The 115,343-nt window shown below is 71.0% G+C and carries 92 protein-coding genes, 2 pseudogenes and 1 riboswitch (2 of these 95 only partly in view); of the genes and pseudogenes, 34 read left to right on the plus strand and 60 right to left on the minus strand.

Translation table 11 applies throughout. The features are described from left to right. Nucleotides 1-1,428, plus strand: partial view of a DUF2075 domain-containing protein gene (locus ACIA8N_RS16390; RefSeq protein WP_365779578.1) — the 3' portion only. It extends 444 nt beyond the left edge of the window; 1,428 of the gene's 1,872 nt are visible here — the last part of the coding sequence; its start codon lies beyond the left edge, outside the window; its stop codon occupies nucleotides 1,426-1,428. Nucleotides 1,429-1,695: 267 nt separating this feature from the next. Then, entirely contained in the window at nucleotides 1,696-1,824 is a 129-nt protein-coding gene (locus ACIA8N_RS16395) for a DUF6408 family protein (RefSeq protein WP_222517947.1), read from the plus strand. A 57-nt stretch (nucleotides 1,825-1,881) separates the two neighbouring features. Here ACIA8N_RS16395 and ACIA8N_RS16400 read toward each other — a convergent pair whose 3' ends face one another. The 7 genes from ACIA8N_RS16400 to ACIA8N_RS16430 all read right to left on the minus strand — a co-directional run bounded on the left by ACIA8N_RS16400 (nucleotide 1,882) and on the right by ACIA8N_RS16430 (nucleotide 12,610). Next, nucleotides 1,882-3,999, minus strand: a complete 2,118-nt coding sequence (locus ACIA8N_RS16400) for a DUF2075 domain-containing protein (RefSeq protein ID WP_365779692.1) — start codon at nucleotides 3,997-3,999, stop codon at nucleotides 1,882-1,884. A gap of 714 nt (nucleotides 4,000-4,713) precedes the next feature. Next, entirely contained in the window at nucleotides 4,714-6,111 is a 1,398-nt protein-coding gene (locus tag ACIA8N_RS16405) for an aminotransferase class III-fold pyridoxal phosphate-dependent enzyme (protein WP_365779575.1), read from the minus strand. A 233-nt stretch (nucleotides 6,112-6,344) separates the two neighbouring features. Then, nucleotides 6,345-7,250 carry a carbon-nitrogen hydrolase family protein gene (locus ACIA8N_RS16410; protein WP_365779573.1) on the minus strand — a complete coding sequence of 302 codons (906 nt, stop codon included), beginning with the start codon at nucleotides 7,248-7,250 and terminating at the stop codon, nucleotides 6,345-6,347. Further along, entirely contained in the window at nucleotides 7,247-8,041 is a 795-nt protein-coding gene (locus tag ACIA8N_RS16415; RefSeq protein WP_024758429.1) for an ABC transporter ATP-binding protein, read from the minus strand. The genes ACIA8N_RS16410 and ACIA8N_RS16415 overlap by 4 nt, the downstream gene beginning before the upstream one ends. After that, entirely contained in the window at nucleotides 8,038-10,014 is a 1,977-nt protein-coding gene (locus ACIA8N_RS16420) for a dipeptide/oligopeptide/nickel ABC transporter permease/ATP-binding protein (RefSeq protein WP_365779571.1), read from the minus strand. The genes ACIA8N_RS16415 and ACIA8N_RS16420 overlap by 4 nt, the downstream gene beginning before the upstream one ends. Continuing rightward, complete coding sequence (locus ACIA8N_RS16425; protein ID WP_024758431.1) at nucleotides 10,011-11,027, minus strand: ABC transporter permease; 1,017 nt, start codon at nucleotides 11,025-11,027, stop codon at nucleotides 10,011-10,013. Before ACIA8N_RS16425 ends, ACIA8N_RS16420 begins: the two co-directional genes overlap by 4 nt. Next, nucleotides 11,027-12,610, minus strand: a complete 1,584-nt coding sequence (locus ACIA8N_RS16430) for an ABC transporter substrate-binding protein (protein WP_365779567.1) — start codon at nucleotides 12,608-12,610, stop codon at nucleotides 11,027-11,029. Before ACIA8N_RS16430 ends, ACIA8N_RS16425 begins: the two co-directional genes overlap by 1 nt. Nucleotides 12,611-12,741: 131 nt before the next feature. On the opposite strand from ACIA8N_RS16430, the gene ACIA8N_RS16435 reads away from it, so the two are divergent. Continuing rightward, on the plus strand, nucleotides 12,742-13,635 hold the full coding sequence (locus ACIA8N_RS16435; protein WP_365779564.1) for a LysR family transcriptional regulator: 894 nt from the start codon (nucleotides 12,742-12,744) through the stop codon (nucleotides 13,633-13,635). A gap of 671 nt (nucleotides 13,636-14,306) precedes the next feature. Further along, nucleotides 14,307-16,151: a hypothetical protein gene (locus ACIA8N_RS16440; RefSeq protein WP_365779562.1), complete on the plus strand. Its 1,845-nt coding sequence runs from the start codon at nucleotides 14,307-14,309 to the stop codon at nucleotides 16,149-16,151. A gap of 63 nt (nucleotides 16,152-16,214) precedes the next feature. Here the strand turns inward: ACIA8N_RS16440 and ACIA8N_RS16445 are convergent. Continuing rightward, nucleotides 16,215-16,600, minus strand: a pseudogene (locus ACIA8N_RS16445) (DNA-binding protein). 587 nt (nucleotides 16,601-17,187) lie between these two features. Here ACIA8N_RS16445 and ACIA8N_RS16450 point away from each other — a divergent pair. After that, a pseudogene (locus ACIA8N_RS16450) lies at nucleotides 17,188-17,839 on the plus strand (hypothetical protein); the annotation flags it as partial. Nucleotides 17,840-18,040: 201 nt separating this feature from the next. Here ACIA8N_RS16450 and ACIA8N_RS16455 read toward each other — a convergent pair. Genes ACIA8N_RS16455 through ACIA8N_RS16465 form a run of 3 tightly spaced genes read right to left on the minus strand, consistent with a single transcriptional unit; the run spans nucleotide 18,041 to nucleotide 20,855 of the window. Next, nucleotides 18,041-18,583, minus strand: coding sequence for an ATP-binding protein (locus tag ACIA8N_RS16455; protein ID WP_365779560.1), 543 nt, complete (start codon nucleotides 18,581-18,583; stop codon nucleotides 18,041-18,043). 26 nt (nucleotides 18,584-18,609) lie between these two features. Continuing rightward, complete coding sequence (locus tag ACIA8N_RS16460; protein WP_365779558.1) at nucleotides 18,610-19,980, minus strand: APC family permease; 1,371 nt, start codon at nucleotides 19,978-19,980, stop codon at nucleotides 18,610-18,612. Next, the gene (locus tag ACIA8N_RS16465; RefSeq protein WP_365779556.1) at nucleotides 19,977-20,855 is read right to left on the minus strand and encodes a carbon-nitrogen hydrolase family protein; all 879 of its coding nucleotides are present in this window, start codon (nucleotides 20,853-20,855) and stop codon (nucleotides 19,977-19,979) included. Before ACIA8N_RS16465 ends, ACIA8N_RS16460 begins: the two co-directional genes overlap by 4 nt. A 606-nt stretch (nucleotides 20,856-21,461) precedes the next feature. Here ACIA8N_RS16465 and ACIA8N_RS16470 point away from each other — a divergent pair. Then, nucleotides 21,462-22,265 (plus strand): hypothetical protein, encoded by an 804-nt coding sequence (locus ACIA8N_RS16470; RefSeq protein WP_399416523.1) that lies wholly within the window; start codon nucleotides 21,462-21,464, stop codon nucleotides 22,263-22,265. A 599-nt stretch (nucleotides 22,266-22,864) separates the two neighbouring features. Here the strand turns inward: ACIA8N_RS16470 and ACIA8N_RS16475 are convergent. The 4 genes from ACIA8N_RS16475 to ACIA8N_RS16490 form a co-directional block, all read right to left on the minus strand. Further along, on the minus strand, nucleotides 22,865-23,896 hold the full coding sequence (locus tag ACIA8N_RS16475; RefSeq protein ID WP_365779552.1) for a LacI family DNA-binding transcriptional regulator: 1,032 nt from the start codon (nucleotides 23,894-23,896) through the stop codon (nucleotides 22,865-22,867). 110 nt (nucleotides 23,897-24,006) lie between these two features. Further along, entirely contained in the window at nucleotides 24,007-24,840 is an 834-nt protein-coding gene (locus tag ACIA8N_RS16480) for an ATP-binding cassette domain-containing protein (protein WP_361967319.1), read from the minus strand. Next, entirely contained in the window at nucleotides 24,837-25,832 is a 996-nt protein-coding gene (locus tag ACIA8N_RS16485; RefSeq protein ID WP_365779549.1) for an ABC transporter permease, read from the minus strand. The genes ACIA8N_RS16480 and ACIA8N_RS16485 overlap by 4 nt, the downstream gene beginning before the upstream one ends. Before the next feature lie 185 nt (nucleotides 25,833-26,017). Then, nucleotides 26,018-27,031, minus strand: a complete 1,014-nt coding sequence (locus ACIA8N_RS16490) for a sugar ABC transporter substrate-binding protein (protein WP_365779547.1) — start codon at nucleotides 27,029-27,031, stop codon at nucleotides 26,018-26,020. A gap of 299 nt (nucleotides 27,032-27,330) precedes the next feature. Here ACIA8N_RS16490 and ACIA8N_RS16495 point away from each other — a divergent pair, with 299 nt between their 5' ends. From ACIA8N_RS16495 to ACIA8N_RS16505, 3 genes are all read left to right on the plus strand, one after another. Next, a complete protein-coding gene (locus tag ACIA8N_RS16495) occupies nucleotides 27,331-28,302 on the plus strand; it encodes a carbohydrate kinase (protein WP_365779545.1) in 972 nt (323 codons plus the stop codon). Between the two features lie 209 nt (nucleotides 28,303-28,511). Then, a complete protein-coding gene (locus tag ACIA8N_RS16500) occupies nucleotides 28,512-31,067 on the plus strand; it encodes a GH32 C-terminal domain-containing protein (protein ID WP_365779543.1) in 2,556 nt (851 codons plus the stop codon). A gap of 106 nt (nucleotides 31,068-31,173) precedes the next feature. Further along, complete coding sequence (locus ACIA8N_RS16505) at nucleotides 31,174-31,470, plus strand: antibiotic biosynthesis monooxygenase family protein (protein WP_365779541.1); 297 nt, start codon at nucleotides 31,174-31,176, stop codon at nucleotides 31,468-31,470. A gap of 82 nt (nucleotides 31,471-31,552) precedes the next feature. Here ACIA8N_RS16505 and ACIA8N_RS16510 read toward each other — a convergent pair whose 3' ends face one another. The 3 genes from ACIA8N_RS16510 to ACIA8N_RS16520 form a co-directional block, all read right to left on the minus strand. Beyond that, nucleotides 31,553-31,801 carry a hypothetical protein gene (locus ACIA8N_RS16510; RefSeq protein WP_365779539.1) on the minus strand — a complete coding sequence of 83 codons (249 nt, stop codon included), beginning with the start codon at nucleotides 31,799-31,801 and terminating at the stop codon, nucleotides 31,553-31,555. A 498-nt stretch (nucleotides 31,802-32,299) separates the two neighbouring features. Beyond that, nucleotides 32,300-33,631, minus strand: coding sequence for a TRAM domain-containing protein (locus tag ACIA8N_RS16515; RefSeq protein ID WP_365779537.1), 1,332 nt, complete (start codon nucleotides 33,629-33,631; stop codon nucleotides 32,300-32,302). Nucleotides 33,632-33,825: 194 nt separating this feature from the next. After that, nucleotides 33,826-35,874 (minus strand): APC family permease, encoded by a 2,049-nt coding sequence (locus ACIA8N_RS16520; RefSeq protein ID WP_365779535.1) that lies wholly within the window; start codon nucleotides 35,872-35,874, stop codon nucleotides 33,826-33,828. Between the two features lie 256 nt (nucleotides 35,875-36,130). On the opposite strand from ACIA8N_RS16520, the gene ACIA8N_RS16525 reads away from it, so the two are divergent. Together ACIA8N_RS16525 and ACIA8N_RS16530 are read left to right on the plus strand one after the other, a co-directional pair. Then, nucleotides 36,131-36,799 carry a TrkA family potassium uptake protein gene (locus tag ACIA8N_RS16525; RefSeq protein ID WP_030548378.1) on the plus strand — a complete coding sequence of 223 codons (669 nt, stop codon included), beginning with the start codon at nucleotides 36,131-36,133 and terminating at the stop codon, nucleotides 36,797-36,799. Further along, nucleotides 36,799-37,476, plus strand: a complete 678-nt coding sequence (locus ACIA8N_RS16530; RefSeq protein WP_365779533.1) for a TrkA family potassium uptake protein — start codon at nucleotides 36,799-36,801, stop codon at nucleotides 37,474-37,476. Before ACIA8N_RS16525 ends, ACIA8N_RS16530 begins: the two co-directional genes overlap by 1 nt. Nucleotides 37,477-37,546: 70 nt before the next feature. Here the strand turns inward: ACIA8N_RS16530 and ACIA8N_RS16535 are convergent, their stop codons facing one another. The 8 genes from ACIA8N_RS16535 to ACIA8N_RS16570 form a co-directional block, all read right to left on the minus strand. Next, the gene (locus ACIA8N_RS16535) at nucleotides 37,547-38,332 is read right to left on the minus strand and encodes a DUF3159 domain-containing protein (protein ID WP_365779531.1); all 786 of its coding nucleotides are present in this window, start codon (nucleotides 38,330-38,332) and stop codon (nucleotides 37,547-37,549) included. Between the two features lie 3 nt (nucleotides 38,333-38,335). Further along, nucleotides 38,336-38,734, minus strand: a complete 399-nt coding sequence (locus ACIA8N_RS16540; RefSeq protein ID WP_365779529.1) for an OB-fold nucleic acid binding domain-containing protein — start codon at nucleotides 38,732-38,734, stop codon at nucleotides 38,336-38,338. Nucleotides 38,735-38,792: 58 nt separating this feature from the next. Continuing rightward, complete coding sequence (locus ACIA8N_RS16545; protein WP_030146949.1) at nucleotides 38,793-39,479, minus strand: response regulator; 687 nt, start codon at nucleotides 39,477-39,479, stop codon at nucleotides 38,793-38,795. 150 nt (nucleotides 39,480-39,629) lie between these two features. Then, nucleotides 39,630-42,176 (minus strand): sensor histidine kinase KdpD, encoded by a 2,547-nt coding sequence (locus ACIA8N_RS16550; RefSeq protein WP_365779526.1) that lies wholly within the window; start codon nucleotides 42,174-42,176, stop codon nucleotides 39,630-39,632. Between the two features lie 154 nt (nucleotides 42,177-42,330). Next, nucleotides 42,331-43,059, minus strand: a complete 729-nt coding sequence (locus ACIA8N_RS16555; protein ID WP_365779524.1) for an ABC transporter ATP-binding protein — start codon at nucleotides 43,057-43,059, stop codon at nucleotides 42,331-42,333. Between the two features lie 231 nt (nucleotides 43,060-43,290). Beyond that, nucleotides 43,291-44,055 (minus strand): DUF3710 domain-containing protein, encoded by a 765-nt coding sequence (locus ACIA8N_RS16560; RefSeq protein ID WP_365779522.1) that lies wholly within the window; start codon nucleotides 44,053-44,055, stop codon nucleotides 43,291-43,293. A 1-nt stretch (nucleotide 44,056) separates the two neighbouring features. Next, nucleotides 44,057-44,569, minus strand: coding sequence for a dUTP diphosphatase (gene dut, locus ACIA8N_RS16565; RefSeq protein ID WP_365779520.1), 513 nt, complete (start codon nucleotides 44,567-44,569; stop codon nucleotides 44,057-44,059). Continuing rightward, nucleotides 44,569-45,153: a PaaI family thioesterase gene (locus ACIA8N_RS16570; protein ID WP_365779518.1), complete on the minus strand. Its 585-nt coding sequence runs from the start codon at nucleotides 45,151-45,153 to the stop codon at nucleotides 44,569-44,571. The genes dut and ACIA8N_RS16570 overlap by 1 nt, the downstream gene beginning before the upstream one ends. Nucleotides 45,154-45,211: 58 nt before the next feature. On the opposite strand from ACIA8N_RS16570, the gene ACIA8N_RS16575 reads away from it, so the two are divergent. Next, nucleotides 45,212-45,703 carry a DUF3093 domain-containing protein gene (locus ACIA8N_RS16575; RefSeq protein WP_365779515.1) on the plus strand — a complete coding sequence of 164 codons (492 nt, stop codon included), beginning with the start codon at nucleotides 45,212-45,214 and terminating at the stop codon, nucleotides 45,701-45,703. 125 nt (nucleotides 45,704-45,828) lie between these two features. Here the strand turns inward: ACIA8N_RS16575 and ACIA8N_RS16580 are convergent, their stop codons facing one another. The 4 genes from ACIA8N_RS16580 to ACIA8N_RS16595 form a co-directional block, all read right to left on the minus strand. Continuing rightward, the gene (locus ACIA8N_RS16580) at nucleotides 45,829-46,869 is read right to left on the minus strand and encodes a hypothetical protein (protein WP_365779513.1); all 1,041 of its coding nucleotides are present in this window, start codon (nucleotides 46,867-46,869) and stop codon (nucleotides 45,829-45,831) included. A gap of 12 nt (nucleotides 46,870-46,881) precedes the next feature. Beyond that, on the minus strand, nucleotides 46,882-47,178 hold the full coding sequence (locus ACIA8N_RS16585; RefSeq protein ID WP_003955561.1) for a DUF4193 domain-containing protein: 297 nt from the start codon (nucleotides 47,176-47,178) through the stop codon (nucleotides 46,882-46,884). A gap of 397 nt (nucleotides 47,179-47,575) precedes the next feature. Next, on the minus strand, nucleotides 47,576-48,814 hold the full coding sequence (locus ACIA8N_RS16590) for a HAMP domain-containing sensor histidine kinase (protein WP_365779511.1): 1,239 nt from the start codon (nucleotides 48,812-48,814) through the stop codon (nucleotides 47,576-47,578). A gap of 4 nt (nucleotides 48,815-48,818) precedes the next feature. Continuing rightward, complete coding sequence (locus tag ACIA8N_RS16595) at nucleotides 48,819-49,472, minus strand: response regulator transcription factor (protein WP_030146958.1); 654 nt, start codon at nucleotides 49,470-49,472, stop codon at nucleotides 48,819-48,821. A 375-nt stretch (nucleotides 49,473-49,847) separates the two neighbouring features. Between ACIA8N_RS16595 and ACIA8N_RS16600 the strand changes: the two genes are divergently transcribed. Next, nucleotides 49,848-50,021, plus strand: a complete 174-nt coding sequence (locus ACIA8N_RS16600) for a hypothetical protein (RefSeq protein ID WP_169749507.1) — start codon at nucleotides 49,848-49,850, stop codon at nucleotides 50,019-50,021. Nucleotides 50,022-50,194: 173 nt separating this feature from the next. Here the strand turns inward: ACIA8N_RS16600 and ACIA8N_RS16605 are convergent, their stop codons facing one another. Beyond that, nucleotides 50,195-50,995, minus strand: a complete 801-nt coding sequence (locus tag ACIA8N_RS16605) for an inositol monophosphatase family protein (RefSeq protein WP_365779508.1) — start codon at nucleotides 50,993-50,995, stop codon at nucleotides 50,195-50,197. A 36-nt stretch (nucleotides 50,996-51,031) separates the two neighbouring features. Next, complete coding sequence (locus tag ACIA8N_RS16610) at nucleotides 51,032-52,159, minus strand: ferrochelatase (protein ID WP_365779506.1); 1,128 nt, start codon at nucleotides 52,157-52,159, stop codon at nucleotides 51,032-51,034. Between the two features lie 161 nt (nucleotides 52,160-52,320). On the opposite strand from ACIA8N_RS16610, the gene ACIA8N_RS16615 reads away from it, so the two are divergent. Beyond that, complete coding sequence (locus ACIA8N_RS16615; protein ID WP_365779504.1) at nucleotides 52,321-53,583, plus strand: MFS transporter; 1,263 nt, start codon at nucleotides 52,321-52,323, stop codon at nucleotides 53,581-53,583. Further along, nucleotides 53,525-54,871: a D-arabinono-1,4-lactone oxidase gene (locus tag ACIA8N_RS16620; RefSeq protein ID WP_365779502.1), complete on the plus strand. Its 1,347-nt coding sequence runs from the start codon at nucleotides 53,525-53,527 to the stop codon at nucleotides 54,869-54,871. Before ACIA8N_RS16615 ends, ACIA8N_RS16620 begins: the two co-directional genes overlap by 59 nt. Nucleotides 54,872-54,897: 26 nt before the next feature. Here the strand turns inward: ACIA8N_RS16620 and ACIA8N_RS16625 are convergent, their stop codons facing one another. After that, nucleotides 54,898-55,704 (minus strand): hypothetical protein, encoded by an 807-nt coding sequence (locus ACIA8N_RS16625; protein WP_399416532.1) that lies wholly within the window; start codon nucleotides 55,702-55,704, stop codon nucleotides 54,898-54,900. Between the two features lie 561 nt (nucleotides 55,705-56,265). On the opposite strand from ACIA8N_RS16625, the gene sepH reads away from it, so the two are divergent. Next, nucleotides 56,266-57,306, plus strand: coding sequence for a septation protein SepH (gene sepH / locus ACIA8N_RS16630; RefSeq protein WP_365779498.1), 1,041 nt, complete (start codon nucleotides 56,266-56,268; stop codon nucleotides 57,304-57,306). A gap of 121 nt (nucleotides 57,307-57,427) precedes the next feature. On the opposite strand, the gene ACIA8N_RS16635 is transcribed toward sepH, so the two are convergent. Continuing rightward, entirely contained in the window at nucleotides 57,428-58,255 is an 828-nt protein-coding gene (locus ACIA8N_RS16635) for a sulfurtransferase (RefSeq protein ID WP_365779496.1), read from the minus strand. Nucleotides 58,256-58,427: 172 nt separating this feature from the next. Here ACIA8N_RS16635 and ACIA8N_RS16640 point away from each other — a divergent pair, with 172 nt between their 5' ends. After that, nucleotides 58,428-59,243, plus strand: coding sequence for a VOC family protein (locus tag ACIA8N_RS16640; RefSeq protein WP_365779494.1), 816 nt, complete (start codon nucleotides 58,428-58,430; stop codon nucleotides 59,241-59,243). An 18-nt stretch (nucleotides 59,244-59,261) separates the two neighbouring features. Here the strand turns inward: ACIA8N_RS16640 and ACIA8N_RS16645 are convergent, their stop codons facing one another. The 4 genes from ACIA8N_RS16645 to ACIA8N_RS16660 all read right to left on the minus strand — a co-directional run bounded on the left by ACIA8N_RS16645 (nucleotide 59,262) and on the right by ACIA8N_RS16660 (nucleotide 65,132). Further along, complete coding sequence (locus tag ACIA8N_RS16645; RefSeq protein WP_365779492.1) at nucleotides 59,262-60,656, minus strand: polysialyltransferase family glycosyltransferase; 1,395 nt, start codon at nucleotides 60,654-60,656, stop codon at nucleotides 59,262-59,264. Between the two features lie 3 nt (nucleotides 60,657-60,659). Beyond that, nucleotides 60,660-61,625: a glycosyltransferase family 2 protein gene (locus ACIA8N_RS16650; protein ID WP_030548332.1), complete on the minus strand. Its 966-nt coding sequence runs from the start codon at nucleotides 61,623-61,625 to the stop codon at nucleotides 60,660-60,662. Nucleotides 61,626-61,777: 152 nt separating this feature from the next. Beyond that, nucleotides 61,778-64,321 (minus strand): YfhO family protein, encoded by a 2,544-nt coding sequence (locus ACIA8N_RS16655; protein ID WP_365779490.1) that lies wholly within the window; start codon nucleotides 64,319-64,321, stop codon nucleotides 61,778-61,780. A 181-nt stretch (nucleotides 64,322-64,502) separates the two neighbouring features. After that, nucleotides 64,503-65,132: an isochorismatase family protein gene (locus tag ACIA8N_RS16660; RefSeq protein WP_365779488.1), complete on the minus strand. Its 630-nt coding sequence runs from the start codon at nucleotides 65,130-65,132 to the stop codon at nucleotides 64,503-64,505. A 136-nt stretch (nucleotides 65,133-65,268) separates the two neighbouring features. Between ACIA8N_RS16660 and ACIA8N_RS16665 the strand changes: the two genes are divergently transcribed. Next, nucleotides 65,269-65,994 carry a TetR/AcrR family transcriptional regulator gene (locus ACIA8N_RS16665; protein WP_365779486.1) on the plus strand — a complete coding sequence of 242 codons (726 nt, stop codon included), beginning with the start codon at nucleotides 65,269-65,271 and terminating at the stop codon, nucleotides 65,992-65,994. A gap of 6 nt (nucleotides 65,995-66,000) precedes the next feature. Here the strand turns inward: ACIA8N_RS16665 and ACIA8N_RS16670 are convergent, their stop codons facing one another. The 9 genes from ACIA8N_RS16670 to ACIA8N_RS16710 form a co-directional block, all read right to left on the minus strand. Next, complete coding sequence (locus tag ACIA8N_RS16670; RefSeq protein ID WP_365779484.1) at nucleotides 66,001-67,173, minus strand: twin-arginine translocation signal domain-containing protein; 1,173 nt, start codon at nucleotides 67,171-67,173, stop codon at nucleotides 66,001-66,003. Between the two features lie 96 nt (nucleotides 67,174-67,269). Then, the gene (locus ACIA8N_RS16675) at nucleotides 67,270-67,476 is read right to left on the minus strand and encodes a Trm112 family protein (RefSeq protein WP_365779482.1); all 207 of its coding nucleotides are present in this window, start codon (nucleotides 67,474-67,476) and stop codon (nucleotides 67,270-67,272) included. Then, the gene (locus tag ACIA8N_RS16680) at nucleotides 67,473-68,378 is read right to left on the minus strand and encodes a DMT family transporter (RefSeq protein WP_365779480.1); all 906 of its coding nucleotides are present in this window, start codon (nucleotides 68,376-68,378) and stop codon (nucleotides 67,473-67,475) included. The genes ACIA8N_RS16675 and ACIA8N_RS16680 overlap by 4 nt, the downstream gene beginning before the upstream one ends. Before the next feature lie 3 nt (nucleotides 68,379-68,381). Further along, nucleotides 68,382-69,206 (minus strand): class I SAM-dependent methyltransferase, encoded by an 825-nt coding sequence (locus tag ACIA8N_RS16685; protein ID WP_399416538.1) that lies wholly within the window; start codon nucleotides 69,204-69,206, stop codon nucleotides 68,382-68,384. Beyond that, entirely contained in the window at nucleotides 69,203-70,582 is a 1,380-nt protein-coding gene (locus ACIA8N_RS16690) for a condensation protein (protein ID WP_365779475.1), read from the minus strand. Before ACIA8N_RS16690 ends, ACIA8N_RS16685 begins: the two co-directional genes overlap by 4 nt. A 116-nt stretch (nucleotides 70,583-70,698) precedes the next feature. Beyond that, a complete protein-coding gene (locus ACIA8N_RS16695; protein ID WP_365779473.1) occupies nucleotides 70,699-75,033 on the minus strand; it encodes an alpha-(1->3)-arabinofuranosyltransferase family protein in 4,335 nt (1,444 codons plus the stop codon). Nucleotides 75,034-75,055: 22 nt separating this feature from the next. Beyond that, on the minus strand, nucleotides 75,056-75,733 hold the full coding sequence (locus ACIA8N_RS16700) for a class I SAM-dependent methyltransferase (RefSeq protein WP_365779690.1): 678 nt from the start codon (nucleotides 75,731-75,733) through the stop codon (nucleotides 75,056-75,058). A 172-nt stretch (nucleotides 75,734-75,905) separates the two neighbouring features. Next, entirely contained in the window at nucleotides 75,906-77,132 is a 1,227-nt protein-coding gene (locus ACIA8N_RS16705) for a glycosyltransferase family 4 protein (protein WP_365779470.1), read from the minus strand. A gap of 325 nt (nucleotides 77,133-77,457) precedes the next feature. Beyond that, the gene (locus tag ACIA8N_RS16710) at nucleotides 77,458-78,414 is read right to left on the minus strand and encodes a DUF3068 domain-containing protein (protein WP_365779468.1); all 957 of its coding nucleotides are present in this window, start codon (nucleotides 78,412-78,414) and stop codon (nucleotides 77,458-77,460) included. Between the two features lie 238 nt (nucleotides 78,415-78,652). Between ACIA8N_RS16710 and ACIA8N_RS16715 the strand changes: the two genes are divergently transcribed. From ACIA8N_RS16715 to ACIA8N_RS16765, 11 genes are all read left to right on the plus strand, one after another. Further along, on the plus strand, nucleotides 78,653-78,835 hold the full coding sequence (locus ACIA8N_RS16715; protein ID WP_365779466.1) for a hypothetical protein: 183 nt from the start codon (nucleotides 78,653-78,655) through the stop codon (nucleotides 78,833-78,835). Nucleotides 78,836-78,921: 86 nt separating this feature from the next. Continuing rightward, entirely contained in the window at nucleotides 78,922-80,109 is a 1,188-nt protein-coding gene (locus ACIA8N_RS16720; RefSeq protein WP_365779464.1) for a helix-turn-helix domain-containing protein, read from the plus strand. Between the two features lie 386 nt (nucleotides 80,110-80,495). Further along, on the plus strand, nucleotides 80,496-80,666 hold the full coding sequence (locus ACIA8N_RS16725; protein WP_017237622.1) for a plantaricin C family lantibiotic: 171 nt from the start codon (nucleotides 80,496-80,498) through the stop codon (nucleotides 80,664-80,666). Nucleotides 80,667-80,768: 102 nt separating this feature from the next. Beyond that, complete coding sequence (locus tag ACIA8N_RS16730; protein ID WP_365779461.1) at nucleotides 80,769-83,756, plus strand: type 2 lanthipeptide synthetase LanM family protein; 2,988 nt, start codon at nucleotides 80,769-80,771, stop codon at nucleotides 83,754-83,756. Beyond that, nucleotides 83,756-85,897 (plus strand): peptidase domain-containing ABC transporter, encoded by a 2,142-nt coding sequence (locus ACIA8N_RS16735; RefSeq protein ID WP_365779459.1) that lies wholly within the window; start codon nucleotides 83,756-83,758, stop codon nucleotides 85,895-85,897. Before ACIA8N_RS16730 ends, ACIA8N_RS16735 begins: the two co-directional genes overlap by 1 nt. 55 nt (nucleotides 85,898-85,952) lie before the next feature. After that, nucleotides 85,953-86,867 (plus strand): ATP-binding cassette domain-containing protein, encoded by a 915-nt coding sequence (locus ACIA8N_RS16740; protein ID WP_365779457.1) that lies wholly within the window; start codon nucleotides 85,953-85,955, stop codon nucleotides 86,865-86,867. Then, nucleotides 86,867-87,604: a hypothetical protein gene (locus tag ACIA8N_RS16745; RefSeq protein WP_365779455.1), complete on the plus strand. Its 738-nt coding sequence runs from the start codon at nucleotides 86,867-86,869 to the stop codon at nucleotides 87,602-87,604. The genes ACIA8N_RS16740 and ACIA8N_RS16745 overlap by 1 nt, the downstream gene beginning before the upstream one ends. 231 nt (nucleotides 87,605-87,835) lie before the next feature. Beyond that, entirely contained in the window at nucleotides 87,836-88,009 is a 174-nt protein-coding gene (locus ACIA8N_RS16750; protein WP_167346869.1) for a class II lanthipeptide, LchA2/BrtA2 family, read from the plus strand. Between the two features lie 268 nt (nucleotides 88,010-88,277). After that, nucleotides 88,278-90,443 carry a peptidase domain-containing ABC transporter gene (locus tag ACIA8N_RS16755; RefSeq protein ID WP_365779453.1) on the plus strand — a complete coding sequence of 722 codons (2,166 nt, stop codon included), beginning with the start codon at nucleotides 88,278-88,280 and terminating at the stop codon, nucleotides 90,441-90,443. Next, the gene (gene lanM / locus ACIA8N_RS16760) at nucleotides 90,440-93,259 is read left to right on the plus strand and encodes a type 2 lanthipeptide synthetase LanM (protein WP_365779451.1); all 2,820 of its coding nucleotides are present in this window, start codon (nucleotides 90,440-90,442) and stop codon (nucleotides 93,257-93,259) included. The genes ACIA8N_RS16755 and lanM overlap by 4 nt, the downstream gene beginning before the upstream one ends. Nucleotides 93,260-93,310: 51 nt before the next feature. Continuing rightward, the gene (locus ACIA8N_RS16765) at nucleotides 93,311-94,267 is read left to right on the plus strand and encodes an LLM class flavin-dependent oxidoreductase (RefSeq protein WP_365779449.1); all 957 of its coding nucleotides are present in this window, start codon (nucleotides 93,311-93,313) and stop codon (nucleotides 94,265-94,267) included. A 9-nt stretch (nucleotides 94,268-94,276) separates the two neighbouring features. On the opposite strand, the gene ACIA8N_RS16770 is transcribed toward ACIA8N_RS16765, so the two are convergent. Then, nucleotides 94,277-94,840, minus strand: coding sequence for a hypothetical protein (locus ACIA8N_RS16770; protein WP_365779447.1), 564 nt, complete (start codon nucleotides 94,838-94,840; stop codon nucleotides 94,277-94,279). Further along, nucleotides 94,837-95,622, minus strand: coding sequence for a BTAD domain-containing putative transcriptional regulator (locus ACIA8N_RS16775; RefSeq protein WP_365779445.1), 786 nt, complete (start codon nucleotides 95,620-95,622; stop codon nucleotides 94,837-94,839). Before ACIA8N_RS16775 ends, ACIA8N_RS16770 begins: the two co-directional genes overlap by 4 nt. Before the next feature lie 349 nt (nucleotides 95,623-95,971). Between ACIA8N_RS16775 and ACIA8N_RS16780 the strand changes: the two genes are divergently transcribed. Further along, nucleotides 95,972-96,967 (plus strand): helix-turn-helix transcriptional regulator, encoded by a 996-nt coding sequence (locus tag ACIA8N_RS16780; protein WP_365779688.1) that lies wholly within the window; start codon nucleotides 95,972-95,974, stop codon nucleotides 96,965-96,967. A 90-nt stretch (nucleotides 96,968-97,057) separates the two neighbouring features. Here the strand turns inward: ACIA8N_RS16780 and ACIA8N_RS16785 are convergent, their stop codons facing one another. The 6 genes from ACIA8N_RS16785 to ACIA8N_RS16810 form a co-directional block, all read right to left on the minus strand. Continuing rightward, nucleotides 97,058-97,855: a helix-turn-helix transcriptional regulator gene (locus tag ACIA8N_RS16785; protein ID WP_365779443.1), complete on the minus strand. Its 798-nt coding sequence runs from the start codon at nucleotides 97,853-97,855 to the stop codon at nucleotides 97,058-97,060. Between the two features lie 114 nt (nucleotides 97,856-97,969). Next, nucleotides 97,970-98,170 (minus strand): hypothetical protein, encoded by a 201-nt coding sequence (locus tag ACIA8N_RS16790; RefSeq protein ID WP_365779441.1) that lies wholly within the window; start codon nucleotides 98,168-98,170, stop codon nucleotides 97,970-97,972. A gap of 182 nt (nucleotides 98,171-98,352) precedes the next feature. After that, on the minus strand, nucleotides 98,353-99,003 hold the full coding sequence (locus ACIA8N_RS16795; protein WP_365779439.1) for a thymidine kinase: 651 nt from the start codon (nucleotides 99,001-99,003) through the stop codon (nucleotides 98,353-98,355). Nucleotides 99,004-99,051: 48 nt separating this feature from the next. Further along, nucleotides 99,052-100,257 (minus strand): nucleotide pyrophosphatase/phosphodiesterase family protein, encoded by a 1,206-nt coding sequence (locus ACIA8N_RS16800; RefSeq protein ID WP_365779437.1) that lies wholly within the window; start codon nucleotides 100,255-100,257, stop codon nucleotides 99,052-99,054. Then, entirely contained in the window at nucleotides 100,257-100,853 is a 597-nt protein-coding gene (locus ACIA8N_RS16805) for a DUF5998 family protein (RefSeq protein WP_030211761.1), read from the minus strand. Before ACIA8N_RS16805 ends, ACIA8N_RS16800 begins: the two co-directional genes overlap by 1 nt. Nucleotides 100,854-100,884: 31 nt before the next feature. Then, nucleotides 100,885-103,965 carry a GNAT family N-acetyltransferase gene (locus tag ACIA8N_RS16810; protein WP_365779435.1) on the minus strand — a complete coding sequence of 1,027 codons (3,081 nt, stop codon included), beginning with the start codon at nucleotides 103,963-103,965 and terminating at the stop codon, nucleotides 100,885-100,887. Between the two features lie 237 nt (nucleotides 103,966-104,202). Here ACIA8N_RS16810 and ACIA8N_RS16815 point away from each other — a divergent pair, with 237 nt between their 5' ends. Beyond that, nucleotides 104,203-104,484: an HPr family phosphocarrier protein gene (locus tag ACIA8N_RS16815; protein ID WP_030222698.1), complete on the plus strand. Its 282-nt coding sequence runs from the start codon at nucleotides 104,203-104,205 to the stop codon at nucleotides 104,482-104,484. Nucleotides 104,485-104,629: 145 nt separating this feature from the next. Here the strand turns inward: ACIA8N_RS16815 and ACIA8N_RS16820 are convergent, their stop codons facing one another. From ACIA8N_RS16820 to ACIA8N_RS16835, 4 genes are all read right to left on the minus strand, one after another. Next, entirely contained in the window at nucleotides 104,630-105,313 is a 684-nt protein-coding gene (locus tag ACIA8N_RS16820; protein ID WP_365779432.1) for a GntR family transcriptional regulator, read from the minus strand. Nucleotides 105,314-105,496: 183 nt separating this feature from the next. Further along, the gene (locus tag ACIA8N_RS16825; RefSeq protein WP_365779430.1) at nucleotides 105,497-106,267 is read right to left on the minus strand and encodes a M23 family metallopeptidase; all 771 of its coding nucleotides are present in this window, start codon (nucleotides 106,265-106,267) and stop codon (nucleotides 105,497-105,499) included. A gap of 12 nt (nucleotides 106,268-106,279) precedes the next feature. After that, nucleotides 106,280-106,445, minus strand: a riboswitch (cyclic di-AMP (ydaO/yuaA leader). A gap of 203 nt (nucleotides 106,446-106,648) precedes the next feature. Further along, nucleotides 106,649-108,016, minus strand: coding sequence for a pitrilysin family protein (locus tag ACIA8N_RS16830; RefSeq protein ID WP_365779686.1), 1,368 nt, complete (start codon nucleotides 108,014-108,016; stop codon nucleotides 106,649-106,651). 26 nt (nucleotides 108,017-108,042) lie between these two features. Beyond that, entirely contained in the window at nucleotides 108,043-109,398 is a 1,356-nt protein-coding gene (locus tag ACIA8N_RS16835; RefSeq protein WP_365779428.1) for a pitrilysin family protein, read from the minus strand. A gap of 181 nt (nucleotides 109,399-109,579) precedes the next feature. Here ACIA8N_RS16835 and ACIA8N_RS16840 point away from each other — a divergent pair, with 181 nt between their 5' ends. Both ACIA8N_RS16840 and ACIA8N_RS16845 read left to right on the plus strand, forming a co-directional pair. Further along, complete coding sequence (locus tag ACIA8N_RS16840) at nucleotides 109,580-112,036, plus strand: DNA topoisomerase IV subunit A (RefSeq protein WP_365779426.1); 2,457 nt, start codon at nucleotides 109,580-109,582, stop codon at nucleotides 112,034-112,036. 169 nt (nucleotides 112,037-112,205) lie between these two features. After that, a complete protein-coding gene (locus ACIA8N_RS16845; RefSeq protein WP_365779424.1) occupies nucleotides 112,206-114,059 on the plus strand; it encodes a DUF262 domain-containing protein in 1,854 nt (617 codons plus the stop codon). A gap of 65 nt (nucleotides 114,060-114,124) precedes the next feature. Here the strand turns inward: ACIA8N_RS16845 and ACIA8N_RS16850 are convergent, their stop codons facing one another. Beyond that, nucleotides 114,125-115,171, minus strand: a complete 1,047-nt coding sequence (locus ACIA8N_RS16850) for a GTP-binding protein (RefSeq protein ID WP_365779422.1) — start codon at nucleotides 115,169-115,171, stop codon at nucleotides 114,125-114,127. Nucleotides 115,172-115,306: 135 nt separating this feature from the next. Here ACIA8N_RS16850 and ACIA8N_RS16855 point away from each other — a divergent pair, with 135 nt between their 5' ends. Beyond that, a protein-coding gene (locus tag ACIA8N_RS16855) for a sensor histidine kinase (protein ID WP_365779420.1) crosses the window boundary here: on the plus strand, nucleotides 115,307-115,343 show its 5' end (the start). 1,652 nt of this gene lie beyond the right edge of the window; 37 of the gene's 1,689 nt are visible here — the first part of the coding sequence; its start codon is at nucleotides 115,307-115,309; the stop codon falls past the right edge of the window.

Genomic DNA, 115,343 nt, shown 5'->3' on the forward strand with positions numbered 1-115,343 from the left:
CCGAAGTCGGTCGTCGGCGTGGCATACCTGCACAACGCGGCGGAGTCCAAAGTGGCGGGCCTGCGCCATGTCGCAGAAGACGATCGCGGCCGGATGTTCACGGGTGATCAGCGTGGCGCCTTCCTGAGCTACCTGCGTTCGCGTCTGGCCGCGAAGCCCGGTGCAGATGCGGCCGATGCCTTGCTGCAGGCCAAGGTCCGGCCGTCGAGGCAGCTGATGGCCGTTGCTGCCGCAGAGGTGCGCGACCGGGAACAGTTCGTCCTGCTCGATGAACAGCGGCTCGCCTACGAGACGGTCATGGCCGCGGTGCGGCGGGCGCGACAAGCGGATCACAAACAGGTCGTTGTGGTGACCGGGGGGCCGGGCTCCGGCAAGAGTGTGATCGCCCTGTCTCTCCTGGGAGACCTCTACCGGCGCGGGGTGCCCGCCCTGCACGCCACCGGCTCGCAATCGTTCACCAAGACGATGCGCAAGATCGCCGGCACCCGCAAGCCCGAAGTGCAGCGGCTTTTCCGCTATTTCAACAGCTTCATGGAGGCTGAGCCCAACGATCTCGACGTCCTTGTCTGCGACGAGGCGCACCGCTTGCGCAAGACCTCCGCCAACCGCTACACGAAGGCGACGCTCCGCACGGGCCGACCGCAGGTGGCGGAGCTGATGGCAGCGGCTCGGGTTCCGGTCTTCCTGCTGGACCAGCACCAAGTGGTCCGGCCGGGCGAGATGGGGACGGAGGAGCAGATTCGGGAAGCAGCCGCCGCATTGGGGCTCGCATGCACCGTGGTGGAACTGGACAGTCAGTTCCGATGCGGTGGCAGCGACGCATACTTGCGGTGGGTCGTTGACCTTCTGGGGCTCGAAGGTCAAGCTCCCACCGTGTGGGAGCCCGACGACAAAGTCCGTTTGATGACCGTCGACACCCCGCAGGAGCTCGAAGACTTCCTGGCCGCTCAACGGGCGCAGGGCTACGGCGCCCGCATGTCCGCGGGCTACTGCTGGAAGTGGACGACGAAGATTACTTCCAGTATGAACGCATTGCCCGCCGACGTGGTCATCGGTGACTGGGCGAGGCCATGGAACCTCTACGGTGACCGAGCCCTGCTCGGCGCACCGCCGGCGCCACTGTGGGCCACCGCCCCCGAGGGTTTCGGGCAGGTCGGATGTGTGTACACCGCGCAGGGCTTCGAGTACGACTGGTCGGGTGTCATCATGGGCCCGGACCTCGTCTGGCGGACCGACCGCTGGGTGGTGGACCGCACAGCGTCGAAGGATCCCTCGTTCACGAAGGCGACATCGGACGACGACGTGGATCGCCTCGTGCGCAATACGTACAAGGTGCTTCTCACCCGGGGCATGATCGGGACGGTCGTCTATTCGACGGATCCCGAGACCCGCGAGAAGCTCCGCACGCTGATCCCTGCGACGCCTTGAGCACCAACCGCCTTCGAGGCGCCGCGGAAATCAGGGCGCTCTCGGCCACTGGAGCACTGCGAAAACCACGACGCGCGGGCCGGGCCGCGAGATAGCATGATCGCGCTGCGCACCTTCCCGGAGGGTACGAGGCAAGGGTCGGTACGCCTGCCCCAATGACCCGTGAGCGACGAATGGTTGTGCCCGTCGTGTGGCGACACACGACGCGAGCGTGGATGCCCGCAGGGCGTCCCCCTGCCATTCCGATCTCACTGCATTGGAGCGGCCATGACCTCGGTCGAGTACAAGCCTGCGCGTCGTGAACGGATCCGCGAGATCCTGATCGAGATCGCCGTCGGAGTCGTCACCAATCTTGTGGTGACGGCCTTGCTGTCGATTGCGGGTCTGCTCTTCTAGAGCGGGCGGGTGGCGGGCCCGGTGAGCCCGCCACTCACACCGAACGCGAAAGCGCGTTCAGAACAGCGTCAGATCGGGCCCCTGCGATGTGCGCGCCTTCCGATTCCTCTTGCCACGTCTTCCCCTGCTGGGCCGGGGCAGGTGCGGCTTGCGCGCCTCCGCAGGCAGATTCTCCCACGTAGGACGCAATGCGTGGATCTCGACCGGTCCGACGAGTTCCTTGAGGTAGGTCCGGGTCTCCTCGTCTGTGGAATAGAGCACTGTTGCCCGGCTGGCCCGGGTCATCAGCACGTGATAAGCGTGGCGGACGAGTCGGGCGAATTCCTCGTCGTCGACACTGCCCGCCTTCACCTTCGGGTCGAACGAGCCGGGTCGAGCCACTCGCTTGGCGTCGGACTCCTCGTCCTTGCGCTCCTTGCCCCGACGGAACACCCATTGGCCGTCTCGGCGAACCATGTCCTCGCCCATGATGACGCCGCACCAGTCCCATTCGAGGCCCTGCGCCGTATAGACACAACCGATCTGGCCGAGGCCGTTCTCGTGCACGGACCATATCTTGGACGGGGGCACGTCGTCAGCGCAGAAGGTGTCGCTGTCCGCGTTCCACGGCCGGTGCCAGTCGCCGATGCGCACATCGGCCTCCAGCCGCCTCTCCTTGCCGAGTGGCTTGGTCCAAGGCCAGCAGTAGCCGGCGACCATGCGCGCAGACGCACCGGCCAGCGCTTCGGCACGGATGATCCGTTCGAGTTCCTCAGGGGTGTCCGCCACTTCGACGTGCATCAGGCCGTCCGGGCGCCAGCACTCGGTCTCCTCGTCCGTCACACCGAGCACGGCGCGCACCCAACGGGGGTAGGCGTCGCTGCCGCCACAGCGGAACTGCTCGCGAAGCCCAACCTCAACAAGGCGGGCATCGTGGCGGGCAGCAGCCTCCTTGATCAGCTGTACGGTACCGACCTCGTTCGGCCTCACCGACTGCCCTTCATCCATGAAGAAGACCGTCAGTCGCGACGCGGCGAGGAGCTCGTCCACCTGCGGCCCCGTGCCCCAGTCCTCGGGCTTCCAGAATCGATTCGTCGAGCGGTCGCGAAGTCGGTGGGCCTCATCGCAGATCAACACGTCCAGGGGTGGCTCCGGTGGTCTGACGAAATTGCTGAAGTACGTGAACGACTCCCTGAACTCCCGGTCTCCGTATCCGACGTGCTCTTGAAGCGCGCCGTTGAACGCCCTACTGCCGCTGGCGTAGTTGACCGTGCGGCCTTGTGCCTCCAGCTCTGCTTTGATCTGCAGTCCGATCGCGCTCTTTCCCGTTCCGGCGCCACCGGTCACCAGGAAGATCACCCGTTGCTCGTCCGGGACCAAGGTGGGACGCTTGGGATCCGGTAGGACCTTGGCGGCCGATTCCAGGACCTGGTCGGCCACTGCCTTCTGGCGCCCACGGAGGGTGAAGACGGTGTCGGCCCCGCGGGACCAGATCATCGCGTCGAGCAGCGGGGTGTTGCGCAACCCCATGTTCTGCAGCATCCTCTCGGCCTCTGAGGCCGCGCCTTCAACAGCGAAGTGCCGCTGAAGGTCGGACAGCAATTGTGCGCGCCGGTCGCTCGTGTACACGCGGGCGTAGGCACCTGTCGGCGCATCCACGTCGATCAAGGGCCGAACCGAATCATCCGCGGCGTTGTGCAGGTAGGCGAAACCTCCGCATTCGAAGTCCGAGCGCCGGAAGGGGCCCCTGTCACTCGTGAACGCCTCGTAATACGAGCGCAATTGCAGTGCCGGGTGCTGCTTCACCTCGTCCATGGCCGGCACGTAGAGCAGGTCTGCCGTGGCCTGCTCCACCCTGGTCACCGTCGACCAGCGCTTCAGCTCGACCAACTGGACCGACGGCACGTTGCGTTCCGGGTGCCGGCCCACCAGAACGACGTCGATGAGGCGTGGGTTCTCGGAACGGTTCACCTCGTCGAGCGTGGCGGCACATTCGACGATCATCTCCACGTTGCCGCGCTCCGCCGCGACCAGGTCGTTCGCCAGGCTCACCAGGCTTTCCGCCCACGCGGAGCGTTCCGACAACGAGGCGTCCGCGCCCCTGAAGTGGCGCCATCGGGCAGCAAGGTGCGGAACCATTCTGCGACGCGAATTCAGAGTGAGCAGATCCTCCGCCGACAGTTTCAGCAGGAGCATGGACACGAGGTGGTTCCCCCAGGGCACGAGTGACTCGTGCGGGTGGGGGCATGTCCTGTTCAGGAAGCCCGTCGGGCCGCAATCGGTTGGAGTAATCCTAGTAAGGCCCGACCTGCCGAAGAACGACACCTCGGCTGTCGGCGAGAACTGCGTCGATCATGGCTGGATCACGCAGTACGGGTCATGGACCCTGGATCTCGAGTCGGCAACTGTCAGCTCATTCTCGGGGCGCCGACTGCGCGGACCGGAAACTCCCGGGCGACCGCCGGCAGCTCCCCACCGCTGTTCCCGGCGGGCTCCGTCGACCCCGTCGCGGGCAGTCCGAGATCCGCCCACCAGTCCGACGGCGGCATGTTCTCGGGCCACGGGCCGCAAGTCCTGAAGCCGGCGAGCAACGCCTCAACGGACAGGACCTCGAAATCCAGCAGCCGCTCGTCGAAAATGCCTTTGGTCAGTGACGCTGAGATACCGCTACTGGGGCCGCCACCCCGGCAACGAGTGCGCGTCATCACGCCTCCGACACCCCGCCGCAGCGCGGCATCCCCAAGGTCGACCCGGTCGACTGACCCCAGCCACCTGGCGAAGGGGCAGGGACCGGTGCGGCGGCCCCTGCCCCCCTTCGCGCTGCGTCCGCGGCGCCCGATGTACGGCTCGCCCGAAGAGGGAGGTCTCTGGCTTGAAGCTGTTCCACATGAGCGGCGTGCGTGCTGATGGTCAGCGGACGTGGAGGAAATGGAGGTCCGCGTCGGTCAGGGCCTGTCCCAGCAGATCGACGATGTGGTCGAGTTCGTCGCGGGTGGAGATCAGGGGTGGTGCGATCTGCACGACCGGGTCGCCGCGGTCGTCCGCGCGGGCCAGGAGTCCGAGGCCGCGCATGCGTGCGGGAAGGAACTGCTTGACGAGTTCGTCCTGGCGCTCAGGGGTGAAGCGTCGGCCGTCCGCTCCCGCGACGAGTTCGAGGGCCCAGAAGAAGCCGTCGCCGCGTACGTCGCCCACGATGCTCAGCTCGGTCAGTTCGGCGAGCCGCCTGTGGAGGTGGCCGGTCAGGCCACGGACGTTGTCCAGGACACCGTCTCGTTCGAAGATGTCGAGGTTGGTCAGGGCGGTGGCGGCGGCGACCGGATGCCCGGCGAAGGTCAGCCCGTGCAGGAGGGTCACGCCGTCGTTGAAGAAGGGCGCGGAGACCTTGTCGGACACCAGGACGGCGCCGAGCGTGGCATAGGACGAGGTGAGGCCCTTGGCCGTGGTGATCATGTCGGGGATCGCGCCGTACTTGCTCACGGCGAAGTATTCGCCGATGCGGCCGAAACCGGTGATGACCTCGGCGGCGACCAGGAGGAAACCGTATCGGTCTGCCATCGCCCGGAGTCCGGCCCAGTAGCCTGCCGGAGGCGTGAGGCAGCCTCCGGAGTTCTGCACGGGTGCGGCGATGAGCATGGCCACGTTCTCCGGGCCGGCCTCCAGTACCGCCGCTTCGGTCTCGGTCAGGATCCGCCGGGTGAAGGCATTCTCGTCTGTGTCGGTGGTGCGGTAGTGGTTGGTGTTGGGTGCGTGGATGACCTCGAAGGCCGGCGCGCCGAACGGCTCCTTGAGTGCCGGGATCCCCGTGAGCGCGAGGGCGCCCATGGTCACGCCGTGGTAGGCGGTGCGGCGGGCGATGGCTTTGGTGCGCTGAGGCTGGCCTTGGGCGACGTGGTACATGCGGGCGAGCTTCCACGCGGACTCCACGGACTCCGAGCCGCCGGAGGTGAAGAACACACGGTTGACGCCGTCGGGTGCCAGGGCGGCGAGTCGCTCGGCCAGCTCGATGGCGGCGGGGTGCGCGGAGTTCCACAGAGTGCTGAAGGGCAGGCGGTTGAGCTGCTGTTCGGCCGTCTTGGCGAACTCGGGGCCGTAGGAGTAGCCGAGCTGTGCGCAGAACAGGGCGGACAGGCCGTCGATATAGCGGGTTCCAGTCGTGTCGTAGACGTAGACGCCGTCGGCCCGGTCGGGCAGGAACAGTCCCTGGCCGCCGCGCAGGCTCGCGTGTTGGCCGAAGTGCAGGAGCAGGTGTTTGCCGGCTGCTTCGCGCAGTCGCTCGGCCTGGTGTGTGGGGGTGGGGTAGTCGGGCATGGCGTTCTCCGGGGAGGTCGGCGGGCAGATGAGGGGCAGACGGCAGGCCCGGCGGAGTGACTGGGCGGACCCAGGCGGAAAGGGCGGCAACATCTCGTGAGCAGCTGCCGACCACTGGAGCGGTATCTGAACGGCGGCTCCGAGAGGGCTCGGCAGCGCAGACTCGGCGCCCGCTGCCGAGCCGGTCGTCAGGCGCCGGTCAGCCGGTCGCGACCGCGGGACCGCTGGGCCTCTCAGGCTCCTGTCGATCCGGCCCGGGCGGGATGCAGCGGGCCGAGGCCGGTCATGATCTGGCCCTTGTCGTAGCCCTCGGTGGCGGGCGGGAAGGGGGGCGGGGCGTCGCGCAGCTGCTTCCACAGGGGGTTCAGACCGAGGGTGCCGCGTTCACGGGTGGTGGCCACGAGGTCGAGGTCGAGGTGGAAGGTGAGGAACTCCTCGCCTGCGCCGCCCTGGGCCAGTACGCGGCCTTCGGGGTCGGTGGCGATGCTGCGGCCGGTGCCGAAGACGCCGCCGATGTTCGGGTTGAGGATGTACACCTGGTTGGTGATGGCGTTGGCGCGGGCGAGGACCAGTTCCTGCTCGCGGTCGGAGGTGCGGGTGTAGGTGGGCTGGATGATGACCTCGGCGCCCATCCAGGCGAGGGTGCGGGAGATCTCCGGCACCCAGCCGTCGTAGCAGATCGCCAGGCCGAAGCGGCCCACCTGGGGGATGTCGAAGGTGACGTAGGTGTCGCCGGGCACGGAGGTCTCGTACGGCATCCAGGGGAAGATCTTGCGGTACGAGGCCACCACTTCACCCTGCGGGGAGATGGCGACTGCCGTGTTGTGGACGCCCTTGGCCGATCGCTCCGGGATGCTGCCGGGGACGATCCACAGCCCGGTGTCGGCCGCGAGCCGGCATACCGCGTCGGTGATGGGGCCCGGGATCGGTTCGGCGAGGCCGTCGAGGTAGCCGGCCGGGTGGCGGGCGTCGAAGCTGCCGAACGCGCTCAGGTACAGCTCGGGGAAGACCACCAGGTCGATGGACGGGGAGAGGGCTTTGAGGGAGCGCACCTCGCGGCTGAACTTCGCGAATGTCGCTTGGGGGTCGCCGGTCACGGGTGCGACCTGGGCGAGGGCGACGCCGAGGATTCGGCTCACTGGAGAGCTCCTTGTGCGGTGGCGGCTGCGGGTGTGCTCGGCGGGGTGTCGTCCGGTGGGCGGAGCCCGGGGACGGCGTCGAGCAGCCTGCGGGTGTAGGGGTGCTGGGGGGAGTCCAGGACCTGGGCGGTGGGCCCGGTCTCGACGAGTTCGCCGTGCAGCATGACGCTGACCCGGTCCGCGATGTGCCGGACCACGCCCAGGTCGTGGGTGATGAGGAGGAAGGCGAGGTCGCTGTGCTCGCGCAGGTCGAGCAGCAGGTTGAGGATCTGGGCCTGGACGGAGACGTCGAGGGCGGAGGTGGGTTCGTCAAGCACCAGCAGCGAGGGCCCGACGGCGAGGGCGCGGGCGATGGCGACGCGCTGGCACTGGCCGCCGGAGAGCTGGTGGGGATAGCGGGTGAGGACAGTGGCGGGCAGGCCGACGCGCGCGAGTTCCGCAGTGACGTCGGTGACAGGCCGGCCGGCTTCGCGCAGTGGCTCGGCGATGAGTTGCCGGACGGTCATCCGGGGGTTGAGGGCGGCGTAGGGGTTCTGGAAGACGATCTGTACCTGGTGGCGCAGCCGCCGCAACTCCTTGCGGCGCAGCCCGGCGAGCGGGCGGCCCGCGATGTGCACGGTGCCGGAGGTGGGCGGGATCAGGCCCAGCACGCAGCGCGCGAGGGTGGTCTTGCCCGAGCCCGACTCGCCTACCAGCGCATGTACTTCTCCTGCGGTGATGTTGAGGTCGACGCCGGCGACAGCGGTGTGCGAGCCGAAGGTCTTGACGAGCTGCTGTACGTCGAGGATCACGCGGGGACTCCCTTCGGCTGGGTGAGGTGGCAGGCGCTTGCCCGCGCTCCGGCGGCGTTGAGAGGCGGCGGGGTGGCGCATGCCTCGGTGGTGTGGGCACAGCGGTCGGCGAAGGGGCAGCCGGTGAGGAGGTCGGGGCGGTCAGGCACGCTGCCGGGGATGGAGGGCAGCGCTTTGCCGGGGGCGGCCCGGTCGGGGAGGGCGGCGAGCAGGGCGCGGGTGTAGGGGTGATCCGGGGTGTCCAGTACGTCGGCCACCGGGCCTGATTCGACGACCTGACCGGCGTAGAGCACGTACATCCGGCTGCACAGTTCGCGGACCTCGCCCAGGTTGTGGGTGATGTACAGGACTCCGAAGCCGTGCTCGGCCTGCAGGCGGCGCAGCAGGGAGCGGAACTCCTTGGCCACGGTGACGTCCAGGGCGGTGGTCGGTTCGTCGGCGATGAGCAGATCGGGCCGGCACAGCAGAGCGGCGGCGATCATGACGCGCTGCAGCATGCCGCCGGAGAGCTGGTGGGGGTAGGAGCGTGTGACGCGCTCGGCGTCCAGGCCCACTTCCGTCAGTGCGGTGCTCACCTGCTGGGCCGCTTCGCTCGGGGTGCCGCCCTGGTGGAGGCGTACCAGGCGGTCGAGTTGGCGGCCGAGCGGGGTGACGGGGTCGAAGGAGGCAGCGGGGTTCTGGAAGACCATGGCCACCTTCCGGCCGCGGATCGTGTGGAAGCCGGCGGCCCGCAGGTCCTGGCCCTGGAGCCGGATGGCGCCGGAGGTCTCGGCTCCGGAGGGGAGCATGCCGAGGACACTGAGGGCGGTCAGGGACTTGCCGCAGCCGCTCTCGCCGACCACCCCCACGACCTCGCCCGCGCGCACGCGGAGGGAGACGTCGCGTACGACGGCGGCGTCGCCGATGGTGACGCGCAGCCGGGAGATCTCCAGCAAGGGTGCCGCCTGACCGTCTGCGCGCTGCTTGCCCGGGCCGGGCGCGGTCTCGTCCTCAGCGGCGGGCAGGGGGCTCACCGCGTCGGTGGCCTTCCCCTCCGGCCGGCGCCGCAACAGAGCGGCGGCCTGCCCGGCCAGTGTGCGCAGGCCACGGCGCGCGGCGGCGGAGCGGGCTTCCGTACGTGGGTCGAACACGTCACGCAGAGCGTCGCCGAAGAGGTTGAAGGCCAGCACGGTGAGGAGGATCGCCAGGCCCGGGAAGAGCGCCGCCCACCAGTGGGTCTGGAGGTCGCCGCGGGCCTCGGCGACCATCAGGCCCCAGTCCGCCTGCGGCGGGCGGGTGCCCAGGCCGAGGAAGGCCAGTGATCCGGCGGCCAGGATCACGGTGCCGATGTCGACGGTGGCCTGCACCAGAATCGGTGAGACGGCGTTGCGCAGAATGTGCCGGACCATGACGACTCGGTCCTTGAGCCCCAGGGCGCGCGCTCCCTCGACGAAGGGCCGCTCACGCATGGACGCGGTGATGCCCTGGACAAGCCGGGTGTACCAGGGCCACCAGGCGATGGCCAGCGCGAGGGCGGCGTGCTCCAGGCCGGGGCCGAGGGTGGCCACGATGGCCATGGCGAGCAGCAGGGGCGGGAAGGCCAGGAACATGTCGCACAGCCGCATGATCGCCTCGCCCACGCGCCCGCCGCGGAAGCCTGCGATCAGCCCCAGCGGTACGCCCACCAGCACGGCGAGCCCGACCACGAGGAGCGGTACGGTCAGCGCCGGCCGGGCACCGTAGATGACGCGGCTGAGCACGTCGCGGCCGAGGTTGTCGGTGCCGAGCAGGTGGCCGGCGCCGGGTGGCAGGTGGCGGGCGGCGACCTCGGCGGCTCCGGCGCCCTGATCAGGGTGCGGGGCGAGCCAGGGGCTGAGCAGGGCGGCGGCGACCAGGGCCACGAGCAGCACCAGGCCGAGGACGGCGAGCGGGTCGCGGAGCAGGGCGGTGAAGCGGGCGCTGCGCGGTGGGATGGTCTGCGGGCTCTGGCTCATGCCGGCCTCACTCGCGGGTCGAGGCGCGCGTGGACGAGGTCCACCGCGAGGTTGACGAGGACGTAGGCGACGGCGCCGATGAGGGTGACGCCCATGACCGCCGGGTAGTCCAGGCTCAGCAGGCCGGAGGAGGCGTACTGGCCGAGGCCCGGCCAGTCGAAGACCACTTCGACGAAGAACGCGCCGGTCAGGGCGTAGGCGGCGGTCAGGCCGAGCACCGTGACGGTGGGTGGGAGGGCGTTGCGCAGGGCGACGCGCCAGACGAGGGTGCGTTCGGGGACGCCGTAGGCGCGGCCGACGCGGATGTGGTCCTGCTGGAGCGCCTCCAGCATGCTGGTGCGGGTCATGCGGGCCACGACGCCGAGCGGGTAGGCGGCCAGTGTGAGGGCCGGCAGGATCAGGTGCGCCGAGGCGCTGGCCAGCGCCGCCCCGTTGCCGGTGAGCAGTGCGTCCACCGTGTTCAGTCCGGTGATCGAGTGGATCGGCGCGGTGAACTCCAGGTCGCTGTCGATGCGTCCGGTGGGCGGCAGCAGTCCCAGGCGGCCGAAGACCAGCAGCTGGAGCAGCAGCCCGAGCCAGAAGGCGGGCACCGATACGCCCGCGATGGACAGCAGCCTCACCGCCTGGTCGATCAGCCTGCCGGGCCGCACCGCGGCTATGCAGCCGAGCGTGACGCCCAGCACCAGCGCGACCGCCATGGCGGCGCCGACGAGTTCGAGGGTGGCGGGCAGCCGGTCGCCGAGCTCGCCGAGGACCGGCTGCTTGGTGGCGATGGAGGTGCCCCAGTCCCCGGTCAGCACATTGCGCAGATACGACAGGTACTGCACCGGCAGCGGCTGATCGAGGCCGAGGGCGTGTGTCACCCGTTCTACTTCCTCGGGCGTCGCCTTGGCGCCGACGTAGGTGAGGGCGGGGTTGGAGGGGATCACCCGGGCTATGACGAAGGTGATCGCGCTGACCCCGAGCAGGACGAGCAGGGAGCCCCGCAGTCGGCGCAGCAGGAAGCGCGGCATCAGCTGGCTCCGCGGTGCAGCTGGTGGAAGGCGATGGAGAAGGAGTAGTTCGGGTTGCAGGCGAAGCCCTTGACCTCGCTGTTCACCACGACCGGGGTGCGCATGTCGTAGAGGAATGCGCCGGGGGCCTGCTCCAGCAGCCTGCGCTGCGCCTTGTCGTACAGAGCGGCGGCCTTGTCCTGGTCGGTGGCGGTGTGGGTGCCGGCCTCGTCGACGAGCTTGTCGTACGTGGCGTCCTTCCAGTAGCTGAGGTTGAAGAACGGCTTGTCGCTGCTGCGGAAGAGCGAGACCAGGTTGTCCGAGCCGGCGTCGGAATAGGTCGGCCAGTACATCAGCAGGAAGATGTCCTGCGCCTTGGCCGGGTCCGCCTTGGCCTTCTCCCACTGCTGGTTGAACAGGATCGGCTGCAGTTCGACCGACACGCCGACCTTGGCGAAGGAGTCCTTGATCAGCGGGGCGTACTTGGCCTGCTGTGCGTTCTCCGCCGCGTAGCTGAGGGTGAGCTTCAGGCCCTTGCCGCCCTCGTATCCGGCCTCGGTGAGCAGCCGACGGGCGGCCTCCAGGTCATACGGCGTCTGCGGCAGCTGCTCGTCGTAGGGGAAGGCGCCGGCCGGTACGGCACCGCGAGCGCGGGCGCCGAAGCCTTCGGCGCCCACCTTGACAATGTCGTCGTACGGGATCGCCTGCGCCAGCGCCTGGCGTACCTTCACGTTCTTCAGCGGGCCCTTGGTGGTGTTGAAGAAGGCCGTGTGGCTCTGGAAGGTGGGGCACTCGGTGACGGTGTAGCGCTTGTCCTTCTTGAACCGGGCGACGTTCTCCAGCGGCAGCGCGGCGGCGTAGTCGACCTGGCCGGACTGGAGCATCTGCTCCTGCGCGGTCGGCTCGGCGGTGATCCTGGCGACGACCGTGCGGTAGCGCTCGCCCTTCCAGCCGCCCCAGTACTTGTCGTACGCCTTGAGTACGACCCTCTTCTTGGCCTGGTACTCCGAGACCCGGTACGGACCGGTGCCTGCGTCAACGCCCTTGGCGAAGTATTCCTCGCCCCTGGCCAGGGCCTTGGGGCTGACGATCCACGCCCCGTACATGGACGAGGCGATCATGTCGACCGGGGCGGCGCTCTTCAGCTTGAGCACGACCGTGTGCTCGTCCGGTGTCGCGATGGTGTCCAGCGCCGACCAGATGAAGGCTGCGCCGCCGTCCTTGGCGGAGGCTTCCAGGGACGTCTTGACCGCCGCGGCGTTCATCGGCTCGCCGTCGTGGAAGGTGACCCCCTTGCGCAGATGGAAGGTCCACGTCTTGGCGTCGGCGGAGGACGCCCAGCGCTCGGCGAGGGCGGGGCGGAAGCGCTCCTTCGAGCCGGGCGGGTTCATCCACAGCAGCGGCTCGTAGACGTTGCTCAGGTAGTAGACCTCGGTGGAGAAGGACTTCACCGGATTCCAGGTCGTCACCTCGGCGGTGGTCGCCACATTGAGGATCTGCCCGGTGCCGCTGTCGGTGCCGCTGTCGTTACCGCTACAAGCGGACGCGAGCAGACCGCAGGCCACCAGAGCGGCGGCGGCGGGTGTTCTTCGGGACGTGGCCATGAGTTCGCTCCTCGGGAAGGCGCATTCGCCGGCTGTTCACAGTGAGGCAACAATGGGCCGGGTGAGCTATAACCTCAAATACTTGATGGGGCTGAGTTTCATGCCTGCGAGGCATGGGTTGGAGGTTCGCTGTGGAGCTGAGGGTGCTGCGCTACTTCCTGGCGGTCGTCGAGAGCGGTTCGGTGACCAGGGCGGCAGCCGAAGTCCATATCGCCCAGCCCTCGCTGTCCCGCCAACTGCGCGGACTTGAGGCGTCCCTGGGAGTGACACTGTTCGACCGCACGGGCAATCGGATGGAACTCACGGCGGCCGGCCGCCGATTCCTGCCCCTCGCCCGGGACCTGGTAACCCGCGCCGACACCGCCCTCGCCGCCGCCGGCTCGCTGGCGTCCGGGCGGGCGATGCGGCTCACCGTGGCGGCCCCCGCCACCACCATCACCGACGTGATCGCCCCGTTCCTGGCCACCTGGGGTCCAGAGGACCCCCTGGTCACGGTGCAGGCGGAGAGCCCGGTACGCGCCTACCAGGCCCTTACTCGGGGCGCCGACGTGGCGATCTCCTCAGCCCCGCCGCGCCACCGCTACGCCGGCCTGCCCGTAGCCCGGCTGCCGCTGTGGGCCTACGTGCCGCCCTCACACCCCTGGGCAGGCCGGGACCGGATCACCATCCAGGAGTTGACCGGTGAGCCACTGATCGTCCTCACCCTCGCGCACGGCACCCGCCGCATCCTGGACCAGGCGGTACAGGACGCTGGCAGTTCCCTCGACATCGTCCTGGAGTGCGACACCCCGCAGGTCGCCCAGGCGATGACCGCCTCCGGTCACGGCATCGCCGTCGTCTCCGACGACCCCCGCTTCGGCCTGCACCCCCTGCTGATCCTCGACCAGCACGGGGAGCCCCTGCAGATCCGGCTGCACGCGGCCTGGGACGCCGGCCACTACGCGCTGCGCACCATCGAGTCCTTCGCCACCGGCCTGGCCCGCTTCTGCGTCGAGCAGTACGGGCCGCAGGCAGCGGGGAGCTGAACCTGCCGGCATTGGGCCGGTCTGGTGCGAAAGCCGTTCAGGAGTCGTGGTCGCTTCGGGAGGGTGTCTGTTCCGGCCAGCCTTGTGAAAGGGGGAGACGGCCGGGCCTGAACGCGGCGCGCTGTTCGGAGACCCATCGCTCGACTTGATCCACGGATTCCGGCACGTGCTCGTCTGTGGTGCCGAGCAGGGGGCCATCATCGCCGGTCGTCGGCGCTCCAACCGGTCCAGCGGTGCCGGGCTATGCGGGGCCGACTGTCGTCGATGACGGCGCCGGGTCGGTATCGGGGATTCTCCGCGCGCTTGCGGTGCCAGGCGGCCCGGCCCCGGCGATCGACGACTTCCGGAACACCGAGCTCGTCGAAGACGTGCACGGCGAGCCGCCCCATCCACTCGGCGACCCCGTAGACGAGCGTGGTCTTGCCCGAACAGCCGGAGCCGGCAGCGTGCGCAGCATCCGGCCACGGTCACAGGTCAGCTGTGGCGTTCTCGGCAAGTTCACGCAGACCTGGCTTCTCGTCTACCGACCCCGGCGATGCGACGCACTCCACCGGAGAACCTGCCCTGATGCTTTTCAGACACCGTGGCCAGTCCTGGCAGGCATTGGACAGCTCTCGCTGCGCGCACCCACCATGCCGCAACAACAGACCCCGCCCGGAAGAGGGACATCCATGACCTCCAGTCCGCCCACCCGCCGCCCACGCGGAATGCGATGTCTTGCGACGGCCACGGCACTGCTCACCGTGCTGCTCGCCGGCGTGTTCACCGCTCCATCCCCCGCCCTCGCCGAAAGCGCGGCCCCCGTGCCGGGCGACCCGCTCACCGGCAGCGGCGCCGTGCCCCGCGCGGTCCTCACCGCGGCCCAGCTCTCCAGCGCCAACCCCACCGACACCGTCGTAGACAGCGCCTTCGCTCTGCCCGCCGAGGCGGCCCCGCCCGCACACACCTTCGAGGGCACTCTGACCCTCAACGGCACCGCCACGGCCGGCGGCTACCGCAAGCTGAAGGACCCCAACGGCTACTCCCGCACCGAGGCCACCAAGCACCTCCCCCCGTTCAGCGCCACCCTCGTGCAGAACGGCAGCCACCTCATCCCCACCGTGCGCGGGCTGCGCTACACCGGGAACGCCGCCTGGAACCTCGCCGTGGGGGCCGGCCGGGCCTGGCAGGAAGACGGCGACGGCGGCCGCACGCGCGCCGCGCTGCCCTTCGCACTGGTCGAACGGAACGCCAACTGCGTGCACAACGGGGTGCTCTCCTTCCTCTTCGACGCATCCTCCATCTCCCAGGTCCGCTACCAGATCACCGCGGAAACCTGCGCCTACCACCAGTTCGACATGTGGGGCCAGGTGGCCGCCACATACCAGCCGGGCACCGTTCCCGATGGCGAAGCCGCACGCGCCGCCTACGCGGCCGAGGTCGCAGGCCGACTGCCCACCAGACCCATCGCGCAGCTCGCCACCGACCACCCCGGCGCCGGCGTGGACACCTCGAAGTTCGGCGCGGGGATCACCCCCACCGCGCTCAGCACCTACGGCTTCTACTACGACGGCGTGAACTACGTCGGCGGCTGCCAGACCAGGCGGGGCCAGTACCCGTTCTGCGGTCAGATGCTGCTGCCCTCCTACTCCACCGCCAAGTCCGCCTTCGCCGGAACCGCCCTGCTCCGGCTCGCCCAGCGCTACGGCACCGGTGTCGCGGACCAGCTCCTGACCGACCTGATACCGGAAACCGCCGGGAAGAGCGCCTGGTCGGGTGTCACCGTCGGCCACGCCCTGGACATGACCACCGGCAACTACACCTCGGCGCGCTACGAGACCGACGAGGCGGGCAGCACCATGACCGCCTTCTTCCTCGCCGAGCCCTACGCCACCAAGATGGACAAGGCGCTGTCCTTCCCACGCAAGGCCACCCCGGGCAGCAAGTGGGTCTACCACTCCTCCGACACCTTCCTGGCGGCCCGCGCCATGAACAACTACTACCGAAGCAAGGCAGGTTCCGGCGCGGACCTGTTCCACATGCTGCGCGACGAGGTCCTCACCCCGATCGGCATCAGCCCGGACGCCCGCACCTCCTCCCGTACGGACAACAGCGCGGCCGGTGTCCCGTTCGGCGGGTACGGGATGTTCTGGACCAAGGACGATGTCGCCAAGTTCGCCAAGTTCCTGAACAACGATGCCGGCGCGGTGGCCGGCACCCAGGTGCTGCACCCGGGCCTGCTGGCCGACTCCATGCAGCAGAACCCGTCAGAACGCGGCGCCACGACGACCGGCAGCACACCGATGCGCTACCAGAACGGTTTCTGGGGGCGGGAGTTCACGGCCGCAGACAACCCCGCCTACACCCAGCCGTTCCACGTACCGTTCATGTCCGGATACGGAGGCATCACCGTCGCGATGATGCCCAACGGCTCCACGTACTACTACTTCAGCGACAACAACGAATTCTCCTGGATCGCGGCAGTATCCGAGTCCAACAAGCTCGCCCCCATGGCCTCACTGCAGAGTCCTTCCTGATCGACGACGCCACCTTCCGCGTGAACTGACTGAACACCTCCGGTCAAGGGGCGGACGCCTAGCTCAGGCATCCTTGATCGATACGCGGTCGCCGCACAGTTCCGACCAGTCGTCGCGGTCGGAGGCCGCGTTCCAGTGGAGCTGCGGAGCGGAGCGCCATCGCGGCCACGAGAGCGCCAATGGCGTACTTGTGGCCGTGCAGGCCGCCGGCATCACTCAGCAGCTGCACCGCAGTGAGGCTGTCCCCCTGGGTAACGTCGTGAACCTGAGGCCGGGAGAGCACTCAGCGCAGCCGGGCGGTACCTGTCTTCCCGAAGACGGCCTCCACCACCGTCAGGGCCGACACGAGGACGGGCACGCCTACGCGCCGGGCGGCCTCGATCCGGATGACCATCTGTCGGTCGTTGCGCAGGAGCAGCGACCGACAGCGCCTGGGAGTCCAGAACCAGGGACCTGGCCGCGGCTCCCTTCCTGCGGCGCTGTCGCCGGATGCGTACGGCGCCGGTGCGTCGCCGAACAGGTCGCGTTGGCCGGCCTGAACTTCGGTTTCGCTCAGCGGTTCGTGCTCGGCTTCGCAGGAAGCCACGATCTCGGCGAGGCCGTCCATCGCCGGCTGGGGCCGGACTGCTGCGGTCACGTAGGCGGACACGCCGCGCCTCATCGGCCTGTACCACTACGACGACCTGTCGACCGAGGAACTTTGGCTCGGCGAGTACGACCTAGCAGTCTGAGCAGCGCCCCAGTCTCTCCCCGAGGCTGGGGCGCCTCTTCGTACACGCCGGCATCACTGGTCGGTGCAGGACGCGCATATGGTCATGATCAGAAGCTACTGCGAGGGGAAATCCGGACTGTTCGCTGCGCTGGTGGCAGTGCCAGCGATCGTCGGTGGTGACGTTGGCAGCGTGCTCGGGCGAAGATTCAGGCCAACGGTGGTCGGCATCAGGCGAGGGCGGCTCGCGATGCAGCATAGATATCCGCCGAGGCTCAATACGTGGCTGCCCTCTGGGCTGTCAGGCAGGCTCAGACAGCCAACTTCATTCAGTCCGTCCACGCGTCGCATAGCGAGCAGGTACTGCGCTCCCGGCGCGCGACGGTTCTGTCCTGGCTCGGCTGGTGCCGGAGCGCGGCTACGACGGTCCCGCAGTCCCGGCCTGGACCAAGCGGCTGGCGGTGCCGAACTCCGAGACCCCGGCCCGCTCGCGCATGACGATCGACGACGTGCTGGAGCTGGGAGCCGGGCACGGCCGCGACCCGCCTTCGCCCACAAAGGGACCACCGTCCAGGCAACCGACTTGAGCCCCGTCGGGCTGGAGCAGCTGAGTGACGTCGCCCGCTCCCAGGGCGTCGAGGAGCGGATGACCACCGCGGTGCACGACGTGCGCGAGCCGCTGGCGCTGCCGGGCGACTCGGTGGACGCGGTCCTCGCTCACATGCTGCTGAGCATGGCGCTGTCGACGAAGGATCTCCACACCCTGGTCGGCGAGGTCCACCGTGTCCTGCGGCCCAACGGGGCGTTCGTCTACACCGTGCGGCACACCGGCGACTACATCTACGAGCACGGCGGCTTCGCCGTCCATTTCTTCGGCCGTGACCTGGTCGACGCCCTCGCCGACGGCTGGACCCTCGAAGAGATCCACGACTTCGAGGAAGGCGACCTGCCCCGCCACCTGTGTCGCGTCACCCGGACCTTGCCCCTTTGACCGAGACCCCCGCGCCGCCGACGGACATCACCGTCGACGGCACCGGTCTGCTGTGCGTCACCCTTTTACTGAGGCTGCGCGCCCGCGCATTGCCGACGCAGCGGCGGGCAGGGTCGTCCACGTCATCGTCACCGACCCCGCCGCCCCGCTCGATCTGCCCGCCTGGTGCCACATGACCGCGTCTCTGACTCAGTGCCCTGTGACAGGCTCCGCAGTTGACGCCGAGCGGATGGGCGAAGAATCGTCAGCCGAGATGGTGTCGCGTGAGGTCGAGAGGGGCATCGGGCCTGCTGGAAGGGTGAGGATAGCGATGACGATCTTTCCGTACTCCGTCTCCTCGACTGACCACGCGCTGGCGAGGCTGTCCACGATGAACAGGCCACGCCCGCTGGCAGCCACCGTCCCTTCGTCGACAGATGAGTTCGAAGGTCGCGCAGGGACGGCAGCGATGTCGGCCCCGCGGTCGACGACGCCCAACGCCGTACCGAACTCGTAGACCTCAACCCTTATGAGGACCGCACCGCTGCTGTGCTGGATGGCGTTGGCGATGAGCTCGCTGGCCACCAGCATGGCATCGAAGAGCTGATCCTCCGCCTTGCCGTCCAGGACGTCGACCAGGACGGTACGGGCGGCGCGCTGCGGGGTATCGAGTCCGTCGAGCACCACATCACGGTGGACCAACAGGTCTCCGAGGCTCCGGTCATGCACCATTTCGGCAGTTGTCGTGGACATCCTCGTCTCCTCACATCGGGAGGGAGCTACGCGGTGGCTCTGTCCGTGACCGCGGTGTCGTCGTCGAAGGTCATCTCCGGTGCGGGTCGGCGGAAGCCCTTGGTCAGGACGGCCAGGTAGACGACGCCGATCGCCAGCCAGACGCCGCCGATCTGGAGTGCGACGTCGTCGAGCCTCGTGAGCAGGTAGAGAGAGACGCCAACGCCGATGGCCGGCATCACCAGGAAGGAGAAGAGGTTGGGGGTGCGGCCGTCTCTGCGCTCTCGGACCAGGTGGGCGATCACGCAGACGTTCACCAGGGCGAAGCCGAGGAAGGCGCCGAAGTTGATGAACGAGGTGGCTGTGGTCAGGTCGAGTTTCATGGCGATGACACCGGCGGCCGCGGTCAGCAGCAGGTTCAGGACGGGCGTGCCGGTCTTCCCCGACAGCTTGCCGAAGACGGCCTTGGGCAGTGCGCCGTCGCGTCCCATGACGTACATGAGGCGGGCGGCGGAGGCTTGCAGGGCGATGCAGGAGGCGATGGATCCGGCGATGGTGACGAAGTTGATCATCTCGGCGTACGTCTCGCCACCGACCAGGACCTTCAGGTGGTAGGCGGCCGCGTCGACGTCGACGAACGTCGCGCCGGGGTGAACCAGTTGCATCACGAAGGACAGCACGATGAAGATCGCTCCGGCGGCGATGACGCAGCCGATGATGCCGCGGCCGATCGTCCTCGCCCCGCCCCTGGCCTCCTCGCCCAGTGTGGAGACGGCGTCGAAGCCGAGGAAGGAGTACGCGGCGATGGCAGCGGCAGCGGTGACCGCGCCGATCGAAGTGCCGGAGTTCCACAGGGCGTCCATGGCGGGAGCGGACGAGCCGTGCTTGCCGAGGAAGACGACACACAGGGTGGCGAAGAGGACCAGCGACCCCAGAGCGATGAACATCAGGACCTTGTTGACGCGGTCCGCGAGCTTCATGCCGAAGACGTTGATGGCGGTGGTGATGCCCACCGAGACGATCAGCCAGACCCACTTGGGTATGGCGGGGAACTGGGCGTTGAAGTAGATCGCGGTGATAAGCCAGCCGACCATCGGGATGAAGAAGTAGTCGAGCAGCATCGCCCAGCCGGACAGGAAACCGATGCGGCTGTCGAGCATCTTGCGGGCGTAGGTGTAGACCGATCCCGCGCCGGGCACAGCGCGTGCCATCTTCGCGTAACTCAGCCCGGTGAGCAGCATCGCGAGGGTGGCGACGACGAAGGCGGTGGGGGCCACGCCGCCGCTGGTGGCGGCGACCACGCCGAACATGGTGACGACGATGCCAGGGGAGATGTAGGCCAGGCCGAACAGGACGACGGAGAAGAGGCTCAGGTCGCCCTTCAGTCTCATGCTGTTCCCCGTGGTCTCGCTGTTCATCGTGGGGGCTCCTCGGTGGTGGGGGCGGGGTTCCAGGTGGCGGGGTCGATGCGGCCCCCGTACAGCGGGAGGTCGAGGGCTGGGTCGCCGGGGCGGAATTGGTCCCAGATCCGGTTGAGACCGGCGGTGCCGTAGCGGCGGACGTTGCTGACCTCGTCGAGATCGATCACGTCGGTGAGGGTGGAGTCGCCGGCATCGACGGTTTCGGCGCGCACCGTGCCCTGGGGGTCGATGACGAGGCTGCGGCCGATCCCGGAGGGGGCAGCGGAATTGACGCTGGCGACGAAGACCTGATTGGCGATGGCATTGGCGCGGTTGAGGACGACTTCCTGTGCGCGATCGCTCGTCGGCGTGCGGACCACGTTGACGATCAGCTCGGCGCCCATCCAGGCCAGATGGCGGGAGATCTCCGGGAACCAGGTGTCGTAGCAGATGGACAGTCCGATGCGGCCGACCCCGGCGAGGTCGACGACCTCGAACCGGTTGCCGGGTGTGGTCGTCTCGTACGGGCGCCACGGACAGATCTTGCGGTACGCGGCGAGGCGCTCACCCCGTGGCGAATAGACCGGTGTCGTGTTGTGGACGCGGTCGCCGTCTCCTCGCTCGTAGACGCTGCCGGGGACCAGCCAGATGCCCAGATCCCCCGCGAGCTCGGCGAAGGCCGCATCGCGTTTGCCGTCGAGCGGCTCGGCCGCCTGCCCCGGGTCAGCCGGGACGCCGGGGGCGCTCTCGCCGAGGTGCAGTTCGGGGTAGACGACGAGGGCACCGGTTGCGCGTAGTCTCACGCGCCGCTCCACGTCGGCGGTAAAGCCCGCGAGGTCGTCGGCCGGGCGGCCGGGCGCCTGGGCGAGGATCAGGGGCAGGGGGCGGGCCATGCGAGAACACCAGCCAATCGAAGGGTGCATTTAACCCGGAGAAGTCGACGGAGATTCGGGCTCCGATAACCAAAAATTCCGGTGAAATAAGAATGCGCCCCATCAGCCATAGCCTCAAATACTTGGAAGGGCTGATTACCATGCCCTTGAGGCATGAAGGTGCCATGCTCCGCCCCTCCGTCGGCACTTCCTTCCCCTGGCCCGCGCCCCGGCCGCCCGTGCGGACACCACCGAGGCCGCAGTCGATGCCCTGACCGCCGGCCGTGCCACGCGGATCACCGCGGTGGCGCCACCCATCGCCATCACCGGCATGATCACGCCGTTCCTGGCCACCTGGGGTCCGGGCGCACCCGCCTCGCCATACCGAAGAGTAACGGCTAGATCGCATAGTGTAATAGGTAACGATCTCAGCGCACACCTTGCGTCACGGCTCGTAACCTCTAGCCTCCGTGCATGGCATTTCTCTCAAGTCGCCGCAGACGGGCACGCCTTTCCCTGGAACTCGACGACACTGCCCTCGGCCGGCTGCTGAAGTCCCTTCAGTCGACGCCGAATACGGGCGCGATCGGGACGACGGACCTGTACATGGCCCAGGTATCCCGTCTCTTGAACCAGAGCCGGGCCGACTGGGACCGCCGCACCCATCAGCTCTCCGTGCTGGCGTACCGCCTGTCCGAATCGCACGGGCCCCGCGCCTGGGCCTCTCGTGAGCCGCGCAACGCGAGCGCACTCGTCCTCTCCGCTTGGGCGCAGCTCGAACGCGGACGTTCCCGGGGGCACCTGGAGGACGCGGTCGGCATCGCCGACAGCTGTCGGCGCGCCGCCGAATTGGCGCCGGAGGACCCCACTCCCTGGGTGGTCACGCTGGGGCTCTCACGGCTGGAGCGCCGCAGTCAGCCGGAGGTGTTCGGCATGTGGAACGAGGTACTGGCCCGCGACCGCTGGAACCGCGAGGCGTATCTGAGCATGCTGCGCTATCTGGGGCCGGAGGAGATGGGATCGCGCAGCCAAGTACTGGACTTCGTCGACGCGATCCGCGCCCGCATACCCACAAACGCGCCCTGCGCGGCTACCGAGCTCACCGCCCAGGTTCTGCAGTACCACTCCGTCCTCGCCCTGGGCGGAGTCGAGGCGCTGATGGCACGCAACCACTGGTCCCACGCATCGGCCGCCCAGGCCCTCGACCGTGCGGCACACGCTTGGGCCCAGCCCGGGTTCTTCCACCACGCGGCGGCCCTCGCCGACCTGAACGTGCTGGCCTACGCGCTGATGGCCGCCGAGCGGCGCCGCGAGGCCCGTCCGGTCTTCGAGGCGATCAACGGTACGGTCGCAGCCTGGCCCTGGAGCGTCGGAGGCGACCCGGTGTCCGCGTTCGAGAAGGCGCGGAGCAGGAGCGGGACCGGCGTGTGAGTTGGGGGGACCCCCACCCCTCGGCTTGGGGGACGGGACAGTTCTTGACGGCAGAGCAACGCGGGAGGGGGAGGTCAACCGCGGATGATGTTCCCGGCCTCGGGGGTCCTTCTGGCCATGCGTGACGTCGAACATGACGTCACGTACCGCTGGCCGTCATGCGTCCTTAAACCGCGCCTTCGGTGCGTCAAACGTTGCGTCACGCGCCCACAGCAACTCACGCTGGACGACCTCGCGGCACCAACCTCATGAGACAACACATAACTAGCGAGGGTCGGGAAAGCCGTCGAGGCCCAATGGACAGGGGCTGAGCGGCATGCCGTCGTCGGGTGAGTCGGTCAGGAACATTCGGTAGTGCTCGCCCCGGGCGGGGCGGATCACGAGGGTCGCCTCCGGCACGAGGGCACTGCGGAGCGACTCGAGGACGGCGGGCCCGTCGTCGGCTGTGACTTCCGTGTGAAAGATGCAGACGGAGCCAAGGTTGAGAAGGTGCCCTGCGATCGTGACCCCATACTCGGAGCTTGTGACGCGTAGCGACTGTGGCCGGCCACTGAGCAGCTCCCTTGTGTTCGCGTCGTCGATCCAGGTAAGTGTGATCGTCAGCTCGCGGCTGACGAGTGCGGGAGCAGTTCGCTGGAGCCGCGGATCACCAGGCGGGTGGGGACCATGACGGTCCGGACGCGGCTGTGGGCGCCGTCCAGGCGGGCGAGCGCGGTCTTGGCCGCTGTTTCACCGATGGTCGCGGGGTCTTGGGCGACAACGGTCAGTGCCGGTTCGAGGGCTTCGGCGAGTGGGAGGTCGTCGAAGGTGATCAGGGCGATGTCTTTGCGGCGTGCGCGGGCGAGTTGTGCGATGACGCCAAGGGCCATCATGTTGTTTCCGGCGAAGATGGCGGTGGGCGGATTCGGCAGGTTCAGCAGTGCTGTGGTCTCGGAGGCGGCCCCGTCCTGGCTGTGGGCGCCAGTCACCAGGGTCCGGTCGTAGGGCAGTCCGGCCTCGGCGAGCGCCGAGCGGTAGCCGGCGAGCCGTTCACGCTGGGTGTAGAGCTTGGCGGGCAGGTCTCCGATGAAGCCGATGCGGATGTGGCCGCGGACGATGAGGTGGGACACGCCCTCGTGGACGCCGGTCCGGTTGGAGCTGACCACGCAGTCGGCGGACAGACCGACGCCCGGCCGGTCGAGGAAGACCACCGGCAGCCCTGCCGCGCGCGGCGCCTTGAGGTGACTGTGGTCGGCTCCGAACGCGGGGACGACCATCAGCACGCTGACACGCCGGGCGAGAAAGGTCTGGATCAATGCCTTCTCGCGGTCCGGGTCTTCAGCTGACGAGCCCATGAGCAGAGTGAGCCCGCGGCTGCGCACGACGTCTTCTATGCCGCTGGCGACGGTTCCGAAGAAGGGGTTGCCCAGGTCCGGTACGACCAGGCCGACGGTGGTGTCGGGGCCTCCGACCCGAATGTTGCGGGCCATCAGGTTCGGCTGGAAGCCGAGCTTCGCGACCGCGGCGAGCACACGCTCACGGGTCTGCGGAGAACTCGGCCCGTCCTCGTTAAGGACCCGGGACACCGTCTTGGCGCTGACGCCCACTTCCTTGGCGACATCGGCCAGTGTGGGGCGACGGTTAGCGGCCATGTACCACCGTTCTTGTGCGTTCGTCGGGCCCGACCCCTGCCGAGGGCCGGGCCCGCTGTCCTGTCTATGCGGCGACCCTGCGTTCTACGCGGCGTTGCCCCCGCGGTGACTCAGTGGGCGGACACGCCTGCCGCCTCGGCAGCATCCGCGTCAGCAACGACCGTACCTCCATCGTCGCTCACCCTGAGCGCCCCCGTCATGATGGCGACGACCTCCGCCATCGAAAAGTCGGAAGGCTTGATCAGGGCTTCGCGCCGGCCGAGCCGGTGGATGTGGATGCGGTCGGCGATCTCGAAGACATGCGGCATGTTGTGGCTGATCAGGACCACGGGCATGCCCTTGTCGCGGACTCGGCGGATCAGGTCGAGGACCTGTCCCGATTCCTTGACGCCCAGCGCGGCGGTGGGCTCGTCCATCACGACGACACTCTTGGCCCAGGCGACGGACCGCGCGACCGCCACAGCCTGGCGCTGGCCTCCGGACAGGGTTTCCACCGGCTGGGTCAGCGACCGCAGCCCGATCTTGAGGTCGGCCATGTGGGCGGCCGCCTCCTGACGCATGCGCTTCTTGTCGAGCATGCGCAGCGTGCTGCCGAGGAGGCCCGGCCGGCGCAGCTCGCGTCCGAGGAACATGTTGGAGGCGATGTCCATGGAGGCGGCGACGGCAAGGTCCTGGTAGACGGTCTCGATGCCGTGCTGCCGGGCGCTCTGCGGTCCGGTGAACCTGATGGGTTCGCCGTTCAGCCGGATCTCGCCCTCGTCGGGGGTGATCGCGCCGGTGAGGGCCTTGATCAGGCTCGTCTTGCCGGCGCCGTTGTCGCCGATGACGGCGAGGACTTCGCCGGGCAGCAGGTCGAAGTCGGCGCCGTCGATGGCGGTGACATGACCGTACCGCTTGACCAGGCCGCGGGCCTGGAGCACGGGCGTGACATCGGAAGTGCTCATCGTGCCTTCCTCCGGGAGATCTGGTCGACGGTCACGGCGAGGATCACCAGGACGCCGGTGATCAGGGTCTGGTAGATGGAGGCGACGCCCATCAGCTGGAGACCGTTGCGGAACACACCGACGATGAGGACGCCGATGAAGGTGCCGAGGACGGCGCCCCGACCGCCGAAGAGGCTGGTGCCGCCGAGGACGACGGCGGTGATGCTGTCGAGGTTGTCGGTCTGTCCGGCCTGCGGGTCACCGACGCCGGTACGGGAGATCAGGAGCAGCGCGGCGATTCCGTAGACGGCTCCGGCCAGGGTGTAAAGGCCGATCGTCAGCCGGGAGGTGCGGATGCCGTTGAGGCGGGCCGCCTCGGGGCTGTTGCCCAGCGCGTACACGTGACGGCCCCAGGACGTGCTGCTCAGCGCGTAGGCGAAGACCAGGAACAGGGCGATGGTGACGAGCGAGCCGTAGGTGATGTCGGTGTTGCCGAGCGGGAAGGTCTCACCGAGGGCCGTCAGCGGTCCGGGGAGGTTGGTGATCGTCTGTTCGGCGGAGTAGATGTGGGTCAGGGCGAAGGCCACGTTCAGCATGCCGAGGGTGACGATGAACGGGGGAAGCGGGATCAGCTGCACCAGCAGACCGTTGACCAGACCGAAGCCCGCGCACACGGCCAGGCCGAGGGCGATCGCGACAAGCGGGGGCAGGCCGCTTTCGGCTGCCGTCTTGGCGATGACGATGCTGCCGAACGCCATGACGGCACCGCAGGACAGATCGATGCCGGCGGTGAGGATGATCAGTGTCTGGCCGATGGCCAGTGTGCCCACGACCATGACCTGCTGGACGATCAGCGAGAAGTTGCCGCCGGAGAGGAACTGCTCGGTCGTCAGGGAGAAGAAGACACAGGCCAGCAGCAGGGCGACGAGCGGGCCCGTGGTCGGCGTGGTGAGCAGCCGGCGGACCATGGTCGGTCCTTTCAGCTGATCGTAGGGCAGGGGTGTGGCAGTCATGAGGGTCCTTGCCGGTGGTCGGTGATCGGCGGAGCGGGGTTCGTCAGAGGGTTGGCGGAGGGCTGTTCGCCGGGGCACGCCGCGAAGGGTGCGGGTAGCCCGGCCTTACGGACGGGGAGACCGGGTTCGGTCTGTTCGGCCGCAGGAGCGGCCTGTACGACCGCAGGCACACCCTGATGCCGGGCTCAGCCCCAGCACTTCTCCAGGCCGTAGGCGGTGTCCTTGGAGTCGACCCCCGTCTTGGCCGCGTCGGTGATGAGCGTGACGCCGGTGTCGGTGTAGCCGGATGCCTTCCTGCCGTTCTTGGCGAAGTCGGCGACCGCCTTGACGCCCTGGGATGCCATCTGGAGCGGGTACTGCTGCGAGGTCGCCGCGATCTTGCCTTCCTTGACGGCCTTCGTACCGGTGCAGCCGCCGTCGACGGAGACGACGAGCACCTTCTTCTCCAAGCCCTTGGCCTTGAGCGCGGTGTAGGCGCCCAGTGCGGCCGGCTCGTTGATCGTGTAGACGACGTTGATGTCCGGGGACTTCTGGAGGCAGTTCTCCATTGCCGTCTGGCCCTTGGCCTGGTCGCCGCCGGTGTCCTGCATGCACACGATCGACGGGTCGCCCTCCGCGACGCCCAAGCCCTTGAGGAAGCCCTGGTGGCGCTGCACGCCCACCGCGACGCCGGGCGCGAGGTCCAGCGTGGCGATCTTCGCCTCCTTGCCGGCCATGGCCGCCTTGGCGTACTGGCCGATGAGCTCGCCCGCCTTGACGTTGTCGGTGGCGAACAGAGCGTCGGTGGCGTCCTGCGGGTCGGTGGGGCTGTCGAGCGCGATGACCAGGACGCCCTTGGCGCGTGCCTTCTCGAGGGCGGGGACGATCGCCTTGGAGTCGTTGGGCGTGATGAGGATGCCCTTGACCCCGGAGTTGACCATGTTCTCGATGGCGGTGACCTGGCCCGCGTTGTCGCCGTCGAACTTTCCGGCTGCGCTGACGAGTTCGACGCCGTTGTCCTTCGCGGCCTGCTCGGCGCCCGCCTTCATCTTCACGAAGAACGGGTTCGTGTCCGTCTTGGTGATCAGCCCGACCTTGACCCCGTTGCCGCCGGACCCGCCCTGCGCGCCGGAGCCGCAGGCCGTCAGGGTCAGCGCCGAGACAGCGGCGAGAGCGGTGAATCCGATGGAAGCGAAGGCGGTGCGGCTTCTGCGAAGCATGACTGATCTCCTGCTGGACGAGGGCGGAACGGCCGTGGATCGAGGTGCTGCAGAGCAAGGGAACTGCTGCTGGCGAACGCACCGGAGCGGTGTCATCGTTGACCGATGTCATCGTTGACACCGCTTGCGGAGGATGATGAACTCCATCACCCGGAAACGTCAATGCCTTCCCGCCGTCACAACTCGGCAACGCTGCCCGCCCGCACCGCCTCACGCCGAGAGCGCCGCTCTCCGTGAGCTTCCTCAAGGCCCCTTGAAAATGCAGCCTTCCCGCGCTGCCCACCTGGAGAGAACGAGCCATGCGCCTGCCTCTGGTCACCGTCCTTGGTGAATGCGTCGCGGACGCCTTCACCGCCCCCGCACCCGTTCCGGGCGAGCTTTCCCTGCGGGTCCTGCCGGGCGGCGGTCCGGCGAACACCGCTGTGGCGCTCGCCCGTCTGGGCACGCCCGCCCGCTTCCTGGCGCGGCTGTCCGACGATGTCTTCGGGCGCCTGTTCCGCGGGCACCTGGAAGCCTCGGGCGTCGACCTCACGGCCGCGATACACGCGCCCGAGCCCAGCACGCTGGCCGTCGCCGAGCTCGACGCCCAGGGCCGGGCCGCGTACTCCTTCCACGCCCAGGGCACCGCGGACTGGCAGTGGACGGCCGATGAACTCGCAGCCGTGGACCTGACCTCCACGGCCTGCCTGCACTCGGGCTCCCTGACCCTGGTGCGCGAGCCCGGCGGCACGGTCGTGGAGGACTTCCTCGCCCGCGCCTCCGCCACGGCCACGATCTCCATCGACCCGAACGTCCGGCCGCTGCTCGTGGCACCCGAGGTCTACCGGGAACGCCTGCCGTACTGGTGCGCGATCGCGGACATCCTCCGCCTGAGCGAGGACGACCTGGAACTTCTGCTGCCCGAGTACACGATCGAACGCGCCTGCGACACCTGGCACGCGGCGGGTGTCCCGCTCGTCGTGATCACCCGAGGGGAACGCGGCGCGGTCGCCTCGCTGAACGGCGTGCGCACCGCCGTACCCACACCTTCGACCGCTGTGGTCGACACCGTCGGCGCGGGCGACTCCTTCACCGCGGGCTTCCTGCACCATCTCGGCGCCAAGGGGCTCCTCGGTGGGCGGTTGACGGATCTGCGGGTCGACGACGTCTTCGACTCCTGCGCTTTCGCCGCGCGGGTGGCGGCGCTGACCTGCGGGGTCGTCGGGCCGAACCCGCCGTGGGCCAGCCAGTTGCCCCAGCCGTCACCCGTGGCCGGGCACCTCGCCGGCTGAAACGGCGGCCTGAACGAACTCGGACCAAGCCATTGACGCGCGGCCCGGAGCGCGCACATCATCACTCCGCACTGGGTGTCATCGCTGACACATGTCATCGATGACATCCCTTTCCGGGCTGTCCCCCACCGCCCGGCACTGCGAATCCCCCGGCGTCGTCCCATCGCTGCGGACGCGGGCCCGACGACGCCCACAGTGCAGGAGAAACCATGAGCCGAGCCCCCGCACTCCGCCGTGTCCCGCGGCGCCTCGTCGCCGCCGCGGTAGCGGCATGCGCCCTCACCGTCACCGCCGTCGCCCCCCAGGCGGTGGCGGAAGACAGCCGGCCGTACACGGAGACGTACCGCCCGCAGTTCCACTTCAGCCCCGCGAAGGACTGGTTGAACGACCCCAACGGACTGGTCTGGTACCAGGGCGAGTACCACCTCTTCTACCAGTACAACCCGAGCGGCAGCACCTGGGGCAACATGTCCTGGGGGCACGCCGTCAGCAAGGACCTTGTGCGCTGGCAGGAGCTGCCCCTCGCCATCCCCCACGACGACCGGGAGATGGTCTTCTCCGGCAGTGCCGTCGTCGACCGCAACAACACCACGGGGTTCGGAACCCGTACGAACCCGGCGATGGTGGCCGTCTACACCAGCCACTACAAGGACAGCGGCAAGCAGGCCCAGTCCCTCGCGTACAGCACCGACCGCGGCCGCACCTGGACGAAGTACGCCGGGAACCCCGTGCTCGACATCGGGTCGAAGGAGTTCCGCGACCCCAAGGTCCAGTGGTACGCACCCACCAAGAGCTGGCTGATGACGGTGTCGCTGTCCACCGAGCGCAAGGTCCGGTTCTTCTCCTCCAAGGACCTCAAGACCTGGACGCACCTGAGCGACTTCGGCCCGCAGGGCGCGGTGGGCGGAGTCTGGGAATGCCCGGACCTGTTCCCGCTGCCCGTCGACGGTGACCCCCAGCGCACCAAGTGGGCGCTCGTCGTCAACATCAACCCCGGTGGCATCGCGGGCGGTTCGGCCGCCCAGTACTTCGTGGGCGACTTCGACGGCACGAAGTTCACGCCCGACGACGACGGCTCCTACACCGCTCCGCCCGGAGCGGTGGTGCAGGACTTCGAGGGAGCCGACTACGGCGGCTGGCAGACGACCGGCACCGCCTTCGGCAGCGGACCGGTCCCCGCGCCGGCGCCCGACCCCTCGGGCACGAACGGCTTCGAGGGCAAGGGACTCGTCGACAGCTTCCACGGCAGCGACTCCGAGACCGGCACCCTCACCTCCGCCCCCTTCACCGTCAACACCCCGTACCTCAACTTCAAGATCGGCGGCGGCCGTCACCCCTACGTCCCCGGCTCCGTGATGGGCGACTTCCCCGCCCCCGCGGGCGAGGTCCTCGCCGACTTCGAGCAGGACACCTACGGATCCTGGACCACCACCGGCACCGCCTTCGGCACCAGCCCCGCGCACGGCACCCTCCCCGGACAGAACCCCGTGTCCGGACACACGGGCACCGGCCTGGTGAACACGTTCCTGAACGGCGACGCGACCACGGGCACCCTCACCTCGCCCGAGTTCACCATCACCGCCAAGCACCTCAACCTCCTCGTCGGCGGCGGCAACCACCCCTCCGGAGCTGACGCGCCCACCGCCGTCCGGCTCATCGTCGACGGCAAGACGGTACGCAGTGCCACCGGCGCCGACTCCGAATCCCTCAACTGGGTCTCCTGGGACCTGGGCGACCTCGCCGGCCGGACCGCGCGCATCGAGGTCGTCGACCAGAACACCGGCGGCTGGGGACACATCCTGCTCGACCAGGTCATGCTGTCCGACACCCCCGCACGGCCCCGCTCGACAGAGACCACGGTCAACCTCCTCATCGACGGCAAGGTCGTCCACAGCGCGACCGGCGCGGACAGCGGAACCCTGGACTGGGCCTCCTTCGACCTCCGCGCCCACCAGGGCAAGCAGGCCACCATCCAGATCGTCGACATGAACACGGCCGGCTGGGGCCATGTCATGGCCGACCACTTCGTCGCCGCCGACCAACCGGCCCGCTCCAACCTGCAGCGAGCCGACTGGGTCGACTACGGCAAGGACTACTACGCCGCCGTCTCCTGGGAGGACAGCCCGGACGGCAAGCGCCGCATGATCGGCTGGATGAACAACTGGCAATACGGCAACAACACCCCGACCTCGCCCTGGCGGGGCGCACAGAGCATTCCGCGAGAGATGGCTCTGCGCACGGTGAACGGCCGGATCCGGCTGACGCAACAGCCCGTGTCCACTGTGGCATCACTCCACGGACCCCTGACCAGCGTGCGCAGCACCAGGATCGCGGGCGGTTCCATGCCGCTGGCCGCGAGCCGGGCCGACGGCAAAGCACTCGACATCCGGGCCACGTTCACCCTCGCCGACGCCAAGCGCTTCGGGTTCAAGGTGCGCACGGGGCAAGGCCAGGAAACCGTCATCGGCTACGACAGGGAGACCCAGGAGCTCTACGTCGACCGGACGCGTTCGGGCGCAGTGGACTTCCACCGCGACTTCCCCGGCGTCCAGCGCGCACCGCTGACAGCCAAGAACGGCAAGGTCGAACTCCGGATCCTGGTCGACTGGTCCTCGGTCGAGGTGTTCGGCGGCCAAGGCGAGGCCGTGATCACGGACCAGATCTTCCCCAGCCCGGACAGCGACGGCATCCAGCTCTTCGCCGAAGGCGGCTCCGCCCGCCTCGACAGCGCCTACGTCTGGCAGATGCGGTCATACCGCAGCTGACCATCTGCCCAGCCCCCTGACGGTGTGGAGGCGGCCACCGGTCCTCAACCGACCGCCCCACACCGTGCAGCCCTGCCGGCACCACCGGCAACAGAAGAGGAGTCAAATGAACAAGAAGTCACTGCTGGCCGAGTTCACCGTGCGCCCCGGAAACGAGGAACGTGTCGCCGAGCTGGTCCAGGACTACGCAGCCCGCGTCCGCGAGGAGCCCGGCAACCTCGCTTTCGAGGTGTACACGAAGAAATCCAACCCCTTGGCGTACTGGATCTTCGAGGTGTATGCGAGCGAGGCCGCCTTCCAGACCCACTTGTCGGCCCCCTACGGCCCGCCGTTCACCGCGGCGCTCCAGCCCCTGATACAGGAGAAGGAGTCCCTCCTCACCTTCCTGAGCCCGCTCGGCTGAGGAATCTGCGCCGGCCTCGCAGGTCGCGCACCACCAGCAGGCGGGTCGTCGGCCGGATTCGCCAAGGCCGAGCCTGGGTCCTTCATTCCCTGCAGTTGAGGGCGCGCGTCAGCTGCCGGTTCGCCGCGCGCGCCGCTTCGAGCTCGGCTTCCCTTTCTGCAACCCGCACCTTGTGCTCGATGGACAGCGACACCGTCATCAGCCAGCTCTTGGTGGGCTTGTGCCACTGGACCTTGTCCGTGGCGAGGCCGCGGAACGCAACCGCCGCGCAGACGAGCAAGCCCAGGAGGCAGCACAGCAGAAATGGGAAAGCGCCGTGCACGAAGCCCACGCCGCATACACCCACGCCTATCGCGTAAAGCACCTCGAAGAACAGTCAGACGCCTGGCACCAGGCCAAGCGTCTGACCAGCCGTGCGCGAGCACGCCACCTCACTGCCACCCGGACAGCAAAGAACCGAGATCGAGACGTGGCTCACGTTCGCAGACGCCCACCTTCAACAGCTCACCGAGTCCACCTGGACACCGAAACTACCCACACCGCCACAGCCCGGCAGCGCAGACCTAGAGCCCTTCCCCGACCACCGAAGCCCCCACGGACCTCACCCCCCACTGGCCACCAAATCGGGCCATAACCGACATGGCTTCACCAAGAGAAGGCAAAGAAGGAGCACTGCCAGGCGGCACCCCATGCATCGCCACCTGCAAGAACACGCACCTGACACCCCATCAGAACGAGCGTCAAATGAGCGTCACGAGCGTCATCTCAGCGTCAAGACATCGCCCGTAACGCCCACACGGCACATACCGCGCACCCGCAAAACCCCAGGTCACGCGTCCTTCTTCACCGGCTCCAGGATCGCCACGCACTCCACGTGGTGCGTCATCGGGAACAGGTCGAAGGCCCTCAGGGTCCGGACCTTGTAGCCGCGGTCCGCGAAGTAGGCCAGGTCTCGGGCCAGGGCTGCCGGGTCGCAGGCCACGTAGGCGATGCGGCGGGCTCCGAGGCCGGCGAGGTGGTGGACCGTCTGCTTGCCGGCGCCCGCGCGCGGGGGGTCCAGGACGATCAGGTCGACCTCGGTGATGCCCGTGCGCGGGAGGACCGATTCGACCTTGCCCTGTTCGATGCGGACGCGCGGGAAGGCGGCCAGGTTGTGGCGGGCGTCCTCCACCGCGCGCTTGCCGGACTCGATGCCGAGGACCGCGCCCTGGTCGCCGACGCGGTCGGCGAGGGCGCCCGCGAAGAGGCCGACGCCGCAGTAGAGGTCGAGGGCCGTCTCGCCCTTGCGGGGGGTCAGGCCCTGCATGACGGCGAGCATGAGGGTCTGGGCGGCCTTGGGGTGGACCTGCCAGAAGCCGCCGCTGCCGACGCGGTACGTGCGCTCGTCGGCGCGCTCGCGGACGAAGGCGCGGCCGTGGACGCGGTGCACGCCGCCGTCCTTCTCGTCGACGCGCATCACCGAGACCGGCTTGTCCAGCTCGACCAGCGGGAGGCGGGCGCCGGGGCGCGGGGTCAGGATGACCTGGCGGTCGCCGGAGCCGGAGGCGGCGATGGCCTCGATGGAGGCCATGCCCTCCCAGCTGCGCTTCTCGATGCCCAGTTCCGAGACGCCCTGGGCGGCGATCATGCAGTGGTCGATGTTCTCGACCTCGTGGGAGCGGTGCTTGCGCAGGCCCGCGTTGCCCTCGGCGTCGACCGCGTACTGCACGCGGGTGCGCCACTGCGGGACCTCGCCCGGCGGGAGCTTGTCGCCGTCGGCGGGCATGACCGTGCCGTCCCAGCCGGCCTCCTCCGGGGTGAGTCCGGCGAGCCGCAGGAGCTGCTCGGCGATGACCTCGCCCTTGAGGCGGCGCTGGGCGCCGGGCTTGGCGTGCTGCCAGTCGCAGCCGCCGCACTTGCCGGGTCCCGCGAAGGGGCAGGGCGCCTCGACGCGGTCCTTGGACGGGTCGAGGATCGTGACCGCGTCGGCGCGCAGGAAGCGGGAGGTCTCCTCGCCCTCGGTGACGCGGGCGACGACCTTCTCGCCGGGGAGCGCGTGGCGGACGAAGAGGACGCGGCCCTCCTCGGTGCGGGCGATGCAGTGGCCGCCGTGGGCCACCGGTCCGACCTCGACCTCGTACTCCTCCCCGATGAGCGACGACTCAGGTGCGTTCTGCTGCATGACGGGGAGGCTCCAGAGGATGTGAGGGGTGGAGAACGAGTGGTGGGGGGGGGGGGGGGGGGGGGGCCCCCCCCCCCCCCCCCGGGGGGGGGGGGGGGGGGGGGGGGGGGGGGGGGGGGGGGGGGGGGGGGGGCCGCCCCGCGCCCCCCCACCAGTCTACGTGCCGGTCGGGGCGGAATTCGCCTTCAGCGGCGTCAGCCCTTGGCCGCCGGTTCCTTCTGGCGCTTCTCGACGGGGCCGCGGCGGACCGAGCCCGGCGCGTTCCAGTCCTGGCGCTTCCGGGCCCGCTTCTTCGCGGCCTCGGAGGACCTGAGCTGGTACGGGACGGAGGTCACCATGACGCCCGGGGTGAAGAGCAGCCTGCCCTTGAGCCGCAGGGCGCTCTGGTTGTGGAGCAGGTGCTCGTACCAGTGGCCGACGACGTACTCCGGGATGTAGACGGAGACGGCGTCGCGGGGGCTCTCGCGGCGGATGTTCTTGACGTACTCGACGACCGGGCGGGTGATCTCTCGGTACGGCGAGTCGAGGATCTTGAGCGGCACGTTGATGCCGCGCCGGGTCCACTCCTCCTTGAGCGCCTTGGTCTCGGCCGGGTCGACGCTGACGGTGAGCGCCTCCAGCTCGTTGGCGTGGAGCAGCTTGGCGTACGCGAGGGCGCGCAGGGTCGGCTTGTGGAGCCGGGAGACCAGGACTACGGAGCGGACCCGGGACGGGCGGACGTACTCGTCGGGCCGTTCCTCCGCGGCGGCGATCTCGGCGGCGACCGAGTCGTAGTGCTTACGGATCGCGGTCATCGTCCCGTAGAAGATCACCATGCCGAGCAGGGCGACCCAGGCGCCGTGCGTGAACTTGGTCGCGAGGACGACGACGAGGACGAGGCCGGTGAAGAAGGCGCCGAAGGCGTTGATGGCGCGCGAGCGGATCATGTGGCGGCGCTTGGCCGGGTTGCGCTCCGTCTTCAGGTGCCGGTTCCAGTGCCGGACCATGCCGGTCTGGCTGAGCGTGAAGGAGACGAAGACGCCGACGATGTACAGCTGGATCAGCTTGGTCGAGTCGGCTCCGTAGACCCAGACGAGGAGGGCGGCGGCGCCGGCGAGGAGCACGATGCCGTTGGAGAAGGTCAGTCGGTCACCGCGAGTGTGCAGCTGGCGCGGCAGGTACCGGTCCTGGGCGAGGATCGAGCCGAGCAGCGGGAAGCCGTTGTACGCGGTGTTGGCGGCCAGGAAGAGGACCAGCGCGGTGGCGGCGGCGAGGACGATGAAGAAGAACGTTCCGTCGCCGAAGACGGCGGCCGCGACCTGGGAGATGACCGGGTCCTGGACGTAGCTCTCGCCGACGGGCACGCCGTTGAGGAGCAGGTCGTGGGCGGGCTTCTCGGCCATCCGGACGTCGGTGGCCATGGCCAGGAAGATGATGCCGCAGAACATGGTGACGGCGAGGCCGCCCATGAGGGCGAGGGTGGTGGCGGCGTTCTTCGACTTCGGCTTGCGGAAGGCGGGGACACCGTTGGAGATGGCCTCGACCCCGGTGAGTGCGGCACAGCCGGAGGAGAACGCGCGCAGCAGCAGGAAGACCAGCGCGAAACCGGCCAGGCCCTGCTGCTCGGGCTTGATCTCGAAGTCCGCCGTGGGGGCCTTCATCGTCTCGTCGAGGACGATCCCCTTGTACGCGCCCCAGGCGATCATGAGGAAGACGCCGGCGACGAAGACGTACGTCGGGATCGCGAAGAGGGAGCCCGACTCCTTCACCCCGCGCAGGTTCATCACGGTGAGCAGCACGATGACGCCGACCGCGCAGGCCACCTTGTGCTCGACGACGAAGGGGATCGCCGAGCCGAGGTTCTCGATGCCCGAGGAGATCGACACGGCGACGGTCAGGACGTAGTCGACGAGCAGGGCGCTCGCCACGGTGAGTCCGGCCTTCGGCCCGAGGTTGGTGTTGGCGACCTCGTAGTCGCCGCCGCCGCTCGGGTACGCGTGGACGTTCTGCCGGTAGGACGCGACCACCGTGAACATCAGGACGACGACCGCGAGCGCGATCCAGGGGCTGAAGTGGTACGCCGACAGACCGGCGACGGAGAGAACGAGCAGCACCTCGCCGGGTGCGTACGCCACCGAGGACAGCGGGTCGGAGGCGAACACGGGGAGGGCGATCCGCTTCGAGAGGAGGGTCTCTCCCAGCTTGTCGCTGCGCAGAGCCCGCCCGATCAGGATCCGTTTGGGCACGTCGGTCAGTTTGGACACGGAGAGGATCGTAAGCGTTCGAAAAGAGCCAAGCTCACCGCGACCCCCTATCCCTGCGGATCCATACGGAATCTTTCCGTCTGCCGCCTCCTCTACCGCCTCTGATGCTGTCCGGGTCGGCGTTGCCGCATAAGCTCGGACCGGGTGACCCGGCAGGGCGTCGCCCGCCGCGACCCGGGCGCATCGGGTGGAGAAAGTTGTGAGCAGGGTGTTTTCGCAGGTCAGCAGGGCGATCAGGAGTGCGGGGTAAGGGGACGTGCACATCGTCATCATGGGCTGCGGGCGAGTGGGAGCCGCTCTCGCGCAGACCCTGGAGCAGCAGGGGCACACCGTCGCGGTCGTGGACCAGGACCCGACGGCGTTCCGTCGTCTGGGGTCGGGTTTCGGCGGTCGGAGGGTCACGGGCGTGGGCTTCGACCAGGACACGCTGCGTGAGGCGGGCATCGAGGACGCCGGCGCCTTCGCCGCGGTGAGCAGCGGCGACAACTCGAACATCATCGCGGCGCGGGTCGCGCGCGAGATGTTCGGCATCGAGAACGTGGCGGCGCGGATCTACGACCCGCGCCGCGCCGAGGTCTACCAGCGGCTCGGCATCCCGACGGTCGCGACGGTCCGGTGGACCGCCGACCAGATGCTGCGGCGGCTGCTGCCCTCGGGTGCGGAGCCCCTGTGGACGGACCCGAGCGGTGGGGTGCAGCTCGCCGAGGTGCACACCTCTCCGGCCTGGATCGGCCACAAGATCAGCCGGCTGCAGGACGAGACGGGGGTGCGCGTCGCGTTCCTGACCCGGCTCGGCGAAGCGGTCATCCCCACGTCGCAGACGGTGCTCCAGGAGGGCGACCTGGTGCACGTGATGATGCGTACGGACGAGATCGCGAAGGTCGAGGAGGCCTTCGCCGAGGGTCCCGAGGAGGGCGGTCACTGATGCGTGTCGCTATTGCGGGCGCGGGTGCGGTGGGCCGTTCCATCGCGGGCGAGCTCCTGGAGAACGGGCACGAGGTCCTGCTCATCGACAAGGCTCCGACCGCCATCTCGGTGGAGCGGGTGCCGCAGGCGGAGTGGCTGCTCGCCGACGCGTGCGAGATCACGTCGCTCGACGAGGCGGCGCTCCAGCGCTGCAACGTGGTGATCGCGGCGACCGGCGACGACAAGGTGAACCTCGTCGTCTCGCTGCTCGCCAAGACCGAGTACGGCGTGCCGCGGGTCGTGGCCCGGGTGAACAACCCGAAGAACGAGTGGCTGTTCAACGAGGCCTGGGGTGTGGACGTCGCCGTGTCGACGCCGCGCCTGATGTCGGCCCTGGTGGAGGAGGCGGTGAGCGTCGGCGACCTGGTCCGGCTGCTCCGCTTCAGCCATGGCGACGCGAACCTGGTCGAGCTGACCCTTCCGCCGGAGTCGGCGCTCGCCGGCACCTCGGTCGGGGACGTGGCCTGGCCGCAGGACACCTCACTCGTGACGATCATCCGCGGTTCGCGCGTCCTGACGCCTAGCTCCGAGGAGACCCTGGAGGCGGGCGACGAGCTGCTGTTCGTGGCCGCGCAGGCCCGCGAGGAGCAGCTGGAGGACCTGCTGCAGGTCCGCCGCGAGGACGCGGACTCCTAGTTCCGCAGCACTCCGTACGGGGAAGGGCCCGGACCTGTTCGTCAGGTCCGGGCCCTTTCGCGTGCCGGCATCAGGCCTCGGGGGTGTTCTCCCTCGTGGCGGCGGCCGCCTTGCGCTCCTTCTCGGCGCGCTCCTCGGCCTCCATCTCGGCGAAGACGTCGATCGGCGGCGGAGCCTTCGCGAGGAACATCCAGGTGAGGTACACCGCGAGCAGGAACGGCGGGATCTTGAGCGCGACGAGGACCCAGCCGAACTTGGTCGTGTCGGCCCACCAGTACATCGGGAAGAGGATCGCGCACTTGCCGAGCAGGATCAGGCCCCAAGCCCAGCTGGCCTTCGCGTACGCCTTCTTCCGGCCCGGGTTACGGGTGCGCCAGGAGAGGTTCTCCTTGAAGACCGGGCCCAGGATCAGACCGATCAGCGGGACCCCGGCGAGCGTGGTGATGATGTACGCGAGGGCGAGGCCGAGCGTGTACAGCATGCCCGGCAGGTAGAAGTCCTTGGCGTTGCCGGTCATCATCGCGAAGACCACGCCGAAGGCGACGCCGAAGACCCCGCTGAACGCGTGCTTGACGGTGTCCCGCCGGATCAGCCGGACGGCGACCAGGACCAGCGAGACCGCGAGCGCGGCGATCGCCGAGATGTGCAGGTTCTTGTTGATCGTGAAGATCGTGACGAACAGCAGGCCGGGCAGGACCGTCTCGACCATGCCCCGCAGACCGCCGAAGGCCTCGAACAGCGCGGCCTCGGTGACCTCCTTCGCGGCCCTGGCGTCCTGGTCGGCGACCGGGCCGTCCTGGCCGGCGGTCGGGCCGTCCTGGTCCGTGGTCGTGGTCGGCTTGTCGAGGGACGTCACCGGCTACTCCTGTCCGAGCGGTCGGAGCTCGTATTTGGGGTTGAAGAGGACCCGCCGGCCATGGCTCATGGAGACGCGGCCGGAGGCGATCAGCTTGCGGCCCGGCTCGATGCCCACGATGGAGTGCCGTCCAAGCCACACGACGTCGAGCGGTGCCGTGCCGTCGAAGAGTTCGGCCTCCAGCGCGGGCACACCGGCCCGGGGGCGCAGCGTGACCGTGCGCAAGGTACCAGTCACCTTGACTATCTGGCGGTCGGAGCAGTCGCAGATGCGCGTGCACCCCGAGGCTTCGGCGTCCTCCTGGAGCTCCTCCGACTCCAGGTCCTCCGGGGAGGAGGAGAGCCGGTCGAGCATCCGGCGGAACCTACCGGCCGGCTTCTCTGTACGCGGTGCAGCACTCATACAGAAAGCGTACCGGCCACCACTGCCACCGGGACCGGCCCTCCGTACGGCATTCGTTTCAGCGTTCGAAGCGGTAACCCATGCCCGGCTCGGTGACGAAGTGGCGCGGGTGTGAGGGGTCGGTCTCCAGCTTGCGCCGCAGCTGCGCCATGTACACCCGCAGGTAGTTGGTCTCCGTGCCGTACGAGGGTCCCCAGACCTCCTGGAGCAGCTGCTTCTGGCTGACCAGACGCCCACAGTTGCGCACCAGGACTTCGAGGAGGTGCCATTCGGTGGGGGTGAGCCGGACGTCCCGGCCGTCGCGGTGGACCTTCTTCGCCGCCAGATCGACGGTGAAGCCCGCCGTCTCGACGACCACCACCCCGTCCTCCGCGCCGCCGACCGGCTCGGCCCGGCGCACGGCCGCGCGCAGCCGGGCGAGCAGCTCGTCCATGCCGAAGGGCTTGGTGACGTAGTCGTCGGCGCCCGCGTCGAGTGCCTCGACCTTCTCGTCGGAGGTCTGCCGGGCCGAGAGGACCAGGATCGGCACCCGGGTCCAGCCGCGCAGGCCCTTGATGACCTCGACGCCGTCCATGTCGGGCAGGCCGAGGTCGAGGACGACGACGTCGGGGTGGCGTTCGGCGGCGAGCCGGAGGGCGGTGGCACCGTCGGGCGCGGCGTCGACCTCGTACTTCCGCGCCTTGAGGTTGATCACCAGGGCGCGCACGATCTGCGGCTCGTCGTCGACCACGAGGACCCGGGTCATGGAGGGGGCCTTCCTTCTGCTGGGGCGAGCCGGGGCTGCCGGCGCCGCTGGGACTGGCGTACGGGACGGGAGGGGACGGAGGCGGCGGAACACGGGAGACGGGCGGAGGGCCGGCGCGGGATCGGCGTACGGCCGGGGCCGGCGCGGCGGTCAGGTCACGGCGTGGGCCGGGAGTTCGGCGGCCGGCGCCGGCGGGCCGCCGGGCGCGGCTCGGAGGGTGAGCACCATGGTCAGCCCGCCGCCCGGGGTGTCCTCGGCGCCCAGCGTGCCGCCCATGGCCTCGACGAAGCCCCGGGCCACCGCGAGACCGAGGCCGACGCCGGAGCCGCGCGGGGCGTCGCCGAACCGCTGGAAGGGCTCGAAGATGCCGTCCTTGGCCTCGTCGGGCACGCCAGGCCCGCGGTCCACGACCCGGAGTTCGACCCGGTCCCCCAGGGTGCTGGCGGCGACGGCCACCGGCACGCCCTCGGGGCTGTACTTGACGGCGTTCTCCACGATGTTGGCGACGGCCCGCTCCAGGAGGCCCTTGTCGACCTCGACCATCGGCAGCGTCTCGGGGATGTCGAGTTCGGCGCTGCCGTCGGGCACTCCCCCGAGCGCCATGGGGACGACCTCGTCGAGGTCGACCACCCGGATCAGGGGCGTGACGGTGCCGGTCTGGAGACGGGACATGTCGAGGAGGTTCCCGACGAGGTGGTCGAGGCGGTCGGCGCCGGCCTCGATGCCCTCCAGGAGTTCGGCGCGGTCCTGCTCGGACCACTCGACGTCGTCGGAGCGGAGGGAGGAGACGGAGGCCTTGATGCTCGCGAGCGGGGTCCGCAGGTCGTGGCTGACGGCGGCCAGCAGCGAGGTGCGGATCTTGTTGCCCTCGGCCTGCTTCCGGGCCTCCTCCGCCTCGCCCACGAGCCGCTGCCGGTCGAGGACGACCGCGGCCTGGGCGGCGAAGGCGCCGAGGACCCGGCGGTCCTCCGCGGGCAGGACCCGGCCGGACAGCGCGAGGGCCAGGTGGTCGCCGACCGGCATGTCCACGTCCGCGTCCTCGGGCCGGGCCGCCGGATGGGGTCCCACGCTCGCCGCCCGCGTCCAGGGCTCGATACCGTCCGCCCGCTCCAGGAGGGCCACGGACTCCATGGAGAAGGTCTCGCGGACCCGTTCGAGGAGGGCGTCGAGGCTGGTCTCGCCGCGCAGCACGCTGCCGGCCAGGTAGGAGAGCACCTCGGACTCGGCGCGCAGCCGGGCGGCCTGGTGGGTGCGCCGGGCCGCCAGGTCCACCACCGAGGCGACGGCCATGGCGACGCCGAGGAAGACGGCTATGGCGACGATGTTCTTGGGGTCGGCGATGGTGATCCGGTGGACGGGCGGGGTGAAGAACCAGTTGAGGAGGAGGGAGCCCGCGGCGGCGGAGGCGAGCGCCGGCAGGAACCCGCCGAGCAGGGCCGCGGCCACGGTCAGGGCAAGGAAGAGCAGCATGTCGTTGGCGAGACCGAGGTCGGCGTCGACATGGGTGAGGAGGAGGGCGAGGGTGGCCGGTCCGCCGACGCCGACCGCCCAGCCGCCGATGATCCGGGAGCGGCCGAGGCGGGCGCCGCGGGCGACGGGCAGACCACGCCCCTTGGCGACCTCGTCGTGGGTGACGATGTGGACGTCGAGGTCGGTCCCGGAGTCGCGGGCCACGGTCTGGCCGACGCCTGGGCCTAGGACGTACTGCCAGGCGCGGCGGCGGCTGGAGCCGAGGACGATCTGGGTGGCGTTGACCCCGCGGGCGAACTCCAGGAGCGCGGAGGGGATGTCGTCGCCGATGACGTGGTGGAACGTTCCGCCGAGGTCCTCGACGAGGGTGCGCTGGACGGCCAGCTCCTTCGGCGAGGCGGCGGTGAGTCCGTCGCTGCGGGCTATGTAGACCGCGAGGACCTCGCCGCCCGCGCCCTTCTCGGCGAGCCGGGTGGCGCGCCGTATGAGGGTGCGGCCCTCGGGGCCGCCGGTCAGGCCGACGACGATGCGCTCGCGGGCCTGCCAGGTGGAGCGGATGTTGTGCTCGCCGCGGTACTGGCGGAGGTACTCGTCGACCCGGTCGGCGGTCCAGAGCAGCGCCAGCTCGCGCAGGGCGGTGAGGTTGCCGGGGCGGAAGTAGTTCGACAGGGACGCGTCGATCCTGTCCGGCTTGTAGATGTTGCCGTGGGCCATCCGGCGGCGCAGGGCCTCAGGGGACATGTCGACCAGCTCGATCTGGTCCGCCCGGCGCACGACCTCGTCCGGGACGGTCTCCCGCTGGCGTACGCCCGTGATCGCCTCGACCACGTCGCCGAGCGACTCCAGGTGCTGGATGTTGACGGTGGAGACGACGTCGATCCCGGCCGCGAGCAGCTCGGCGACGTCCTGCCACCGCTTGGGGTTGCGGGAGCCGGGCACGTTCGTGTGGGCCAGTTCGTCGACGAGGGCGACGGCGGGGCGGCGGGCCAGGACGGCGTCGATGTCCATCTCGGTGAAGGTGGCGCCCCGGTGCTCCAGGGTGCGGCGCGGTATCTGCTCCAGGCCGTGCAGCATGACCTCCGTGCGCGGCCGCTCGTGGTGCTCCACGAACGCCACGACGCAGTCCGTGCCGCGCTCCACCCGGCGGTGCCCTTCGGAGAGCATCGCGTAGGTCTTGCCGACGCCCGGCGCAGCGCCGAGGTAGATCCGAAGCTTGCCGCGTCCCATGGGACGACCATACGTCCAGCCAATCGGACATTCCGCACCCGGGGAGAGGGGCCGGGGCGGTCTTGACGTGATTCTGATGTCGGGACCCGCCAGGTCCGTGGCCCCGGCCCGACGGCGCGCGGACGCCCGGTCCCACCCGGCCCGTACCCCGCCGTCAGTGCTCGACGATCTCGCCGTCGCTCAGTTCGAGGACCCGGTCCGCCAGGCCCACCAGCTGCGGGTCGTGGGTGGCGACCAGGGCCGTGCAGCCCTCGCTGCGCACCACCGCGCGCAGCAGCTGCATGACGGCGAGGCCGGTCTCCGCGTCCAGCTGGCCGGTGGGCTCGTCGGCTATCAGCAGCGCCGGCCGGTTGGCGAGGGCGCGGGCGATGGCGACCCGCTGCTGCTGACCGCCGGAGAGCTCGCCGGGCCGCTGGGCCGCGTGGTCGGCGAGGCCCACGAGGCCGAGGAGCAGGGCCACCCGCTCCTCGCGTTCCTTGGGGTCCGCCTTGCGCAGGCGCATGGGTACGCCGACGTTCTCGGCGGCGGAGAGGATCGGGAGGAGTCCGAAGGACTGGAAGATGAAGCCGATCCGGTCGCGGCGCAGCTCCAGGAGACCGTTCTCACCGAGGGTGGCGAGGTCGACGCCGTCGATGACGATCGAGCCGCCGTCGGCGGTGTCGAGGCCGCCCACGAGGTTGAGCAGGGTGGTCTTGCCCGAGCCCGAGCGGCCTTTCAGTGCGACGAGCTCGCCGCGCGGGATGTCGAAGGAGACACCGCGCAGGGCGTGGACGGCGGCCTCACCCGTGCCGTACGAGCGGCGCACGTCCCGGACGCTGACCATCGCGGGCACCGCCGGATCCTCGGCGACGGCCGTCGCGGACCGCGTGCTGCTGTCACTCATCCGGTGCTCCCCCTCCTCGAACATGTGCGCAGCCAGTATGGTCCGCGGCCCGGCCACGAGGCCAGAGCCCTCCTCCGCACCTGTGGAGAACGACCTGGGCCGGTCCCCGTACCCAGGGAGAACGACCGTGGGCCGTCCCCCGTACGCCTGTGGAAAACGGCCGGTGGGCCGCTCCCCGTGCGTACGGGGAGCGGCCCACCGGCCGTTCATGACTGCGCCGGCAGCGTCCGGTCAGCGGATCTCGGAGATCTCCGGACCGCGCTGGAGCTGGCCCATGCCGCCGGAGAAGCGGGAGTTCTCCTGCTCCTCCTGCTGGACGCCGTCCGGCACCATCTGCGCGTCGTTCGGCAGCTTGAGGACGATCGGGTCACGCGGGGCCATCGGCCCGTCGCCGCGGACGACCACGGTGTCCCGGACGATCTGCTCCAGGAGCCCGGCGGCCTCGGGCTGGACCGCGCCCTGCCCGGAGATCACTCCGCGCAGGAACCAGCGGGGTCCGTCGACACCGACGAAGCGGACCAGCTGCACGCCGCGGTTGCCGTCCGGCAGCTGTACGGGGACCTGGGCGCGCAGCTCCCAGCCGAGCGGGCCCTCGACCTCGTCGATGACACCGCCCTGCTGGGTGATGCCCGTGGCGATCTCGTCGCGGACCTCGCCCCAGATGCCCTCGTTCTTGGGGGCGGCGAACGCCTGGAGCTGTACGGCGCTGTCGCGCAGGACGACGGTGGCCGCGACGATCGCGTCGCCCGCCACCTCCACCCGCAGCTCCATGCCCTCGACTCCGGGCACGAAGACGCCGCCCAGGTCCACACGGCCCTCTTCGGGCCTGGTGACCTCGGAGACGTCCCAGGGTCCGTCGGGCCGGGGCGCCGGCGGAAGGTTCATCCGGCGCGGAGCCGCGTCGTCCGCGTCCTCGCCGTCCACCGCGTCGACGACCTGCTCGGCCTCGCCCGCCGCGTCTTCTGCGGCACCGCTCTTCTTGCGACGTCCGAACACGTCACTGTCCTTCCCGGTCGGATACGACCGAAGCGTATCGATTCCCACCCGTTGTGCCGTCCACGGCGGCGTGACCGCCGGTGGACCCGAAGCCCCCCTCGGCCCGCGCCGAGCCGGGAAGCTCCGCCACCTCGTGGAAGCGCACCTTCTCGACCTGCTGGACGACAAGTTGGGCGATCCGGTCGAATCGTTCGAACCGCACGCTCTCGCGCGGGTCGAGATTGACCACGATCACCTTGATCTCTCCACGGTACCCGGCATCCACCGTCCCCGGGGCATTCACGAGCGCCACTCCGCAACGGGCGGCGAGTCCCGAACGCGGGTGCACGAAGGCCGCGTACCCGTCCGGGAGGGCGATGGAGATCCCGGTGGGGAGCACGGCGCGCTCCCCGGGGGCCAGTACGGCGGCCTCGGTGGTCACGAGGTCCGCCCCGGCGTCGCCGGGGTGCCCGTAGTCCGGGATCGGCACGTCCGGGTCCACTCGCCGGATCAGTACGTCGACAGGGTTGCGCATCAGGGGTTCACCTCGAAGGCGCGGGTGCGCCGGACCTGGTCGGGGTCGGACATGGCGGCCTGGATCTCCTCCGGGCGGCCGTTGTCGATGAAGTGGTCGACCTTGACCTCGACGAAGAGGGCGTCGGCGCGGACGGCGACGGGGCCCTCGGGCCCGCCGATCCGGCCGACGGCGGTCGAGAAGATCTTGCGGCCGTGGACGGCGGTGACCTCGGCCTCCAGGTGGAGCACGGTGCCCACCGGGACGGGCCGGACGAAGTCGGTCTCCAGGCGTCCGGTCACGGCGATGACCCGCAGCAGCCAGTTCAGGGAGCCGAGGGTCTCGTCGAGCGCGGTGGCGAGGACGCCGCCGTGCGCGAGGCCGGGGGCGCCCTGGTGATCGGTGGTCACCGTGAACTCGGCGGTGACGGTCACACCCTCGCCCGCGCGCGCCTCCAGGTGGAGGCCGTGGGGCTGCCCGCCGCCGCATCCGAAGCAGTACGCGTAGTGCGCGCCGAGCAGCTCGCCGGGAGCCGGGGCTTCGGGGTGGCGTACCGGCGGTATGGCGTCGGCCGGCGGGGTGAGGGCGGCAGATGTTGCAGTCACAGGCGCAGACCTTACCCGCGCGGAAGGGCGCAGGTCGCGCCGTGCCAAGCTTGGACACATGCAGCCTTCCGCACCGTCGCCCGACCCCTCCCCCGTGCCCTCCGCCGCGCCGCGGTTCGACGAGCGGCTGACGGCACCCCGGTCGTGGTGGTTCATCACGTGCCTGCTGGCCCTTTCCGGCGGCCTGATCATGTTTCCGCTGGGTACGGTCCCGATGCTGGGCGGCCTGGTCGTGGCGGCGGTGCTCGCCGGCGCGGCGGTCTCCTCGTACGGCTCCGCACGGGTCCGGGTGGTGGCCGGTTCGCTGGTGGCCGGTGACGCCAGGATCCCGGTCACGGCCCTGGGAGCGGTCGAGGTGCTCGACGCGGAGGAAGCGCGCGCCTGGCGCACGCACAAGGCCGACCCGCGCGCCTTCATGCTGATGCGCAGCTATGTGCCGACGGCGGTGCGGGTGGTGGTGACGGATCCCGCGGACCCGACGCCGTACGTGTACCTGTCCAGCCGCGAGCCGGAGGCGCTGGCCGCCGCCCTGGAGGCCGAGCGCGCCTGATCGGCGCGCCGAGGGCCAGGCCCGAGAAACGCCAGGCCAGACCCCGAAAGCGCCGGGCCAGGCCCGAGAAGCGAGGCTCTGGTCCTGGAGCGCCGGGGCAGTCCGTACAAGCACCGGCTCAGGCCCTAGAAGCCCAGTTCCTTCGGGTTCTCGGGCTGTTCCAGCGGGGGAAGTTCCCCGAGGTTGTCCCAGGGGACCTGGCGGCGGCGCAGGTCCGCGCGGATGTGCGCGGCGAGCTTCTTGGTGTCGCGGCGGTTCATGACGGCGCCGACGGCGGCGCCCACCATGAAGGGCATGAGGTTCGGCAGGTTGCGCACCATGCGTTTCATGATCTGCTGGCGCAGCTCGCGCTTGAGCTGTCCGCCGAGTGCCGCGTTGACCGTGGTGGGCCTGGTGGGGTCGACACCCCGCTCCTCGGCCCAGGAGGTCAGGTAGGCCGTCGAACGCTGGGTGAGCCGGCCGGGGGGCCGCAGCCCGTAGACCTCGTGCAGTTCGGCGATGAGTTTGAGTTCCACGGCGGCGACGCCGGTGATCTCGGCCGCGAGCTCCGCCGGCATGGCCGGGGGTACGGGGAGCATGGCGGCGGCGCCGACGCCCGCGCCCACGGTCGAACTCGCGTTCGCCGCGCCGGCGACGAGTTTGTCGGCGATCTCCTCGGGGCCGAGCCCTGGGAAATGCCTGCGAAGGGTCGCCAGGTCGCGGACGGGGATCCGCGGGGCGAGGTCGATCAGCCGGTCGGCCAGATGACCGATACCCGCCTTCGCGCTGTCTCCGCCGCGCTTCACGCCCTGACGGACGCCCTGCGCGACGCCGCGCCGGACGGCGTCGATCCGGTCGGAGTCGATCTTGATCTTGTCGAGCTGGGCACGCGCCGGGTTGGCAAGCCGCCTGACGGCGCCGAAGCGCCCGTCCTGCCGTGTCCGGGCCGGCACGTCCCCCTCTCCCGCCTCCACCGGCAGGTACGCCGGGTCCGGCTCGGTGACCGCATCGAGCGAGGCCGGGTGGCCCCGCTCGTCGTCACGTGCGCCGGGGGAGGGAAGGGAGGCGGCGTGCTCGGCTTCAGGAGCCTCCTGGGCACCCTCTGCCGGGCCTGAGTCGCCCTTGTGCGTCCAGGGGCTCTTGGGGAGCCTCGGACGCCGCTTCCGGGACGGTGTGTCGCCTGCCACGACCGAGCGTTCTCAGTCGCAGTCGCGGCAGATCGGCTGGCCGTTCTTCTCCCTGGCCAGCTGGCTGCGGTGGTGGACGAGGAAGCAGCTCATGCAGGTGAACTCATCGGCCTGCTTGGGCAGGACCCGGACGGCCAGCTCCTCGTTCGAGAGGTCTGCGCCGGGAAGCTCCAGGCCTTCGGCGGCCTCGAACTCGTCGACGTCGACGGTCGAGGTCGACTTGTCGTTCCGGCGGGCCTTCAGTTCTTCAAGGCTGTCCGAATCGACGTCGTCGTCGGTCTTGCGTGGGGTGTCGTAATCCGTTGCCATGTCGCTCTCCCCCTCTGGGTGGTTGCGGTGTCTCCAGCGCACGTAACGCGTGAGAGGTCGGACTTGTGCCCGACCTGAGGCGGAGATTTTGCCTCACATCAAGGTCTGTTACTCAATCGACACCCGTCCTGTCCTCTCGCGAGGTGATCGGCTTGGGGTGGCGAACCGGACCGTACACGGTCCCGGGGGCGTCCCTCGCAGGCGCCACCCCGTGTACTTCCCGTCATAAAGGGACCCGGAAACCCGGACTTTTCCGGGTTTTGGGAGGGATTTCCCGGTCACGGAGAGTGGAGGCCCGGACACCCTCTCCTGTGATCGATCACACATGAGCGTCTCAGGATCAGGGCCCCGGAATTCCGCGCAAAGCGAACGGAACCGGGTCGGCTCAAGCAGTGTGTCAGATCGGCAGAGTGACGCGCATCACGAGGCCGCCGCCCTCGCGGGGCTCCGCGATGATACGGCCGCCGTGGGCGCGGGCCACGGACCGGGCGATCGACAGGCCGAGACCGACGCCCTTGTCGCTGCCCGTCCGCTCCTGCCTCAGCCGCCGGAACGGCTCGAAGAGGTTGTCGATCTCGTACGCGGGGACCACAGGACCTGTGTTCGAGACGACCAGGACCGCCTGACCGTCCTTGGTCTCGGTGGTGACCTCCACCCAGCCGCCCTCCGGCACGTTGTACCGGACGGCGTTCTGGAGCAGGTTCAGGGCGATCCGTTCGAGCAGGACGCCGTTGCCCTGGACGACCGCCGGAGCGCGCTCGCCCCGGATCTCGACGCCCTTGGCCTCGGCCTCGGCATGCGTCTGGTCCACGCCCCGCGAGGCGACCTCGGCCAGGTCGACGGGTTTGCGCTCGATGATCTGGTTGTCGCTGCGGGCGAGCAGCAGCAGGCCCTCGACGAGCTGCTCGCTCCGCTCGTTGGTGGCGAGCAGGGTCTTGCCGAGCTGCTGGAGCTCCACCGGCGCCCCGGGGTCCGAGAGGTGCACCTCCAGGAGGGTCCGGTTGATCGCGAGCGGGGTCCGCAGCTCGTGCGAGGCGTTCGCGACGAACCGCTGCTGGGCGGTGAAGGCCCGCTCCAGGCGGTCCAGCATCTCGTCGAAGGTGTCGGAGAGCTCCTTGAGCTCGTCGTCGGGCCCGTCCAGCTCGATCCGCCGGGACAGGTCGGAGCCGGCCACCTGGCGGGCGGTCCTGGTGATCCTGCCGAGCGGGGAGAGCACCCGCCCCGCCATGGCGTAACCGAAGGCGAAGGCGATGATGCTCAGACCGAGGAGGGCGAAGAGCGAGCGGCGCAGCAGGTCGTCGAGCGCCAGGTCGCTCTGCTTGCGCAGACAGACCGAGACGGCGTCGTTGAGCTGCTCGCCGGTGCCCTGGACCGGCAGCTGGCACCAGTGGGTGGTGGGCTGGACCTTGCCCTCGACGACCTTGAACGGCAGTTCGGAGACGCTGTGGGTGAGCGCCTGCGCCGTGAAGAGGTAGATGATCGACAGCAGCAGGATGCCCGCGATCAGGAACATGCCGCCGTACAGCAGCGTGAGCCGTATCCGGATGGTCGGGCGCAGCAGGGGACGGACCGGGTCCCTGGGGTCCCAGGTCGGCTTCGGTGGCGCCTGGGGGTGGGGCGCGGGGGTGGTGGCCATCAGGTCAGATCCGGTACCCGGAGCCGGGGACCGTGACGATGACCGGCGGCTCGCCGAGCTTGCGGCGCAGGGTCATCACCGTGACGCGCACGACGTTGGTGAACGGGTCGGTGTTCTCGTCCCAGGCCTTCTCCAGGAGCTGCTCGGCCGAGACGACGGCGCCCTCGCTGCGCATGAGGACCTCGAGGACGGCGAACTCCTTCGGGGCGAGCTGGACCTCCTTGCCCTCCCGGAAGACCTCGCGGCGGTTGGGGTCGAGCTTGATGCCGGCGCGCTCCAGGACGGGAGGGAGAGGCACGCTCGTGCGCCGGCCGAGGGCGCGCACGCGCGCGGTGAGCTCGGTGAAGGCGAAGGGCTTGGGCAGGTAGTCGTCCGCCCCGAGCTCCAGGCCCTCGACGCGGTCGCTGACGTCACCGGACGCGGTGAGCATCAGGACGCGGGTGGGCATGCCGAGTTCCACGATCTTCCGGCAGACGTCGTCGCCGTGGACGAGGGGCAGGTCACGGTCGAGGACGACGACGTCGTAGTCGTTGACCCCGACGCGCTCCAGGGCCGCGGCGCCGTCGTACACGACGTCGACGGCCATGGCCTCCCGGCGCAGTCCGGTGGCCACCGCATCGGCGAGCAGCTGCTCGTCCTCGACGACGAGTACGCGCACGTCGTACTTCCTTCCCGTTGAGCCTCGGTCCGGGGTGGAACGGGCTGTAGACCTGAGCACTGACTGTGCGTGTCCATCCTGCCCCGTACGCGCGTAAACCGGCTGTAAGGCGGCGGTGCGGGGCCTGGGGCGGGCGGGTGGTGAGCCGGGGGCGCGGGGCGGGGCGCGTGGCCGGAGCCCAAGAATTCACCGGATTCACGGGCCAGTTGAGGTTTCTGTGAGGAAAGGGCTGGGGAGGACGACTGCACACCCCGTGATCACGCCCTGTATGTGGCGCGCCACCTACCGCTCTCCGTCTCCGGGAGACCGCAGTGCGTGATCCACCCACCCTCGGCACACCCCCGTGCCACCGGACCCATGACGAGGGGGCGCACGATGGACGCTTTCACCGCTGGCCTGCTGCACCGCATCAGGACCACACAGACGGACCTCACGCGGGCTCGTGAGACCGGCGACGACTACCTGGCGGAGGTGGAGCAGGCGGAGCTGGAGGACCTGCACCGGCTGGCCGCCGAGCACGGCGTGGAGGTAGCCGCGCAGGGCGTCTGACCCGTCCCGAACCCGTACGACCCGCACGACCCGTACGACCCGTACGACCGGCAGGACCGCACGACCTTCACGACCCGTACGACACGCACCGCCCCGCCCGTCCGACCGACCCCGTACACGTGCGAGGGCCCCGGCGCCGTCCCGGCACCGGGGCCCTCGCGTGTCCGGACCCGTCAGTCGTGCCAGGCGCCCAGGTCCTCCAGGAGCTCCTGGAGGGGGCCGAAGAGGCCCGGGGAGGCCGCCAGGGTCAGTTCACCCGACTCCGGCTCCCCCGGGCGGCCTCCGGTGAGGCCGCCGGCCTCACGGGCGATCAGGGCGCCCGCCGCGAGGTCCCAGGGGTTGAGACCGCGCTCGTAGTAGGCGTCGAGGCGGCCGGCGGCGACGTCGCAGAGGTCGATGGCCGCCGAGCCGCCGCGGCGGATGTCGCGGACCCGCGGGATCACCCGCTGGGCGACGTCCGCCTGGCGGGCCCGCCGGGACTGCACGTAACCGAAGCCCGTACCCAGGAGGGCCTGGTCGAGTGAGGGCGAGGGCCGGACGGCGAGGCGCCGGTCCCCCTCGTGGGCTCCGCCGCCGAGGACGGCACGGTACGTCTCGCCGCGCATCGGTGCCTCGACGACGCCGACCACGGTCTCGCCGTCCCGTTCGGCGGCGATCGAGACCGCCCAGGTGGGCAGCCCGTAGAGGTAGTTCACGGTGCCGTCGAGCGGGTCGATGACCCAGCGGACTCCGCTGGTGCCCGGGCTGGAGGCGCCCTCCTCGCCGAGGAAGCCGTCGTGGGGGCGGTGTTCGGCGAGGAAGCCGGTGATCAGCTTCTCGGCGGCGATGTCCATCTCGGTGACCACGTCGATGGGGCTCGACTTGGTCTTCGCCACGGTCAGGTCGTCCGGCCTGCCGTCGCGCAGCAGCGCTCCTGCCCGCCGTGCGGCCTCCAGGGCGAGGTCGAGCAGTTCGGTGAGAAGCGGGTCCGTCACAGGGTCTCCTTGGGCGTACGGGGGCATACGTACGGGTCAGGCGTACGGGCTGTCGGCGCCGGCCGCGGCGGGGCGCTCCGCCCTGGCGGGGCAACAGCCGATCGGACACAGGTCGTGGGAGGGTCCGAGCGCCCCCAGGGCGCACCGTTCGGTCCTGGTCCCCCGCTCGCGCGCGGCCCGTTCCAGGAGGAGGTCGCGGACGGCGGCGGCGAACCGGGGGTCGGCGCCCACGGTCGCCGAGCGCCGGACGGGCAGTGCGAGTTCGGCCGCCTTGGCCGTGGCCTCGGTGTCGAGGTCGTAGAGGACCTCCATGTGGTCGGAGACGAAGCCGATCGGGACCATGACGACCGCGGGCACCCCCGCGCCGTGCAGCGTCTCCAGGTGGTCGCAGATGTCCGGCTCAAGCCACGGGATGTGCGGGGCGCCGCTGCGGGACTGGTAGACGAGCTGCCAGGGGTGGTCGGTCCCGGTCGCCTCGCGGACCGCGTCGGCGATCACCCGTGCCACGTCGAGGTGCTGCCGGACGTACGCCCCGCCCTCGCCGTGTTCGGTGACCGGTCCGGAGGAGTCGGCGGCGGACTCGGGGATGGAGTGGGTGGTGAAGGCGAGGTGGGCCCCGTCCCGCACCGAGGGGTCGAGCTCGGCGAGGGAGGCGAGGACGCCCTCGACCATGGGCCCGACGAAGCCGGGGTGGTTGAAGTAGTGCCGGAGCTTGTCGACCCGGGGCAGCGGGAGGCCCTCCGCCTCCAGGGTGGCGAGCGCGTCGGCGAGGTTCTCGCGGTACTGGCGGCAGCCGGAGTAGGAGGCGTACGCGCTGGTGGTGAGGACGGCGATGTGGCGCCGGCCGTCGGTGATCATCTCGCGGAGGGTGTCGGTGAGGTACGGCGCCCAGTTCCGGTTTCCCCAGTAGACGGGCAGCCGCAGGCCGGCGTCGGCGAAGTCCGTGCGCAGCGCGCCGAGGAGCGCGCGGTTCTGGTCGTTGATCGGCGAGACACCGCCGAAGAGGAAGTAGTGCTGCCCCACTTCCTTGAGCCGTTCCTTCGGGATGCCTCGGCCGCGCGTCACGTTCTCCAGGAACGGGACCACGTCGTCCGGGCCCTCGGGGCCGCCGAACGAGAGCAGCAGCAGGGCGTCGTACGGGGCGGGATCGTGCTGATCGGACATGGCACCGATCCTCCCATCCGCGCCTGACAGGGGTGGGCGCGCCCCGTCGATGGCCGGGTCGCCCGATAGGTGACGGAAAGGTGAAGGAAAGGGGGATGACTGATCGAGTTCAACACCGTAGGCTTTAGTAGTTAATTACACGTGTTGACCAAGGACGCCTCTTGCCCAGTCCCTACCGTGCGATCTTCAAGGCGCCCGGCACAGTCCTGTTCTCCGTCGCCGGGTTCTTCGGCCGGATGCCCCTGTCCATGATGGGCATCGGCATCGTGACCATGATTTCGCAGGTCACCGGCCGGTACGGGCTCGCGGGCGCGCTCGCCGCGACGCTCGCGATGTCCGCCGCGGCCCTCGGCCCGCTGGTCTCGCGCCTGGTCGACCGGCACGGGCAGCGCCGGGTGCTCCGCCCGGTGACCCTGATCTCGCTCGCGGCGGCCGCGGGGCTTCTCCTCTGCGTCCAGCAGGAGGCCCCCGACTGGACGCTCTTCGCGTTCACGGCCGTGATCGGCTGCGTGCCGAGCGTCGGCGCCATGACGCGCGCCCGCTGGGCGGAGATCTACCGGGGCGAGGAGCGGCCGCTGCACACGGCGTACTCGTGGGAGTCGATCGTCGACGAGGTCTGCTTCATCTTCGGCCCGATCATCTCGATCGGCCTGTCGACGACCTGGTTCCCCGAGGCGGGCCCGCTGTTCGCCGGGGTGTTCCTGGCCGTCGGCGTCTTCTGGCTGACCTCGCAGCGCGCCACCGAACCGCGACCGCACCCGCGGCAGGCCGACGACCGGAGCGGCTCCGTGCTCCGCTCCCCCGGGCTGCAGGTCCTGACCCTCGCCTTCGTCGCCACCGGCGCCATCTTCGGCTCGGTGGACGTGGTCACCGTGGCCTTCGCGGAGGAGCAGGGGCACAAGGCCGCCGCCAGCCTCGTCCTGGCCGTCTACGCGCTGGGTTCCTGCCTCGCGGGCGCCGTCTTCGGGCTGATGCACCTCAAGGGCGAGCCGTCCCACCGCTGGCTTCTGGGCGTCTGTGCGATGGCCGTGAGTATGATCCCCCTCCTACTGGCCGGGAACCTGCCGTTGCTGGCCGTGGCGCTCTTTGTCGCGGGCCTGTCCATCGCACCGACGATGGTGACCACCATGGCCCTCGTCGAAGCGCACGTACCGCGCACCAAGCTGACCGAGGGCATGACCTGGACGGGTACCGGGCTCGCGATCGGCGTGGCGCTCGGCTCTTCGGCCGCCGGCTGGGTGGTCGACGCGTCGGGGGCGGAGGCGGGGTACGTGGTGCCCGTCGTCTCGGGTGCGCTCGCGGTCGCGGTGGGTCTCCTCGGACACCGCCGGCTCCGCAGGCCGGCTCCGAACCGGGAGGGGCAGCGTGAGCAGGACGACAGCGGGATCGGGGAGCGCCAGGACGGCGGACAGCCCGTGGCGTAACTGGGCGGGGAACGTCACCTCCCGCCCCGCACGGGAGGTGAGCCCGGCCTCGGCCGAGGAGCTCGCCGAGGCGGTGCGCCGGGCTGCCGAGGACGGCCTGCGGGTCAAGACGGTCGGCGCCGGTCACTCGTTCACCTCGATCGCGGCCACCGACGGCGTCCTCGTCCGGCCCGGACTGCTGACCGGGATCCGGCGGATCGACCGCGCATCGATGACCGTGACGGTCGAGGCGGGCACCCCGCTGAAGCGGCTCAACGTGGCGCTGGCCCGGGAGGGCCTGTCGCTCACGAACATGGGCGACATCATGGAGCAGACCGTGGCCGGGGCCGTCTCCACGGGCACGCACGGTACGGGCCGCGAGTCGGCCTCGATCGCCGCGCAGATCCGCGGCCTCGAACTGGTGACGGCCTCGGGCGAGCTGCTGACCTGCTCGGAGGAGGGAGACGACGAGGAACGCGCGGTCTTCGCGGCGGCCAGGATCGGTCTCGGCGCCCTCGGCGTGATCACGGCGATCACCTTCGCGGTGGAACCGGTCTTCCTGCTCACCGCGCGCGAGGAGCCGATGACCTTCGACCGGGTCACCTCCGAGTTCGACGCGCTGCACGCGGAGAACGAGCACTTCGAGTTCTACTGGTTCCCCCACACGGACAACTGCAACACCAAGCGCAACAACCGGAGCGCGGGGCCCGCCGCTCCCGCCGGCCGGATCAGCGGCTGGATCGAGGACGAGCTCCTCTCCAACGGGCTCTTCCAGGCGGCCTGCTCGCTGGGCAGGGCTGTGCCGCCTGTCATCCCCTCGATCGCCAGGATCTCCAGCCGGGCCCTGTCGGCCCGTACGTACACCGACATCCCGTACAAGGTCTTCACCTCGCCGCGCCGGGTGCGCTTCATGGAGATGGAGTACGCCCTTCCGCGCGAGGCGGCGGTCGCGGCGCTGCGCGAGGTCAAGGCGATGGTCGAGCGGTCGCCGCTCAAGGTGAGCTTCCCCGTGGAGGTGCGGACGGCTCCGGCGGACGACATCACGCTGTCCACGGCCTCGGGGCGCGAGACCGCGTACATCGCCGTGCACCTCTACAAGGGAACGCCCCACCGCGCGTACTTCACCGCGGTGGAGCGCATCATGACTGCGCACGGGGGCCGCCCCCACTGGGGCAAGATCCACACCCGCGACGCCGCCTACTTCTCGGAGGTCTACCCGCGCTTCGCCGAGTTCACGGCGCTGCGCGACCGGCTCGACCCGGAGCGCCTGTTCGGGAACGACTACCTCCGCCGCGTGCTGGGCGACTGACGGTCACTCGGCTTCTCGACTGACGGTCACTCGGTTCCGGTGTCGGCCGGCGGCGTGGGCGCCGGGGTCTCCGGTGCGCCGGACTCCGTGGGCGGCGGGGCCGGGGCCGTCGGGTCGGTCGGTTCCAGGGTCGGGGTCGGGGTCGACTCGCCGCCGGTGGAGCCTGAGGGCGTCGGCTCCTGCGAGGGGGTCGCGGTGCCGTACCGCCCGGTGCCCTGCTCGCCCTGGGGCGGGGTGGCGCCCGTCGAGGGACTCCCGGCCCCGTCCTCGGGCCGCGCGGTGCCCTCGGCGGATCCGGACGGCGCGGGCGCCGGGCCCTTGTCCTCCACCGGCGCGTCATGCCCCGCGCTCCCGCTGCCACTGCCACTGCCACTGCCACTGACGACGGAGCCGAAGGTGGTGGTCCCCTGCCGGCCGCTGAAGTCCTGGCCCGAGACGAGTTCGTAGGCGGTGATGCCGCCCATCGTGACGCCGAAGACCAGGGCGGCGGCGATCGCCGGGCGCTTCCAGCCCCGGACCCGGGTGCCGTGGGTGGTCGCCGTGCCGAAGTCCCCGTCGTACGGGAGCGGGGCCTGGATCGTGCCGAGCATCAGGGTGCGGTCGTCCCCGGACCCGGCGGCGACCGGCACCTGACGGGTCTTCGGCCGGGCGGCCGAGGTCGCGTCGCGCACCTGTTCGCCGGTGCGCCGGAAGAGGTGCTGGAAGAGCGGGCCGCCACAGGTCGCGATGACGCTGATCACACCGGCGCCGACGATCGTGCCGTACACGCCGAGGGTGGAGGCGAGTTTGGCGGCGATGACCGCGGCGAGGGCGCTGCCCGAGACCTGAGCCACGCTCAGGTCGATCCTTCTCCTGCCGCTCTCCCTCTCCTCCGGCTCGTCCATGTCGGTTTCCGGCCTGTGGCGCATCTCCAGCCCCTGACGACTTATCCGTTCGCCTTGCACCCAGAAGGGACATATGGGCGAAGCGAATAGTTCCGTTTCTGGCGGTTCTGTGAAGAGCGCCACGTATGGGGGAAGATCACGGAGACTCAACTCCCGTACCGTCCGAGAAGTTGGGCGGCGCGCCGGTCCACCCAAGTGGCCCGAATGGAGTACATTGACGAACCCTGGGTCCGGACGCCTTCACGGGTGCCCGGGATCAAGGGGAGGGGGCCGGACACGGCGCTCGAACCGGCGGCGCCGCGGCAACGCACGGGAACCGACTGCACAGAGTGACCGCCTGTCACTCCGGGTAGCCAACAGGTCACCGTGTCATAACGGCGTTCCAGGGTCCACGCCCGACACGCCGGGCAACTCGGCAAGGTAGTGGCAGGCTGCACCCGGGCAGGCCACACTCGACTAGCGGAAGCAGCGACGCACGTGACGTCGGCAGGCACCACCCGGGAGGTCCCCATGCCCGAACTGCGTGTCGTGGCCGTCTCAAACGACGGCACACGACTGGTGCTGAAGGCTGCTGACAGCACGGAGTACACACTTCCGATCGACGAGCGGCTCCGCGCCGCCGTGCGCAACGACCGCGCGCGCCTCGGCCAGATCGAGATCGAGGTGGAGAGCCACCTCCGCCCCCGCGACATCCAGGCGCGGATACGAGCCGGTGCCTCCGCCGAGGAGGTCGCCCAGCTCGCCGGCATCCCCGTCGACCGCGTACGCCGCTTCGAGGGCCCCGTGCTCGCGGAGCGCGCCTTCATGGCCGAGCGGGCCCGCAAGACCCCGGTCCGCAGGCCCGGCGAGAACAGCGGCCCGCAGCTCGGCGAGGCGGTGCAGGAGCGGCTGCTGCTGCGCGGCGCCGAGAAGGACACCACGCAGTGGGACTCCTGGCGGCGCGACGACGGCACCTGGGAGGTGCTGCTCGTCTACCGCGTCGCGGGCGAGGTCCACACGGCCAGCTGGACGTACGACCCACCGCGGCGGCTCGTCCAGGCCGTGGACGACGAGGCGCGCGCCCTGATCGGCGAGACGGACGACACGATCGCCGCCGCTCCGGAACCGAGCTTCCCCTTCGTGCCGCGCATCGCCCGGCTCCCCAGGGACAGGCCGCTCGACCGCGCCCTGGACCGCCAGATCGACCGGTCGGACCGCCAGCTGGAGCGGGCGCACGCGTCCGTCGAGCCGGAGGACGAGCGGGACTCGCTGACCAGCCTCCTGGAGGCCGTGCCGAGCTTCCGCGGCGACATGATCGTGCCCGAGCAGCCTGACTCGGAGCCCTCGGAAGAGGCCGAGGCGGAGGAGCCGCCGGCCCCGGCCGCCTCGGCGGGTGCGGGATCCGCGTACGCCGACGTCCTGATGCCGCGCGCGGTATCGGGTCACCGCGACCGGCTCACCGGCACGACCGACCGCCAGGCGGAGGCGGACGGCGTCCGTCCGGGCCGTCGCGCGGCGGTGCCGAGCTGGGACGAGATCGTCTTCGGCACGCGAAGGAAGAAGCAGGACTGACGCCTGCCGCGACGACAGCCGTACGGGAGACGACAGGCGTACGAAGGCGTCGGCCGTACGGAGGACGTCAGCCGTACGGGAACGGGCCCGCGCCGGATAGGTGCGGGCCCCGTCCGTTCCGCTACTGCGGATCCGGGCCCGTGGCCACCGGGCGGCCGGGGTCGGCGGACCACTCCGACCAGGAGCCCGCGTAGAGGGCCGCGGGGATGCCCGCGACCTCCAGGGCCAGGACCTCGTGGGCCCCGGAGACCCCCGAGCCGCAGTAGACCGCCACCGGGGTGCCCTCGGCCGCGCCCAGGGCGTTGAAACGGTCCCGCAGAGCGCCGGCGTCCAGGAAGCGTCCCTCCGCGTCCACGTTCTCCGTGGTCGGCGCCGACACCGCGCCCGGGATGTGACCGCCGACCCGGTCGATCGGCTCCACGTCCCCCCGGTAGCGCTCGGCCGCCCGGGCGTCCAGGAGCAGCCCCGCGCGCGCGTGCGCCGCCGCCCCGTCGGCGTCGAGCAGCCCGAGCGCTCCCGGCTCCGGCCGGAAGTCGCCGGGCTCCGGCACGACGACCTTCTCCGTGAGCTCCCCCGGCCAGGCCGCGAGGCCCCCGTCCAGGACCCGTACGTCCCTGTGGCCGGCCCAGCGGAGCAGCCACCAGGCGCGGGCCGCGCCCCAGCCGAGACCGCCGTCGTAGACGACGACCGGGGTGTCCGCCGAGACGCCCGCGCGGCGCATCGCGGCCCCGAAGGCCTCCGGGTCGGGCAGCGGGTGGCGCCCGCCGCTGCCCGCGGGCCCCGCCAGTTCCGTGTCCAGGTCGACGTAGACCGCGCCGGGGAGGTGCCCGGCCTCGTACGAGGGCCGTCCGGGCGGGCCGCCCAGCGTCCAGCGGACGTCCAGGAGGACCGGCGGCCGGGCCCCGGCCGACTCGCTCAGCAGTTCGCTTGCGGAGATGATGGGCTTCATGGGCCCATCCTCGCGCAGCCGCCCGGCCGCGGAGGACGAACCCGGCGTCCTCCCCGCGTCACCGCCGCGGGGCAGCGCCACTCGTTGGTGCGACCGGGGCGCGCCGCGGCCCCTTCGGTGTCACCATCGGACGGGGGCACGGGCACGACGACGGTCCGAGGAGAGAGTCACGATGACCGAGGCGACTCGGCGCACACCCGGCACACCTTGTTGGGTGAGCTTGATGGTGCACGGGCTTGACGCCACGCTTGAGTTCTACAACGCGCTCTTCGGCTGGGACTTCGTACCCGGTCCGCAGCAGCTCGGTCCGTACGTACGCGCGCTGCTCGACGGCAAGGAGGTGGCGGGCATCGGCCGGCTGCCGCCGGACCGGCACCTGCGCATCGCCTGGACCCCGTACCTGGCCACCGCCGACGCCGACGAGACCGCCGAGAGCATCCGCGGCTGCGGCGGCACGGTGGCGGTGGGCCCGCTGGACGCGGGCGAGGCCGGCCGCCTCGCGATCTGCTCCGACCCCGCGGGCGCGGTCTTCGGTGTCTGGCAGGCGGAGGCGCACCACGGCACTGCCACGGCGGGATCGCCCGGGACCCCGGTGTGGAACGAGCTCATCACCTACGAGACGTCGATCGGGAAGTTCTACCGGTCGGTCTTCGGCTACGAACTGGAGCCGGTGGAGTCCTTCGACCGGGCGGACTACGCGACGCTCCATGTGGCAGGGGCCCCGGTGGCCTCCGTGCACGGTGTCGGCAACGCGGTGCCCAGGGACCGGGGCCCGCACTGGATGACGTACTTCGAGGTCGCCGACACGGACGCGGCCGCGCGGCTCGTCGTGGAGCTCGGCGGCCAGGTGCTGCGCCCGCCGCGCGACGGCACGGCGGGACGGCTCGCCCTGGTGACGGACGCGGAGGGCGCGGTCTTCACCCTCGTCAGGTCGGCCGACCGCGCCCCGGAGGCCGCCGCCCCCGCCCCGGACGCGCTGACGGACTGACGGGCGCGGCCGGGCCGCTCAGCCGCGCCGGGAGCGCACGAGGCTCCGGCGGAGGCGGAACGGCGTGGCGGCCGGCAGCGGGGCCCTTGCGCCCGGAAGGCCGAGCTGGGTCAGCCGTTCGGCGGAGAAGTGGTGGGCGACGGCGGGATCGGCATGGTGCGCGTCCAGGTAGCGGGTGGCCTCCTCCCGCAACCCCGGGTGGCTCTTGTGCCGCATGCAGTAGCCGACGGCGCGGACGAGCGGCGTGAGCGAGTCGGGTGCCGGTCCGGGGACGGCGGGCTCCTCACCGCCTTCGAGGTCCGCGACCAGGTGGTCGACGACGGTGAGCGGGATCCGGTTGCTGTTCTCGAAGGGGGTCAGCCGTTCGAGGACCTCGGCGGTGCCCACGCGCGCGATGGGGATGCCGTAGTGGACGGCGGCGGTGAACATCGCCGTGGAGAAGCAGCCGACGACGAGCCGGGGCCCGCACCGCTCGTAGAAGGTCTCGGCGAGCAGCGGTCCGTCGAGGACGGTGAGCCGTACGCCGGACCGTTCCGCCTCCTCCCGGAGGACCCGGGAGTAGCCGGCCGGGGCGCTGGGGTGCGGCTTGAAGACGACCGAGCGGTGTCCGGCCGCGGCCGCCCCGCGCAGCATCCGCACGTGGAGTTCCTCTTCCTCCTCCGCGGTGAGCAGGTTGAGGGCGGCGAGGTACTGGCCGAGGAGCAGTGCGGTGGGTTCGGCGTCGGCCGCCCGCGCGATGTCCGGGTCGTCGGCCGCCTCCTCGGCGATCTCGGCCAGGACCGCGCGGAAGGCGCTGTCGGGGACGAGTTCGGGCTCGACGCCGTACTCGCTCAGGAGGAGGGGCCGCAGGCCGGGCACCAGGTCGAGGTGGAGGACGCGCCGGACGCGGCAGGCGATCGACTGGGCGAGGTCGGAGCGGGTCGGGCCGTAGCTCATGAGGCCGTCCGCGTAGACGTGCACGGCGCTCTCGGGGAAGGTGCCGGCCAGCGCCTTGGCGGGGTTGACCTGGATGGATTCGACGATCAGCTCCACCGGGGCGGTGCCCAGGTCCCAGGCCGTGCGCAGCACCCGCTGCCAGAGGGGCGCCTCCTCGGGGCGGGGGGCCCAGGCGGCGGGGTGGTACGGGTGGATGGTCTCGTTCCAGTCGAGGGTCCCGTCGAAGCGGGCTGCGATCCGCTCGTACCCGGTCATGGTCTCCAGGCGCAGCGCCGTCTCCGGGATCTCGGCGTTGCGTGAGATCAGCAGGAACCGGCGGGCGTCCGCGCGGGGGCCGAACTGTCCGGCGTCGAGGGAGGCGGCGAGGGTGGCCGCCCCGTACAGGGTGGACACCTGGAAGATCTGGACCGGCCGGAGGTCGTGGGTTGCCGGGTCGGGGGCCTGGGCGGTGGGCGCGGGGGCCTTGTCGGGGGCCATGGGTCAGGCGGTCCTTCCGGTGTCGCGCAGGCTCCGGAGGAGGGTGCTGCGGGCGGTGTCCATGGTGGCCAGGGTCTCGTCGAGGACCTGCTGCGGCATCCGGTGCAGCGCGTCGGCGACATCGGCCCGGAGCCGGGTGGCGACGGCGGGCTCGTACTTGCCGACCTTGCCCATGTGGAAGGCGATCATCGCGCAGTACGTGCGGACCGCCTTCGGGAGGAACCGGTCCGCCTCCGCGTCCCGGGACACGTCGTCGAGCAGGGTGTCGTACGACGGAATGAAGTCCAGCTGCCGGTTGTCGGTGATCTGGGTGAGCGAAGTGGTGACGCCCCGCCGGTAGAAGACGCCGTGCAGGGAAAGCGCCGCGAAAGTACGGGCCTTGAGGTGCAGCCGCCAGATCCAGAGACGGTCCTCGGCAGTTCTCAGGGAGGTCTCGAAACGCGACGCGCCGTTCTCGAAGAGCCTGGCGCTGTAAATGCCGAAGGGGACGAACGGATAGTCCACCATCGTCACCATGCTGGCGGGCGAGATTCCGTCCCTGGGGTCCATCACCGTGTCGCGGCGCGCGGCGGGGGCGTAACGGATCTGCCGTTTCCTGCCCTCCGAGAGGACGTGGTCGGTGCGGGCGAAATCGCAGCCAAGGCGTTCGATTCCGGCGACCGTTGCGGCGAGGTGGCCGGGCGCGTACCAGTCGTCGCCGTCGAGGAAGGTGAGGTAGTCGCCGCGCGCCGCGTCCATTCCCGTGTTGCGTGCCTGGGCGACGCCGAGATTCGTCTCGTGCCGGATGACGGTGGCGTTCGGCAGACGGTCGCGCCAGCGGTCGAGGATTTCCGGGGTGTCGTCCGTCGAGCAGTCGTCGATCAGCAGGAACTCGAATTCCGGATCCGCGTTGTTCGCGAGACTGCGCAGGGTGTCGGGCGCGTACGGCCCGACGTTGTGGAACGGTACGACGACGGACAGTTTCGGCACTCGGAATCCCCATACTGAATCGAACAATTAAACGCCGCTACGGCGGGCACAGTAACGCTCCCCCTTTCCGGGCGAACGATCCGCGCGTGCACTCCGGGTGAACTCTTGTCGTCCCCCGCGGAAAGTCCGTGGGCAGGCGGGGCCCGGCCGGCTCACCGGGGGGACCGCCGGTGCAGGAGTCCCGTCGCCGCCAGGGCGAGGAGCGCGGCAAGGCCGACGGCGCCGCCGAGGCGCAGCCCCGGGGGCTGGAAGGAGCACGTGACCGTGCTCGCCCGGCCGTCGAGCGGAACGGCGATGAGCCCCTCGTACGCGCGCGCGGGCCGTGGATCCGCCGCACCGGCGGCGCAGCGCCAGCCGGAGACGCGGGGTACGGCGACCACGGCGAAGCCCTTGCTGCCCGGGGGCAGTTCGGCCGTGACGGTGTGCCCGGTGGTGTGGACGCGGGTGGCGCCGCTGGCGGTCAACTGCCGTACGGCGGAGTCGAGCCGGTCCTGCAGCAGACAGCCGACGGGCCGACGGGGCAGCCGCACCTTGGCCTCCGGGGTCAGCTCCACCCGCACCTCCCCGGAGGCGGGCGCGGTGCCGAGGGCCTGCATCGGGGCGCGTACGGCGGGCGGCCTGCCGTCGAAGTCCACCGACCACTCCCCCAGGAGCGCCGCCGCGCCCTTGTACTCGGGCGCCCAGAACCAGACCTGGGAGCCCGCCGGGCAGCGGGCGGTGAGAGTGCGTCCGGTGCGGACGACGGCCGGCAGCTCGTACACCTCGGCGCCGAGGAGGCGTTCCTGCTCCGCGAAGGCCGAGTCCCCGGGCCGCGTGCCCCGCCGGTCCGGGGCGCGGACGGTGACCAGCGGCGGTACGGGGGTGGTGGTGACGGTGACCGTGGCGCGGGGCGCGGCGTCCCGCCGTACCGGCTCGGTGGGCCGCGAGCGGACACGGGTTCCGATGGAGAACAGCGCGTCGGTCACCGGGTTGTCGAGGGTGACCGGGTGCCGGCCCTTGGCGTAGTAGCCGAAGCCGAGGGAGGCCAGGGTGCCGGCGGTGACCTCGGAGGTCAGGCTGCTGTAGTAGTCGGCCCCCTGCCCTCCGACGAGGAGCACGTCGTTGCCGCCGGGGACCTCTCCGGGCTCCGTACGGTGCCGGGGCCAGCCGTCCGCGCGGGCCACCGCGTCGGCCACGGCCGTGTGCCAGGGGCCGATCCGAGCGGACCAGGCGAGCTTCTCGCGCTGTCGCTCCTCGATCCGCTTCCCGGTGACGGCCGTCTCGCCCGCCTGGGCGACGACGAGCAGGGTCACGGCCAGAACCGGCAGTACGCGCGCGGGGGTCCGGCGACCGTTCGGCAGCAGGAGGAGGACGGCGGCGGCGAGCGCAAGGACCGCCGACACGGCGAGGGCGGGATAGGTCCACCGGTCGATGTCGGGACTCCCCTGTCCCGCCCAGGCCAGGAGTCCGAGCAGCGCGCCGCCCGCGAGGAGCGCGGCCGGGCGGGGGAGCCCCGGCGCCGCGGAGAACCAGGCGGCGATGAGGAGCAGCCCGCACAGGACGAAGGCCTGACGGTACGGATTGCCGTTGGGCGAGGCTCCGGCGTGCCAGAGCAGATGGGTCGGCTCCCACTGGAGGGACAGCGCCACCAGGACGACCGCGGCCGACCAGCCGGCCCGCACGCGCGCGGGGACGGCGCGGTGGAACGGCAGCGTGAGGGCGAGGACGAGCGCGGGCGTACCGATGAACAGGGCGGGGCTGTCCACGCTCTCGGTGGCGGGGAGGAGCCGGGCGAGGAGGTCGGTCCAGGCGGCGGGCGCGAACGTGGCCTCCGGGGTGGGGTCGGCGACGCGGGTGGCGAGGAAGACGACCACGACGAGCGGTGCGGCGAGCCCGACGCCGATGAGGACGGCACGGGCGGCGCGCAGCGCCCCCGCGAGGCGCTGCCGGGCCGCGGCCGTCTCGTCGGCGGTCAGGAGCCGTACGACGAGGACGACGGCGGCACCGACGGTGGCCATGTACGCCGTGTAGAAGTTGGCGGTCCAGGCGAGCGCGACGACGAGGGGCCCGAGCACGGGGCGGCGACCGGTGCGGGCCCACTCCCCGACCAGGCAGAGCAGCGGGAAGGCGACGAGCCCGTCGAGCCACATCGGGACGTCGGCGCCGGAGCCGAAGGTCCAGCCGGAGAGGGCGTACGCGGTGCCGAGCACGGCGGCGACGGGCCGGGGACCGGGCCTCAGCCGCGGGAGCAGCAGCGCCATGGCCGCCGCGGCCGCCGCGATCTTGACGGCGGTGACGACGTACAGGGCGAGCTCGACGCGGTCCGCGGGGAAGAGCACGACGAGCAGGCTGAACGGGCTGCTCAGATAGGTGCCGATGTCGCCGAGGAAGTTGGCGCCGAAGCCGGAGTTCCAGTTGAGGAAGGCGTCTCCGCGCGTCTCGCCGAGGAGGAAGGAGCGCCAGTACGCGTGGTACGGCAGGTACTGCTGGCCGAGGTCGACGACGTTCCTGGTCATCGGCCCGAAGGGGTGGCTCCGGGAGAGCCGGGTCGCGAGGCAGAACACCACGGCGGAGAGCAGGGCGGCGGAGAGCGGACCGACGAGCGCCGGGGACCGCGGGCCGCGTGGGGCGCGTGGGGCGTTCGGAGCGGCTGGTGCGCCGCCCGCCGTCTCCTCCCCGTCGACCTCGTCGCGCACGGTCTCGGCGGCGGGTGGCACACGTCCTCCAGGGGGCGCACGTACGGGAACGCCCGGGCTGATGTCACGGGCCGACCGCCATTACCGCCGAGCCGGGCGACCCGCAACCGATCATCAGAGGGTCTTTCGGCGCACCTCGGGTGAACTCCCGGTGTCGGGCGCCGGATGGAACAGCCCCGGGTCCGGGCGCGCCGTCGGCGGGTCAGCCCACCGGCGTCGCGGCGACGAGCTCGTCGACCGTGCGGGCCACCGTTCCGAACAGGTCGGAGACCGTCGTCAGGCTCGCGTCCCGCAGTACGTCCGACGGGAGGACGGACCCGTCCGGCGCGGCGAGGGGGCGGGTCGCGGTGGCTTCGGCGACCACGGTCGGGCGGTAGCCGAGGTTGAAGGCGCCCTGTGCGGTGAAGAGGACGCACATGTGCGTCATGAAGCCGGCGATGACCAGGTCTCCGCCGAGGCCGGCTCCGACCCCGAGGTCCTTCAGGGTGTCGGCGAGGTCGGTGGCGTGGAAGGCGTCGGGGAACTGCTTCACGACCACCTTCTCCCCCTCCGCCGGGGCGACTTCGGGGCTGATCGCACCGATCTCCGCCCGGATGTCGTACGGCGTGCCCTCGCCGCCGTCGTTGACGACGTGGACGACGGGGGCACCCGCGGCACGGGCGGCGGCGAGCAGACGCGCACCGGCGGCGACGGCCTCCTCGGCCCCGTCGAGCCGCATCACGCCGGCGCGGTAGGTGTTCTGGAAGTCGATCATGATCAGTGCCGACTCGCTCAGGCGCGGCAGCTCCTGGGGAAGTCCGATCACATCACGCAGGGTGGTGGAGGCGGTCATGGCGATTCCTTTCACGGAACAGGCCCGGAGGCGGTCCACCCCCCGGGGTGTATTCAACGCTAACACAGTTCGTTATCGTCGATAACGACGGAGGGTTGAAAGTGTCAGCGCTGCTACGGTGAGAGGCAAGGGCGGCATGGGAGGCAAGGCGGGCATGGTCGGCACCGGAGGCACCTCGACGGCGCGGGAGCGCATCCTGCGGGCCACCGAGGAACTCCTCGCCGACAAGGACGCGCTGGCGATCTCCACCCGCGCCATCTGCGACCGGGCCAAGGTCGGCATGCCCGAGATCTACCGTCAGTTCGGCGACAAGCAGGGGCTGCTCACGGCGGTCGCCGACATCGGGTTCGAGCGCTTCCTCGCCGACAAGCGGCGCAACCCCCTCACCGACGATCCCGTGGCGGACCTGCGGACGGCCTGGGACAGCCACGTCGCCTTCGCGCTCCGCAACCCGTACCTCTACCGCCTGATGTTCACGCCGACGGGCGAGGCCAGGCCGCAGGCCATCAAGGAGGCGCAGGCGATCCTCCTGAAGGCCGTGGAGCGCTGCCGCGACGCCGGCCGCCTGCGGATGTCCCCGGAGCTCGCGGGCCGGTCGATCCTCTCCGCGAACGTCGGCGTGTGCATGATGGCGCTGTCGTTCCCCGACCTGTTCGGGGACTCCGAGACCTCATCGGCGGTACGTGACGCGGTCATCGGAAAGGTCACCGGGGACGAGCGGGAGGACACCCGGATCGGCACGGCGACCGTGCTCGCCCAGGCACTCGTCGGCACCCTCACGGGGACGGCACCGACGAGCACCGGCGACCTCGACCGGCTGACCCGCGCGCTGCGACCGCCGGGGGCGGACTCCGAGGCGTGACCGGCCTCAGAGGTCGTGCGCCGTACCTCCATGCGGAGAAGCCGCGCCCCGTCGGGTGACGGGGCACGCGCCCCTTCCGGCCCCGGCAGGCGCGGAGTAGGCCGCCGCGCCCGGCGTCGCCGCACCGAGCTGGTCCAGGATCTCGTCGGCGAGCAGATCCTGCGGGCCCTTGAGCGCGTCGGCGGCCGCCCGGTCCCCGGGGAAGACCAACTCGGCCGCGATGTTGTCCTGCACGATCCGGGCGAGGTTGTCCAGGGCCACGAAGACCGGGTCCGAGAGCGGCTCGGCGGCCGGCAGGTCGATCAGATGGGTGGCCACCTTCGCCGGGTTCATGCACGGCCTGATGATGATCGAGTTCTGGTTGAGTTCGGACGTGGCCCACTGGGACAGCACGACCGTGTACAGGTCCCGCCACGCCTCCTCGCCGATCCGGGCCCGCCACGTCCGCAGGACACCCTGCACACCCTCGATCTGGGCCTCGGCCGCGTACCTCATGTTGGTCCGGATGCCCGCGTACACGCCGTGGGAGAAGTCCTCGAACGACCTGATGTCGAAGGACCCGGCCGCGGTGGAGACCTCGATGAACGCGAGTGCGCCGTCGAGGACCCGTGCGCACGAGACCACCATCTCCGGTGGGATGCCGGCCTGGTCCAGCTGCTGCCTGGCCGCCGTCAGCGTGTCGGCGTACTGCCGGAGGGGTGCGATCCAGTCGGTGGTCGCGGTTCCCTTGAAGGCGACCATGTGGAGGTCGTGCGGGTCGATGCGGTCCGCGCCGGGGAGGTTCGGAACCCTGTCGCTCAGGTGGGGCGCGATGATCGAGAAGACGCCGAGCGGCACATGGCTGACGGACTTCGCCAGCTCGAACACCTCCCCGACGGGATGCAGCGACTCCTGAGTGCCGTCGTGCACGAGGGTGAACCTTCCGCCCCTGGCATCGTTCTGGACCACGAGGACGGGACCGAGCCGCGCGATCAGATCCGACTTGAGCGCGGCGTAGTGCGACCGCATGCCGCTGTTGACCGCCACGATCGCGTCGCGGGCCCGGCCGCTCCGAACGGCCTGGTCGTCGACGAGTGCCCCGCTCCCGCTGCCGTCCGCGGCGGCCGCCGGTGAGGCCGCGAGGCCCGCCATGACCCCGGCCGCGGTGGTACGGCCGAGGAAGCTCCTGCGTGTGGTCATTCTCCGCCTTCCGTAAGGGCGGCGCGCGGCCCGCCCTCCCGCGCGGAAGGCACCGACGCGCCGGTGTTCCCGGCAGACGGACAACGATCCCGGGCCTCACACTTCGCGATCGCTCTCGACGGCGGGCTCCTCGGCGACGGCCGGCACACCCGAGGAAGGGAGCAGCTGCGGGATGCCGTCGACGATCGGGTAGCGCCGACGCAGGCGCGGGTTGTAGAGCGCGCCCCCGATCTCGTCCAGGATCAGCGGCCCCTTGTCGAGCGGGCAGGCGAGAATCTTCAGCAGCGGGCTGTCGGGCTTCATGACCGGGTTCCTTCGGGTGTGGGGGTGTTCGCCTCGTGTCGCGGCAGGGTGAGCAGGACCGTCAGCGCCAGTACGGTGCCGCCGAGACGCAGTAACAGCCGCAACGGGTCGTCCGGCAGCGGCTCGTCGAACGCGATCGTGCCGCTCACGATGGAGAACACGCAGCTCACCGTCGAGCACACCGGGACGATCAGCGACGCCCGGCAGCGCTGCAGGGCGGTCTGCGACAGCACCAGTCCGCTGACGCCTGTCAGCAACAGGAGGTACGGGTACGGGGAGGCGAGCACAGCGGGCAGCGAGCCGAGCAGGTCCTCGGTGTCCAGGTGCCCGGAGACGCCCTTGATCGCGAGCGAGCTGACGCCGTAGATCAGACCGACGGCGACCGCGTAGGCCACTCCGGTGGTCGGCTGCCGATGCCGTCGGCGGCCACGCCGCTCGGCGGCCGCGTAGAGCACGAGACCGGCCGCGAGGCTCGGCAGGCACAGGGCGAGCAGGATGCCGGTGGGAGCGGTACGGCTGATCTCCTCGCTGGTCTCGTACAGCGAGGCCACCACCATCACGAGGGCAAGACCGATGACGGCCACCGCACGCCGCTCGCGGCCGGAAGGCCGCTCGCCGAGCACCACCGACGAGAGCACGAGCAGGAGGACGAGACCGGACAGGAACAGGCCCTGGGCGGCGGCCATCGGCAGGGTGCGGTAGACGGCCAGCTGAGCGGCGAACCCCAGGGCAAGCGCCACGGCACCGCAGATCCACAAGGGCCGGCCGGCCAGCAGCAGGAGGGCCCGGCCCGGCTGTGCGGCACTCAGCGGCGGCATGCCGGCCAGCGCCCGCTTCTCCAGGACGAAGCCGGTGCTGTACAGGACGTTCGCCACCAGCGCGGCGACCACACCCCACACCACGGGCTACACCTTTCTCGCATGCACGAGGAGGATGGACGCGAGCGACGGCGCCCCGCAGGCCAGCCGGTCCAACGGCCGGAGCACGCGCGGGACTCCGTGGAACGGCGCACCGGCGAGCTTCACCACCTCGAACCCGGACGCGGCCACGAACTCGCGCAACGCGCGTGCCGTGTAGAGCCGCAGATGGCCCACGACCTCGCTGCCCGGACGGCCGTGGATACGCCGCAGACTCACCTCGGAGAACACCGGCTGGACTCCGGCGAGCAGCAGCGCACGGTTGTACCAGGCGGCGAGGTTCGGCGTGGAGAGCATGAGATGCCCGCCGGGGCGCAGGACCCTGCGCAGTTCGTCGAGGGCGCTGTCGGGGTCGACCAGGTGCTCGACGACCTCGCTGAACAGGACGGCGTCGGCGCTGTCGGAGGCGAACGGCAGCCCGCTGCCGGTCAGCTCGCCGCGGACGACCTGGCTCAGGCGCGGGGCCGCCCGGCGCAGGGCGTCCTGCGACCAGTCGATCCCCACGACGCGGTGCCCGCCGAGGACACGGGCCGCGATCGCGCCCGCCGAGCCGTCCCCGCAGCCGACGTCGAGCACGGTCGCGGCCGGGCGGCCGGGCCCCACGGGGCCGAGCGCGTCGGCCAGCATCCGGGCCTGCCGCAGGGTCCGGGCCTCGCCGGAGGCGACGGGAACGGTGGGGTTCTCGTAGAAGTCCCGCAGTCCGGGGGTGCGCGGGGCCGGCGAAGTCACTTCTGTCTCGCGTGACTTGGCGACTTCCCCAGAGGCGGTCGCTTCCGAGGCGGTCGCTTCCGAGCCGGTGGCTGAAGTGGTCATGACGGCCTCTTGTGGTTGTCCTGGGCGGGGCGGGATCCCACCGGTGTCGGTGTCGGTGTCGTGTCCGGACGCGGTGTGTCGTCCTCGGCCGGAGTGAGGGACGTCGTCGACAGCGACTCCGCGAACAGACCCGCGAGTTCCGCGCCCGCCGTGTCACCGAGCAGCGCCCGCGACCAGCGCAACGTCACATGCAGCCGCCCGCCGGTGGAGGCCGCCGCCACGCTCAGCCCGCGCGGCATCCGCGCCGGTGCGGAGAACCACACGGCCGTCGCCCGGCCCGCGTCGCCGAAGTCCAGCGCGTACGGCACGCGTCCGACGTTGGTGACCAGCGCCGTCGACGTCCAGGACGCCGCCGCCCGCCGTGCGCCACGGGTGAGCACGCCCCTGACGCCGACCGGCAGCAGCGGTGCGGTCAGCAGGCTCGCCCCCGCGCCCATCGGCGCGCCGTCGGCCGACTTCAGCGCGCGGGTGCGCCGGGCGGTGGTGCGCAGCAGCCGGGCCACGGCCTCCGGGTCCGGCCGGTCACGGAGCAGCAGCTCCGAGTCGCGCGGGTCCTCCGAGGTCATGGCCACCTCGACGAGCCGGGTTCCGTTGCCCATCGGCATGTCCGTGCCGCGCGGGCGGTCGTCCACGGGCATCGTGAGCCGTACCGGACCGGCCGGTCGGCCCTTCGACACGTTCCAGCGCCCCACCATCAGTGAGGTGGCGACGAGGAGCTGGTCGTTGACGGTCCAGGGCGGGAGGCCTCCGTTCCGCGCCGCACGCCGCGGAACGGGAAGGTCCGCCTGGACCATGCCGTTGCCCACGGCACGCGCGCGTACCGGCGCGGGCCGGGTGTCCGGCGCGAGCCGTACGGGCCGGTCTCGCACGGTGCGGCCGGTGGCACCGGTCCCGCTCGGAGCCGGACCCGAGCGCTCCGGCCGGACCCGCCCGGGGACCGGGAGGGCTGCCGTGCCGCCGTACTGTTCGGCGGTCGTGGCGAGCACCCGAAGCCCCGACGGGGCGTCGAGAGCGGTGTGATGCAACGTCAGCAGCAGGACGGTCCCGCCCTCTTCAGACGGGACGACTTCCAGGCGCATCGGCGGCGCCAGGGTGAGCGGCGGGCAGTCCGTCAGGGCGCGGGCCCGGGCCTGCGCCAAGGCGTCAGGTCCCGGCCCCGCGAAACGCACCGGATCGCTGTCCGGCCGTCCGGTCAGCTCCCACGCGAAGGACCGCCGGTGCCCACGACCGGGCACCTCTCGTGCCAGCACCCGGGGGTGGGTGAGCAGTGCCTGCAGGAACGCGGTTCGCAGCCGTACCGGGTCCGGCGTGCCGGGCAGATGGACCTCGATGTGCACGCTCTCCGGTTCGTCGTCACTGAGGCAGTGCCGCGACACCTCGTCGACGGTCGGAAAGGGAATCCGGGCCCCGCCGGGAGGGGTGGCCGTCCCCCTCCCGGCTGCGGTCTCCTGCTCGGGAACGGTCCCCCTACCGGCCGCTGTCCACGGCTCGGTCACGAGGGGCCACCGCCCTCCGGCCGCCAGAGGGGCTGCTCGGGCCGGTGCCCGTCGCCGGTGCCTCGCGGCCTGGCCGTGACCACCGGCCCGGCTTCCGGCGCGGCGGAACCGCCGTCGCCTTCATGCCCGTCGCCCTCACGCCCGTCACCGTCCGCCCAGCCGTCGTCGCCTCCGTACCCGTCGGCGTCCCCGTGCCCGGTGGCCGCGGCCGTCGGCCGTACCGCAGTCACCAGCGCGGCGGACAGGGCCACCAACGTGAGCACCTGCGCCAGGCCGCTGAACGCGCCCGTCCCGTCGGCGACCGGATCCCCGGCGCCCAGGGCCGCGACGAGTCCGGCGCCGCCCATCGCCACCGCCGCTGTCGGCACCAGCACGCCCGGCCGGAACCGCGCCGCCACGGCGAGTACGGGCACGACCAGGGCCAGCGGCCCCGCCGCCACCGCGACGACCGCGGTCAGCACCAGCGTGCCGAGCAGCATGCCCGGGGCCGCGGGTTCGGGCAGCTTCTCGTCGGTGCCACCGTCGTCGCGCCGACGGCCCACGAAGGCCAGGGCGGCCAGGGCGACGAGCGCGAGCGCACCGCCGACGAGGGCCGTCCGGTACGAGCCGGAGGGCTCGAACTCCATGGTCACCGTGCCGGAGGCGCCGGCCGGGATGACCCAGGCCTGCTGCCAGCCGTCGAGGCGCACCGGCTCGAGCTGCTTGCCGTCCAGGGTGGCCTTCCAGCCGTCGTTGGCGTTCTCGAAGGTCCGCAGGTAGGCGGCCTCGCCCGCGCCCGCCGACACCGAGACGGTCCGGCTGTCGTCGGCCCACCTGGTGACGGTGGCCTCGCGGCCCGCCGCTCCGTCCATGGCCCGCGGGGTGCCGCTGGTCAGCGTGACGTCGGTGATCGCCAGCGGGCCCGCGTCACTCGCCTCCACCTCGTGATCGCCGGACGGGAGTTCCAGGGTGCCGTCCTTCTCCTCACCCGCGCAGAGGGCGACGGCGATGGGGCGCCGCTCGGTGAGGTCCCGGACGAGTCCGGAGGCCTTCGTCTTGTGCAGGACGCCGCCCACGGCGAGATCCGGGCCCTCGCCGCACGCCAGCGAAAAGCGTGCGGACGGCTTGGGCCGCGGCACCCGCAGGTCGGCGAGCGCCGGAACGTGCACCTCGCTCAGCCCGACGGGCAGCTGGAGCTGGGCGTCCGCCACCGGGTTGTGGACGGTGAGCGGCGCGACCCTGGTGATGGTGATGTCGAGCCGGTTCGTCTCGATCGCGGGGAAGCGGACGCGCCCGTTCTCGTCCACGTCGGCCACCGCGGCGCCGTGCGGGGAGCTGATCATCACCTGCTCGGGCCGGGTGGACACCCCGCCCGCCGGCGCGAGGATGATCTCGTCGATCTTCGTCATCTTGGGCCAGTTCAGGTGGACGACGGGTCGGTCGCCCGCGATCCAGGCGGTCGTCAGATCGCCGTCGACCAGGTTGCGGGCGCCGAGTGACGTGCCGTTGCGGCTGATGGAGTCCACGGCGGCCGTCAGCCGGTTCTTCGACCCGGGGGCCGAACGGTCGAGCAGTCCGTCCAGCGCGCCGCCGGGTACGGCGACGGCTCGCGCCGACACCCGGTACTCGCCGGACTCCTGGGTGCTGAACTGCCGGTGCAGTCCCACCTCGGCCGAGGAGGGCGACAGGCCGCCCGCGTCGGTGCCGCGGTGCAGGGAGTACACGGTCGCCTCAGCGTCGGTGTTCTTCGCGTCGGCGGGCAGCTCCAGCAGGCGCGTCACCTGTACGTCCGGGATCGACACCTCGGAGAATCCGGCACCGGAGAGCCCCGGGCGCGCCTGCTGCGCGGCGAGGACGGTGATCTTCATCCAGGAGGCCTCGCCGGCGGGGGCCTTGACGGTCTGCGGCAGGCCGTCCGTCCGCAGGGGGCTGTCGGCCGAACCGCGGTCCGTCTCGATCCGTATCTGCGTCGGCGCCGCGCGCATGGCGTCGCCCGGCAGTGGCGTCAGCTGGACGGAGGCCGGGATGTCGGTCGGCCGGGAGAACTCCACCCGGAGCCACTGTCCGACCGGCTCGCCCGGGCTGCCCTCGGCCCACGCGGTGTCCGGGTTGCCGTCGAAGGCGTTCACCGGGTCGTGCTGCGGCAGGTGGAACAGCCAGTTGCCGCTGCTGGAGGCCGTCACTGACCGGGCGCCGCGCAGCACCGCCGTCGTCTGGTGCTCGGTGCCCTCCGACGGCAGGATCTGCTTGGGCTTCTCGCCCGGGTTCTGCAGGCTGCCGGAGTGGTTGCGCTCCTCCGCGGTGTAGGTGTACGAGGTGTTGTTGTTGACCAGGCCGAACCGGGTGTCGGCCCGGCGCAGCCCGTCCGCGACCGCCTTCACCGGTGCGACGACACCCTTGGGAAGCGTGTCCCCGGCCAGTACGGCCGGACGGCCGGTCATCGAGGGATCGGCGGACAGCTGGAGCAGCGACTCGGGTCCGCCACTGACCACGGCCGTGTCGGCCACGGACGAGACGCCGACCCTGTCGGGCCGCCCGGTGTCCCGAGGCTGGTAGATCTCCACGGCCTGGAGCCGCGGGTAGAGCCCCTGCACCTGGAGCGGGGTGCCGGCGGCGATGCGTCCGCCGGTCACCAGCGGGCCGAATCCGGTGACCTTGCGGTAGCCGGACGACTCCAGGGTCCGCTTCACCGTCTGCGGCGGGACGTAGCCGATCTGGTCGGGGTCGAGGTCGTTGCGGACGACCACCTCGTGCATGCCGGCCCGTGCGAGGTAGGCCCGGAGGCCGGGGACCTCGGCGCCGGACAGCAGGGCCTGCTCGACGGCGTCCGTCATACGGCGTGCTCCGGGGGTGCCGAAGGGGACGAAGTCACGCTGTGCCCAGGGGGTCTCGGCCAGCACGTCGAACGGCTGGTCGATGGGGGAACCCCAGGTGTAGATGCCGTGCGCCGTCGCGGGGACGACCAGGGCCCGGCTGTCCCGGGCGTTGTCCTCCAGCCAGTCGGCGGCCTTCTCCCAGTGGGTGGGCAGCTTGGTGAACGCCCCGGGCTGGAGGATCGAGCCGTTGACGTACGGGAGCGCCAGACCGGGCAGTACGAGCACGGCCGCGGTCGCGGGCACCCAGCGGCGACCGCGGAGCGCGCGGGAGCCCCTGCTCTCGGACAGTACGGCCGTCAGATGGGTGAGTCCGAGGACGAGCGCGAGGGCCAGTCCCGGCTGGAACTTGTAGATGTTGCGGAACGGCTTCAGCGGCCCGTTCAGCCAGTCCTGGACGGCGCCGTGGAAGGGACCGCCGAAGGACCCGGCGTACCCGGCGAGCGCGATCAGGACGACGGCCAGGACGGTCAGGAGCAGCCAGCGACGCTCCGGCAGGTCCCGCCGTGCCAGGCCGGCGAGGCCGAGCGCCGCGGCGAACGCGGAGCCGAGGACGGTGACGACGGAGGTCGCGACCGTCCAGCCGGCCGGCAGCCACGCCTCGCCGAAGTTCAGATAGGCCACCCAGTTTCCGGCGCCGCGCAGCAGCTCGGTCGCGGACATGGTGGCGGTGGTGGTGTCGGCCTGCTCGACGTACGGCATGAAGTTCTCGCCGTACGCGCCGAGCAGGAGCAGCGGCACCACCCACCACACGGTGGCGAGGAAGACGCCGGGTATCCACCAGCCGAGCAGCGCGCGGCGGCGCCGGCCTGCCGGGCGGCTGAGGAGGTACAGGCCCACGGGCAGCAGCGCGGCCAGGGTAGAGGCGGCGTTCACACCGCCCATGAAGGGGATCAGCAGGGCCGAACGCGCGGCGGCCTTCCGGGGGCTGTACGCCGCGGAGGTCAGCGGCAGCAGCACCCAGGGCAGCAGGGCGCCGGGCAGCGCGGCGGCGGAGGTCGAGCCGATGACGATCGTGAAGGTGGGCCACAGCGCGTAGGCCACGGCGCCGAGGACCCGGGTCGCGGGCGTCCCCACGCGCAGCCGCTCGGCGAGCCGGAGCGCGCCCCAGAAGGCGGCGGTCACGATGATCGAGAGCCAGAGCCGTTCGGCCAGCCAGACCGGCACCTGCAGCAGGTCCATGAGCCCGTAGTAAGGGAGTGCGGGGAAGGCGTAGCCGACGTACTGGTTGGCTATGCCGCCGAGGCCGACGTTCCCGTTCCACAGCGAACCGAGGTCGCCGAGGAAGCGCCACGGGTCGAGGGCGACGCCGAGTTTGGTCTCGAACGTCATCTTCCCCGGCGACACCGCGAGGAACGCCACCAGGACGAGGGCCCAGAAGCCGAACAGCAGGCGGCGTCCGCGCGGTTCGCCGGAGGCCTCCGCCGGCGTCGGGCCGGGCTGCGGCACCCGGGTGGGTGCCTGGACCGTAGTGGTCATGACCGTTCCTCGCTTCGCATGCTCATGGGCTTCGCCTGAGAATCAGCAGCAGATTCCAGGTGGCGATCTCGCGGAGTCCCGGCACCCGGGTGATCGTGCTCGCGAGGAACGGCCAGTAGCGTGACCGCGCGGTCACGACCTGCACGTCGTCGCGACCGCGGACGTGCCGCAGGGTGGAACCGATGTGGACGGGGAAGAGGTTCTCCCCGAGTGTGTGCTTGGCCGCGCGGCCGGTGCGGCGTTCGTAGCGCGCGCGGGCCCGCTCCGCCCCGAGGTAGTGCCACGGTGCGGTCTCGTGGCCTCCCCAGGGCGAGAGCCAGTTGGTGAACGACAGGTAGATCAGCCCGCCGGGGCGGGTGACGCGCGCCATCTCGCTGATGAACGTCTGCGGGTCCGACACGTGCTCCAGGACGTTGGACGAGAAGCACACGTCCGCGACGCCGTCGGCGAGCGGCAGCAGGTATCCGTCGGCGAGGACCGCGTCCTCGGTGGTACGGCCGCGGGCGTTCAGCTCCCGCGGGTCGGGCTCGAAGAGGTAGCTCTGTGCGCCCCTGCGGCGGAACTCCTCGGTGAAGTGGCCGCTGCCGCCGCCGACGTCGACGACGATCTTGCCGGCCAGGTCGACATGGCGTGCCACCTGGGCGACCGAGTCGCGGGCCAGCAGGCTGTAGCACCGCTCGGGATCGCTGGGTTCACGCATGAACGCCCGGAAGAGGGCGGCCGACCGCCTCAACGACGGGTCCTTGAAGCCGCGTTCGGCGGCGCCGGCGGGCGGGTCCTTGACACCTTGTGCGGTGTCTTCGGCCGACGGGTCCTTGCAGCCGTGCTCGGTGTCGTCGGCCGACGGGGCTCTGTGCTCGCGCTCGGTGGTCTCAGCCATGGACGCTCCTGCCGCGTCCGCGGGACGCGGCGCGGGCCACGGCCTCGGCGGCGACCTCCTGGAACTGACGGACCGTCGCGCTCCAGCGGAAGCGCTTGGCGCGCAGCACCGCGGCACGCCCCATGGCCGCGCGCCGGTCGGCACTGAGGGACAGGGCGCACCACGCGGCGGCGAACGAACTCTCGCCCCGGGCGAGCACCCCGGTCTCCCCGTCCTCGATGGAGTCGCGCAGGCCGGGTATGTCGAATCCGATCGCGGGGGTGGCCCGCGCGGCCGCCTCGGTGACGACCAGGCCCCAGCCCTCGACGAGGGAGGGGTGCAGCAGCAGCCACGCCTCGCACATCAGCCGGTGCTTCTCGGCTTCCGACACCCGGCCGGCGAACGTCACGGAGGGACCGGCCATGGCTTCGAGCCGCTCCCGTTCGGGGCCGTCCCCGACGATGACGAGCCGGCCGCCGGTGACGGGGCGCACCCGCTCCCACAGCCGTAGGAGCAGGTCGACGCGCTTGTACTCCACCAGCCGGCCGACGGCCAGGAACAGCGGTTCCTTCGCCTCGGGCAGCAGGGGGGCGGGCTCTTCGACGCCGTTGTTGACGATCCGGATGCGGTCCGGCGCCACGCCGATGGCGCGCAGTTCGGCGGCGGTCGACTCGGAGACGGCCACCATCAGGTTGTCGCGATGGGTGCCGGCCAGTGCCCAGTGCTCCAGCCTGCGTCCGAGCCGTGCCGCCGGGCCCGGGTATCGCATCTGCCAGAGATCGGTGTGTACGTGGTTGACCAGGCACAACGTGGGTCCGCGGTGCCACAGCGGCGCCAGGTACGGCATGCCGTTGCACACTTCGACCAGCAGGTCGCAGTCGCCGACCTCGCGGGCGAAGGTCGACCGGGCGTGCAGGAAGTGACTCGCGTCGCCTCCCGCGGAGACCACCCGGTAGTCGCGTGCGGCGGCCGGACCGCCGCACACGAGCGTGACGTCGTGGCCGTCGGCGGTCAGACCGTCGGCTATCCGGTCGATGAGCAGTTCCGATCCGCCGGCGGCCCGGTTGGCCAGGTCGCGGCGGGCGAGGAAGGTGATCCGACCCGGCACGGGCGCCCCGGGGGACGCGGTGTGCGGGTCGAGGGCGAGCGAGTCGGTGACGTGGCTGCCGGTGCGTGCTTGAGCGGGGACGGAACGGGAGTCCTTCTGGCCGGGGGCCAGAGCGGACGAGCGCTGGGGCATAGAGGTGCTCCAACTCGGCGGCTGCGGGTGGGATGCGCATGGGGATACGCATGGAGGGTGTGCCGGGCTTCCGGGGATGAAGCGCTGGGCTGGCTCGTAGGGGGTGCTGCGGGTACGGGTCGGGTACTGCGGGCACGGGTACTGCGGGATACGGGACTGCTGGTACGGGCACTGCGGACACCGCGGTGGCAGGCAGCCGGGGGTGGCGGCCGGTTCGAGCGGAAACATTGGCCTTACCGCGGGGTAACATCAGTGTTCGTTCAAGCATTCGTTCCGGCTACTCACGCCGATGACAATTTCGGGACTTTGGGCGGGCCCGTTTCACTCACTCTGCTGAGTGTTCGCCCCGCCGGGGGCCACGGAACAGCAGCACGGCGCCGGCGACGGCCAGCAGACCGCCCGCCACGCCGCCCACGAGCGGTGCGGTCTCGCCGAGGAGCTCCAGCCGGCCGCTGTCGTCGGAGGCCAGCGCGACCTGCTGGCGCCGGGTCTCCTCCGTGAACTCCAGCCCGTCACTGGCCAGCAGGGTGACCGCGTCCTTCTGCGAACCCGGGGCCCGCAGCGTCTTCTTGGGCGCGATCAGCGCGTTCATGATCCGCCCCGTGCGCTGGTCCACGGTCAGCTCGATCCTCGGGTTGGAGTACCACTCCTCCGCCAGGATCTGGCCGCCCTTCGTGCTGCCCACCAGCACGCCGGGCACCAGGCGGGTGCCGGTCGGGGTGGCCTCGACCTTGCCGACGAAGCGGTAGCCCTCGCGCCCGTCGACCTTGGCGACCTTGTCGAACTCCAGCGGCACGGTGGCGCCCAGGGTGCTGTCCCACCAGGAGTAGGCGCGCTTCTCGACGTCGAACGGGAACTTCAGGTAGGCCTCGCCCTCGAACTCGGGCTTCTCCTCGCAGCAGCGCACCGGCCGGTTGGTCCTGCGGTCGGTCACCCAGCGTTCGGTGGTCCACTGCAGGGACTTGCGCGGGTCGCCCAGCGCGAGCGTCTTCGGCGAGTCGATCTGCGTCGACACGTCCCAGATCGCGTTTCCGGTGCGCTCGCCCGCGGCGACGTCGCCCAGGACACGGCGGGTGATCGTGAGCGTCTGGCCGTCGACCGCGGAGACGGACCCGGTGTCGAAGTAGCTGCCCCGACCGCTGAAGACCGTCGTGGAGTCCACGTCGGTCGGCGTGCGCTTGGCGCGCGGCTCCACGTACCAGACGAGCAGCTGGGTGAGCACCAGCAGGAAGACTCCTGCACCCAGCAGAATCAGGGACAAAGGTGATATTGAACGGCGCATACGGGTACTCCAATACGGGCGCGACGTGCGAGGGGCTCGTGGGCCGTGTGGGGAAGGAGGCGCACACACGGGGTGCAGCCTGACCGGGGCGAGAGTGCGTACCCGGGAGTAACAGTCTTGTGGCGGCGAAATTAGGCGGCTCTTGACCACCTGTCAATGCGCCTCTCATACTGGCGGCGCCGGACCGGGCCGGCGCGCTGGGTGACAGACCTCGATGACCGAGAGGCCGATCATCCCCATGCCCAGACTGCTTGCCGCCTTCCTGACCTGCGTCGCCGCCGCCCTCCTGGCCGCGGGCGCCGCCTTCGGAATCGTCACCGCTCTCGACGCCACACCCGAGCAGCAGAATGTGCCGCTCGTCACGTTCCCCGAACCGCCCACGGACGACGCATCCAGCACGGCCGGCTCCGGCGCGGGCTAGGTTGGAACATGCGGCCGGCAGACCGAACGCGTACCGACCGGACGCCCAGGAGCGGTGTGGTGGAAACGTCGTCAGCGTGGCACGACGTGCCACGAGAACGGATTCAGGAGTTCGCCGACCGCGCCCTGGAGCAGGTCCCCGAACTGGCCCAGGACATCCTCGCCGAGATCCGGCGGGAGTATCCGGGCCTGGTCCTCCTCCCCGACGAGTCCGGAGAGCCGAAGGCCCTGGTGGCCATCCGGCACGCCCTCGAACTCTTCGTGGAGCAGATGACCACGGGGTCGGCCCGTCCGCGCGCCCTCCCGGAACTGTTCCGGGACTTCGGGCGCGGCGAGGTCTCCCAGGGACGCAGCCTGGACTCCCTTCAGGGGATCTACCGGCTGGGCGTCCGCCTCTCCTGGCGGCGCATGGCGGAGGTCGGCCAGCAGGTCGACATCCCGCCTTCGGCCATGTACGAACTCGCCGAGTCGGCGTTCGAGTACCTCGACGTCATGGTGGCCCAGTCGGTACGCGGCTACGCCGAGGCCGTCGCCCGCCAGGCCGGTGAGCGCCTGCGCCTGCAACGGCTGCTCGTCGATCTCCTGCTCACCGAACACCGTACGGATCCGACCGCCGTGCTCGCCGACCGCGCGGCCGACCTGGGCTGGCAGCTGCCCGGGAAGGTGGCGGTGGCGGTGCTGCTCCGCCCTGCCCAGGAGGCCGTCGCCCCCGCGGTGGGCGACGAGATGCTGCTCGACATGGAGGGCACGCGGCCGCGTCTGGTCGTACCGGACCCGGACGCCCCCGGGCGCGCGGAGCTGCTGGACCGGGCGGTGACCGGCTGGTCCGGTGCGATCGGCCCGTCGGTCCCCCTGGCGGAGGCCGTCACGTCACTGCGCTGGGCGGAGGCCGCCGTCGGGATGATCGAGCAGGGCCTGCTGCCGCGAGGGCGGCTCCTGCACTGCGGCGAGCACGTCGAAGCCCTGGTGCTGCTGCCCGCGGGTGAACTGATCGACGATCTGGCGCGCCGACGCCTCGCGCAGCTGGACGAGGCCGGCGGCCCGGCGCACGCCCAACGGCTCGCCGAGACACTGCTGGCCTGGCTGGAGACGCGGGGCGGTGCTCCCGAGGTGGCCGCCCGTCTCGGCGTCCACCCGCAGACCGTGCGCTACCGCCTGCGGCAGCTCCGTGAGCTGTGGGGCGACGACCTGGACGACCCGGACCGCCGCTTCGAACTGGAGCTGGCCCTCCGCACCCGGAGGCTGCGCGGAGATCTCGCCCCACCGCCCGACTGACCTCGGGACCAGCGGCTACGAAAGTATCGCGAGCGGAAATTGGCCGATCGCATTCGGCCCCCTATTCGCTGCGCATATCCAGTGCATCCGGTCGCGCATACGAGCGCGCCCGAATCCGTCGGGAAATGAACTGCACCAAGTTGCCAGGCCCCTGGCAGGATTCGGCCACATGACATCGAAGCCGCAGCTCAGCGACGTCATCGGGGGCTCCCGCAGCATCAGCGGAAACACATTTCAGTGATCCGGCCGACAACCGATGGGTTGTGGACCGACCAATGGCGCGCATAGCTTTCCCTCGTCGCTCAGCCTGGCGACGAACCATGGGCCGGAGTTTTTCCGCAGAATGGCCCATCGGATATATGCGGTCGGATTGGATGTGAATTCACATGAACAACTTCGACGGTGACATCTCGCTCATCGAGGAGATCGCGGAGCAGGACTTCGACGGCGTCGCCTACGGCGCGTGCTCGACCAACACGTTCTCGCTGTCCGACTTCCTCGGCAACCAGGGCGGCTGGTGCACGCTGACCAAGGAGTGCCAGCCCAACTGCAACTGAGCCCGAACGGCCGGGCACGGACCGGGGGCGGGGAGCGGCTCATGCTCCCCGCCCCCGGCGCAACGTGGAAATCTATCATCGTCCGCGCAGGGAGCCGGAGCATTGATCTCGCCCGCGAATCTTTACCCAGAACTCGACAGCGTCGAAATCCGCGAAACCATCGAGCCCCTCAGCGTTTTCGCGCCCGCCGTCCACGTCAAGCTCTCGGCTCCGTCCGGCGTCGCTCCCGAGGCCCCCTCGCCGGCCGCGCACGCCTGGTCGCTGGAGCCCGAGGAGTATCCGTTCCAGCACGTGATCCGGCGGCTGGCACTGCCGGCCGCCGACCGGCTCCTCCCCGGGGAGCTCACGGAGGCCGTCGCCGACCCGGACGCCTTCACGCTCCAGGTACTCGGCCGGGCCGAGGCCCGGCTCCGCGACGTGGCGACCCGTACCCTCGTCGCCGCGGTCAACAAGGCCTCCACCGAAGGGCTGTTGCGGGGGGAGACCCCGCACGAGCGCTACCAGGACTTCGTCAGCCGGGTGTGGGAAGACGCCCTGGAGCCGTTCCCGGTGCTCCACTCCGCGGCCGGCCACGTGGTGCGCAACGCCCGTGAGGCCGCGCGCGAACTGGTCCGGCGCCTCCACGCCGACCGGGACGAGGTCTTCCGGTTCTCCCGCATCGACCCCGGCGACCCGCTGCTGTCCATCGGCGGGGCCGACGGCGACTCGCACGCCCACGGCAGGGCGGTGAGCATCCTGACGTTCGCCTCGGGGGCCCGCCTCGTCTACAAGCCCCGGGACGTCTCGTGCGAGGCGGCCTTCGAGACCGTCGTCGAACGCGTCAACGCGGAGGCCGACTGCGCACTGCCCGCCGCCCGCACCCTGGTGCGCGACGGGTACGGGTACGTCGAGTACGTCGAGCAGGAGGACATCGGCGGACTCAGCGTGCCGTTCATGCGGGCCTGCGGCCAACTGGCCGCCGTGTTCTACCTGCTGGACGCGCGGGACATGCACTTCGAGAACATCCTGCCCACCCGCCTGGGCCCGGTGGCCATCGACCTCGAGACGCTGCTGCACCCCTCCCGGGTGCACACCGGCCCCACGCAGGAGGCCGAGGGCAACGCGTACGACGAGATAGGCCGCAGCGTCTACGGCATCGGGATCCTCCCGTTGGTCCTGGCCGGCAAGAACGAGGACTCCGGCTATGTCGACCTCGGCTTCCTCGGCGGCGACAACCAGGGCGTCTCCCCCTTCAAGACCATGGTCTTCGAGGACCCCTTCACCGACCGGATCCGGGTGCACCTCCAGGCCCGCCCGTCCGAGCAGCGCTCCACCGTGGTCCGGGAGAGCACCGAACAGGAGATCCACGGGCTCGCCGGACAGATGGCCGACGGGTTCCGGCAGGTCTGCGACGCGGTGATGCGCCGGCCCTCCTGGTGGACCACCCTGCTTGAGCGGCTCGCCCCGGTCATGCGCCTCCGCTACATCCACAACCCGACGTCGCAGTACGCGCAGATCCTGCGGATGGCGGCCTCCGCCGCCGCGATGGCCGACCCGGCGCTCGCCCAGGCCCTGCTCCACAGGATCGCCATCCCCTCCCGGTTCTCCGACCGCAGGCTGGTCGGCTCGGAGCTGCGGCAGATGGCCGAACGCGACGTCCCCTACTTCACCGTGCCCGCCACCGGCACCACCGTCCACGACTGCGACGGCGAGGACACCGGCGTCCGGCTCGACCGCACCCCGCTCTCCCGGGCCCTTGCCAAGGTCGCGGCGCTCGACGAGCAGGCGGTGCGGCGGCAGCTCCGGCTGCTCCACTCGGCCTTCTGCTCCCGCTTCCCCGACAACCACCTCTCCGGCGGGACCTCCTGGAACGGCCGGACCTCCACCGGAGAGCGCACCGGCCTGGAGCGGCTGGCCCGGTCGCTGGCCGACGGCCTGACGGCGGGCAGCCTCCCCGACCAGTACGGGCATCTCCCCGCCACCTGGATCGGCCCGCTGGCCTCCGCCCAGGCCGCCCGCCCCTGGCCCTCCGGCGTCCTGGGGTACGACCTGTACACCGGACGCACCGGCCCCGCCCTGGCCCTGGCCGCGGCCGCGGCCCACTTCGGCGACGAACGCTACGAGCGGGTGGCACGCCAGGTCTTCGAGCGCAGCGCCGGCATCCTCACCGACGGCGTCTACGAGCTCCGCAGCATCCGGCAGAGCGGCGCCGGCGCCTACACCGGAACCACCGGCCTCCTGTTCGCCCTCTGCGAGGCCGGGCGCATCCTGGGGGAGCCGGGCTGGGTCGAGGCGGCGCAGGACGCCGTGCCGCTGGTCGTGGAGCAGCTCGGCCCCGAGAACACCCCGGAGGTGATCTCCGGGATCTCCGGCATCGCCACGATGGTCGCCTCGATCGGCGGCGACCACAGCCTCAAGGCGCTGGACGGGCTCACCGGGCGGCTGCTGCGCCACGTGGAGGAGCCGTCGGGCTCCTGGTGGGAGCAGTCGGGCTTCGCGCACGGCGTCGCGGGCGTCCTGCACGCCCTCGCCACCCTGCCCGACCGCACCGGACACCACACCGGTCACCCCACCGCTCACGACACCGGACACGACACCGGACACCGCGTCGACGCCGCCATCGGCGTCCTGACGGACCGCCTGGAGTCCTTCTACGTACCCCAGGAGCGGAACTGGTCCACCAACTCCGCCTTCCCGGGCCGGTTCTCCACCGGCTGGTGCCACGGCGCCGCCGGTATCGCCATGGCGCTGTCCGCCGTGACCGCCCGGACAGCGGACGTACGGAGCGCCGAGCGCCTGGAGGCGGCCCTCGACAACACCTTCCGGCAGGGCTTCGGACGCAACCTCACCTGGTGTCACGGCGACCTCGGCAACATCGACGTGGTCCGCCGGATCGCCGGCGACGACCGGAAGCTGCTGGAGCGGGCCGCCGCCGTCGAGGCGCGCCGGCTGGGTCCTGACGTGGTCGCGGAGAAGCTCGCGGACACCGGCTCCCGCTACGCGCACACGGACAGCGCCATGGTGGGCTCCTCGGGTGTGCTGCTGCACCTGCTCGGCCGCCTCGACGACGCGCGGCCCCGGGTGTCGCCGATCTGGCACGGGGCCCTCTGATGGGCCTCCGGGTTCCCTCCGTCACCCAGGTCACCCAGACGGAGTGCGGGCTGTGCTGCTGCGTCGCGGTGATGGGGTACCACGGCCGCACCGAGGACTTCCGGACCGTACGGGAGGACCTGGAGGCCGGCCGGGACGGTCTCGGCGCCAAGCAGCTCGCGGACTTCCTGCGCTCGCGCGGCATGGAGGTCAAGGCGTTCCGGGCCCGGAGCGTGGAGGCCCTGCGGGGCTTCACCGAGCCGGTGATCCTCTTCTGGGAGGACTACCACTTCCTGGTCCTTGAGCGCTTCGACGGTACGACGGCCTGGGTGATGGACCCGGCCGTGGGCCGCAAGCGCCTCACCCGCGACGAGCTGGAGGCCGGCTTCTCCCAGGTGGTGATCGCGGCCTCGCCCGGCCCGGACTTCGCCCGGCAGTCCCTCCCCGCCTTCCGGCACTGGCGGTCGCTGCCGCTGGTCCCTGCCCGGGCAGGCCGCCGGATCGCCCTGGTCGCCCTGCTGTCGCTGGGCTCCTACGCGGCGGTGCTGGGCATTCCGGCGCTGACCAAATGGGCCGTCGACCGGGACGACGCCTGGAGCGACCTGTCCCAGACGGGGCTGATCGCGGGGGCGGTGGCGGGGGCCGCGATCGGCTACCTGCTGCTGTGGATGCTGCGCACCGCCGCGCTCGCGGGGCTGATCGCCGTGACGGGCCATCATCTGATGAGCCATGTCTTCAGGAGACTGCTCTCCCTGCCCTTCAAGTTCTTCGCCACCCGGCAGCCCGGCGAGCTGCTGTTCCGTCTGAACACCGTCAACAGCGTCCGGGACCTGCTCTCCTCGCGGATCGCCCAGGGTGTCCTGGACGTGGGGACCCTGGCCTGCATCGGCGTCTACCTGTTCGTCACCGAGTGGCGCATCGGCTTGCTGGCGCTCGCGCTGTTCCTGCTGAACGGCGGCTTCCTGTGGCTGAGCCGGCACCGGGTCAAAGAGGTGACGGACACCGAGCTCGCGCTGCTCTCCCGCTCCCAGTCCACGCAGCTCGACGCCATCGTGTCCGTCCCCACCATCAAGATGGGCGGCTACGCCGGCCGGTTCGCCGACGAATGGGAGGCGACCTACCGCGCCTCGCTGGACGCGATGCGCACCCGGATGCGGATCCAGCAGGGCTGGATCTCCGGAATGGCCGCCACCACCCAGATGTTCGGCCCGCTGGCGCTGCTCCTCGCCGGCCTGCACTTCGTGTCGCGGGGGACGGTGACCATCGGCTCGGCCATCGCCGTGCAGGCCGTGGCGGGCACCTTCTTCGCGCTGAGCACCTCCGTCTTCCAGATGCTGACGGAGATCACCGAGACCTCCCGCTACGTGAGCCGGCTGAGCGACATCACGGCGCACGAGAGCGAGCCGGAGGGCGGTCCCCTCACGGAACTCCCCGACACCTCGATACGGCTGAGGGAGGTGTCGTTCCGCTACACCCGGCACAGCAGGCCCGTGCTGGAGGACCTGTCGCTGGAGATCCCGGCCGGCGCGAAGGTGGCGTTCGTCGGCGCGTCGGGTTCGGGCAAGTCCACCGTCGGGCGCGTCGTCTGCGGGCTCCACCAGCCGACCGGAGGGGCGGTGGAGTTCTGCGGCCGCCCCATGAGCGCCTACCGGACGGACTTCCTGCGCGGGCAGATCGGGTACGTCCCGCAGGAGGTGCACCTCCACAACCGGACCGTCCTGGAGAACCTGACCCTGGGCCAGGACATCGACGAGGCCACGGTCCGGGAGTACTGCGCGGCCGTGGGGATCCTCGACTTCGTCGAGGAACTGCCCATGGGGCTGCGGACCCTGGTGTCCGAGATGGGCTACAACTTCTCCGGCGGGCAGCGGCAGCGGCTGGCCATCGTGCGGACGCTGCTGCAACGCCCGCGGGTCATCGTCCTGGACGAGGCGACCGCCTCGCTGGACACCGCCAACGAGCGGCGGGTCTCCCGGATCATCGCGGAGACCGGCGCCACGCAGATCGTCATCGCGCACCGGCTGGCGACGATCCAGGACGCGGACCTGATCCACGTCCTGGACCGCGGCCGGATCGTGGAGCGGGGAACGCACGAGGAGTTGCTGGCCCTGGGCGGGGTGTACGCGGGGCTGTACGCGGAGCCGGTGGCGGGGGCCGTATGAGGGCCGGTGGGCATGGCCGCCCGGTCACGACAGTTCAAGGACGAGAGGTGCTGTGATGATCGAGGTCGAGAACCTCACCAAACGGTACGGTGCGAAGGTCGCCGTCGACGGTCTGTCGTTCTCCGTGACCCCGGGGAAGGTCACCGGATTCCTCGGCCCCAACGGCGCCGGCAAGTCCACCACCCTGCGCATGATCCTCGGTCTGGACGAGCCCACCGCCGGCCGGGCCACCGTCTTCGGCGTCCCCTACCGGAGCCTGGCACGCCCGCTGACCCGGGTGGGAGCGCTGCTCGACACCAGGGCCGTACACCCGGGCCGCAGCGCCAGGAACCACCTGCGGGTCCTTGCCGCCTCCCACGGCCTGCCCGCCACCCGGGCCGACGAGGTCCTGGACCGGGTCGGTCTGCTCGCGGTGGCCCGGCAGAGGGTGCGCGGGTTCTCCCTCGGCATGGGGCAGCGGCTCGGAGTCGCGGCGGCGCTGCTCGGCGACCCCGAGGTGTTGCTGTTCGACGAGCCGGTCAACGGGCTCGACCCCGAGGGTGTCCGGTGGATCCGGGAGCTGATGCGGGGGCTGGCCGCGGAGGGGCGGACGGTGCTCGTCTCCTCCCACCTGATGAACGAGATGGCGGTGACCGCCGACCATCTGGTGGTCGTCGCCCGGGGCCGGCTGCTCGCGGACACCCCCGTGGACGCATTCATCGCCGCGCACTCGGACAGGACCGTGCTGGCCCGGGTGGCCGATCCGGAGGGGATGCGGCGGGCGTTGCGGGAGCGGGGCATCGAGTCCGTGCGGCAGGACGACGCGACGCTGGCGGTGAGCGGGGCGTCCGTGGAGAAGGTCGGGCTCGTCGCGAGCGCGGAGAGTATTGCTGTTTTCGAGCTGACCGCTTCCGCGGGTTCGCTTGAGGAGGCGTTTATGAAGCTGACCCGGGAGCACGCTGAATACCGGGCATCGACGGGGGGTTTCTGATGAGGCACGCCGTTGCCGCGGAATGGGTCAAACTGACGACGCTCCGGTCTCCGAAATGGTCCCCGGCGGTTTATCTCGTCCTGATGATCGGACTGGCCTTCGTCTACGGGATGGTTCCCGGCGAAAGGCAGCTGACGGCGCCGGGGTTCGACCCGGTCGGGCTCGGCCTGTCGGCCGTACCGCTCGGGATGATCGTCCTGGTGATCATGGGCATTCTCGCGGTGACGGGCGAGTACGCGTCGGGGTCGATCAGGAGCAGTCTGCTGGCCGTCCCCGACCGGGCCCGGTTCTACTACGCCAAGGTGGGCCTCGTCAGCCTGGTCAGCGGGGCGCTGGCGGTGGTGGGCGTGGTGCCGGCGTTCCTGATCGTGCAGAGCGGGATCGGGGAGCACCGGGCGCAGGCGGGGCTCGTCACGGCGGGGCACGTGGCGGGGGCGGTGCTCTACACGGTGCTGCTGGTGGCGTTCTCCATGGGAGTGGCGACGCTGCTGCGGTCGGGGGCGGCGGCGCTGTCCATCCTGCTTCCGCTGTTCTTCATGCTCTCCACGATCCTGAGCAACATACCGGGGGTCGGAGAGGTGGCCCGGTTCCTGCCGGATGTGGCAGGGGGGATGGTGCTGCGCGGCTCAGGGGGCGACGAGGTGCTGGGAGCGTGGTCCGGGCTTGGCGTGCTCACCGTGTGGACGGTGGGGGCGGTGGCGCTCGGCCATTGGGTGACGGTGCGGCGGGATGTCTGAGGGTCGACGACCTCGTACCACGTGAATGGGGCCCCCACACGAATGTGTGGGGGCCCTGCGCGTTTTCCGGCACATTTCAGCGTGTGCGTACAAAGGCGTCGGGTCTATGCGTTCGACGAATTGAGGGCGGACAGACTGGGAACGTCCTCCGAAGGCGGAGGGTACGCGTTCCGGTATTTCGCCAGCCGATTTCCGGGCGCGCGTCGGAAGAAATACGAAAAGGAGAAGACCATGGAGAAGATGCAGGCCGACGTCCTCGGCGGCTACGACGAGTTCGAGCTCGTCGAGATGGGCGAGGCGGACGTGTACGGCGGTACGACCTGGAGCTGCGCCATCGTCACCGCCGTGGCGACGCTGGTGTCCGCCTCCGCCTGCCCGACCACCAAGTGCACCAGCCAGTGCTGAAGCCCTTGACGGCTCTGATACGCGCGGCCCGCTGAACCGGACCGCCGCATCGGTCACGACGGACGGGGTGGGGGTGGGCCGGACCGAGTCCGGCGGCCCGTGCCGGCCTTCCCGGTCTCCCGCCCCGTCCGACGTCGCCTCGACGCAAGCCCTTCTCGTTCCCCGACTTCCCCGACTTCCCCGACTTCCCCGACTTCCCGACGTCCCACAACCCGGAGGTGCGGTAGCCATGGGCGCTCGCCCGGAATCACGTCGGACCGCGCGACGCGTGCCGGCCGTCACCCAGGTCGCCCAGACCGAGTGCGGTCTGTGCTGCTGCGTGGCCCTGCTCCGCTACTACGGGCGGGACGAGGGCCTCTCCGAGGTCCGCGAGGACATGGACGCGGGACGGGACGGTCTGAGCGCCCGGCAGCTCGCCCGGTTCCTGGAGTCCCGCGGCATGCGGAGCCGGCTGCTGAGCGCCCGGAGCGTCGCGGCGCTCACCCGGTTCGACTCGCCGGTCATCCTGTTCTGGGACGATCACCACTTCGTCGTCCTGGAGAGCTTCGACGGTGATCAGGCCGTCGTCATGGACCCGGCCGTCGGCCGCCGCCGGATGACCTCGGACGAACTCGCCCGGCACTTCAGCGGCGTGGTCCTCACCGCCGAGCCCGGGCCGGCGTTCCGCCGGCTGCGCCGCCGGCCCTTCGCCGACTGGCGGACGATGCCCCTGCTGCCCGGGGGCGCGGGGCGCCGAATGGCCGGTGTCGGCGCGCTGTCGCTGGCCGCCTACGCCGCGGTCCTCGGGATCCCGCTGCTCACCGAGTGGTCCGTGGACCGGTTCTCCGGCTGGACGGAGCTCGGCGACCATCTGTGGGTCATCGGCATGGTGGCCGGCGCCGCCGTCGGCTACTACCTGCTGCATCTCCTGAGGATCCTGCTGCTGTCCTCGCTGGTGGCGGTGCTCGGACGGCATCTGATGGACCACGCCTTCACCCGGCTGCTGTTGCTGCCGTACCGGTTCTTCACCACCCGTCAGCCCGGCGAGCTGCTCTTCCGGCTCGGCAGCGTCAACGCCGTCCGCGACATGCTCTCCTCCCGGGTCGCCCAGGGCGTGCTGGACATCGGCACCATGGTCTGCGTCAGCGGCTACCTGCTGCACGTGGAATGGCGGCTCGGGCTGATGGCGCTCGCCCTGGTGCTCGCCAACGCCGGCTATCTGGCCGCCACCCGGCTGCGGGTGCTCGAGGCGGTCGACATGGAGATCACCCACCTGGGCAGGAGCCAGTCGCTGCAGCTGGACGCCATCGTCTCCATCCCCACCATCAAGATGGGGGGCTACGCCGACCAGTACCTGGACACCTGGCGCGAGACCTACGCCGCCTCCCTCGACGCGATGAAGGCGCGGATGCGGCTGCAGCAGGGCCAGGTGACCGGTGTGGCGGCCACCATCCAGATGTTCGGGCCGCTGCTGCTGCTCCTCGCCAGCCTGTACTTCGTCGGCCGGGGCACCATCAGCATCGGCGGGGCGATCGCGGTGCAGACCGTCGCCGCCACCTACTTCGCGATCTCCACCTCGGTGTTCCAGGCGTACGCGGAGTTCACCGAGACCAGCCGCTACATGTCCCGCCTGAGCGACATCACCCGCACCGAGCCCGAGGGCCCCGGCGGCGACCGCAAGGAGCTGGCGTCGGCTTCCGTCCGACTGGACCAGGTGTCCTTCCGCTACACCCGGCACAGCGAACCGGTGGTCCGCGACGTCACGATGGACATCCCGGCCGGCGCCCGGGTCGCCCTGGTGGGCGCCTCCGGGTCGGGCAAGAGCACCCTGGCCCGGATCATCTGCGGCCTGCACGAACCCACTTCCGGCTCGGTCCTCTTCGGCGGCCGGGACGCCGGCGAGTACGACCGGGACTCCCTGCGCCGGGTGATCGGCTACATCCCGCAGGAGGTCCACCTGCACAACCGGTCGATCCTGGAGAACCTCACCCTGGGCCAGGACATCGACGAGGAGACCGTCCGGGAGTTCTGCCGCGAGGCGGGCATCCTCGACTTCCTCGACGACCTGCCGATGGGCCTTCAGACCCTGGTCGCCGAGATGGGCTCCAACTTCTCCGGTGGGCAGCGGCAGCGGCTGGCGATCGTGCGCACTCTCCTGCAGCGGCCCTCCATCCTCGTCATGGACGAGGCCACCGCCTCCCTGGACACGGTCAACGAACGCCGGGTGACCCGGCTGATCGAGGGAATCGGCGCCACCCAGATCGTCATCGCGCACCGCCTGTCGACGATCGAGTCCGCCGACCTCATCTACGTGTTCGACCAGGGGCGGATCGTCGAGCAAGGAACACATTCAGAACTGATGGACGGAGGCAGCGTGTACCGGGACCTGTACGCGGCGACAGCCGATGAGGCCGGCCGGACGGCCGAACTGCTGGTGGAAGGTGCCGGGGCATGAGCGAGAGCATGGTGTCCGTCGAGGCCTTCCTCCCCTTCTACTCGCATGTGGTCCCCCGGTCCGCGGTCGAGAGGGAGCTGCGCGAGCCGCTGCTGCGGGCCGCCGTCCCCGACCGCCGCGACAGCGTGCTGGACCAGGCCCACGAGGCCCTGCTGAAAACGGTGGAGACGCAGTCCTACCGGATACTCATCGGCGAGTTCCACGCCTTCCGCGAGCAGCTTGGCCTGCCGATGGAGTCCGGTGGCGACACCGCCCTGCGCCGCTTCACGGCCCGTCTGGAGGAGCCCGGCGTCCCGGACGCCCTCCTTGAGAAGTACCCGGTGCTGCGGGTGCGGCTGACCTCGATGCTGTCGCACTCCCTGGACGCCTACCGCGAGTTCCTCACCGCCTTCGCCGACGACCACCCGCTGCTCGCGGAGGCCGGACTGCTCGGCGAGCCGGGCGACGACGGCCGGCTGCTGTCCGGGATCTCGCCCAGCGGCTCCGACCTGCACAACGACAACCGTCAGGTACACATCCTCCACCTGGCCAACGGAACCCGGCTGGTGTTCAAGCCGCGGCCGCTCACCGCGGACGACTTCGTCCGCGACCTGTACCGGGCGGTCGACCCGTACCTGGAGCACCCGCTGTCCCGCTGCGTCCCCCGGTCGTTCACCGTGGGCACGCACGGCTGGCAGGAGTTCACCGTGCCGACCGCCATGGAGCGGGCGGACCAGCCCGGCCGCTACTTCTACCGGATCGGCGCGCTGGCGGTGCTCTTCGGCTCCATCGGCGCCACCGACCTGCACGACGAGAACCTGCTGGCCTGCGGCGAGCACCCGTGCGTCATCGACACCGAGACGATGCTCCGGCCGGACGCCGGGGTGGGCGACGACTCGCTCCCCGACGCGCTGATGAACCACACCAAGCTGTCCGTCGCCTCCACCATGCTGGTGCCGATGGTGAACCCGACCTCGCCGGTCGACTTCATCATGGCGGGCGTCGGCGTGGCGGGCGACCAGCCGTCGTCCATGACCAGCGCCGTGATCCGCGACCCGGGAACGGACGCCATCGCGGTGTCACGGGAGCCCTTCAACTACCGGCAGGGCGACAACGTGCCCCGGCTGGGCGAGACGCACCTGATCGCCACCGAGTGGTTCGACGCCATCCTGGCCGGCTGCCGTGCGGCCCTGACGGCCCTGCGGGCCGGAGCCGTCACCCGCGTCCTGGAGGACCACCCCGGGGTGCCGGTGCGGCTGCTGCTGCGCTCCACGATGATCTACGGTCGCTTCATCGACGCGTCCACCCACCCGAAGTACCTGGTGGACCCCAAGGAGGCCGAGCGGCTGTTCGGGCTCCTGAAGATGCACCAGGACTACCTGTCCCCGGAGGCGGAGCGCTTCGCGGCGGACGCGGAGCGCGCCTCGCTGCACGGCGGCAACGTGCCGTACTTCGTCACCCGGGGCGACTCCGACGCGCTCGCCACGGTCGACGGGGCGGCACCCGGGGTGTATTCCGCGACCGCGCTGGACTTCGCCCGGCGCGGCATCGCCCACAACGGGGCCCGCACCGACGCCTACCACCACTTCCTCCTCGAGGAGTGCTTCGGCGAGCTGTGCGGCGAGGACACGCCCGGCGGGCTGTCGGCCTCCGGGGTCTTCGGAGGACACCTGCTGGCCGGGACCCGTCCCGGCTCCTGGTGGCGGGCGATCGCCGGCCGGATCGCCGAGGTACGGGTGCCGGTCACCGCTCCCGGCGGGCAGGAGGAGTGCGGATGGGTCGGCGGCATCGGCCCGGACCGCGACGCCTCCACCATCACCCCGGGCAACTTCGTCTCCTTCCACGACTCGGCCGGCGTGGTCACCTTCCTCAACCGCGCCGCCGCCCGCGACGAGAGCCTGACCGGTCCGGCCGGCAGCGCCGACCGGGGGCTCACCACCCTGCTCGCCGAGTACGGCGAGGCGCTGCTGCAGCGCCCCGAGTCGGTGTTCACGGGCGCCGCCTCGCTTCTGCTTGTCCGCCCCGAGGACCCGGAGACCGCGTCCGCCCGGCTGGCCGGCCTGCTCCAGGCCCTCCAGGACCGCGCGGCGGAAGGCGTCCTGGAGACCGACCTCTCCAACGGGCCGGCCGGACTGCTGATGGTCCTGCTGGACCGTCTCCGCCGCGACGGCTCCTCCTTCCCCGCCGACGCCACGACGGTCGAGCGGCTCACCGACCTGGCCCTGTCCCACCTGGGCAGGGAACGGGACACCCACTGGTCGGACCTGGCCCACGGCGAACTGGGCCTGCGCTGGGCGGCCGCCAGGACCGGATCCGTTCTGGGCCTCGATCGCACCGCCAAGGAGGCGGCGGACTGGCTGATCGGCCGCTGGGAGCGGGACGGCGTCCCTGCGGAGCACGGCTGGTGCAAGGGCGCCGCCGGCCTCCTGCTGGCCGGCTCGGAGATCCTCGTCGCGGCGGGCCGGGAGGACTGGCTGACCGAGTCCCGGCTGGCCGACCTGGTCGGCCGGGCGACCGCCCTGGAGGCAGGCCGAGCGGTGGACCTCTCCGCCTGCCACGGCAGCAGCGGCGTCGTCCAGTGCCTGATCGGCGCGGGCCGGACCCTGGGACGCGCGGACCTGTTCGAGCGGGCCGTCGCCCATCAGACCGAGGTCCTCGACCGGATCCGCGAGGACGGCTACTTCACCGGTGCGGCCGGCCGGACCTCGCTGATCGGCTACATGCTCGGCTGGGCCGGCGTGGGCGACACCGACCTGATGGTCGACGCCCTGCTCGGCGGCGCGGACCCGGCCGGTCTGCGCCTCCCGCTGGAGCTGTCCGCGCCTTCCCTTCCCTGAGCCGACCGCCCGCCTGTCATCGCTCCACCACTCGTCGAAAGGGCTGCCGGGATGCGGCACTCGATCCTCCTCCCCGTCAACGCCACCCGCCCCGAGCAGGTGATCCCCTTCGCCAATCTCGTCAAATGGGGTGGCGCGGCCCGGTTGTGGCAGGGCCAGGGTCTCGTCCTGGACAGCCATCAGATCGTGAGCTGGCTGGCCGGCTCCGGCATCAGGGTGCCCGCCGGTTTCGGGGTGTCGCTGATGCCGTACCGCTCGCCGTACAACGCGGCGATCGAGGCCCGGTCGGCGGCGCTGGCCACCGGGCACGAGGTGGTGGCCGGCTACGGTCCGGGCTCGCTCGCCGCGCAGACCTGCGCCATGGGACGGCCCTACGCCAGCCAGCTCACCGCCTGCCGGGAGTACGTCACCATCGTCCGGGACCTGCTGGACGGCGGGATCAGCGACCGCGAGGGGGAGATCTTCTCCGCCAAGGCGCAGCTCATGCCGTTCCACAAGCCGGAGGTGTCGCTGGGCCTCGGCGTCCTGCGGGAGCGGATGGCCGAACTCGCCGGGGAACTGGCCGACGTGGCCATCACCTGGATGGCCTCGGCGGCGTACCTCGAGGAGTTCCTGATCCCGGCCCTGCGGAGCGCGAAGGAGCGGCGTCCGGAGCAGCCGGTCAAGGTCACCGCCTACGTTCCGGTGGCACTGGCCGGCCCCGACCGGGACATGGCGAAGCTGCTGCGGGCGACCTGCGGGGGGCACATCCAGTTCCCCCACTACCAGGCCGTCCTGCGGCGGGCCGGGATCCAGGTCACCGGCGACGGCGGGCCCGACGACGTCCGCGCCCTGGTGGACGGCGGGATCTTCCTCTACGGGACGGCCGAGGAGATCCATGAGCGGCTCGACGCCTACCGGGCGCTCGGCGTGGACGAGGTGGTCCTCAACGTCACCGGGGTCGGCGCGGTGCACGGACCCCGGGCCGCCGCGTCCGACCTCTACGAGATCCTGAAGGCCGCGCCGTGACCGGGCCGGTCACCCTTCGCCCGGGACGTCAGGAGCGCCTGGCCCGTCGGCGGACCGCCGGCCGGTCCCGAGCTTCCGGGTCCGCTCCAGGTCGCGGGCGAGATGTGCCCGGCGCCGTCCGTTCCTGCGGCGGCCTCGCCGGTCCTCGGGGGTGTCGTACATCAGCTGGGTGTGGAAGTAGTTGACGTGCTCCAGGACGGCGAAGAGCGTGAAGAGCAGGCCCGGGACGGTCCCGGTCCCGGGGTCTTCGGCCACCGCGAGAGCGGTGAGCGGCACGCCGAGCCCGAGCAGCACCAGGTTGACCACCCGAGCGGCGGCGAACACCGCCGCCCCGGGGAGCGGCGCGCCGGCACCGGCGGACAGGGCACGGAGCTTGACCGTCCAGTACGCGGCGCCCTCCAGCAGAAGCAGCGTGACCAGGGCGAACCCGAGGATGTTGACGGCGGTCGCGGGCACGCCGACCACGCCGAACCAGACGGCCGCCTGCAACGGGACGTTGACCAGTTCCCCTGCCGCGAGCGACCGAAGCCGCCGTCGGACCCGGCCTCCGGCCGGTCGCGTGCCCGCCGTCACTGGCGCGCCATCTCGGCCACCAGGCGGTGCGCCCGCGCCGTGTCCCAGGTGAGCGCGGCGGCCCGGATGGCCTCGACGCCGGGAGGGACGTCCAGGCCCAGTTCGTCGGCGAAGACGGTCCGACATCGCTCGATCACGCCCAGCGCGCCGGCCACGTCGCCCTGCGTGCAGTAGGTGGCGGCGAGCAACTGCCAAAGCCGCTGCCGGTAGGGGGCCTCGGCCAGCACGGTCTCTATGCGGTACGACAGCATCTCGGTCCGATGGGTCAGCAGGCAGGCGGTGAAGAAGTCCTGGCAGGCCTCGAAGCGCGTGTTGCTGAGGCCCACGGTGTGCGCGTGGAACCACCGGGTGGCCGGGAGCCGTTGGCCGAACGGGCCGCGCCAGAGGGCGAGGGCCTCGTCCAGGCGGCCGACCGCGGCCCGGTGGTCGCCCGCGGCGAGCAGTTCCCTGCCCTGCCGGGCGAGCTTCAGGAAGCAGGACAGATCGAGTTCGTCCGCGTCGACGTCGAGGGCGTACCCGGTCTCCGCGCCGCGGCTGGTGGTCAGCCGCTCGCTCAGTCCCGGCTGCGCGGAGTCCAGGCCGCGGCGGAGCCCCGTGAGATGGCTCCTGATGTTGGCCACCGCCGAGCTCGGCGGGTCGTCCCACAACAGCTCGGTCAGCTCGCCCATGCCGACGAACTGTCCCCGGCGCAGGAGCAGCGCGGTGAGCAGCGCGCGGCGGGCGGCCGACTGCATCTCGGCACCGCCCGCGATCCTCACAGGCCCCAGCAGTCGGAAAAGCATCTGGCTCTGCCACCTCTCGTGTGGAGTGCTGAGGCAGGTACCGGCCCCGGACCACAAGGGCCGCCGGCGGCGGCGTGTCCCCCCTCGCGTCGTGTGGTCAGCACCACGCCTCCCTCCCGACCGAATATGGCAGCGCCCGGGACGGCGAGGAACAAGGCCTGTTGGCCAGATATGGCCAACCCGATGCAGGATCCGGCCTGATCGTTCCTGAACCGGAAATCCTACTGCTGAGTCACCAGGGGCTCCTGGCGAAACCTTTACCCTTCGGGCACCTCCCTTCTACAATTCCGGCAACACACGCCGGCCGGATCCTTCCCGATGTCCTCTCCCACGGGAGTGCCTCTTGCTCGTGCACCACATGGCGGTCCTCGGTCTCACTGCGGCGGAAGAGGAGCTCTACCGGCACCTGCTGCGCAACCCCGGCGTCGAACTCGACGAAGTGCACGTCCTGTTGCGACAGGAACCCCTCACCTTGGACGCGGCGGTGCGCCGGCTGCGGGAACTGCACGTCATCCGCGAGGACGACGGCAAGGCGTGGCCGCACAAGCCGGACCTGGTGGTCAACCGGCTGGCCCAGCAGCGCCTGGAGGAGTTCTACAGCACCATCCGCACGCTGTCCGACCTGAAGCCCATCGTGGACTCCCTCACGCGTGACGCGCGCGACCAGGGACCGGACTCCGAACACGCCCCGGTGGAAAGGCTGATGGGGTTATCAGCCATACGGGACCGCCTGGACGAACTGGCGTTCTTCGCCCGTAAGGAGGTTCTTGCCTCCGAGCCCTACGACGCGCTCACCCCGGAGAACATCAAGCACTCCCGCCCGCTCGACCTGCGCTGCCTGCGCCGTGGCGTCGTCCTGCGCAGCCTGGTCCGCGCCTCCGCGGTGGCGGACGACACCACGCGGGCCTACCTCCAGGAACTGACCGCCGCCGGGGCCCGGATCCGGGTGGTCGAGGACCTGAGCGAGCTGATGATCGTGTACGACCACCACACCACGCTGGTGCCGGTGGACCCGAAGAACACGTCCAAGGGCGCCCTCTGTTCGAGCGAGGAGGGGATCGTCACCACCGTCGTCAACAACTTCGAGCGTCTGTGGGCGGGGGCCGAGGAGTTCACCGACCTGGTCGGGCAGGGGGACGACCCGTCGGGCGATGCCGAACTGACCGATCTGCAGGTACAGGTGCTGCGGGCGATGTGCACGGTCGGCAAGGACGAGACCGGCGCCCGCCAGGTGGGTACCGCACTGCGCACGTACCGCCGCCACATATCGGAGCTGATGCGGCTCCTCGGCGCGGAGAACCGCGCCCATGCGGCGCTGCTGGCCCGAGAACGAGGGTGGGTCTGAGGGCCGGTGCGTCTGAAAGCCCGGGCGTCTGACGGCCGGTGGGTCTGACAGCGATGGGTCCGGTCTGGCAGTCGGGGCGTTGCCCGGCTGTCAGCCGTCCCCGAATTCCCGGGCGTCCGCCCAAAGCCGCTCGAAGTGGTTGACGACCGTGCTCACCATGCCGGGTTCAGCCGTCACGAACGCGCCCTTGGCGATGTCCGAGGGCTCGACCGGCACCAGCGCGGTCCCGCCGTCGCACACCGCCATCGGGCTGTCCGAGGAGGCCAGCACCCGCACCCGCGCGCCCGCGTCGGCCAGTCGGCGCAGGTGGTCGACGACCACCGGGTCGGTGAGCATGGACCGCCACACCAGGAGCCGCACGGTGACGCCGCGGCCCAGCATCCGCAGGCCCAGTGGCAGGGTCAGCCGCAGGACCCGGCCGTCGACCTCCTCGCAGAGCCCGCCCGCCAGCACCTCGGAGCGGGTGTTCAGGGCGAGGGCCTCCACTCTCGCCCGCAGCTCGGCGGGATCGGTGATCCGCTCCACCAGCCGACTGTCCGGCGAAGACGTGTCCCCCTCCTCGGGCCGGCCGGCGGCGGCCGCCTCGTCCTCCAGGGAGCGCACCACCGTGTAGACCTGGGCGAGGCTGCGGGTGATGGTGTGCAGCTCGGCGAGCAGCCGCTCGGCCAGCAGGGCCACCACCGCCTTCGGCTCCTCCGGCCACAGCGCGCCGTCGCGCTCGACCACGGCGCCCAGAGCCGTCAGTCGCCCCACGGCGGCCGCACCGGTCCCCGAGGGGTGCCAGGGCGCGGCGACGATCTCCCCGACGCCGCTGCCGGGGTGCCTGAGCAGGTGGCGGTACGTCTCCTCCTCCGCAGGGGTGATTCCCAGGATCTGCATGCGGTGCATCGGCGGGGCTCCACGGTCGGTCGGTGACGAGTACTGGAAAAGCGCTGGTCCGCGCGTCGTGCTCGGCACCCGGACCATTGGACCCGCCCCCCGTGGCAGGCTCGCCGCACGGGATCAGGTGCCCGGCTTCTCCTGCCAGCCGTTGACCCAGCACGCGCTCCGCGGGTCGAGACAGCCGTCCGCCACCACGACGGCGTCGCCGCTCGCCGGTGTGACGCTCCCCACGAGGGCGGTGAACGCCCCCGCCGTCGCCAGCGCGGTCAGCATCGCCGCCGCGATCCCCCGGGCAGCCTTGCTGGTGGCGGTACGCATCATGGTTCTTCCCCTCCCGGCGCCCCGGCGCCGTGCCTCAGAGGTGCCCGGGACGAGATCCCGACCACACCAGAAGCATCGCAGCGAACGCCCTCCACCACAGGACTCCGCCGTGGCATGCTCCTGCCTCCGCACCGTGCACGATCCTGCCACCGCCGGTGGGAGGGAAGCGCGCTCCGGAGCCGTCAGGCGTGGTTGACCGGGAGGACGTCCGGGGAGAGGGCACCGGCGTGCGAGGAGGCCGACGTCATCCGCTTCCGGTGGTGGCGGCGGCAGAGCACCTCGTAGCCGATCTCCTCGGCCGGCCGGTTCACGTCGCCGACGACGACCTGCTCACCCTCGACGACCATCTCCCCGCCGACCGTACGGGCGTTGTGCGTGGCCCGGGCACCGCACCAGCACAGCGCCTCGACCTGGAGCTGCTCGATCCGGTCCGCCAGCTCGATCAGCCGCTGCGAACCGGGGAACAGCTTCGTACGGAAGTCCGTGGTGATCCCGAAGGCGAAGACGTCGAGACCGAGGTCGTCCACGACCCGCGCGAGCTGGTCGATCTGCTCCGGGGCGAGGAACTGCGCCTCGTCCACGATCACGTAGTCCGCCTTGCCGCCCTGCGAGAGCTGGGCCACGAGGTACGCGTACACGTCCATGCCCTGCGGAGCCTCGACCGCCTCCGTCACCAGGCCGAGCCGGGAGGACAGCTTGCCCTCCCCCGCCCGGTCGTCACGGGTGAAGATCACGCCCTGAAGACCCCGCGCGTCACGGTTGTGGGCGATCTGGAGCGCCAGGGTGCTCTTCCCGCAATCCATGGTTCCGGAGAAGAAGACCAGCTCGGGCATGACGGGTCGGGGACCTTTCAGGTCGTGGGGGGCGTGGGGCGCAGGGGGTCAGGAACGGACTTCGAGCAGCGGGACGAGCTGCTCCGCGGGGGTCATCGACCCGTGCATGCCGACCATCGCCGACTCGTGGGGCTCGTTGACGGAGGCGGTGATCGCCACGTCGTCGTGGGCCGCGGCGACGACGTCGCCGATCCGGCCGTACACGCGCTCGTCGACCTCGTCGCCGAACCAGCCGAGGGAGACGGCCTCGTCGCGGCTCGCCACCCAGAACTGCTCGCCGATCACCTCGCGCCAGCAGGTGAGGACGTCTGCCTCGGCACCCGGCACGGCGTAGACGTGGCGGGCCCGCCCCTCGCCGCCGAGGAGGGCGACGCCGGCGCGCAGCTCCCAGTCCTCGTCGAAGTCGATGCGGTGCTGCTCGTCGAAGGGGATGTCGACCATGCCGTGGTCCGCCGTGACGTACAGGGCGGAGCGGGACGGCAGCTGCTCGGCGAGCCGCTGCACCAGCCGGTCGACGAACATCAGCTGGCCGCGCCAGGCGTCGGAGTCGATGCCGAAGCGGTGTCCGGCGCCGTCGAGTTCGCTGTAGTACGTGTAGACCAGCGAGCGGTCTCCGGCGGCGAGCTGCTCGGCGGCGAAGTCCATGCGCTCCTCGCCGGAGAGCCGCCCGTGGAACGTTCCGCCGCTGAGCGCGACCTTGGTGAGCGGGGTCTGCTCGAAGATCGGGGAGGACACCTGGGCGGTGTGGACCCCGGCGTCGTGCGCGAGCTGGAAGACGGTGGGGTACGGCTGCCAGACGTGCGGTGCGGTCCACGGCTTCCAGCGCAGCTGGTTCATCAGCTCGCCGGTCGCGGGGTTGCGCACGGTGTAGCCGGGCAGACCGTGCGTACCCGGGTAGCGGCCGGTGCCGACGGAGGCCAGCGAGGTCGCCGTGGTGGCGGGGAAGCCGGCGGTGACCGGGCGGCCCGTGCCGCCCCGCGAGGAGCCGAGGAGCGAGGTCAGATAGGGGGCCTCGTCGGGGTGCGCGGCGATCTGCTCCCAGCCGAGCCCGTCGATCAGGAAGACGCAGTTCCGGTCGGCGGGGGCCAGCTCGGCGATGCGCGGTGTGAAACCGGGCACGCCCTGACCGGCGACGAGCGTCGGCAGCAGATCGCCGAGGGAGCCGAAGGTGTACTCGGGGACCGGCGCGGTCTCCAGCGCGAGCGGGACGGGATCGTCGGGCCAGCCATGGGTCACGGCGGCGGGCTGCACCATCAGCGGGTGGGGGCGGCGGTGGCCGCGATGGCTTCGGAGAGCGCCTGGGCGAAGACGAGGGTCTGCCGCACGGTGTCCGGGCCGTCACCGGCCTCGCTCACCCGCAGGCTCAGGTCGTCGGCGGTGGCGTTGCCCGTGTAGCCGTGGTCGGCGTCACAGTTGGAGTCGCCGCAGGCGGCGGGCTCCAGGTCGATCCGGGAGACGGCGCCCCAGCCGATGGTGAGGACCACCTCGCGGGGCAGCGTGCCCGGGGTGTACGACTCCGGGTTGGCGACGACGCGGCTGACGACGACGGACGAGATCCTGTCGAGCTTCACGGACTCGGTGGACGTCGTGGCGTACGGCGTCGGGGAGCTGGTGTCGGCGGCCTGCTCGTCGGTGTGGCTGACGATGAAGCGGTGCGGGGTCAGGACGAGCACGGTGACGTGGCGCCGGACCTCGTTCGCGTCGAAGGTGGTCTCCTGGTGCACCACGTACGACGCGACGGCCTCGCCGCCGACGGCGGCCTCCACCGCCTCGGCCACGAGGGCCGGGTAGTAGCCGCTGCGCTCGATCGCCGCGCGCAGCCCCTGGGTCGTCGTACCGGTCTTCGCCATGGACTCCATCCTACGGGGCGGTGGGGGGCCCTCAGGCCCTTGAGTAGCTCGGCAGGCTGCGGGGGCCCAGGTCGGTTCGGGGCGGTGGCGGGGCCAGTCGGACGGTGGCGCCGAGGACCGAGAGGCCGCGCGGTGCCACGACCACGGGCTCCAGGGAGACGGCGACCACCTCGGGGTGGTCGTCGACGAGCCGGGAGACCCGGAGCAGGACCTCCTCCAGGGCCGGGGTGTCGACGGGGGCGGAGCCGCGCCAGCCGAAGAGCAGCGGGGCGGTGCGGAGGGAACGCACCAGTTCCGCGACGTCCCGGTCCGTGGCCGGAACCAGTCGGTGGGCCGTGTCGCCGAGCAGCTCGGACGCGGCGCCCGCCAGGCCGAAGGAGAGGACGGCCCCGACGGCCGGGTCGATGGCGGAGCGGACGACGGTGTCGACGCCCCGGGGAACCATGGCCTGCACGACCGGCTGGAGTTCCTCCGGGGTGCCGAGGACCTCGGTCAGCTCGGCGTACGCCGTGCGCAGCTGTTCCTCGGTCATCAGGTCGAGCCGTACGCCTCCGAGGTCGGGGCGGTGGCGGAGGTGGGGCGCGGTCGTCTTGAGCGCGACCGGGTAACCGAGCCGGCCGGCGGCGGCGACGGCGGCGCCGGGGGTGGGTGCGGGCAGGGTCGGCAGTACGGCGATCCCGTACCGCGCGAGCAGCTCCTGGGTCTGGTCGGTGTCGAGGGTCACACCGCGCGGGTCGGTTTCGGCGCCACCGCCGAGCACCCGCTCGATGAGCGCGGCGGCCCCGGCCTCGTCGATGTCCTCGTACTCGGGCACCCGCCCGGGGTCGGCGGCCTGGCGCCGCCACTGCCCGTACCGCACGGCCTCGGCCAGCGCCCGGACGGCCCGTTCGGCGGCGGGGTAGGCGGGGATGGTCGTCGACGGCGCGCTGTCGGCGGCCTTGGGCCTCTGCGTCGGCTCCGCCTGGCTCCCGGACGTGCCGGGTGTGACGGGAGTGACGGGCGCGGCCGGGGTGGGCCGGGCCGGGCCGTCGGGGCTCGGCCGGGTCGGCGCCCCGGGGCGGGACTCCGTCGCGGCGGCGGCGCCGGCACCCGCAGGTGCGGTCGCAGTCGCGGGCGCGGGCGCAGATGCGGGCGTGCCGCTCCCCGCTCCCCGCCCCCGGGTCGCCGGGCGCGTGCTCGTCGCGACCGCGAGGGCCTCCGCGAGGCCGCCCATCTCGACGTGGACGACGACGACCGGTTTCGTGGGGGCGGGGGCGGCGGCGACCGCCTCGCGGAGGGAGGCCGCGAGGACCTCGCCGTCGCCGAACTCTGTGGCACCGTTCTCGCCCACCCACGGGATCGCGGTCACGACGACCGCGTCCGACGTCTCGTCCGCGAGGGCCGCCGCCAGCGCGTCCCGGAAGTCGGCCGGCTCCGCCGCCGTCGTCAGGTCGAGCGGGCGCAGCGGGCGCAGTCCTTCGGTCAGGCAGGCGTCGTACGTGAGCAGGCCGAGCGACTCGGAGTTGCCCAGGATCGCGACCCGGGGCCCGGCCGGCAGGGGCTGGGCGGCCAGGAGCAGTCCCGCGTCGACGAGTTCGGTGACGGTGTCGACCCGGATCACTCCCGCCTGCCGGAGCAGCGCGGACACCGTGGCGTGCGGGATGCGGGTGACCGGCACCCGGTGGCCGGGCGGGGCGCTGCCGCTGTGGCGGGCGCCCTTGACCACGACGACCGGCTTGACGGCGGCGGTGCGGCGGGCCAGCCGGGTGAACTTGCGGGGGTTGCCGATGGACTCCAGGTAGAGGAGGACGACGTCGGTCCCCGGGTCGTCGTACCAGTGCTGGAGGAAGTCGTTGCCGGAGACGTCGGCGCGGTTGCCGGCGGAGATGAAGGAGGAGAGCCCGGCGCCCCGCCGGTGCAGACCGGCGAGGAGGGCGATGCCGATCGCACCGGACTGGGTGAAGAGCCCGATCCGTCCGGCGGCAGGCATCTGCGGCGCGAGGGAGGCGTTGAGCCGGACGTCGTCGGTGGTGTTGATGATCCCGAAGGCGTTGGGGCCGATGATCCGCATCCCGTACGAGCGCGCCTGGCGGACGAGCTGGCGCTGCCGCTCGCGGCCGTCGGCCCCGCTCTCCGCGTATCCGGCGGAGAGGACGACGAGACCCCGTACGCCGTGTTCGCCGCAGTCCGCGACGGCTTCGGGCACCCGCTCGGCGGGGACGGCGACGACGGCGAGGTCGACGGGTTCCCCGATGGCGCCGACGGAGGGGTACGCGGGGACCCCGTCCAGCTCCGCCGCATCGCCGGCGGGGAGCGCGGCGTTGACCGCGTACACCCGGCCCGCGAAGCCGGCCCCGAGGAGGTTGCGCAGGACGGTGCGGCCGACGCCGCCCGGTGCCCGCCCGGCCCCGACGACCGCGACGGACCGGGGGGTGAGGAGGCGTTGCACAGAGCGGGCCTCGGCCCGCTGCTCCCGTGCGCGCTGGACGGCGAGGGAGCGGTCGGTGGGTTCGAGGTCGAGGTGGAGCCGTACGGAGCCGTCCTCGAAGCTGCGCTTCTGGAGGTAGCCCGCGTCCGTGAAGACCTTGATCATCTTGTTGTTGGCGGGGAGGACCTCGGCGGCGAAGCGCCGGATGTCCCGTTCCCGGGCGACCGCCGCGATGTGTTCGAGCAGGGCGGACGCGACTCCGCGTCCCTGGTGGGCGTCCTGGACGAGGAAGGCGACCTCGGCCTCGTCGGCCGGGGCGGAGGCGGGCAGGCCGCGTTCGTCGATGCGGTCGTAGCGGACGGTGGCGATGAACTCGCCGCCCACGGTCGCCGCGAGTCCGACCCGGTCGACGAAGTCGTGGTGGGTGAAGCGGTGGACGTCCTTCGCCGAGAGCCGGGGGTAGGGGGCGAAGAAGCGGTAGTACTTCGACTCGTCGGAGACCTGCTCGTAGAAGCTGACGAGGCGGTCGGCGTCGTCGGCGGTGATGGGCCTGATGCGCGCGGTGCCGCCGTCGCGGAGCACCACGTCCGCTTCCCAGTGATCGGGGTAGTCGGGGTAGTCCGGGCGATCAGGGTCCCGTGGTCCCTGGCGGGCCGGTGATGCCGGTCGTTCCGCCGCTCCCGACTGCTCCGACGCGCTCTGCATGGGGCCAGCCTACGGCCGCGACACGACGGTGGCACCGGTCGCGTGACGGGTGTGCGCCGTGCAAGGTAGGGGCACCCCCGTGCGACGCGGGGGAACCACCGTGCACAGTGGGGAGCGCGCCGCCGTCGCCGGCGAGGACCGAACGGCGGTCCGATCCGGGCCGGAGGTCGGCGTGAGCACGGAGCTTCCCGTGAGAGACTGGTCTAGACAACCGCTTAAGACTTGAAGGGCAACACCATGGCTGAGCGCCGCGTCAACGTCGGCTGGGCCGAGGGCCTCCACGCCCGCCCCGCGTCCATCTTCGTCCGTGCCGCCACGGCTTCCGGCGTTCCGGTGACGATCGCCAAGTCCGACGGCACCCCGGTGAACGCCGCCTCCATGCTCGCGGTGCTCGGCCTGGGCGCGCAGGGCGGCGAGGAGATCGTCCTCGCTTCGGACGCCGAGGGTGCCGAGGCCGCTCTGGACCGTCTGGCGAAGCTGGTCGCCGAGGGTCTCGACGAGCTTCCCGAGACCGTCTGATCCGCGTCGACCTTCCCGCGACGACGAAAGACCGTGACCACCGGAATTCCGGTGGTCACGGTCTTTCGCATTTGCGCCGCCCGCTTTCCGGGCAGCACGGAACATGCCCCCGTTGAATTCCTATTCTTTGTATACGGTGCTCACGTTAATTCCGGGCACTCGCCGTGTTGACTACATGTTGCGAATCCCTCACACGACCGCGCTCCGGTCTTTTGAGGCGGTGCAGGGAGAGCGAGCGTTCCGCGTGCAGCGCGGTCAGCACGCGCGCCCGCTCGGCGTCCCCGCGCGCCACGGCGTCCACGATCGCGCCGTGCTCCGCCCACGCCTCCACCGGCTGGGAGGGCTGCTCGACCGCGTACATCCAGGCGATCTTGTGCCGTAGCTGGGTCAGCAGCGCCGTCAGCGCGGGGCTGCCGGAGGCCTGCGCGAGCGTCTCGTGGAACCAGCCGCCCAGCGAGCGCAGATCCTCGCCCTGACCTCGCCTGGCCCGCTCCTGCCCCAGCCTGACCAGGCCGCGCAGCACCTTGAGATGGGCCTCCGTACGCCGCTGGGCGGCGCGCGCCGCGCCGAGCGGTTCGAGCAGCGCCCGCATGTCGAGCAGGTCGGCCGCCTCCTGCTCGGTGGGCTCGGCGACATGCGCGCCGGCATGGCGGCGGGTGACGACGAAGCCCTCGGACTCCAGGGTGCGCAGGGCCTCGCGGATCGGCACACGGGAGACCCCGTAGCGGCGGGCGAGCTGGTCCTCCGTCAGTCGACTGCCCCGCTCGAAGACGCCGGAGACGATGTCGTCCCGGATCGCCGTGCATACCGAGTGCGCGGGAATACGCATGTCCGACCTCCGCCTTGGTCTGCGCGAGACAATTCTTACGGCGCCTGTTCTGCGCCCGATCTGCGACTCTATTGCAGCGCGCCGGAATTTCCGATGCCTCAGCGGAATATGGATGTCTTTTGACCGACGAAAAGCCCCGGCTCAGGACGAGCCGGGGCTTTTGCGAAGCGCGGGGTGCGGCGGTCAGACGTTGACGCCGCGGGCGCGGAGGTAGGCGACCGGGTTGATGTCGGAGCCGTACTCGGCCGTCGTCCGGGCCTCGAAGTGGAGGTGCGGGCCGGTCGAGTTGCCGGTCGAGCCGGAGATGCCTATCCGCTCGCCGGGCTCGACGGTCTGGCCGACGTGGACTCCGATGGAGGAGAGGTGCCCGTACTGGGTGTACGTGCCGTCGTTCATCCGGATGACGATGTTGTTGCCGTACGCGCCACCCCAGCCGGCCTCGACGACGGTGCCGGAGCCGACGGAGACGACGCTGCTGCCGTAGGCCGCGTGGAAGTCGACGCCCGAGTGGCTGCCGGAGGACCAGAGCGAGCCACCGGTCTTGTAGCCGGTGGACACGTACGAGCCGTCGACGGGGAGCTGGAAGGAGTTCAGGCGGCGGCGCTCGGCCTCACGGGCGGCGCGCTGCTCGGCCTCGCGGATCTCCTTGGCGCGGGCCTCGGCCTTGCGCTTCGCCTCGGCCTGGGCCTTCGCCTTGGCGGCGGCCTCGAAGGCCTCCTGCTCCTGCGCGGCGGCCTGGGCGTTGAGCCGGTCCGCGAGCGAGTCCTCGGTGATCACCTTGGTGAGGCCGGTGTCCTCGACGGAGCGGTTGTCCGTCTCGGCGGCGAGCGCCGGGGAGGCGAGGGTGCCGATGACGCCGGTGGTGGCGAGGGTCGCTGCGCCGGCGATGCCTACGCTGCGGCGCGCCATACGGCTCGGACCACGATGCTTCCCGGTGGCACGGGTGAACGCCATGTAGTGGCTGATCCTTTCCTTCCCTCTCGCCTACCGGGTTAGCTGACGGGTTCGGAGCAGGAAGGTCTCCTACGAGCCCCTCCGTACGAGACGAAGGCGCCCGATTCACCCCAGGGACTACGCGTGGGTCCCCGGCTCCCCAGGCTCGCGCCTGACGGGGACTCGGCGATGACTGTCCGGATGCCGCGGGTGCGGCAGGTGCAACTGCCGGACAGACGCACCGACGCTATGCGGATCGTCTTTCAATCACCAACCGGACTCGGCAGTTTGTAAGACATGCCACAGGTCATAGGGCCACCCAAGCCCTCAATACGGACAAAGGGGAGGGCTCCGACGAAACAGGTCGTCGGAGCCCTCCCCCTGCCGGATCGGCAGCCGGAATCAGCCGGTCACAACGGTGACTTCACCGATGCCGAGCGCGCGCACCGGGTCCGCGATCTGCGCCGCGTCGCCCACCAGGACGGTGACGAGCCGGTCCACCGGGAAGGCGTTGACCACGGCCGCGGTGGCCTCGACCGTGCCGGTCTCGGCCAGACGCGCGTACAACTGGGCCTGGAAGTCGTCCGGAAGGTGCTGCTCGACCTGGTCGGCGAGCGTCCCGGCGACGGAGGCGGCCGTCTCGTACTTGAGCGGCGCGACCCCCACCAGGTTCTGCACGGCGGTCTCGCGCTCGGCGTCCGTCAGACCCTCGGCGGCCAGGGTGCGCAGCACCTTCCACAGGTCGTCAAGAGCCGGGCCCGTGTTGGGGGTGTCGATGGAACCGCTGATGGCGAGCATCGCGGCGCCGTTCCCCTGGGCGTCGGAGCGGAGCACCTGCCCGAAGGCCCGCACCCCGTAGGTGTAGCCCTTCTCCTCGCGCAGGACCCGGTCGAGACGCGAGGTCAGGGTGCCACCGAGGCAGTACGTGCCGAGGACCTGGGCCGGCCAGACACGGTCGTGCCGGTCGGCGCCGATCCGGCCGATCAGCAACTGGGTCTGAACGGCGCCCGGCCGGTCCACGATGACGACCCGTCCGGTGTCGTCGGCCGTGATCGACGGCATCGGGAGCGGCTCGGCCGGCTCGCCCGTCCAGGCGCCCAGGGTCTCGGCGAGGACCTTGTCGAGGTCGACGCCGGTCAGGTCGCCGACGACCACGGCGGTCGCCGTGGCGGGCCGGACGTACGCCTCGTAGAAGGCGCGGACGGCGGCGGCGTCGATCGCGGAGACGGTCGCCTCGGTGCCCTGGCGCGGCCGGGACATCCGCGCCTCGGCCGGGAAAAGCTCCTTGGAGAGCTGCTTGGCCGCGCGGCGGGCCGGGTTGGCCGTCTCGTGCGGGATCTCGTCGAGCCGGTTGCGCACCAGACGCTCGATCTCCGTCTCGAGGAACGCCGGGGCGATCAGGGCCTCGGACAGCAGCCCGAGCGCCTTGGGCAGCCGGGAGACCGGAACCTCCAGGGAGACCCGTACGCCCGGGTGGTCGGCGTGCGCGTCGAGCGTGGCACCGCAGCGCTCGAGCTCGGCCGCGAACTCCTCGGCACTGCGCTGGTCCGTGCCCTCGGAGAGCGCGCGGGCCATGATGGTGGCGACGCCGTCGAGACCGGCGGGCTCGGCGTCCAGCGGGGCCGGCAGGAAGATCTCCACGGCCACGACCTGCTGGCCGGGGCGGTGGCTGGTCAGCAGCGTCAGGCCGTTGTCCAGCTTCCCGCGGTCGGGGGCCGGGAAGGCCCAGGGCCTGGCGGCGCCCGGCTCCGGCTGCGGGTGGAAGTCCATGCTCGTCAAAGACACGGCGGCGTCGGTCACTGGTCCGCTCCCTCTTCGTCATCGCCCTCGGCGTTGTCGCTCTGCTCGGTCGCCAGGGGCTCGTAGACGAGCACCGCACGGTTGTCGGGCCGCAGTCTGGCCGCGGCGGCCGCCCGCACCTCGTCGGCGGTGATGTCGAGCACACGGTCGACGGCCGACAGGGCGAGCTGCGGGTCGCCGAACAGCACGGCGAACCGGCACAGTTCGTCGGCGCGGCCCGCGACGGTGCCGAGGCGGTCGAGCCACTCGCGCTCCAGCTGGGCCTGCGCGCGCTCCATCTCCTCCGGCGTGGGGCCGTCGGCCGCGAACCGGGCGAGCTCCTCGTCGACGGCCGCCTCGATCTGCGGGACCTCGACACCGCCGGAGGTCTTGACGTCCAGCCAGCCGAGCGAGGGCGCTCCGGCGAGCCGCAGCAGCCCGAAGCCGGCGGCGACGGCCGTGCGGTCGCGGCGGACCAGACGGTTGTGCAGACGGGAGGACTCACCGCCGCCGAGGACCGTCAGGGCCAGGTCGGCGGCGTCGCACTCGCGCGTGCCGTCGTGCGGCAGCCGGTAGGCGGCCATCAGCGCACGGGCCGGGACCTCCTCCTCGACGACCTCGCGCAGCTGCTCGCCGATGACCTCGGGAAGGTCGCCGGGGCGCGGCTCGGGCTTGCCGTCGTGGCCGGGGATGGAGCCGAAGTACTTCTCGACCCAGGCGAGGGTCTGCTCCGGATCGATGTCGCCGACGACCGACAGCACCGCGTTGTTCGGGGCGTAGTACGTGCGGAAGAAGTTCCGCGCGTCCTCCAGGGTGGCCGCGTCCAGGTCGGCCATGGAGCCGATCGGCGTGTGGTGGTACGGGTGGCCCTCCGGGTACGCGAGGGCGGTCAGCTTCTCGAAGGCCGTGCCGTACGGCACGTTGTCGTAGCGCTGGCGGCGCTCGTTCTTGACGACGTCCCGCTGGTTCTCCATGGACTCGTCGTCCAGGGCGGCCAGCAGCGAGCCCATGCGGTCGGCCTCCAGCCAGAGCGCGAGCTCCAGCTGGTGCGTGGGCATGGTCTCGAAGTAGTTGGTGCGCTCGAAGCTCGTCGTGCCGTTGAGCGAGCCGCCCGCACCCTGCACCAGCTCGAAGTGCCCGTTCCCGTGGACCTGCTTCGAGCCCTGGAACATCAGGTGCTCGAAGAGGTGCGCGAGCCCCGTGCGGCCGGGAACCTCGTGGCGCGAGCCGACGTCGTACCAGAGGCAGACCGCGGCGACCGGGGTCAGGTGGTCCTCCGAGAGCACCACACGCAGGCCGTTCGCCAGCCGGTGCTCGGTCGCTGTGAGGCCGCCGGAGCCGGCCTCGGCCGTGGCCGTGTGACCCATGGGCATGTACGTCCCTTCGATCGCGATGTGAAAAAGTCCTGCCACTGTATGCAAGCGCGCCGACACCTCGCGAAGTTCCCGCCCCTTCCGGATGTCCCTCTTCCGGGTCGCGGTCGGCGTTGTCGGTGGCACGGTCCACAATGGTCCGCGTCAGATCAACCTTGTTGGTGAAGGAGCCGCAGCCGCGATGGCCCGCCGCAGCACGAAGACACCGCCGCCGGACGACGCGTTCGAGGAGCGAATCCTCGACATCGACGTCGTCGACGAGATGCAGGGCTCCTTCCTCGAGTACGCGTACTCGGTGATCTACTCGCGTGCCCTCCCCGACGCCCGGGACGGCATGAAGCCCGTCCAGCGCCGCATCGTCTACCAGATGGGCGAGATGGGGCTCCGGCCCGACCGCGGCTTCGTCAAGTGCGCCCGTGTCGTCGGCGAGGTGATGGGCAAGCTCCACCCGCACGGCGACGCGTCCATCTACGACGCCATGGTCCGCATGGCACAGCCCTTCTCCATGCGGCTCCCCCTCGTCGACGGCCACGGGAACTTCGGATCCCTCGGCAACGACGACCCGCCCGCCGCCATGCGGTACACCGAGTCGCGGATGGCCCCGGCCGCGCTGCTCATGACCGAGTCCATCGACGAGGACACGGTCGACTTCACGCCGAACTACGACGGCCAGGAGCGGGAGCCGGTGGCACTGCCCGCCGCCTACCCGAACCTGCTGGTCAACGGCGCGTCCGGCATCGCGGTCGGCATGGCCACCAACATGCCCCCGCACAACCTCGGCGAGGTCATCGCCGCCGCCCGCCACCTGATCCGCCACCCGGGCGCCGACCTCGAGACGCTGATGCGTTTCGTGCCGGGACCCGACCTGCCGACCGGTGGCCGGATCGTCGGCCTCTCCGGCATCAAGGACGCGTACGAATCGGGCCGCGGCTCGTTCAAGATCCGCGCCACGACGAGCGTCGAGACCGTCACGGCCCGCCGCAAGGGCATCGTCGTGACCGAGCTGCCCTTCACGGTCGGCCCCGAGAAGGTCATCTCCAAGATCAAGGACCTGGTCGGCTCCAAGAAGCTCCAGGGCATCGCGGACGTCAAGGACCTCACCGACCGCAACCACGGGCTGCGCCTGGTCATCGAGATCAAGAACGGCTTCGTGCCGGAGGCGGTCCTGGAGCAGCTCTACAAGCTGACGCCGATGGAGGAGTCCTTCGGCATCAACAACGTCGCCCTGGTCGACGGCCAGCCGCTCACCCTCGGCCTCAAGGAGCTCCTGGAGGTCTACCTCGACCACCGCTTCGAGGTGGTCCGGCGCCGCTCCGAGTTCCGCAGGACCAAGAAGCGCGACCGCCTCCACCTGGTGCTCGGCCTGCTCATCGCGCTGCTCGACATCGACGAGGTCATCCGCCTCATCCGGGAGAGCGACAACTCCGCACAGGCCAAGGAGCGCCTGATGGAGCGCTTCTCGCTGAGCGAGATCCAGACGCAGTACATCCTGGACACCCCGCTGCGCCGCCTCACCCGGTTCGACCGCATGGAACTGGAGAGCGAGCGCGACCGCCTCAACGGCGAGATCGACGAGCTGACCGGGATCCTGGACTCCGACGCGGAGCTGCGCAAGCTGGTCTCCGCGGAGCTGGCCGCGGTCGCCAAGAAGTTCGCCACGGACCGGCGGACGGTCCTGCTGGAGTCGGCGGGCGCGCCCGTCGCGTCCGTGTCCCTGGAGGTCGCGGACGACCCGTGCCGGGTCCTGCTGTCCTCCACCGGGCTCCTCGCCCGTACGGCGACGGCGGACCTGCCCGAGGCCGACCCGGACGCGACCCGCGTCAAGCACGACGTGATCCTGTCGTCGGTGGCCGCCACCCAGCGCGGCGACATCGGCGCGGTGACCTCGGACGGGCGGCTGCTGCGGATCGCGGTGATCGACCTGCCGCAGCTCCCCGACACCGCGAGCGCCCCGAACCTCGCGGGCGGCGCGCCGCTGTCCGAGTTCCTGTCCCTGGAGGTCGACGAGACCGTGGTCTGCCTCACCACGCTCGACGAGTCCTCGCCGGGGCTCGCCCTCGGCACGCTCCAGGGCGTGGTGAAGCGCGTGGTCCCGGACTACCCGGCGAACAAGGACGAGCTGGAGGTCATCACCCTCAAGGACGGTGACCGGATCGTCGGCGCGACCGAGCTGCGTACGGGTGAGGAGGACCTGGTCTTCATCACCTCCGACGCCCAGCTGCTCCGCTTCCAGGCCTCGCAGGTACGGCCCCAGGGCCGGCCCGCCGGCGGCATGGCGGGCGTCAAGCTGACGGCGGGCGCCGAGGTGATCTCGTTCACCGCCGTCGACCCGGCGGCCGACGCCGTGGTCTTCACCGTCGCGGGCTCCACGGGCACCCTGGACGCCTCGGGTACGTCGGCGAAGCTGACGCCCTTCGACCAGTACCCGCGCAAGGGCCGCGCGACCGGCGGCGTCCGCTGCCAGCGCTTCCTGAAGGGCGAGGACGTCCTGATCCTGGCCTGGGCGGGCGCCACCCCGGCCCGTGCCGCCCAGAAGAACGGCACCCCGGTGGTGCTTCCTGAGATGGACCCGCGCCGCGACGGCTCGGGCACACCGCTCCCCCAGCCGGTGGACGTGGTGGCGGGCCCGGCTTCCTGACCGGACCGACGACGACAAGAGACCCCGTCCGAAAGGCGAACCGCCTTTCGGGCGGGGTCTCTTGTCGCGGGACGCCGGACGGGCTCCGCGGCTGCCGGGTAGCCTCGGCCCGGTGACCGGCCGGGGGGCTGCTCCGGCACGTCTGACGCCCGAGTGAAGGATGGCCGCGTTGACGGACGAAGCATTCAGCATCGACAAGCGCCCGCTCCGCGATCTGCTCCGGCAGGTCGAGGAGGGAAGGGCGCAGCTCCCCGAGTTCCAGCGGGGCTGGGTGTGGCCCCATCCGAACATCACCGCGCTGCTCGCGTCCGTGTCGCAGGGTTTCCCGGTCGGCACGGTCATGACGCTGCAGTCCGGCGGGGACGTCCGGTTCAAGCACCGGCCGATCGAGGGGGCGACGCCACCGCCGGGCACCGAGCCGGAGACGCTGGTGCTCGACGGCCAGCAGCGGCTCACCTCCCTCTACCAGTCGATCAAGCTGGGCCGGCCGGTGGTCACCCAGGACCTGCGCAAACACCGGGTGTCGGGCTGGTTCTACGTCGACATGCGTGCGGTCCTGGACGAGCAGACCGATCGCGAGGACGCGATCCACTTCCTGCCCGAGGACCGGGTCGTCCGCACCTTCCGGGGCGAGATCACCCGGGACCTCTCCACCCGGGACAAGGAGTGCGAGGCCCACTTCTTCCCGCTGAACTGCGCCCTGGACCCCGACCAGTGGGAGTCGGACTACGAGGAGTACTGGAAGCTCGGCAGGGAGAAGCGGCGCCTCTGGAAGGCGTTCGAGAACGCGTTCCTCAAGCCCTTCGCCCACTACCAGGTCCCCGTCATCTCCCTCGGCAGGAACACGGCCCGTCAGGCCGTCTGCCAGGTCTTCGAGAACGTCAACACGGGTGGCGTCTCCCTCACCGTCTTCGAACTCCTCACCGCCACCTTCGCGGCGGACGAGTTCGACCTCAGGCGGCACTGGGAGAAGGAGGTCAAGGCCGCCTGGCGGGCGCCGGAGTACCGCATCCTCAAGGACGTGTCGAACACGGACTTCCTCCAGTCGGTGACCCTGCTCGCCACGGCCGCCCGGCGTGAGGACGCCGTCGCGCGCGGGGTGGCGGAGGATCGTCTGCCGCGCATCGGCTGCAAGCGCAAGGACATGCTGGAGCTCCGGCTCGACGAGTACGAGCGGTTCGCGCCCCTGGTCGTCCAGGGTTTCAAGCGGGCTGCGAAGTTCCTGCACCAGCAGTTCGTCTTCGACACCAAGTTCCTGCCGTACGGCACCCAGCTCATCCCGCTCGCCGCGATCCTGGCCCTCGCCGGTGAGGACGCCCAGAGCGCCGGCGCCCAGCACAAGCTGGCCCGCTGGTACTGGTGCGGAGTCTTCGGCGAGCTGTACGGCGGCTCGACCGAGACGCGCTTCAGCCACGACCTGCCGGACGTGGTCGGCTGGCTCCGTGGCACCTCGGGCGAACCGCGCACGGTCGAGGTGGCGGAGTTCGCGCCCAGCCGTCTCCTGACGCTGCGGACCCGTAACAGCGCCGCGTACAAGGGCATCTACGCGCTGCTCCTCAAGGCCGGGGCCATGGACTGGCGTACCGGCGAGAAGGCCGAGATCACCGCGTACTTCGACGAGTCGATCGACATCCACCACATCTTCCCGAAGGTGTGGTGCCAGGGGGCGGGGAAGGACCCGGGGCGCTACAACTCGATCATCAACAAGACCCCGCTGACCGCCCGCACGAACCGGATCATCGGGGGCAGCGCGCCCTCCGACTACCTGGTGAAACTGGCGAAGAGCGCGGAGTCGACGCCCGAGGTGGTCCACGGACACATCCGGTCCCACCTCGTCACGCCGGAACTGATGGCACTCGACGACTTCACGTCGTTCTTCGCCGCCCGGAAGGCGGCCCTGCTCGCGCGGGTCTCCTCCGAGATGGGCAAGGTCATCGTGGACGACGGTGCGGACGCCGCCCTCGTACTCGACGAGGCCGACGTCGAGGCCGAGGAGGCGGCGGAACTCGCGGAGGTCTTCTGATCCGGACGGACCGGGCGGGCCGGCCGGGCCGGCCGGGCCGGCATCAGACCGGGGCCGGACCAGGGTCAGGCCGGCTCCTCCTCCTCGGTCCGCTGCACGTACCGCAGGACGCCCCACATGCTGTGCTCGTCGGGTGCGTCCCGCGGGCCGTTCTGCTCGCACTCCGCCAGTTCCTTGCGCAGGCCGGCCGCGTCGATGCCGGAGCCGATCAGGACGAGCTGGGTGAGCCGTTCCTCGCCGTCGGGCCACCGGTCGGGGTAGAAGCGCAGGAAACGGCCGACGGCGTGCACGCCGTAGCGGTTGTCCGGGTCGGCGGCGCCGAAGTCGACGAAGCCCTTGATCCGGTAGAGGCCTTCCGGCCGCGCGTCCAGGAAGGCCATGAGCCGGCGCGGATGAAGCGGCGCAGCGGCCGTCAGGGACACGGTCTCGTACCCGGTGTGCGGGTGGGCGTGCGGCTCGTCCTCGCCGTACAGGATGTCCTCGATGGACAGCTGCCCCTCGATCTCCCCCTCGGGGACCACCCGGTCGAAGAGCAGCTCCGGGTCGATCCGGCCGTGCACGGCGTCCACCACGACGGCCTTCCCCGCGAGTCCGGCCACCGTCTCGCGGACGGCGAGCAGCTCGGCCCCGGAGACCCGGTCGGCCTTGTTCACGACCACGAGGTCGGCGATCGGCAGATGCCGGTCGGTCTCCGGGTGCCGCTGCCGGGTCGCGGAGAACTCGGCCGCGTCGACGACCTGGACGAGCCCCCCGTACACGATCCGCTCGTTCTCGCTGGCGAGCACCATGCGGACGAGTTCCTGCGGCTCGGCGAGGCCGCTCGCCTCGATCACGATCACGTCGAGCCGCGACTCGGGGCGGGTGAGGACCTCCAGGTACTCGTCGAGCTCGCTGGCGTCGACGGCACAGCACAGGCAGCCGTTGCCGAGGGAGACGGTCGAGCCGACCTGTCCCGCGACGCTCATCGCGTCGATGCCGATGTCGCCGAAGTCGTTGACCATGACCCCGATACGGGTGCCCCGGGCGCCGCGCAGCAGATGGTTGAGGAGGGTGGTCTTCCCGGCCCCGAGAAACCCGGCCAGGACGACGACGGGGATCTGCTGCGTGGTCAAGGGACGTGCCTCCGGTTCCTTCGTCTCCCACGGCTGCGGGAGACACCCCTTCCCACGGCTGTGGGAAACCCCAGAATAGGCAACCGCTCCGCCGCCGTTTCCGGTCCCGGGGCGTGGCCCCGTACCGTTTCCCGCATGAACCCCGCACAGACCGGCCCCCCGCGCCCCCTCG

This window comes from Streptomyces sp. NPDC051822, assembly GCF_044452745.1.
Classification (GTDB): domain Bacteria; phylum Actinomycetota; class Actinomycetes; order Streptomycetales; family Streptomycetaceae; genus Streptomyces.

Bases quoted from the DNA above. Each gene is read 5' to 3' on its own strand.
- ACIA8N_RS16395 (WP_222517947.1), top strand. From the start codon at position 1,696: ATGACCTCGGTCGAGTACAAGCCTGCGCGTCGTGAACGGATCCGCGAG.
- ACIA8N_RS16400 (WP_365779692.1), bottom strand. From the start codon at position 3,999: ATGCTCCTGCTGAAACTGTCGGCGGAGGATCTGCTCACTCTGAATTCG.
- ACIA8N_RS16405 (WP_365779575.1), bottom strand. From the start codon at position 6,111: ATGCCCGACTACCCCACCCCCACACACCAGGCCGAGCGACTGCGCGAA.
- ACIA8N_RS16420 (WP_365779571.1), bottom strand. From the start codon at position 10,014: ATGAGCCAGAGCCCGCAGACCATCCCACCGCGCAGCGCCCGCTTCACC.
- ACIA8N_RS16425 (WP_024758431.1), bottom strand. From the start codon at position 11,027: ATGCCGCGCTTCCTGCTGCGCCGACTGCGGGGCTCCCTGCTCGTCCTG.
- ACIA8N_RS16430 (WP_365779567.1), bottom strand. From the start codon at position 12,610: ATGGCCACGTCCCGAAGAACACCCGCCGCCGCCGCTCTGGTGGCCTGC.
- ACIA8N_RS16440 (WP_365779562.1), top strand. From the start codon at position 14,307: ATGACCTCCAGTCCGCCCACCCGCCGCCCACGCGGAATGCGATGTCTT.
- ACIA8N_RS16455 (WP_365779560.1), bottom strand. From the start codon at position 18,583: ATGTCCACGACAACTGCCGAAATGGTGCATGACCGGAGCCTCGGAGAC.
- ACIA8N_RS16460 (WP_365779558.1), bottom strand. From the start codon at position 19,980: ATGAACAGCGAGACCACGGGGAACAGCATGAGACTGAAGGGCGACCTG.
- ACIA8N_RS16465 (WP_365779556.1), bottom strand. From the start codon at position 20,855: ATGGCCCGCCCCCTGCCCCTGATCCTCGCCCAGGCGCCCGGCCGCCCG.
- ACIA8N_RS16475 (WP_365779552.1), bottom strand. From the start codon at position 23,896: ATGGCCGCTAACCGTCGCCCCACACTGGCCGATGTCGCCAAGGAAGTG.
- ACIA8N_RS16480 (WP_361967319.1), bottom strand. From the start codon at position 24,840: ATGAGCACTTCCGATGTCACGCCCGTGCTCCAGGCCCGCGGCCTGGTC.
- ACIA8N_RS16485 (WP_365779549.1), bottom strand. From the start codon at position 25,832: ATGACTGCCACACCCCTGCCCTACGATCAGCTGAAAGGACCGACCATG.
- ACIA8N_RS16490 (WP_365779547.1), bottom strand. From the start codon at position 27,031: ATGCTTCGCAGAAGCCGCACCGCCTTCGCTTCCATCGGATTCACCGCT.
- ACIA8N_RS16495 (WP_365779545.1), top strand. From the start codon at position 27,331: ATGCGCCTGCCTCTGGTCACCGTCCTTGGTGAATGCGTCGCGGACGCC.
- ACIA8N_RS16500 (WP_365779543.1), top strand. From the start codon at position 28,512: ATGAGCCGAGCCCCCGCACTCCGCCGTGTCCCGCGGCGCCTCGTCGCC.
- ACIA8N_RS16505 (WP_365779541.1), top strand. From the start codon at position 31,174: ATGAACAAGAAGTCACTGCTGGCCGAGTTCACCGTGCGCCCCGGAAAC.
- ACIA8N_RS16515 (WP_365779537.1), bottom strand. From the start codon at position 33,631: ATGCAGCAGAACGCACCTGAGTCGTCGCTCATCGGGGAGGAGTACGAG.
- ACIA8N_RS16530 (WP_365779533.1), top strand. From the start codon at position 36,799: ATGCGTGTCGCTATTGCGGGCGCGGGTGCGGTGGGCCGTTCCATCGCG.
- ACIA8N_RS16540 (WP_365779529.1), bottom strand. From the start codon at position 38,734: ATGAGTGCTGCACCGCGTACAGAGAAGCCGGCCGGTAGGTTCCGCCGG.
- ACIA8N_RS16545 (WP_030146949.1), bottom strand. From the start codon at position 39,479: ATGACCCGGGTCCTCGTGGTCGACGACGAGCCGCAGATCGTGCGCGCC.
- ACIA8N_RS16550 (WP_365779526.1), bottom strand. From the start codon at position 42,176: ATGGGACGCGGCAAGCTTCGGATCTACCTCGGCGCTGCGCCGGGCGTC.
- ACIA8N_RS16555 (WP_365779524.1), bottom strand. From the start codon at position 43,059: ATGAGTGACAGCAGCACGCGGTCCGCGACGGCCGTCGCCGAGGATCCG.
- dut (WP_365779520.1), bottom strand. From the start codon at position 44,569: ATGCGCAACCCTGTCGACGTACTGATCCGGCGAGTGGACCCGGACGTG.
- ACIA8N_RS16575 (WP_365779515.1), top strand. From the start codon at position 45,212: ATGCAGCCTTCCGCACCGTCGCCCGACCCCTCCCCCGTGCCCTCCGCC.
- ACIA8N_RS16585 (WP_003955561.1), bottom strand. From the start codon at position 47,178: ATGGCAACGGATTACGACACCCCACGCAAGACCGACGACGACGTCGAT.
- ACIA8N_RS16590 (WP_365779511.1), bottom strand. From the start codon at position 48,814: ATGGCCACCACCCCCGCGCCCCACCCCCAGGCGCCACCGAAGCCGACC.
- ACIA8N_RS16600 (WP_169749507.1), top strand. From the start codon at position 49,848: ATGGACGCTTTCACCGCTGGCCTGCTGCACCGCATCAGGACCACACAG.
- ACIA8N_RS16610 (WP_365779506.1), bottom strand. From the start codon at position 52,159: ATGTCCGATCAGCACGATCCCGCCCCGTACGACGCCCTGCTGCTGCTC.
- sepH (WP_365779498.1), top strand. From the start codon at position 56,266: ATGCCCGAACTGCGTGTCGTGGCCGTCTCAAACGACGGCACACGACTG.
- ACIA8N_RS16635 (WP_365779496.1), bottom strand. From the start codon at position 58,255: ATGAAGCCCATCATCTCCGCAAGCGAACTGCTGAGCGAGTCGGCCGGG.
- ACIA8N_RS16640 (WP_365779494.1), top strand. From the start codon at position 58,428: ATGACCGAGGCGACTCGGCGCACACCCGGCACACCTTGTTGGGTGAGC.
- ACIA8N_RS16645 (WP_365779492.1), bottom strand. From the start codon at position 60,656: ATGGCCCCCGACAAGGCCCCCGCGCCCACCGCCCAGGCCCCCGACCCG.
- ACIA8N_RS16660 (WP_365779488.1), bottom strand. From the start codon at position 65,132: ATGACCGCCTCCACCACCCTGCGTGATGTGATCGGACTTCCCCAGGAG.
- ACIA8N_RS16665 (WP_365779486.1), top strand. From the start codon at position 65,269: ATGGGAGGCAAGGCGGGCATGGTCGGCACCGGAGGCACCTCGACGGCG.
- ACIA8N_RS16670 (WP_365779484.1), bottom strand. From the start codon at position 67,173: ATGACCACACGCAGGAGCTTCCTCGGCCGTACCACCGCGGCCGGGGTC.
- ACIA8N_RS16675 (WP_365779482.1), bottom strand. From the start codon at position 67,476: ATGAAGCCCGACAGCCCGCTGCTGAAGATTCTCGCCTGCCCGCTCGAC.
- ACIA8N_RS16685 (WP_399416538.1), bottom strand. From the start codon at position 69,206: ATGACCACTTCAGCCACCGGCTCGGAAGCGACCGCCTCGGAAGCGACC.
- ACIA8N_RS16695 (WP_365779473.1), bottom strand. From the start codon at position 75,033: ATGACCACTACGGTCCAGGCACCCACCCGGGTGCCGCAGCCCGGCCCG.
- ACIA8N_RS16700 (WP_365779690.1), bottom strand. From the start codon at position 75,733: ATGCGTGAACCCAGCGATCCCGAGCGGTGCTACAGCCTGCTGGCCCGC.
- ACIA8N_RS16705 (WP_365779470.1), bottom strand. From the start codon at position 77,132: ATGCCCCAGCGCTCGTCCGCTCTGGCCCCCGGCCAGAAGGACTCCCGT.
- ACIA8N_RS16710 (WP_365779468.1), bottom strand. From the start codon at position 78,414: ATGCGCCGTTCAATATCACCTTTGTCCCTGATTCTGCTGGGTGCAGGA.
- ACIA8N_RS16715 (WP_365779466.1), top strand. From the start codon at position 78,653: ATGCCCAGACTGCTTGCCGCCTTCCTGACCTGCGTCGCCGCCGCCCTC.
- ACIA8N_RS16725 (WP_017237622.1), top strand. From the start codon at position 80,496: ATGAACAACTTCGACGGTGACATCTCGCTCATCGAGGAGATCGCGGAG.
- ACIA8N_RS16735 (WP_365779459.1), top strand. From the start codon at position 83,756: ATGGGCCTCCGGGTTCCCTCCGTCACCCAGGTCACCCAGACGGAGTGC.
- ACIA8N_RS16740 (WP_365779457.1), top strand. From the start codon at position 85,953: ATGATCGAGGTCGAGAACCTCACCAAACGGTACGGTGCGAAGGTCGCC.
- ACIA8N_RS16745 (WP_365779455.1), top strand. From the start codon at position 86,867: ATGAGGCACGCCGTTGCCGCGGAATGGGTCAAACTGACGACGCTCCGG.
- ACIA8N_RS16750 (WP_167346869.1), top strand. From the start codon at position 87,836: ATGGAGAAGATGCAGGCCGACGTCCTCGGCGGCTACGACGAGTTCGAG.
- lanM (WP_365779451.1), top strand. From the start codon at position 90,440: ATGAGCGAGAGCATGGTGTCCGTCGAGGCCTTCCTCCCCTTCTACTCG.
- ACIA8N_RS16765 (WP_365779449.1), top strand. From the start codon at position 93,311: ATGCGGCACTCGATCCTCCTCCCCGTCAACGCCACCCGCCCCGAGCAG.
- ACIA8N_RS16775 (WP_365779445.1), bottom strand. From the start codon at position 95,622: ATGCTTTTCCGACTGCTGGGGCCTGTGAGGATCGCGGGCGGTGCCGAG.
- ACIA8N_RS16785 (WP_365779443.1), bottom strand. From the start codon at position 97,855: ATGCACCGCATGCAGATCCTGGGAATCACCCCTGCGGAGGAGGAGACG.
- ACIA8N_RS16790 (WP_365779441.1), bottom strand. From the start codon at position 98,170: ATGATGCGTACCGCCACCAGCAAGGCTGCCCGGGGGATCGCGGCGGCG.
- ACIA8N_RS16795 (WP_365779439.1), bottom strand. From the start codon at position 99,003: ATGCCCGAGCTGGTCTTCTTCTCCGGAACCATGGATTGCGGGAAGAGC.
- ACIA8N_RS16800 (WP_365779437.1), bottom strand. From the start codon at position 100,257: ATGGTGCAGCCCGCCGCCGTGACCCATGGCTGGCCCGACGATCCCGTC.
- ACIA8N_RS16805 (WP_030211761.1), bottom strand. From the start codon at position 100,853: ATGGCGAAGACCGGTACGACGACCCAGGGGCTGCGCGCGGCGATCGAG.
- ACIA8N_RS16810 (WP_365779435.1), bottom strand. From the start codon at position 103,965: ATGCAGAGCGCGTCGGAGCAGTCGGGAGCGGCGGAACGACCGGCATCA.
- ACIA8N_RS16815 (WP_030222698.1), top strand. From the start codon at position 104,203: ATGGCTGAGCGCCGCGTCAACGTCGGCTGGGCCGAGGGCCTCCACGCC.
- ACIA8N_RS16820 (WP_365779432.1), bottom strand. From the start codon at position 105,313: ATGCGTATTCCCGCGCACTCGGTATGCACGGCGATCCGGGACGACATC.
- ACIA8N_RS16825 (WP_365779430.1), bottom strand. From the start codon at position 106,267: ATGGCGTTCACCCGTGCCACCGGGAAGCATCGTGGTCCGAGCCGTATG.
- ACIA8N_RS16830 (WP_365779686.1), bottom strand. From the start codon at position 108,016: ATGGACTTCCACCCGCAGCCGGAGCCGGGCGCCGCCAGGCCCTGGGCC.
- ACIA8N_RS16835 (WP_365779428.1), bottom strand. From the start codon at position 109,398: ATGCCCATGGGTCACACGGCCACGGCCGAGGCCGGCTCCGGCGGCCTC.
- ACIA8N_RS16840 (WP_365779426.1), top strand. From the start codon at position 109,580: ATGGCCCGCCGCAGCACGAAGACACCGCCGCCGGACGACGCGTTCGAG.